This window comes from Streptomyces sp. NPDC059142, assembly GCF_042755665.1.
Lineage (GTDB): Bacteria > Actinomycetota > Actinomycetes > Streptomycetales > Streptomycetaceae > Streptomyces.
This window is the reverse complement of the sequence record NZ_JBHZDA010000001.1, coordinates 114739-225265: the sequence shown is the minus strand read 5'-3', so window position 1 is coordinate 225265 and position 110527 is coordinate 114739. Positions and strand designations below refer to the sequence as shown.

The 110527-nt window shown below is 71.1% G+C and carries 106 protein-coding genes and 4 pseudogenes (1 of these 110 cut by a window edge); 61 read left to right on the top strand and 49 right to left on the bottom strand.

Translation table 11 applies throughout. From position 1 onward, the window contains the following. Positions 1-310, bottom strand: partial view of a response regulator transcription factor gene (locus ACFXPK_RS01065; protein ID WP_384998096.1) — the 5' end (the start) only. Its footprint begins 350 nt before the window's first position; 310 of the gene's 660 nt are visible here — the first part of the coding sequence; the start codon lies at positions 308-310; its stop codon lies beyond the left edge, outside the window. 89 nt (positions 311-399) lie between these two features. On the opposite strand from ACFXPK_RS01065, the gene ACFXPK_RS01060 reads away from it, so the two are divergent. The 4 genes from ACFXPK_RS01060 to ACFXPK_RS01045 are packed head-to-tail and all read left to right on the top strand — an operon-like array spanning position 400 to position 4058. Continuing rightward, positions 400-909: a hypothetical protein gene (locus tag ACFXPK_RS01060; RefSeq protein ID WP_385070200.1), complete on the top strand. Its 510-nt coding sequence runs from the start codon at positions 400-402 to the stop codon at positions 907-909. Further along, the gene (locus ACFXPK_RS01055) at positions 906-1964 is read left to right on the top strand and encodes a peptidoglycan-binding protein (RefSeq protein WP_384998090.1); all 1059 of its coding nucleotides are present in this window, start codon (positions 906-908) and stop codon (positions 1962-1964) included. The genes ACFXPK_RS01060 and ACFXPK_RS01055 overlap by 4 nt, the downstream gene beginning before the upstream one ends. Further along, positions 1961-2863: an ABC transporter ATP-binding protein gene (locus ACFXPK_RS01050; protein ID WP_385070197.1), complete on the top strand. Its 903-nt coding sequence runs from the start codon at positions 1961-1963 to the stop codon at positions 2861-2863. The genes ACFXPK_RS01055 and ACFXPK_RS01050 overlap by 4 nt, the downstream gene beginning before the upstream one ends. Continuing rightward, positions 2853-4058, top strand: coding sequence for an ABC transporter permease (locus ACFXPK_RS01045; RefSeq protein WP_385070194.1), 1206 nt, complete (start codon positions 2853-2855; stop codon positions 4056-4058). Before ACFXPK_RS01050 ends, ACFXPK_RS01045 begins: the two co-directional genes overlap by 11 nt. A gap of 118 nt (positions 4059-4176) precedes the next feature. Here ACFXPK_RS01045 and ACFXPK_RS01040 read toward each other — a convergent pair. Together ACFXPK_RS01040 and ACFXPK_RS01035 are read right to left on the bottom strand one after the other, a co-directional pair. Beyond that, positions 4177-5847, bottom strand: a pseudogene (locus ACFXPK_RS01040) (ABC-F family ATP-binding cassette domain-containing protein); the annotation flags it as partial. A gap of 178 nt (positions 5848-6025) precedes the next feature. Further along, the gene (locus ACFXPK_RS01035; RefSeq protein ID WP_385070191.1) at positions 6026-7270 is read right to left on the bottom strand and encodes a ParB/Srx family N-terminal domain-containing protein; all 1245 of its coding nucleotides are present in this window, start codon (positions 7268-7270) and stop codon (positions 6026-6028) included. 268 nt (positions 7271-7538) lie between these two features. On the opposite strand from ACFXPK_RS01035, the gene ACFXPK_RS01030 reads away from it, so the two are divergent. After that, complete coding sequence (locus tag ACFXPK_RS01030; protein ID WP_385006302.1) at positions 7539-7988, top strand: helix-turn-helix domain-containing protein; 450 nt, start codon at positions 7539-7541, stop codon at positions 7986-7988. 6 nt (positions 7989-7994) lie between these two features. Here ACFXPK_RS01030 and ACFXPK_RS01025 read toward each other — a convergent pair whose 3' ends face one another. From ACFXPK_RS01025 to ACFXPK_RS01010, 4 genes are all read right to left on the bottom strand, one after another. Then, on the bottom strand, positions 7995-8603 hold the full coding sequence (locus tag ACFXPK_RS01025) for a ClpP family protease (protein WP_385070188.1): 609 nt from the start codon (positions 8601-8603) through the stop codon (positions 7995-7997). Between the two features lies 1 nt (position 8604). After that, positions 8605-9264 (bottom strand): ATP-dependent Clp protease proteolytic subunit, encoded by a 660-nt coding sequence (locus ACFXPK_RS01020; RefSeq protein ID WP_385070185.1) that lies wholly within the window; start codon positions 9262-9264, stop codon positions 8605-8607. Positions 9265-9396: 132 nt separating this feature from the next. Continuing rightward, positions 9397-10308, bottom strand: a complete 912-nt coding sequence (locus ACFXPK_RS01015; RefSeq protein ID WP_385070182.1) for a phosphorothioated DNA-binding restriction endonuclease — start codon at positions 10306-10308, stop codon at positions 9397-9399. 56 nt (positions 10309-10364) lie between these two features. Then, positions 10365-10697: a hypothetical protein gene (locus ACFXPK_RS01010; protein WP_385070179.1), complete on the bottom strand. Its 333-nt coding sequence runs from the start codon at positions 10695-10697 to the stop codon at positions 10365-10367. A 163-nt stretch (positions 10698-10860) separates the two neighbouring features. Between ACFXPK_RS01010 and ACFXPK_RS01005 the strand changes: the two genes are divergently transcribed. Together ACFXPK_RS01005 and ACFXPK_RS01000 are read left to right on the top strand one after the other, a co-directional pair. Further along, positions 10861-11733: a helix-turn-helix domain-containing protein gene (locus ACFXPK_RS01005; RefSeq protein WP_385070176.1), complete on the top strand. Its 873-nt coding sequence runs from the start codon at positions 10861-10863 to the stop codon at positions 11731-11733. Between the two features lie 21 nt (positions 11734-11754). Further along, positions 11755-11985, top strand: coding sequence for a DUF397 domain-containing protein (locus ACFXPK_RS01000; protein ID WP_385070173.1), 231 nt, complete (start codon positions 11755-11757; stop codon positions 11983-11985). On the opposite strand, the gene ACFXPK_RS00995 is transcribed toward ACFXPK_RS01000, so the two are convergent. From ACFXPK_RS00995 to ACFXPK_RS00965, 7 genes are all read right to left on the bottom strand, one after another. Then, the gene (locus ACFXPK_RS00995) at positions 11951-12487 is read right to left on the bottom strand and encodes a hypothetical protein (protein ID WP_385070170.1); all 537 of its coding nucleotides are present in this window, start codon (positions 12485-12487) and stop codon (positions 11951-11953) included. The genes ACFXPK_RS01000 and ACFXPK_RS00995 overlap by 35 nt on opposite strands. 90 nt (positions 12488-12577) lie before the next feature. Next, a complete protein-coding gene (locus ACFXPK_RS00990; protein ID WP_385070167.1) occupies positions 12578-12802 on the bottom strand; it encodes a DUF397 domain-containing protein in 225 nt (74 codons plus the stop codon). 143 nt (positions 12803-12945) lie between these two features. Then, positions 12946-13779 (bottom strand): helix-turn-helix domain-containing protein, encoded by an 834-nt coding sequence (locus tag ACFXPK_RS00985; RefSeq protein ID WP_385070164.1) that lies wholly within the window; start codon positions 13777-13779, stop codon positions 12946-12948. Next, entirely contained in the window at positions 13769-14290 is a 522-nt protein-coding gene (locus ACFXPK_RS00980; protein WP_385070161.1) for a DUF6879 family protein, read from the bottom strand. The genes ACFXPK_RS00985 and ACFXPK_RS00980 overlap by 11 nt, the downstream gene beginning before the upstream one ends. After that, positions 14274-14480 (bottom strand): hypothetical protein, encoded by a 207-nt coding sequence (locus tag ACFXPK_RS00975; protein ID WP_385070158.1) that lies wholly within the window; start codon positions 14478-14480, stop codon positions 14274-14276. The genes ACFXPK_RS00980 and ACFXPK_RS00975 overlap by 17 nt, the downstream gene beginning before the upstream one ends. A 412-nt stretch (positions 14481-14892) precedes the next feature. After that, positions 14893-15558: a peptide-methionine (S)-S-oxide reductase MsrA gene (msrA, locus tag ACFXPK_RS00970; RefSeq protein ID WP_385007656.1), complete on the bottom strand. Its 666-nt coding sequence runs from the start codon at positions 15556-15558 to the stop codon at positions 14893-14895. Positions 15559-15799: 241 nt separating this feature from the next. After that, positions 15800-16903, bottom strand: coding sequence for a hypothetical protein (locus tag ACFXPK_RS00965; protein WP_385007654.1), 1104 nt, complete (start codon positions 16901-16903; stop codon positions 15800-15802). 90 nt (positions 16904-16993) lie between these two features. On the opposite strand from ACFXPK_RS00965, the gene ACFXPK_RS00960 reads away from it, so the two are divergent. Further along, entirely contained in the window at positions 16994-18154 is a 1161-nt protein-coding gene (locus ACFXPK_RS00960; RefSeq protein ID WP_385007652.1) for a cystathionine gamma-synthase, read from the top strand. A 27-nt stretch (positions 18155-18181) separates the two neighbouring features. On the opposite strand, the gene ACFXPK_RS00955 is transcribed toward ACFXPK_RS00960, so the two are convergent. The 3 genes and pseudogenes from ACFXPK_RS00955 to ACFXPK_RS00945 form a co-directional block, all read right to left on the bottom strand. Next, positions 18182-18433 carry a hypothetical protein gene (locus tag ACFXPK_RS00955; RefSeq protein WP_385070154.1) on the bottom strand — a complete coding sequence of 84 codons (252 nt, stop codon included), beginning with the start codon at positions 18431-18433 and terminating at the stop codon, positions 18182-18184. After that, the gene (locus tag ACFXPK_RS00950) at positions 18430-18948 is read right to left on the bottom strand and encodes a sigma factor-like helix-turn-helix DNA-binding protein (RefSeq protein ID WP_385070151.1); all 519 of its coding nucleotides are present in this window, start codon (positions 18946-18948) and stop codon (positions 18430-18432) included. Before ACFXPK_RS00950 ends, ACFXPK_RS00955 begins: the two co-directional genes overlap by 4 nt. 199 nt (positions 18949-19147) lie before the next feature. Next, positions 19148-19672 (bottom strand): annotated as a pseudogene (locus ACFXPK_RS00945) (MarR family winged helix-turn-helix transcriptional regulator); the annotation flags it as partial. A gap of 256 nt (positions 19673-19928) precedes the next feature. Between ACFXPK_RS00945 and ilvA the strand changes: the two are divergent. Beyond that, positions 19929-21161: a threonine ammonia-lyase gene (gene ilvA / locus ACFXPK_RS00940; RefSeq protein WP_385004286.1), complete on the top strand. Its 1233-nt coding sequence runs from the start codon at positions 19929-19931 to the stop codon at positions 21159-21161. Positions 21162-21302: 141 nt separating this feature from the next. Here the strand turns inward: ilvA and greA are convergent, their stop codons facing one another. Together greA and ACFXPK_RS00930 are read right to left on the bottom strand one after the other, a co-directional pair. Next, positions 21303-21800 (bottom strand): transcription elongation factor GreA, encoded by a 498-nt coding sequence (greA, locus tag ACFXPK_RS00935; protein ID WP_385004284.1) that lies wholly within the window; start codon positions 21798-21800, stop codon positions 21303-21305. 246 nt (positions 21801-22046) lie between these two features. Then, positions 22047-22454 (bottom strand): DUF4307 domain-containing protein, encoded by a 408-nt coding sequence (locus ACFXPK_RS00930; protein ID WP_385004282.1) that lies wholly within the window; start codon positions 22452-22454, stop codon positions 22047-22049. Between the two features lie 97 nt (positions 22455-22551). Between ACFXPK_RS00930 and mca the strand changes: the two genes are divergently transcribed. Both mca and ACFXPK_RS00920 read left to right on the top strand, forming a co-directional pair. Further along, entirely contained in the window at positions 22552-23433 is an 882-nt protein-coding gene (mca, locus tag ACFXPK_RS00925; RefSeq protein ID WP_385004280.1) for a mycothiol conjugate amidase Mca, read from the top strand. Further along, positions 23426-23668, top strand: a complete 243-nt coding sequence (locus ACFXPK_RS00920) for a hypothetical protein (RefSeq protein ID WP_385004279.1) — start codon at positions 23426-23428, stop codon at positions 23666-23668. The genes mca and ACFXPK_RS00920 overlap by 8 nt, the downstream gene beginning before the upstream one ends. Positions 23669-23875: 207 nt before the next feature. Here the strand turns inward: ACFXPK_RS00920 and ACFXPK_RS00915 are convergent, their stop codons facing one another. Beyond that, complete coding sequence (locus ACFXPK_RS00915) at positions 23876-27124, bottom strand: tetratricopeptide repeat protein (RefSeq protein WP_385004277.1); 3249 nt, start codon at positions 27122-27124, stop codon at positions 23876-23878. A 179-nt stretch (positions 27125-27303) separates the two neighbouring features. Between ACFXPK_RS00915 and ACFXPK_RS00910 the strand changes: the two genes are divergently transcribed. Further along, positions 27304-27783: a nitroreductase family deazaflavin-dependent oxidoreductase gene (locus ACFXPK_RS00910; protein WP_385004275.1), complete on the top strand. Its 480-nt coding sequence runs from the start codon at positions 27304-27306 to the stop codon at positions 27781-27783. A 125-nt stretch (positions 27784-27908) separates the two neighbouring features. Here ACFXPK_RS00910 and ACFXPK_RS00905 read toward each other — a convergent pair whose 3' ends face one another. The 6 genes from ACFXPK_RS00905 to ACFXPK_RS00880 all read right to left on the bottom strand — a co-directional run bounded on the left by ACFXPK_RS00905 (position 27909) and on the right by ACFXPK_RS00880 (position 33061). Then, a complete protein-coding gene (locus ACFXPK_RS00905) occupies positions 27909-28556 on the bottom strand; it encodes a hypothetical protein (protein ID WP_385070145.1) in 648 nt (215 codons plus the stop codon). Positions 28557-28687: 131 nt separating this feature from the next. Further along, complete coding sequence (locus tag ACFXPK_RS00900) at positions 28688-29263, bottom strand: hypothetical protein (protein WP_385070142.1); 576 nt, start codon at positions 29261-29263, stop codon at positions 28688-28690. Positions 29264-29266: 3 nt separating this feature from the next. Further along, the gene (locus tag ACFXPK_RS00895; protein WP_385004290.1) at positions 29267-29566 is read right to left on the bottom strand and encodes a Dabb family protein; all 300 of its coding nucleotides are present in this window, start codon (positions 29564-29566) and stop codon (positions 29267-29269) included. 88 nt (positions 29567-29654) lie between these two features. Then, positions 29655-30962 carry an aminotransferase class I/II-fold pyridoxal phosphate-dependent enzyme gene (locus ACFXPK_RS00890; protein ID WP_385070139.1) on the bottom strand — a complete coding sequence of 436 codons (1308 nt, stop codon included), beginning with the start codon at positions 30960-30962 and terminating at the stop codon, positions 29655-29657. A 159-nt stretch (positions 30963-31121) separates the two neighbouring features. Next, entirely contained in the window at positions 31122-31781 is a 660-nt protein-coding gene (locus tag ACFXPK_RS00885; protein WP_385070136.1) for a hydrolase, read from the bottom strand. A gap of 290 nt (positions 31782-32071) precedes the next feature. Further along, entirely contained in the window at positions 32072-33061 is a 990-nt protein-coding gene (locus tag ACFXPK_RS00880) for a pirin family protein (RefSeq protein ID WP_385070133.1), read from the bottom strand. Between the two features lie 122 nt (positions 33062-33183). Between ACFXPK_RS00880 and ACFXPK_RS00875 the strand changes: the two genes are divergently transcribed. Next, positions 33184-33672, top strand: coding sequence for a carboxymuconolactone decarboxylase family protein (locus tag ACFXPK_RS00875; protein ID WP_385007089.1), 489 nt, complete (start codon positions 33184-33186; stop codon positions 33670-33672). A 117-nt stretch (positions 33673-33789) separates the two neighbouring features. Here the strand turns inward: ACFXPK_RS00875 and ACFXPK_RS00870 are convergent, their stop codons facing one another. From ACFXPK_RS00870 to ACFXPK_RS00860, 3 genes are all read right to left on the bottom strand, one after another. Beyond that, complete coding sequence (locus ACFXPK_RS00870) at positions 33790-34257, bottom strand: MarR family winged helix-turn-helix transcriptional regulator (protein WP_385007087.1); 468 nt, start codon at positions 34255-34257, stop codon at positions 33790-33792. Between the two features lie 137 nt (positions 34258-34394). Next, on the bottom strand, positions 34395-34850 hold the full coding sequence (locus ACFXPK_RS00865) for a peptidoglycan-binding protein (protein ID WP_385070128.1): 456 nt from the start codon (positions 34848-34850) through the stop codon (positions 34395-34397). 151 nt (positions 34851-35001) lie between these two features. Continuing rightward, positions 35002-35478: a peptidoglycan-binding protein gene (locus ACFXPK_RS00860; RefSeq protein WP_385070126.1), complete on the bottom strand. Its 477-nt coding sequence runs from the start codon at positions 35476-35478 to the stop codon at positions 35002-35004. A 285-nt stretch (positions 35479-35763) separates the two neighbouring features. Here ACFXPK_RS00860 and ACFXPK_RS00855 point away from each other — a divergent pair, with 285 nt between their 5' ends. Further along, positions 35764-36795, top strand: a complete 1032-nt coding sequence (locus ACFXPK_RS00855) for a helix-turn-helix domain-containing protein (protein WP_385070123.1) — start codon at positions 35764-35766, stop codon at positions 36793-36795. 80 nt (positions 36796-36875) lie between these two features. On the opposite strand, the gene ACFXPK_RS00850 is transcribed toward ACFXPK_RS00855, so the two are convergent. Next, a complete protein-coding gene (locus ACFXPK_RS00850; protein WP_385070121.1) occupies positions 36876-37844 on the bottom strand; it encodes an EamA family transporter in 969 nt (322 codons plus the stop codon). A gap of 31 nt (positions 37845-37875) precedes the next feature. Further along, positions 37876-38184 carry a GNAT family N-acetyltransferase gene (locus ACFXPK_RS00845; RefSeq protein ID WP_385070118.1) on the bottom strand — a complete coding sequence of 103 codons (309 nt, stop codon included), beginning with the start codon at positions 38182-38184 and terminating at the stop codon, positions 37876-37878. 209 nt (positions 38185-38393) lie between these two features. On the opposite strand from ACFXPK_RS00845, the pseudogene ACFXPK_RS00840 reads away from it, so the two are divergent. Next, a pseudogene (locus tag ACFXPK_RS00840) lies at positions 38394-38549 on the top strand (DUF255 domain-containing protein); the annotation flags it as partial. Between the two features lie 493 nt (positions 38550-39042). Here ACFXPK_RS00840 and ACFXPK_RS00835 read toward each other — a convergent pair. After that, a pseudogene (locus ACFXPK_RS00835) lies at positions 39043-39831 on the bottom strand (IS5 family transposase). Between the two features lie 204 nt (positions 39832-40035). On the opposite strand from ACFXPK_RS00835, the gene ACFXPK_RS00830 reads away from it, so the two are divergent. Further along, positions 40036-40896, top strand: a complete 861-nt coding sequence (locus ACFXPK_RS00830; protein WP_384992723.1) for a hypothetical protein — start codon at positions 40036-40038, stop codon at positions 40894-40896. A 16-nt stretch (positions 40897-40912) separates the two neighbouring features. On the opposite strand, the gene ACFXPK_RS00825 is transcribed toward ACFXPK_RS00830, so the two are convergent. The 3 genes from ACFXPK_RS00825 to ACFXPK_RS00815 form a co-directional block, all read right to left on the bottom strand. Continuing rightward, positions 40913-41779, bottom strand: coding sequence for a TIR domain-containing protein (locus ACFXPK_RS00825; protein ID WP_385070115.1), 867 nt, complete (start codon positions 41777-41779; stop codon positions 40913-40915). A gap of 46 nt (positions 41780-41825) precedes the next feature. Beyond that, complete coding sequence (locus ACFXPK_RS00820) at positions 41826-42380, bottom strand: hypothetical protein (protein WP_384992718.1); 555 nt, start codon at positions 42378-42380, stop codon at positions 41826-41828. A 771-nt stretch (positions 42381-43151) separates the two neighbouring features. Further along, entirely contained in the window at positions 43152-43718 is a 567-nt protein-coding gene (locus ACFXPK_RS00815; protein WP_385070111.1) for a Uma2 family endonuclease, read from the bottom strand. A gap of 196 nt (positions 43719-43914) precedes the next feature. Here ACFXPK_RS00815 and ACFXPK_RS00810 point away from each other — a divergent pair, with 196 nt between their 5' ends. The 12 genes from ACFXPK_RS00810 (at position 43915) to ACFXPK_RS00755 (ending at position 60626) form a co-directional block, all read left to right on the top strand. Beyond that, positions 43915-45984 carry a thioredoxin domain-containing protein gene (locus tag ACFXPK_RS00810; RefSeq protein WP_385070108.1) on the top strand — a complete coding sequence of 690 codons (2070 nt, stop codon included), beginning with the start codon at positions 43915-43917 and terminating at the stop codon, positions 45982-45984. Between the two features lie 262 nt (positions 45985-46246). Next, the gene (locus tag ACFXPK_RS00805) at positions 46247-47455 is read left to right on the top strand and encodes a glycosyltransferase (RefSeq protein WP_384992736.1); all 1209 of its coding nucleotides are present in this window, start codon (positions 46247-46249) and stop codon (positions 47453-47455) included. Then, positions 47452-49230, top strand: coding sequence for an ArnT family glycosyltransferase (locus ACFXPK_RS00800; protein ID WP_385070105.1), 1779 nt, complete (start codon positions 47452-47454; stop codon positions 49228-49230). Before ACFXPK_RS00805 ends, ACFXPK_RS00800 begins: the two co-directional genes overlap by 4 nt. Beyond that, positions 49227-50522, top strand: a complete 1296-nt coding sequence (locus ACFXPK_RS00795; protein ID WP_384992709.1) for a glycosyltransferase — start codon at positions 49227-49229, stop codon at positions 50520-50522. The genes ACFXPK_RS00800 and ACFXPK_RS00795 overlap by 4 nt, the downstream gene beginning before the upstream one ends. Further along, entirely contained in the window at positions 50519-53035 is a 2517-nt protein-coding gene (locus ACFXPK_RS00790; RefSeq protein ID WP_385070100.1) for a galactose oxidase-like domain-containing protein, read from the top strand. The genes ACFXPK_RS00795 and ACFXPK_RS00790 overlap by 4 nt, the downstream gene beginning before the upstream one ends. Before the next feature lie 139 nt (positions 53036-53174). Beyond that, positions 53175-53669 (top strand): GNAT family N-acetyltransferase, encoded by a 495-nt coding sequence (locus ACFXPK_RS00785; RefSeq protein ID WP_385070097.1) that lies wholly within the window; start codon positions 53175-53177, stop codon positions 53667-53669. 137 nt (positions 53670-53806) lie between these two features. Further along, entirely contained in the window at positions 53807-54631 is an 825-nt protein-coding gene (locus tag ACFXPK_RS00780) for a cupin domain-containing protein (protein ID WP_385070094.1), read from the top strand. After that, positions 54628-55653 carry a hypothetical protein gene (locus ACFXPK_RS00775; protein WP_385070092.1) on the top strand — a complete coding sequence of 342 codons (1026 nt, stop codon included), beginning with the start codon at positions 54628-54630 and terminating at the stop codon, positions 55651-55653. Before ACFXPK_RS00780 ends, ACFXPK_RS00775 begins: the two co-directional genes overlap by 4 nt. Beyond that, entirely contained in the window at positions 55650-56663 is a 1014-nt protein-coding gene (locus ACFXPK_RS00770; RefSeq protein ID WP_385070089.1) for a hypothetical protein, read from the top strand. The genes ACFXPK_RS00775 and ACFXPK_RS00770 overlap by 4 nt, the downstream gene beginning before the upstream one ends. Continuing rightward, positions 56660-57214, top strand: coding sequence for a hypothetical protein (locus ACFXPK_RS00765; RefSeq protein ID WP_385070087.1), 555 nt, complete (start codon positions 56660-56662; stop codon positions 57212-57214). Before ACFXPK_RS00770 ends, ACFXPK_RS00765 begins: the two co-directional genes overlap by 4 nt. Positions 57215-57313: 99 nt before the next feature. Beyond that, the gene (locus ACFXPK_RS00760; RefSeq protein WP_385070084.1) at positions 57314-59128 is read left to right on the top strand and encodes an asparagine synthetase B family protein; all 1815 of its coding nucleotides are present in this window, start codon (positions 57314-57316) and stop codon (positions 59126-59128) included. A 106-nt stretch (positions 59129-59234) separates the two neighbouring features. Continuing rightward, positions 59235-60626 carry an aldehyde dehydrogenase family protein gene (locus tag ACFXPK_RS00755; RefSeq protein WP_384992689.1) on the top strand — a complete coding sequence of 464 codons (1392 nt, stop codon included), beginning with the start codon at positions 59235-59237 and terminating at the stop codon, positions 60624-60626. Here ACFXPK_RS00755 and ACFXPK_RS00750 read toward each other — a convergent pair. From ACFXPK_RS00750 to ACFXPK_RS00735, 4 genes are all read right to left on the bottom strand, one after another. Continuing rightward, on the bottom strand, positions 60613-62016 hold the full coding sequence (locus ACFXPK_RS00750; RefSeq protein ID WP_385070081.1) for a hypothetical protein: 1404 nt from the start codon (positions 62014-62016) through the stop codon (positions 60613-60615). The two genes, ACFXPK_RS00755 and ACFXPK_RS00750, sit on opposite strands and share 14 nt — an antisense overlap. Beyond that, positions 62010-63710 (bottom strand): hypothetical protein, encoded by a 1701-nt coding sequence (locus ACFXPK_RS00745; protein ID WP_385070078.1) that lies wholly within the window; start codon positions 63708-63710, stop codon positions 62010-62012. The genes ACFXPK_RS00750 and ACFXPK_RS00745 overlap by 7 nt, the downstream gene beginning before the upstream one ends. Continuing rightward, complete coding sequence (locus ACFXPK_RS00740) at positions 63710-64279, bottom strand: hypothetical protein (RefSeq protein ID WP_385070075.1); 570 nt, start codon at positions 64277-64279, stop codon at positions 63710-63712. Before ACFXPK_RS00740 ends, ACFXPK_RS00745 begins: the two co-directional genes overlap by 1 nt. A gap of 711 nt (positions 64280-64990) precedes the next feature. Beyond that, positions 64991-66355 carry a hypothetical protein gene (locus tag ACFXPK_RS00735; protein WP_385070073.1) on the bottom strand — a complete coding sequence of 455 codons (1365 nt, stop codon included), beginning with the start codon at positions 66353-66355 and terminating at the stop codon, positions 64991-64993. A gap of 119 nt (positions 66356-66474) precedes the next feature. Between ACFXPK_RS00735 and ACFXPK_RS00730 the strand changes: the two genes are divergently transcribed. Continuing rightward, complete coding sequence (locus ACFXPK_RS00730; protein ID WP_384992677.1) at positions 66475-67272, top strand: hypothetical protein; 798 nt, start codon at positions 66475-66477, stop codon at positions 67270-67272. 19 nt (positions 67273-67291) lie between these two features. Here the strand turns inward: ACFXPK_RS00730 and ACFXPK_RS00725 are convergent, their stop codons facing one another. Both ACFXPK_RS00725 and ACFXPK_RS00720 read right to left on the bottom strand, forming a co-directional pair. Continuing rightward, positions 67292-67915 (bottom strand): TetR/AcrR family transcriptional regulator, encoded by a 624-nt coding sequence (locus ACFXPK_RS00725; RefSeq protein WP_385070070.1) that lies wholly within the window; start codon positions 67913-67915, stop codon positions 67292-67294. A 439-nt stretch (positions 67916-68354) separates the two neighbouring features. Continuing rightward, entirely contained in the window at positions 68355-69071 is a 717-nt protein-coding gene (locus ACFXPK_RS00720) for a hemolysin III family protein (protein WP_384992673.1), read from the bottom strand. Between the two features lie 335 nt (positions 69072-69406). Between ACFXPK_RS00720 and ACFXPK_RS00715 the strand changes: the two genes are divergently transcribed. Beyond that, positions 69407-71284 carry a phosphoenolpyruvate carboxykinase (GTP) gene (locus ACFXPK_RS00715; protein ID WP_385070066.1) on the top strand — a complete coding sequence of 626 codons (1878 nt, stop codon included), beginning with the start codon at positions 69407-69409 and terminating at the stop codon, positions 71282-71284. Positions 71285-71373: 89 nt separating this feature from the next. Here ACFXPK_RS00715 and ACFXPK_RS00710 read toward each other — a convergent pair whose 3' ends face one another. The 5 genes from ACFXPK_RS00710 to ACFXPK_RS00690 form a co-directional block, all read right to left on the bottom strand. Next, positions 71374-71802 (bottom strand): hypothetical protein, encoded by a 429-nt coding sequence (locus ACFXPK_RS00710; RefSeq protein ID WP_385070063.1) that lies wholly within the window; start codon positions 71800-71802, stop codon positions 71374-71376. Between the two features lie 78 nt (positions 71803-71880). Beyond that, on the bottom strand, positions 71881-73092 hold the full coding sequence (locus tag ACFXPK_RS00705) for a pyridoxal phosphate-dependent aminotransferase (RefSeq protein ID WP_384992664.1): 1212 nt from the start codon (positions 73090-73092) through the stop codon (positions 71881-71883). 90 nt (positions 73093-73182) lie between these two features. After that, on the bottom strand, positions 73183-74016 hold the full coding sequence (locus tag ACFXPK_RS00700) for a polysaccharide deacetylase family protein (RefSeq protein ID WP_385070245.1): 834 nt from the start codon (positions 74014-74016) through the stop codon (positions 73183-73185). A 292-nt stretch (positions 74017-74308) separates the two neighbouring features. Then, entirely contained in the window at positions 74309-75958 is a 1650-nt protein-coding gene (locus tag ACFXPK_RS00695) for an amidohydrolase family protein (protein ID WP_385070060.1), read from the bottom strand. A 16-nt stretch (positions 75959-75974) separates the two neighbouring features. Continuing rightward, on the bottom strand, positions 75975-77240 hold the full coding sequence (locus ACFXPK_RS00690) for an alanine racemase (RefSeq protein WP_385070057.1): 1266 nt from the start codon (positions 77238-77240) through the stop codon (positions 75975-75977). A 264-nt stretch (positions 77241-77504) separates the two neighbouring features. Here ACFXPK_RS00690 and ACFXPK_RS00685 point away from each other — a divergent pair, with 264 nt between their 5' ends. The 19 genes from ACFXPK_RS00685 to ACFXPK_RS00595 all read left to right on the top strand — a co-directional run bounded on the left by ACFXPK_RS00685 (position 77505) and on the right by ACFXPK_RS00595 (position 95875). Then, a complete protein-coding gene (locus ACFXPK_RS00685) occupies positions 77505-78641 on the top strand; it encodes a sugar kinase (RefSeq protein WP_385070054.1) in 1137 nt (378 codons plus the stop codon). Continuing rightward, entirely contained in the window at positions 78638-79405 is a 768-nt protein-coding gene (locus ACFXPK_RS00680; RefSeq protein WP_385070052.1) for an IclR family transcriptional regulator, read from the top strand. Before ACFXPK_RS00685 ends, ACFXPK_RS00680 begins: the two co-directional genes overlap by 4 nt. After that, the gene (locus tag ACFXPK_RS00675; RefSeq protein WP_384992650.1) at positions 79402-79830 is read left to right on the top strand and encodes a RidA family protein; all 429 of its coding nucleotides are present in this window, start codon (positions 79402-79404) and stop codon (positions 79828-79830) included. Before ACFXPK_RS00680 ends, ACFXPK_RS00675 begins: the two co-directional genes overlap by 4 nt. 188 nt (positions 79831-80018) lie before the next feature. Beyond that, positions 80019-81488, top strand: a complete 1470-nt coding sequence (locus ACFXPK_RS00670; RefSeq protein WP_384992648.1) for a GntP family permease — start codon at positions 80019-80021, stop codon at positions 81486-81488. Positions 81489-81675: 187 nt separating this feature from the next. Further along, entirely contained in the window at positions 81676-83076 is a 1401-nt protein-coding gene (locus ACFXPK_RS00665; RefSeq protein WP_385070049.1) for an Nramp family divalent metal transporter, read from the top strand. 493 nt (positions 83077-83569) lie between these two features. Further along, the gene (locus ACFXPK_RS00660; RefSeq protein WP_385070046.1) at positions 83570-84448 is read left to right on the top strand and encodes a hypothetical protein; all 879 of its coding nucleotides are present in this window, start codon (positions 83570-83572) and stop codon (positions 84446-84448) included. Between the two features lie 241 nt (positions 84449-84689). Continuing rightward, the gene (gene cpaB, locus ACFXPK_RS00655; RefSeq protein ID WP_384992640.1) at positions 84690-85394 is read left to right on the top strand and encodes a Flp pilus assembly protein CpaB; all 705 of its coding nucleotides are present in this window, start codon (positions 84690-84692) and stop codon (positions 85392-85394) included. Between the two features lie 7 nt (positions 85395-85401). Further along, entirely contained in the window at positions 85402-86688 is a 1287-nt protein-coding gene (locus ACFXPK_RS00650) for a CpaE family protein (RefSeq protein WP_384992637.1), read from the top strand. A gap of 257 nt (positions 86689-86945) precedes the next feature. Further along, positions 86946-87275, top strand: a complete 330-nt coding sequence (locus ACFXPK_RS00645) for a septum formation initiator (RefSeq protein ID WP_385070042.1) — start codon at positions 86946-86948, stop codon at positions 87273-87275. Positions 87276-87279: 4 nt separating this feature from the next. Continuing rightward, the gene (locus ACFXPK_RS00640) at positions 87280-87669 is read left to right on the top strand and encodes a TadE/TadG family type IV pilus assembly protein (RefSeq protein ID WP_384995756.1); all 390 of its coding nucleotides are present in this window, start codon (positions 87280-87282) and stop codon (positions 87667-87669) included. A gap of 56 nt (positions 87670-87725) precedes the next feature. Next, positions 87726-89063, top strand: coding sequence for a CpaF family protein (locus tag ACFXPK_RS00635; protein ID WP_384995758.1), 1338 nt, complete (start codon positions 87726-87728; stop codon positions 89061-89063). 10 nt (positions 89064-89073) lie between these two features. Continuing rightward, positions 89074-90012, top strand: coding sequence for a type II secretion system F family protein (locus ACFXPK_RS00630; protein ID WP_384995761.1), 939 nt, complete (start codon positions 89074-89076; stop codon positions 90010-90012). Between the two features lie 13 nt (positions 90013-90025). Further along, complete coding sequence (locus ACFXPK_RS00625) at positions 90026-90910, top strand: DUF5936 domain-containing protein (protein WP_384995764.1); 885 nt, start codon at positions 90026-90028, stop codon at positions 90908-90910. A 45-nt stretch (positions 90911-90955) separates the two neighbouring features. Beyond that, positions 90956-92272: a sensor histidine kinase gene (locus ACFXPK_RS00620; protein ID WP_385070035.1), complete on the top strand. Its 1317-nt coding sequence runs from the start codon at positions 90956-90958 to the stop codon at positions 92270-92272. A gap of 42 nt (positions 92273-92314) precedes the next feature. After that, the gene (locus tag ACFXPK_RS00615) at positions 92315-93427 is read left to right on the top strand and encodes a response regulator (protein ID WP_385070032.1); all 1113 of its coding nucleotides are present in this window, start codon (positions 92315-92317) and stop codon (positions 93425-93427) included. A gap of 218 nt (positions 93428-93645) precedes the next feature. After that, the gene (locus ACFXPK_RS00610) at positions 93646-93891 is read left to right on the top strand and encodes a hypothetical protein (protein ID WP_385070029.1); all 246 of its coding nucleotides are present in this window, start codon (positions 93646-93648) and stop codon (positions 93889-93891) included. After that, on the top strand, positions 93888-94583 hold the full coding sequence (locus ACFXPK_RS00605) for a pilus assembly protein TadG-related protein (RefSeq protein WP_385070027.1): 696 nt from the start codon (positions 93888-93890) through the stop codon (positions 94581-94583). The genes ACFXPK_RS00610 and ACFXPK_RS00605 overlap by 4 nt, the downstream gene beginning before the upstream one ends. A gap of 30 nt (positions 94584-94613) precedes the next feature. After that, positions 94614-95213 carry a hypothetical protein gene (locus tag ACFXPK_RS00600; protein WP_384995776.1) on the top strand — a complete coding sequence of 200 codons (600 nt, stop codon included), beginning with the start codon at positions 94614-94616 and terminating at the stop codon, positions 95211-95213. 59 nt (positions 95214-95272) lie between these two features. Continuing rightward, positions 95273-95875 carry an OmpA family protein gene (locus tag ACFXPK_RS00595; RefSeq protein ID WP_384995838.1) on the top strand — a complete coding sequence of 201 codons (603 nt, stop codon included), beginning with the start codon at positions 95273-95275 and terminating at the stop codon, positions 95873-95875. 170 nt (positions 95876-96045) lie between these two features. On the opposite strand, the gene ACFXPK_RS00590 is transcribed toward ACFXPK_RS00595, so the two are convergent. Then, complete coding sequence (locus ACFXPK_RS00590) at positions 96046-96651, bottom strand: dihydrofolate reductase family protein (RefSeq protein ID WP_384995778.1); 606 nt, start codon at positions 96649-96651, stop codon at positions 96046-96048. Between ACFXPK_RS00590 and ACFXPK_RS00585 the strand changes: the two genes are divergently transcribed. From ACFXPK_RS00585 to ACFXPK_RS00565, 5 genes are all read left to right on the top strand, one after another. Beyond that, on the top strand, positions 96650-96901 hold the full coding sequence (locus tag ACFXPK_RS00585) for a hypothetical protein (protein ID WP_384995781.1): 252 nt from the start codon (positions 96650-96652) through the stop codon (positions 96899-96901). The genes ACFXPK_RS00590 and ACFXPK_RS00585 overlap by 2 nt on opposite strands. Positions 96902-97121: 220 nt before the next feature. Then, positions 97122-97502: a hypothetical protein gene (locus ACFXPK_RS00580; RefSeq protein WP_385070022.1), complete on the top strand. Its 381-nt coding sequence runs from the start codon at positions 97122-97124 to the stop codon at positions 97500-97502. Next, the gene (locus ACFXPK_RS00575) at positions 97499-99046 is read left to right on the top strand and encodes a hypothetical protein (RefSeq protein ID WP_385070019.1); all 1548 of its coding nucleotides are present in this window, start codon (positions 97499-97501) and stop codon (positions 99044-99046) included. Before ACFXPK_RS00580 ends, ACFXPK_RS00575 begins: the two co-directional genes overlap by 4 nt. A gap of 34 nt (positions 99047-99080) precedes the next feature. Next, positions 99081-99692 carry a hypothetical protein gene (locus ACFXPK_RS00570; protein WP_385070016.1) on the top strand — a complete coding sequence of 204 codons (612 nt, stop codon included), beginning with the start codon at positions 99081-99083 and terminating at the stop codon, positions 99690-99692. Between the two features lie 94 nt (positions 99693-99786). Continuing rightward, the gene (locus ACFXPK_RS00565) at positions 99787-100224 is read left to right on the top strand and encodes a DUF3592 domain-containing protein (protein WP_385070013.1); all 438 of its coding nucleotides are present in this window, start codon (positions 99787-99789) and stop codon (positions 100222-100224) included. Positions 100225-100249: 25 nt separating this feature from the next. Here the strand turns inward: ACFXPK_RS00565 and ACFXPK_RS00560 are convergent, their stop codons facing one another. Then, positions 100250-100621, bottom strand: a complete 372-nt coding sequence (locus ACFXPK_RS00560) for a DUF192 domain-containing protein (protein ID WP_385070010.1) — start codon at positions 100619-100621, stop codon at positions 100250-100252. A 127-nt stretch (positions 100622-100748) separates the two neighbouring features. Between ACFXPK_RS00560 and ACFXPK_RS00555 the strand changes: the two genes are divergently transcribed. Then, entirely contained in the window at positions 100749-101729 is a 981-nt protein-coding gene (locus tag ACFXPK_RS00555) for a prepilin peptidase (protein ID WP_385070007.1), read from the top strand. A gap of 78 nt (positions 101730-101807) precedes the next feature. After that, positions 101808-102590 carry a class I SAM-dependent methyltransferase gene (locus tag ACFXPK_RS00550; protein WP_385070004.1) on the top strand — a complete coding sequence of 261 codons (783 nt, stop codon included), beginning with the start codon at positions 101808-101810 and terminating at the stop codon, positions 102588-102590. 595 nt (positions 102591-103185) lie between these two features. Here ACFXPK_RS00550 and mgrA read toward each other — a convergent pair. Beyond that, positions 103186-104223 carry an L-glyceraldehyde 3-phosphate reductase gene (gene mgrA / locus ACFXPK_RS00545; RefSeq protein WP_384995802.1) on the bottom strand — a complete coding sequence of 346 codons (1038 nt, stop codon included), beginning with the start codon at positions 104221-104223 and terminating at the stop codon, positions 103186-103188. A gap of 149 nt (positions 104224-104372) precedes the next feature. Between mgrA and ACFXPK_RS00540 the strand changes: the two genes are divergently transcribed. The 5 genes from ACFXPK_RS00540 (at position 104373) to ACFXPK_RS00520 (ending at position 110411) form a co-directional block, all read left to right on the top strand. Continuing rightward, entirely contained in the window at positions 104373-105134 is a 762-nt protein-coding gene (locus ACFXPK_RS00540; protein WP_384995840.1) for an isoprenyl transferase, read from the top strand. Positions 105135-105550: 416 nt separating this feature from the next. Further along, positions 105551-106876, top strand: a complete 1326-nt coding sequence (locus ACFXPK_RS00535; protein ID WP_384995804.1) for a PhoH family protein — start codon at positions 105551-105553, stop codon at positions 106874-106876. A 369-nt stretch (positions 106877-107245) separates the two neighbouring features. Continuing rightward, positions 107246-107989 carry a transglycosylase SLT domain-containing protein gene (locus ACFXPK_RS00530; RefSeq protein ID WP_384995807.1) on the top strand — a complete coding sequence of 248 codons (744 nt, stop codon included), beginning with the start codon at positions 107246-107248 and terminating at the stop codon, positions 107987-107989. Positions 107990-108141: 152 nt separating this feature from the next. Then, on the top strand, positions 108142-109608 hold the full coding sequence (locus tag ACFXPK_RS00525) for an AI-2E family transporter (RefSeq protein ID WP_385070001.1): 1467 nt from the start codon (positions 108142-108144) through the stop codon (positions 109606-109608). Next, the gene (locus ACFXPK_RS00520; protein ID WP_385069998.1) at positions 109605-110411 is read left to right on the top strand and encodes a hypothetical protein; all 807 of its coding nucleotides are present in this window, start codon (positions 109605-109607) and stop codon (positions 110409-110411) included. Before ACFXPK_RS00525 ends, ACFXPK_RS00520 begins: the two co-directional genes overlap by 4 nt. Positions 110412-110527 lie beyond the last annotated feature (116 nt).

Sequence of the window (110527 nt, the reverse complement as noted above, 5' to 3'; positions counted from 1 at the left end):
CGAACGGCTTGGCCAGATAGTCGTCGGCGCCCAGGCCCAGACCGTCGACCCGGTCCCGTACGGTTCCGGCGGCCGTCAGCATCAGGATCCGCGTCATCAGCCGCTGCTCGACCACCCGGCGGCACACCTCGTCCCCGTGCACCTCCGGCAGATCGCGGTCGAGGACGAGCACGTCGTACTCCCCGAACCGCAGCTTGCGCAGCGCCTCCCGTCCGTCGGCCGCGACATCCACGGCGAGCGCGTCACGGCGCAGCCCCTCGGCGATCATCTCGGCGAGGAACGCCTCGTCCTCCACCAGCAGTACGCGCATGACCCCTGTCTATCCGAAGGGGGGATTTCGTCGGCGTAAACACCTGTGCGAAGAGAAGCGAAACGCGCCCGCGCCGCACGCTCGTGGCCATGACGAACCGACAGCGACACCTCAGGATCATGGCGGCCACCGCGGCGGCCGCCTTCTCCCTCCTCCTCACCGCCGGCTGCTCCGGCGAGCAGGCGGACGGCGGCGGGAACGGCAAGGAGAAGTCGACGGTGAGCGAGGAGGGCAACAAGGCGGACCAGGCCCTGGAACACCGCAAGTGCCTGCGCGAGCAGGGTCTGGACGTGCCCGAGCCCAAGTCGGGCGAGAACGCCGAGGGGCTCGCCATCGGCGGGGACGGCATGTCCCAGGAGAAGATGGAGAAGGCCCTCAAGGCGTGCGCGGGCAAGGGCGGCGCGGGCGGCTTGCAGGAGATGACGCAGGCCGAGAAGGACAAGCTGCTCGCGTTCGCGCGGTGCATGCGCGAGAACGGGTACGACATGCCCGACCCGGAGTTCGACGGCGGCGTGACCGGGGCCCGGCCGGTCCCCCAGGGGGCGGAGAAGGAGAAGTTCGACAAGGCCAACAAGGCCTGCGAGAGCGTGTCGTCGTGACGCGGCGCGGGCTCGCCCTCGCCGTCGCGGCGATCGTCGTGGTCGCGGGCGGTGTCACCGGGGTCACCACCCTGACCGGCTCGGAGGAACAGCGGGCCGCGGCGGATCCCCGGCTGCCCCGGGCGACGGAGACCGTCACCCGGGGCGACCTCAGCGATTCCACCCAGCAGGAGGGCACCCTCGGCCACCTCGGCGAGCGGAAGATCAACGCGGGCCCGGCGGGCACGCTCACCTGGAGCGCGGCCGGCGGCTCGGTCGTCGAGCGGGACGGGCGGCTGTACGAGGTCGACGGCGCGGCCGTCCGGCTCATGTACGGCGCCGAGCCCATGTACCGGACCCTCAAGCCCGGCGACAAGGGCAGGGACGTCCGCCAGATCGAGGAGAACCTCGCGGCCCTCGGCTACACCGGCTTCACCGTCGACGACGAGTACAGCACGTACACGGCCGCCGCCGTCTCCCGCTGGCAGAAGGCCCACGGCCTTGAGCGGACCGGCACGATTGGCCCCGACCAGGTCGCCTTCGCGGGCAGCGCCGTACGCGTCAAGGAGGCGGGCGCGGCGCCGGGCGACCGGGTGGCGCCCGGCGGGCCGGTCCTCACGGTCACCGGCTCGGAACGGGTCGTACGCTTCCGGATCCCCGTCGCCGACGAGGCGCTCGCCAGGGCCGGAACGCGGGTCACGGTGCGGTTCCCCGACGGGAAGGAGGCGGCCGGGAAGGTGTCCTCGGTGGGGACGACCGCCTCGGCCGGGGACGACCCGCAGGACAAGACCCCCAAGATCGACATCACGGTCGCCTTCGACGACCCGAAGAAGGTGAGCGGCCTCGACGAGTCGCCCGTCACCGTCAGCCTCACGGGGGAGACCCGGAAGAACGTCCTCTCCGTCCCCGTCAACGCCCTGCTCGCGCTGGCGGGAGGCGGCTTCGGCGTCCAGGTGGTCGAGAACGGCGCGGCGCGCGAGGTGAAGGTCGAACTGGGCATGTTCGGCCAGGGACGCGTCGAGGTCAGCGGCTCCGGGCTGCGCGAGGGCACGAAGGTCGGGGTGCCGTCCGCATGAGCATCGCGTACGAGACGAACGACAAGCACGGTGAGCACAGTTCGCACGGTGTGCGTGAGGCGGGCGGTGCGCATGAGGCGAGCAGCGCGCATGAGGCGAGCGGTGCGCGGACGGCGGGGACCGGGCGCACGGCCGGTACGGTCGTCAGGCTCCGAGGCGTCACCAAGGAGTACGCGGGCGGCGTCCGCGCGCTCGACGGGGTCGATCTCACCGTCGCCGAGGGCGAGTTGCTGGGGATCGTCGGGCCGTCCGGTTCCGGGAAGTCCACCCTGCTGCACATCGTGGGCACCCTCGACCGGCCGAGCGCGGGGACGGTCGAGATCGCGGGCCACGACGTGGCCTCGCTGACCGACCGACGGCTCTCCGCGCTGCGCTCGCGGCACATCGGGTTCGTCTTCCAGTCGTTCCATCTGGTGCCGGGCGTCACCGCGTTGGAGAACGTGGCGGAGGGGCTGCTGTACTCCGGCCTGCCCCGGGCGCGGCGGCGGGCGATGGCCGCGGAGGCGCTGGCGCGGGTCGGGCTCGCCGACCGGATGAAGCACCGCCCGCACGAACTGTCCGGCGGGCAGAAGCAGCGCGTCGCCATCGCCCGCGCCGTCGTCGGCACCCCGGACCTGCTGCTGGCCGACGAACCGACCGGGGCGCTCGACTCGGCGTCCGGCGAGGCGGTGATGGGGCTGCTGCACGACCTTCACACGGAGGGCGCCACCATCGCGGTGATCACGCACGACACGGAGATCGCGGAGAGCCTGCCCCGCCGGGTCAGGATCCGGGACGGACGGGTGGTGTCGGACGTTCAGCCCGTCCCGGCAGTCCAGCCCGTCCCGGAAGTCCAGCCGGTCCCGGACGTTGAGCCTGTCTCGGACGTCAGGCGGGAGGCGCGGTCCGATGGCGGGTAGGCGTACGCGGCTGAGGGCGGCGCGGCTCGGGCCGCGGGACGTCCTCCACGTCGGCTCCGCGGGACTGCGCAGCCGGCCGGTGCGGGTCGTGCTCTCCGCGCTCGGCATCGCCATCGGGATCGCCACCATGATCGCGGTGGTCGGCATCTCCGCGTCCAGCCAGGCCCAACTGCTGCGCCAGCTCGACGCGCTCGGCACGAACATGCTGGTGGCCAAGGCGAGCGAAGGCATCTTCAGCGGAGAGGAGGTCAAACTCCCCAAGGACGCTCCCCGCATGGTCGGCCGGATCGACGGGGTCGAGGAGGTCGGGGCGACCGGCGATCTGCCGGCCACGGTACGGCGCTCGGAGAAGATCCCCGAGGCGGAGACCGGCGGGATCGGTGTCAGAGCGGCGACCGAGGACCTGCTGAAGGTCCTGCGGGGCCGGATGGCGGCGGGAACCTGGCTGAACGACGCCAACGGCCGCTATCCGGCCGTGGTCCTCGGCGGCGTGGCCGCGGAACGGCTCGGCATCAACCGGCCGGGCCAGCAGGTGTGGATCGACGACCGGTACTTCACCGTCCTCGGCATCCTCGACCCGCTGCCGCTCGCCCCCGACATCGAGCGCTCCGCGCTGGTCGGTTGGGAGGGGGCCGGGCGGACGCTGGGCTTCGACGGTCATCCCACGGCGGTGTACGAGCGGTCCACGGACGCGTCCGTGGGGACCGTCCAGAAGCTGCTGGCGCGGACGATCGATCCGCGGAACCCCCAGAACGTGGCGGTCGGTGACCCGTCGTCGGTGCTCAAGGCGAAGGCCGCGACGGAGGGGGCGTTCTCCACGCTCCTGCTGGGGCTGGGCGGCATCGCCCTTCTGGTGGGCGGGGTCGGCGTAGCCAACACCATGATCATCTCGGTGCTGGAGCGGCGGCACGAGATCGGCCTGCGGCGCTCGCTGGGCGCCACCCGGGGGCAGATCAGGATCCAGTTCGTCACGGAGTCGCTGATGCTCTCGGGCCTCGGCGGGCTGGCGGGTGTGGCGCTGGGCGGCGTGGCGACCGCGGTGTACGCGTACACGGGCGGGCTGCCGTGGGTGGTCCCGCTGTGGGCGGTGGGCGGCGGCTTCGCCGCGACGCTGCTGATCGGCACGGTGGCGGGCCTGTACCCGGCGGTCCGCGCCTCCCTCCTGTCGCCGACGCTGGCCCTTCAGACGGCGTGAGGCAGGAATGGTGACCGGTACGGGCCCGATGACACCGGACCCGTGACACCGGTTCGGTGGCGCCGGGCCCGTGACACCGGCTCGGTGGCGCCGGCCGTTGTGCACCCGTGCCGGCGACCACCCGTCCCGCGCGCAGCTCCAGCCGCGCCCCCTCGAACCCGTCGCGGAAGCGCCGGTCGTGCGAGACCACCACGACCGCGCCCGGATAGGCCCGCAGCGCCTCCTCCAACTCCTCGACCAGGCTGAGCGCAATGTGGTTCGTCGGCTCGTCCAGGACGATCAGATCGGCGGGGCGTGCGGTCAGCGTGGCCAGTTCCAGCCTGCGGCGCTGCCCGACCGAGAGCGCGGCCACCGGCACCGCCAGGTCCTCCCGCCGGAACAGCCCCAGGGCGAGCAGTTCGTCCGCGTACTCCTCGGGCGGCCCCGGCCGCCCCGCCGCGTACGCGTGCAGAAGAGGCCGCCGGGACGGTACGGCGGGCAGCTCCTGCGGGAGGTGGCCGATCCGCGCGGCGCCGCCGGGCGGGCCCGTGACCGTACCGCTGTCCGGGCGCAGATCGCCCGCCAGCAGCCGGAGCAGCGTGGTCTTCCCCGCGCCGTTCGGGCCGGTGACGAGGAGCCGGTCGCCCGCCCGTACCCGCAGCTCCGCCACCCGGAGCCGGTCACCGACGGCCACCCCGGCCAGCCGGGCCACCGTCTCCCGCTCCGGCGTCCGGGAGGCAGCCGTACCCCCGGGCGCCGGGCCGTCCCCCGCGCCGTCCCCGGCCGATACGGTGCGCAGCGTCGCCGTGAACCGCAGCGGCTCCGGCGGCGCCGGGACCGGGGCGCGGCGCAGCCGCCCGAGCCGTTCGCGCGCCGCCCTGACCTGCCCGGACAGCTTCGTCTCGTGCGAGCGGCGGTGCTTGCCGAACCCCTCGCCCGGGTCCCGGCCCGTGGACGCGAGGCGCCGGCCGGCCGCCTCGACCAGTTCCTCGGTGCGGGCGACGTCGGCCAGCCACTCCAGATGGTCCTGTTCCCCGCGGCGCCGGGCCGCGGCCTTCGCCGTCCGGTAGCCGGCCCAGCCGTCGCCGTACCGGCTCACCGTCCGGGTGTCCCGGTCGACCTCCAGGATCGTCGTCGCGATCCGCTCCAGGAACGCCCGGTCGTGGGTGACGGCGAGCACCGTCCCCCGGTGCGCCCGGAGTTGGTCCTCCAGCCAGGTGGTGGCCTGGAGGTCGAGATGGTTGGTCGGCTCGTCGAGCAGCAGCAGTTCGGGCGCCGAGGCCAGGACGCAGGCCAGCGCCAGCCGCGACCGCTCCCCGCCGGAGAGCGAGCCGAGCCGCCGGTGCCTGGGCAGGTTCCGGGGCCCGAGGGCGCCGAGCGCGGCGTCGACACGGGCGTCGGCCCGGTAGCCGTCGCGTTCCTCGTACGCCGTCAACAGGTCGCCGTAGGCGGCCAGTTCGGCCTCGCCGGCCGAGCCGAGGGACGCCTCGGCCGCCGCGATCCGGCGCTCCAGTTCGCGGAGGTCGGCGAGGGCCGCGTCGACCGCGTCCTGGACGGTGCGCGCGGGGTCCAGATCGAGTGTCTGGGCGAGATGGCCGACACCGCCGGGGAACACGACGGTGATCTCACCGCTGTCGGGCTGCTCGGCCCCGGCGAGCAGCCGCAGGAGCGTCGACTTGCCGGAGCCGTTCTCGCCGATGACACCGGCCTTCTCGCCGGGGCGTACGGTCAGCGAGACCTGGTCGAGAACCGACCGGTCGCCGTACGCCTTGGACATGTCCTTGATCGCCAATTGGGCGCGTTCGCGCATGCTTCTTCCTGGAATGTCATGCCCGTCCCCCCGGGGCGCTGCTCGGCAGCGGCACGGCTCGGCGAGGGGGGCCGGACGGGACTGATGTCGGACCTGCGGTGCGGCAGGTACGGATCACAGGAAGAAGTAGTGCGTGAACATGGCGTCCAGGTTAGCCGTGACGCGGGGCGCGCCCCAGTTATTTCTTGTGGTCGTGCTTACCCGGCTTTCCCGACTTCCCCGGCTTACCGGGCTTTCCCGGCTTGGCGGGCTTGACCGGCAGATGCGCGCGGTAGTCCAGCGCGTACGCCAGCTTGCCGGGCTTCTTGTCGGTGATCGGCGTGCTCAGCTTCCCGAACTCACCGCCGGTCGGCTTCTTGCCGTCGTTCCACTCGGCCATCCGCCCCAGCTCGTCGGCGGTACGGCCGTCGGCGATCACCGTGTCGCCGGGCGTGTCCGACATGGCCCCGGAAGCGGTACGGACCGCGGAGAGGTACGAGGCGGGCGAGGTCAGGTCGTACGAGCCGAGGTCGACCCGCTCGCGCAGCCAGGTGCCCCACAGGAACTCCAGGTACTCGGTGGCGTCGTCGGGCGCCTGGTAGCCGATGTCCCGCGTGAAGTAGACGAGGCTGCGGTAGCGGTCGTCGTGGAAGCGGGACAGGCCGAGCCGCTGCGGAAGCTGGTCCGTGGTGATGGGGCGGTCGTTCTCGTCGCGCAGCCAGACCCACTTCCTGTCCTGCATCGTCCGCCAGAACGCGGCGGTCCCCAGATCGCTCAGATTGGCGGTGACGCGCAGCCGGATGGGCGTCTTCGGGCCGCCGTCGGCGGTCTCCAGGAACGAGGTCAGGGTGTGGTGCCCGTCGGTCAGGTACAGCTCACCGCCGGGTCCGACGACGACCGTCTTCATCGCGGCGCGCGTCTCGTCCGTCTCCTGGCCGACCGGGACGGTGCAGGTGAAGCTCGACGGCCTGGCGAGGGTGGCACCGGCCGGGACCGTGGCCGCCTCCTCCTGCCCGTTGGTCTCGCACCAGTCGTCGAAGCGCTTGTTGACGTCGCCGTTCTGCTCGTCCTTGGTGCTGCTGTAGCGGCCGAGCTTGTAGTAGATCTGGTCGAAGCCGACCGACGGCTGGGTGGGGCGGAGCTGGTCCAGCGTCACGCCGAGAAGGTCACCGGCCCGCGCGCACACGGCCTTCGCCGCCGCGCCCTTCGCGGCGTGCTTCTTGACGCACTGGGCGGCGCCGGGCGCCTTCCCGGCGGGGGAGCCGGCGGGCGCGGCGACCGCGGGCGCCCCGCCCGCGACCGCGCCGCCCAGCGCCAGCGCGGCGGCCACCCCGGCCGCCAGGGAACGGGCCCGCCTCCGCCGCACCGGTCGCGGCGGTCGGGCGGAGGTGCGCCACGCGGGCGTACGGTCCGGGGCGGGTCCGGGGCCGGGTGTGCCGGTCATACGGGTCTCCACAGGTCGAGGGCGGGGCGGGTCGGCGGGGGGCGCGGACATCCACTCACCTCTCCCCGCCCCGGCCGGTGGCATCCGTACGACGGTGGGGTGTCCGCCGGGTGAACGTCAACGGCGAGGACCGGCCGGTGCGTACGCGACGAGGCGGACGGGGAGTGCCGAGCGGGCCGTGGCCGCCCCTCCCCGCCCGTTTCGCGTTTCGCCGGGGGCGCAACCCCGACCCCCTGACGGCCGGGCCCGACGCCCCTACGCTGGGACGGTGACCAGCCACACGCCGGACCGTGCCCGCGTCGTACCCCTGCGCCCGCGTACGACGGAATCCGCCCCAGCGGAATCCGCCCCCGCGCGCGGGAAGCAGCCCAGGGAACCCCTCTGGCGACACCTCGTCGGGGACGTCCTGCGCCGCGAGCGCCAGGCGCAGGAGCGCACGCTCAAGGACGTGGCCGAGGCCGCCAGGATCTCCATGCCGTACCTCTCCGAGCTGGAGCGCGGCCGCAAGGAGGCGTCCTCCGAGGTGCTGGCCGCTGCCGCCGGGGCCCTCGGGCTCGGGCTGGCCGATCTGCTCGCGCGCTCCCACGGCGAACTCGTCCGTCTGGACCGGGCCCGCCGGGAGCGCCCTTCCGGCGGTCCGGGCGACGGTACGGTCACGGCGCTGGCGGGGCGGAGTGTACGGGGAACCCGCCCCGGCGACGTACGCCTCGCGGCCTGACCGGGGTCAGCGAGCCGGGACCTCCCGCCGGCTCAGCACCTCGTCGGCCAGTCCGTACGCCACCGCCTCGTGCGGTGTGAAGACCCGGTCGCGGTCCATGTCCGCGCGCAGGGTCTTCACGTCGTGCCCGGTGTGCCGGGACAGGATCTCCTCGACCTCCGAGCGGACCCGTACCATCTCCTTGGCCTGGAGGCTGAGGTCGGAGACCGTCCCCTGGTGGCCGCCGCTCGCGGGCTGCCCGAGCAGCACCCGGGCGTGTTCGAGGACATGGCGCCGCCCCGGGTCCCCGCCCGCCAGCAGTACGGCGGCGGTCGAGGCCGCCTGGCCGACGCAGAACGTCGAGATCGGCGAGGCGATGAAGGTCATCGTGTCGTAGATGGCCATCAGCGAAGTGAACGATCCTCCCGGCGAGTTGAGATAGACCGAGATCTCGGTCCCCGGGTGCGCGGACTCCAGATGGAGCAGTTGGGCGATGACGACGTTGGCGACACCGTCGTCGATCTCCGTGCCGAGGAAGACGATCCGCTCCGACAGGAGACGGCTGTAGATGTCGTACGCGCGCTCGCCGCCCTGCGGTGTGCGCTCGATGACCGTCGGAATCGTGTACTGGCCCATGTCAGAGTCCGATCCGTCGCTGCGCGGCGGCCGGCCGTACGTCGTCCAGCGACGAGACGACCCGGTCGACCATGCCGTACTCCTTGGCCTGTTCGGCCGTGAACCACCGGTCGCGGTCGCCGTCCCGGGAGATCGTCTCCGTCGACCGACCGGTGTGCTCGGCGGTGATCCGCTCGATGGTCCGCTTCATGAACTCCAGGTTCTCGGCCTGGATCGCGATGTCGGCGGTGGTGCCGCCGATACCCGCAGAGGGCTGGTGCATCATGATCCGCGCGTTCGGCAGGGCGGCGCGCTTGCCCTTCGCGCCGACCGCGAGCAGGAACTGCCCCATGCTGGCGGCGAATCCGATGGCGAGGGTGGCGACATCGTTCGGGATGAGCTGCATCGTGTCGTAGATCGCCATACCGGCGGTGACCGAGCCGCCGGGGCTGTTGATGTACAGCCCGATGTCGCCGCGCGGATCCTCCGCCGACAGGAGCAGCAACTGCGCGCAGACCCGGTTCGCGGAGACATCGGTGACCTCGGTGCCGAGCACGACGATCCGCTGGGTCAGCAGCCGCGCGGCGAGATGGTCGTCGAACGGCGTGGCCGCCGTGCCCGAGCCCGGCTCGGAGGCGTACGGGCTCGGTGGGAAATCCAGGGCGGTGACCAACGGGGACATGGGCCCTCCTCGGGGAGGCGCGGCGCCGGTCGCCGCGCGTTCCTCCCCACCCTTGCCCGGCCACCGCCCCGGCGACGGGTCGCTCGGCCGGCAGCAGATCAGCCAACAGCAGAGCGCCGGCCCATCCGCCGCTCAGACGGGCTCGGGCGTCCGCGCTTCCCCGCGGAAGACCTGCGCCGTATGCCAGCCGACGTGTTCGGCGGCCACGCCGGCGCTGCCGCTCTGCGGGCCGAGGAGGGCCCGTCCGCTCAGATCGAGTACGTGACTGCGCGCGGCGGCCCCGCGTCCCACGAACTCCCGCGACACGGTGATGCGTTGCCGGGCGTCCAGCCCCAACACCCCCCGGTCGAACAGCTTGTGGTGCAGCGAACACAGGCACAGCGCGTTGGACAGCTCGTCCGGCCCCCGGAACGCCCACCACCGCACATGCGCCGCCTCCAGCCCGACCGGCACCCCGCCGAGCGAACCGTCGAACCCGCAGAAGGCGCACCGGTACTCGTAGGCGACGAGCACCTGTCTGCGCAGCTCGACACCGCGCCGCCGCTCCTCCCGTACGGCCTCGGGCGCGGGCACCGGCCGTACGGCGGCGTCCAGCTCCAGATCGAGCCCGACATCGGCGGCGAGGTCGGCGTGGAGCGAGGGCGGGAAGTGCGTGTCCAGCAGCAGATGGACGAGCCGTCCGAGCAGCCCCGGGTCCGCGGCGAGCTCGGCCCGCAACTCCGGTACGAGCCGCCCCTCCGCCCCGCTCGCCCGCAGCGCCCGCACCCCGGTACCCGGACTCGCGCCCCCGGCGTCGGTCCGCACCGCCCACACACCGTCGCTGGTGAGATGGTGGAACGGGTACGCGGGCGAGGTCGGGTTGGTGGGCCCGTAGTTCCGCAGCAGCTCACGCAGGTCCCGCTCGATGTCGGAGTAGCGCAACCCCCGCTCGGGCCCCTGCCGGAACCGCCCCAGCGCGTACAGCATCAACAGCGGCTTGTGCGGCGCGCGCACCCCGTTGCCGGTCCACTGCCGCAGGCTCCCCACCCGCTCCATCCAGTCCATGACACGCGACTGTAGGCACCGCCGGCCCGGCGCGACGCACCCGGCCCCCACCGGCCTCAGGCAGCCCCGGGCACCCAGACCACCCGCGCACTGATGTCCACCCCGTGCTCGAACCTCCCCACGGCCCGATCCAGCGAGGCCACGCTCATCCGGGTACCGCCGCAGACACTCACGATCTCGGCATGCCCGTCGAACGCCATCCCCCAGGCGGCAACCCGCGCGTCCGCCTCTTCCGGGCCGCCGTCCCCGGGCTCGTACGACTGGACGACGGCGAAGAGCCGGGGCGCGGTGTCGGCGACCAACTCCTCGGTGAGGGCGATGAATTCGGCGCGGGTGAGGGGCGGGGTGCTGGTGGTGGGAGAGGCGGGTCCTGCTGCTTCGGCTGACATCATGTCCTCCTACTGAGCGTGATTGCTACGACGCTATGCGTGGCGATATCCTCGACTCCGGTCGCGACCGCATTCAAGTGGACAGTCCATTTTTCACGCGGACGGGTAACGGCGATGCGCCTGGAGCGGCGGACGAGTACCGGAGGGACCCATGGGACGGAACATGGAGATCGGAACGTCGGTGGCACGACGCTGGCAGCTCGCGGCGTCGCTGAAGGCGCTACGCGAGGGCGCCGACCTGACCCAGGAGGGAGCGATCGAACGGCTTCAGGCGCTGCCAGGGCGCTGGTCGCGGTCGAAGCTGTCCCGGATCGAGAACCGGGAGCACAACATCAAGCCGCGCGAGGTGGAGCAGTTGCTCGATGTGTACGAGGTCACCGACACACAACTCCGCGAGGCACTGGTGGCGCTGGCCGTAGGCTCGTCGGAGCGTGGCTGGTGGATCGGCTTCACCGACGCGCTGCCCCGGGACATCCAGCCGCTGTTGAGCATCGAGGACAGCCTCGTCGAGCTGCGGAGCTTCCAGCCCCAACTGGTGAACGGGATCCTGCAGACCGCCGAGTACGCCCGCGCCGTCATGCTTGCGGCTGCCCCCGGAGAATGCTCCCCGGAGGAGTTGGAACGCAAGGTCGCCGCCCGCATGATCCGTCAGCACGTACTCCAGAGGCAACCGGCCCCGAAGGCGCACTTCATCTACGACGAGGCCGTGCTGGACCATGTGATCGGAGACGAGGAAGTGATGCGGGGCCAGTTGCGCAAGCTGCTGAGTCTCGCCGAGAGCCCGAACTTCTCGATCCAGGTCCTGCGGCGTGACGTGGGTGGGAGCCCTGGACTGGAGGGGCCGTTCTCGATCCTGACGCTGCCGGCGCCCATGCCCGACATCGGCTACACGGAGGGCCCGGCGGGCATGTTCTACATCGAAGACCGCGAACATGTACGAGCGTGGACGCTGCGGTTCGGCATCCTCACCGAACTGGCCCTCTCACGGGCGGAGTCCAGAGACATGATCGCCGAAGCAGCGAAGCTGTACGCGTAACCCGACGAAGAGAGCTGTCACATGACACGGATGGACCCGGTGCGGCAGGCGCACTGGCGCAAGAGCAGTTACTCGGGCGGCGGCGGCGACACCGGCGGCGACTGCGTCGAAACCACCCTCCTCCCCGGCGGCCGCATCGCGTTCCGCGACAGCAAGCGCCCGGACGCGGCCGTACTGGCCTTCGGGCACGAGGAGGCGGCGTCCTGGCTCCGCCACGTCAAGGCGGCGGAGCCTCGCGGTCTCGCGGACTGAACCGGACGGGGCGGAGGTCCTCCCGAGTGGGGCAGGGAAGGCCGGGGCTGCTGCGGTTGGGGGAGCACGTCACCAGGGCGAGCGACAGGTAGGCGGGGCGGTCGAGATAGAACCCGAGGGCCACGTCGCCACCCCACGCCATCCTTTCCGTGGCTGAGTAGGTGAGTCCGTCCAGGTACGTGGAGTCGCGTCGCGTGCTCGAATCGAAGCGGGGGGCGTACGAGGCGAGCTGCTCCCTGAGCCAGGCCGCCCCCTCCTTCGGCTCGTGCCACGTTCCCCGGATCAACGTCGCCGGCTTCATGAGCCACAACGCGGTCTCCAGGGGCGCCAGGTCGGACGTGGGGAACTCTGCGGCAGCCTCCCGGTATCGGTCGGCGAGCCGCTGTGCAGCTGTGTCGCCCGCCGTTGCTGCTGGAGGGGGATCGGGGTGCGGTGGCCGTCGTAGTCCTTCCCGGTCGAAGTCGTGCTTCGGGCCGGTCCAGAGGTAACCGTGATGGTGCAACTGTCGCCCCGTTCAGCGCGGTAGCGGGCGAGAGGCGGCCGGCCTGCTCATACGGAGAGAAGTCGTGGCCGACCGCCGGCCAGGTGTTCTTCAGGCCTGGAGCCCGAACCGTGAGACGTCGATACCGGCCGCACGCAGCTCGGCCGTGGTGAACCTCAGTGGTTCCGCGTCGGGGTTCTTGCTGTCTGCCAGGGCCCACGCGTCCACGTCGATCCTGGCGAGTGTCACGCACCCCTCGGAGCACGGGCCGCCACACGCCTTGGTGAACATGGCCGCGCCGATGTCGATCGCGTACAGGTCGGTGACATTCGACATAATGGATTCCTTTCATGCGGAGTTCGGGAGAATCCGGTAACCACCGTCAGTGCCCGGTCGGACGGAGCTGATCGATGGGCATGAAAGAATCGTCGGACTCGGGTGTGGAATCCTTCAAGGTTATTTCTGCTGTCGGGTAAACATCAGGAGCGGAACCGGTCGGCCCATTCGTGCAACTGTTCCCTCGCCTGTTCCCCGTGCAGGGCGTAGCCGTCGTAAACCGAGAACTCATGCAGGTAGGCCGAGACGTTTCGATGATCCCTGAAGATCATTGCTCCGGTCGATGTCTCCACTGTTGCTATCCGGGCATCGTAGACCGTGAAGGTGTTCAATGGGCAGGTTGGCATTTGCCTGCCCAGTGGGATGACCCCGATCCGTACATGGGCCAGGAGGCTGAGAGAGACGAGTCTCTCGATCTGCGTGGCCATCGCGGGATCCGGCAGGTAGGGCCATCTGACGGCCTGCTCGGTCAGAATGAAGGTGAAGCGTTTGGATGATTCGTGAAGAACTGCCTGTCGCTCCAGCTTTTTCGCGATGGCCTTCTCTTGATCTCCGGGGATGCCGGAAAGGCTGGCACGCACGTACTCCGGTGTCGCGAGCAGGCCTGTCACCATGGACAGCAGGAAATACCGAAACTCCGTGGAGGACTGTTCGAACCGGGCCAGCTCGTTCTGTTTTTTCTCCAGGCCCGTGCGGCGCTGCGACCAGACGTCCTGCCACTCGGTGTTGGCGACGCGAGTGAGGGCCAACACGCGGGTGGCGAGGTCGGGTGGAGCATCCAGAGCCCTGAGTATCAGCTCGACGTCGACCAGCGTCGGCGTCAGCTTTGCCCCCTCGATGTTGCTGATCTTCGTCTGTGACGCGTTGCAACGCTTGGCGAGCCAGACCTGTGTACGTCCGGCTCGCTTGCGCAGGGTCTTCAGTGTCTCGGCCAGATCGGTTCGCGACCGGCCCAGCTCCTCGGGGTCAAACGTCAAGGCCCTTCACATACTCCTCGAAGGGTACTGATTCGGTCAGCGCTATGCGCTGGTAGTCCACGTAGGGTGTTGCGTCACCCTCGTGGACTTTCCGGCTGATCTGTGTGCCGTCCGGTTCATAGTTCATGAGGACGACCTCCGTGCGGTCGAACATCCAGAAATCCTGGCAGTCGGCCAGCGGGTTGACCCGGTCCGTCACGTCCATGATGCGGATGTCCTCGCCTGCCCGTGCGTGAGGACGGTAATACATGAACTCGTAACGCAGGTAGGTGGAGAGGGGGCGCGTGACAATGTGTACCCGCCCTTTGGTCTTGCCTTCCCGGCGTACCCGCTTCAGGTCCTCGGTGTACTCGTTCGAGTAGGTGTGAGGATCGATACGTTCGCCGGCCAGGAACGACCGGATCTCTTCCGCCTCTTGTGGGACGTTGTACGCCGGCAGGGTTTCCAGGCGCCACGCTTCCGTTCGGAAATTGCGAAACCTGGCCTGCCATGCCTCACCATCCAAGAGCACGGACTGCCTCCCTGAGAATCTCCTCGGGGATCTCCACGAGAGCCTCACCGTTCGGCGGGGTGAAGGCGTTCGATAAATTCCCTTGAACAATGAAGGATCCGCGAGGGCTCCGGTAGATGTTCGGACAATCGTTCTGGCTGCATTCGCCGTTGCCGTTGCCGGTGAGTCGGATCAATGCCTCGCGTGCCATGGGAAACCCCCTGTGCGCGGCCCCTGTTGGGCTCGTTCCTCAGAACGGTACGAGGGGTTCCGGGAGGGCGTCCATCCAGCGAGGCGAATATTTGCGTTGTCGCATAAACCGGGCGCACGTCGTGAACGCCAGTCAGGACCTTGCGGGGTTGTGTCCCCTAGCGCGCGCTGGGCGCTTCCGACGCCTGCGCTCGCGAGTCCGGGACACCGCACGACGCGGTGCCCCGGACTCGGGAGATGATTTTGATCAGTGAGCTTCTTCAGCGTCCTCACTCTGGAGCGCCAACGCTGAAGAAGCTCAGTCTTGGGAAAAGCAGTCGGCCGTATCCCCGGTCGCACACCTGATGAGCGAGGCATGTACACGGGTCGGGCACGTGGCCCGGGACCGCGGCGCCGAAGGGCCCGTGCCGCGGTCACTCGCCCGCCGGCGCCACCCCGATCGGGCAGGAGACGCCCGTCCCGCCCAGGCCGCAGTAGCCCGCCGGGTTCTTGTCCAGGTACTGCTGGTGCTCGGCCTCCGCCGGGTAGAAGGGGCGGCCTTCGGACGGGAGGATCTCCGTGGTGATCGTGGAGTAGCCGTTGCCCGTCAGGACCTGCTGGTACGAGGCGCGGGACGCGTCCGCCTCCGCCGCCTGGGCGGGGGAGTGGGGGTAGATCGCCGAGCGGTACTGCGTGCCCACGTCGTTGCCCTGGCGGAAGCCCTGGGTCGGGTTGTGGGACTCCCAGAAGACCTTCAGCAGCTCCGCGTACGAGACGGTCTTCGGGTCGAAGACGACGCGGACCGCTTCCGTGTGGCCCGTCAGGCCCGAGCAGACCTCGTCGTACGTCGGGTTCGGGGTGAAGCCGCCCTGGTAGCCGACCAGGGTGGTCCAGACGCCGTCCGTCTGCCAGAACTTGCGCTCGGCGCCCCAGAAGCAGCCCAGGCCGAAGTCCGCGACCTCCAGGCCCTCCGGGTACGGGCCCTCCAGGGGGTTGCCGAGGACCGTGTGGCGTGCGGGCACCGCGAACGTGGGCTCCGGGCGGCCGCGCAGGGCCTGCTCGGCGGTGGGCAGCTCGGGGGTGCGGCGGGACAGGAACATGGTCGGCTCTCCTCGGCTGTGGGGACTGTCCGTAACAACGCGTGGATCACCTGGCGCATTCCGGCCCGCGCTGAGCGCCGGACCGGCTCACCCGGCCTCGCGGACCGCCTTCTCGCGCGCCGCCGTGTACGCCACCCTCGCGTCCCCGTAGCAGCGCCACGGAGCCGCCTCCACATAGGCGTCCACCAGCCGGAACTGCTCCAGCGCGGCAGGGCAGTCAGGCCGTCAGCCCGCCAGGACGTCAGCGCGGCAGTGTCGCCGGGCTGCCGCCGTTCGCCTCGTAGCCCGCCACCGCCAGCGCCCGGTACACCGTGTACTGCGCCGCCGGGTCCCCGTCGTGCGTCCACGGGAGGGCGCCCACGTGGCCGTCCACCTGGACGAGCTGGTTCATCGCCTCCGCCCAGCGCTCGCACCGTACGAGGAAGAGGATCAGCAGATGCCGTACGTGCGAGAGCATCGGGTCGTCCTGGCGCGCCGCGTGGACCGCGAAGAGCGCGCCCTCGACCGCCTTCCTCACCACCGCGCTCTCGTAGAAGCCGCGCACCAGGTTGACCTCGGGAAGGTGCTCGTACACCGCGAAGAGCGGCAGCGCCGCCAGCAGCGAGCCCTGCGGGGCGCGGGCCGCCGCCGCCGTCGCGAACTCGTCGGCCTCGTCGCGCGAGCCGTGCCACTTCTCGCACGCGTAGTGCAGCGCCGCCAGATGCGCCCCCATGTGCGCGGGAGCGCGGTCGATCACCTTCGCCCAGAGCAGGTCGAACTCCTCACGCGGGTAGCCCAGCCCGCGCGCCACCGCCAGCTCCACGATGTACGGGACCGGGTCGCCCGGGGCCAGCAGCGCCGCCTGGCCGCAGACCGTGCGCGCCTCCTCCAGGATGATCCGGAAGTCGTCCGTCCCCGCGGCCGACGACCGCCACGCCTGCTGCACCAGGAACTCCGCGTGCACCGCCGCCCCGCCCGCGTCCTTCGGCGACTCCGACCGCCACGCGCGCAGCCACGCGCCGCCGACGCCGGGCCGCTGCTGAAGCTCCAGCGAGGCCGCGCCCGCGAACGCCTGCACCCGCTGCCAGCGCACCTCGCCGCCCTTGTCCGTCCCGGCGAGGAGCTGCGCGGCGGCGCGCCAGTCCTGGGTGGCCTGGACGACGTCGAGGACGTCGAGGAGGTCCTGGTCGGGGCCCGGCATCCGGATGTCCAGCTCCTCCTGGCGTACGAAGCCGTACGCGGCCGGGTCGGCGGCGTCCGGTGAACCGGGCGCGACCTGGCGGATACCGCCGCCGCGGCGCCGTACGTACGGGGCGATGACCGCGGCCAGCAGGCCCATCGCGAGCAGGACCCAGAGAATCTCCATGCGTCCATTGTCCCGGACGCCGTCCGGTACGGAATCACCCGTGGCCGTATACGGAACGGGCGCGCGCCGCGCGGCGCTACCCTCGGGCCCATGAGCCACGAGCACTCCAACGACCAGCATCGTTTCGAGACCCTCGCCATCCACGCGGGGAACACCGCCGACCCCCTCACCGGGGCGGTCGTACCGCCGATCTACCAGGTGTCCACGTACAAGCAGGACGGGGTGGGCGGCCTGCGCGGCGGTTACGAGTACAGCCGCAGCGCCAACCCCACCCGTACCGCCCTGGAGGAGAACCTCACGGCCCTGGAGGGCGGCCTGCGCGGGCTCGCCTTCGCCTCCGGGCTCGCCGCCGAGGACTGCCTGCTCCGTACGCTGCTGGCCCCCGGCGACCATGTCGTCATCCCCGACGACGCCTACGGCGGCACCTTCCGGCTCTTCGCGAAGGTCGTCTCCCGCTGGGGCGTGGACTTCTCGGTCGCGGACACCTCCGACCCGGCGGCCGTGCAGGCCGCGCTCACCCCCCGCACCAAGGTGATCTGGGTCGAGACCCCCTCCAACCCGCTCCTCAACATCACCGACATCGCGGCCCTCGCGGCCGTCGCGCGCACGTCACGGGCGCGGCTCGTCGTCGACAACACCTTCGCCAGCCCGTACCTCCAGCAGCCGCTCGCGCTCGGCGCGGACGTCGTCGTCCACTCGACGACCAAGTACATGGGCGGCCACTCGGACGTCGTCGGCGGCGCGCTGATCGTCGAGGACGAGGCGCTGGGCGACGCGTTGGCGTACCACCAGAACGCGATGGGCGCCGTCGCCGGGCCGTTCGACGCCTGGCTGGTGCTGCGCGGCATCAAGACGCTCGCCGTCCGCATGGACCGGCACTGCGAGAACGCCGAGCGCATCGCGGAGATGCTCGCCGGCCACCCGCGCGTCTCCCAGGTCCTCTACCCGGGGCTGCCCGACCACCCCGGCCACGAGACCGCCGCCAAGCAGATGAAGGCGTTCGGCGGGATGATCTCGTTCCGGGTCGCGGACGGCGAGGAGGCGGCGGTCGGCGTCTGCGACCGCGCGAGGCTCTTCACGCTCGGGGAGTCCCTGGGCGGCGTCGAGTCCCTGATCGAGCACCCGGGCCGGATGACGCACGCCTCGGCCGCGGGCTCGCCGCTGGAGGTCCCCGCCGACCTCGTCCGCCTCTCCGTGGGCATCGAGTCGGGCGACGACCTGCTCGCGGATCTCCGGCAGGCCCTCGGATAGAGCCCCTGACGGCCCCGGCCGGCGCGCTCACCACCCCTCCAGCGGAGGTGTGGTGGTCGTGGGCGGCGGCACCCACGGGTGGACGTCCCACGCCCACACGGTGAAGACGACCACCGCCGCCACCAGCACCGCCCAGACCACCCGGCGCGCGACCCGGCGCCTGCGCAGCATCCGTTCGCCGCGCCGGGCCGCACGCGGGACGAGATCGGCGGGCACGGCCGGACGCGGCAGGCCCAGCAGCCGCCGTATCTCCGCCTCCTTGCGGTTCGTCCCGCTCATGGGCGGGCCTCCCGGGGCGGGAGACCGGCGGCGGACCCGTCGCGCGCGGCCGTCCGCCGCAGGGTCGTCATCGCCCGCGCGCACAGGGCGCGGGCCCGGTCCTCCGGGAGGCCGAGAAGGGACGCGGTCTGCTCCTCGGTGAGGCCCTCGTACAGCCGCAGTACGAGGACCAGCCGCTCCCGCGCGCCGAGCCCGCGCAGCAGCCCGCCCTCCTCCGGGGCGCTCCCGGAGGCGGCGCGCGGGACCGTCCTGCGGACGCGCCACGCCTCGTCGGCGAAGCGCAGGGCCAGCTCCCGGCGGGTGTGGTCGTACGGGTCCGCGTCGTGCAGACGGTCCCACTCCGCGTACGTACGGGCCAGCGCGGCGACCAGCAGACGCTGCGCGCGCGGCGTCGCGGTGGGCGGCTCGGCCGTCAGCAGCGCGGCGGTGTGCAGCAGCCGGCCGGCCGCGCCCGCGGCGTAGACCTCGAACTCCCGGGCGCGGCGGCGATCCGTGGCCGCCCGCAGCTCTCGCACGACCTCATATCAGACCGGCGGGACCGCCCGGGTCAAGAGGGCATCAGGAGCCGGTGTCCCCGCCCGCCCCGGGCTCCGCCTCGTCCGTGGCCCGCTCCGTGGCGGGCGCCTGGTCAGGGGCCGGGTTCGTGGCCCGCTCCGCGGTCCGCTCCGCGGCGGGTGCCTGGTCCGGGGCGGGCTCCGCGTCCGTGCCCGGCTGCTCGCCGGCCGGCAGCCGGGCCGCCCGGGACGCGAAGGCGCCGTTGAGGCGGGTGAGGAGCGTGGTGAAGGAGTCCCGCTCGTCCTCGGTCCAGTCCGCCGTGACCTGGGCCATCAGCGCGCGCCGCGAGGAGCGCACCTCGTCGAGCTTGGCCAGCCCGCGCGCCGAGAGCTGGAGGACGACCGCACGGCCGTCCTCCGGGTGCGAGGTGCGCTTGACCAGACCGGTGTCGACCAGGGGCGCGACCTGCCGGGTGACGGTCGAGGAGTCGATGCCCATCCCGGCGGCCAGCGCCTTGACGCCCATCGGACCTTCCTGGTCCAGCCGGTTGAGCAGCAGATACGCGGCGCGGTCCATCGAGTTGCGGACCTGGCCGACACCGCCGAGCCGGGTCTGTTCGGCCCGCCGGGCGAAGACGGCCACCTGGTGCTGGAGAGCATCGAGGAGGGCGGCGTCGTCCGATGGATCGACGGTCCGCTCCCGGGAAGCCGACGCAGCGGAAGTCATGTCCTGAATGGGGGGCATGGCTGGAGGCTCTTTCGTACGGGGGTCGTGTGGTGGTGGACAGAGTACGCGGCCGGGCTCCGCACCGTACCGGCCCTGTGGAAACCGGGTGGAGAAGAAGTGCGCGGGGCGTGCGCGGGTGTACCGCTCACCCCTGCCGTCGCCTCATGTCCCCCCTCCCACGCCCCGCCTCCCCCGTCCACACGCCCGGCAGGGCCGGTCCCGGGGCCCGCGGCCGTACGCGGCACCGCCCCGTGTGAGCTGCGAGACTTGCCGCATGAGCTTCGGTACGTCCCGCCCCTCCCACCACTCCCTGATGCTCGACGACATCCGTGGGGCCCAGAAGATGCTCTCCGGAGTCGCGCGGACGACCGCCATGGAAGGCAGCAGACACCTCACCGCGCTGGTCGGCGCCCCGGTCCTGCTCAAATGCGAGAACCTCCAGCGCACCGGCTCCTTCAAACTGCGCGGCGCCTACGTACGGATCGCCGGACTCTCCCCGGAGGAGCGCGCGGCCGGCGTCGTCGCGGCCAGCGCCGGGAACCACGCCCAGGGTGTCGCCCTCGCCTCGACCCTGCTCGGTGTCCGCTCCACGGTCTTCATGCCGGTCGGCGCGCCCCTGCCCAAGGTGGCGGCGACCCGCGACTACGGCGCCGAGGTCCGGCTGCACGGTCAGGTCGTCGACGAGACCCTGGCCGCCGCCGAGGAGTACGCGCGCGACACCGGCGCGGTCTTCATCCACCCCTTCGACCACCCGGACATCATCGCCGGACAGGGCACGGTCGGGCTGGAGATCCTGGAGCAGTGCCCCGAGGTGCGGACCATCGTCGTCGGGATCGGCGGCGGCGGGCTCGCGGCGGGCATCGCCGTCGCCGTGAAGGCGCTGCGCCCCGACGTCCGGCTGGTCGGCGTACAGGCGGCCGGGGCCGCTGCGTACCCGCCCTCGCTGCGCGCGGGCCGGCCGGTGACCGTGGAGTCGCCCCACACGATGGCCGACGGGATCAAGGTGGGGCGGCCGGGCGACATCCCCTTCCGTATCGTCGAGGAACTGGTCGACGAGGTGCGTACGGTCTCCGAGGACGAGCTGTCCAGCGCCCTGCTGCTCTGTCTGGAACGCGCCAAGCTCGTGGTCGAACCGGCGGGCGCGAGCCCCGTGGCCGCGCTGCTCGGCGACCCGGAGGCGTTCCGCGGCCCGGTCGTCGCGGTGCTGTCGGGCGGCAATGTGGACCCGGTGCTGATGCAGCGCATCCTGCGCCACGGCATGGCGGCGGCGGGCCGCTATCTGAGCCTGCGGCTGCGGGTCACGGACCGCCCCGGCGCGCTCGCCACCATGCTCGGCGTGCTGTCGGTGGCCGACGCCAACGTCCTGGACGTGAGCCATGTACGGACCGATCCCCGGCTCGGGCTGACGGAGGCGGACGTCGAGGTGCACCTGGAGACGAAGGGGCCCGCGCACTGCACGGAGGTCGCGGCGGCGCTGCGCGAGGCCGGGTACACGATCCTCGGCTGAGCACGCGTCGTACCGCTGCGGAGACGAGGTGCGGGGAGGAAAGCGGAAAGGGCCGGTCCGCCCGACGGGATGCCGGGGGACCAGCCCTTTCGGACAGGCGTTCAGGCCCGTGCGGGCACGGGCGGAGGAGCGGGCGCCGGCTCAGGCCTGGTACGGCTTGGCCTCAAGGATCTTCACCTTGGCCTTGTTGCCGTTCGGGAGCTCGTACTCCGCGCTCTCGCCGATCTTCTTGCCGTTCACGCCGCTGCCCAGCGGGGACTGCGGCGAGTACGTCTCGATCTCGGAGCTGGCGTACTCGCGCGAGGCGAGCAGGAAGTCCAGGGTGTCGTCCGGGTCGCCGTCGAAGGCGATCGTCACGACCATGCCGGGGGCCACCACACCACTGGCCGCGGGCGCCTCGCCGACCTTCGCGTTCTCCAGGAGCTGGGTGAGCTGGCGGACGCGCAGCTCCTGCTTGCCCTGCTCCTCCTTGGCCGCGTGGTACCCGCCGTTCTCCCGCAGGTCGCCCTCCTCGCGGGCAGCAGCGATCTTCGTGGAGATCTCCGTGCGCGCGGGACCAGACAGGTACTCCAGCTCGGCCTTGAGCTGGTTGTACGCCTCCTGGGTGAGCCAGGTGACGTTTTCGCTGGTCTGGGTCACTGGTGCTCCTCGTAGGTGCTGGGGATACAAAGCAACGCCCTACCCAGAAGCATGTGCCGTCTCGGGTGGGCGAAACCACGAGCCTAACAATTTCGTGGCGCGAGGGGGAGGACAATTGCCGTCAGAAAAGGATTCGCGCAGGTCAGCGCGGAGATCCACGACGAGACCCGGCGGGTCTCCGCCATCGCGCCGGCCCGGCCGACCCGCCCCGCGGACCGCTCGACAGCGGCTCGACCGCTCGTCCGGTCAGTCGGACGTGCAGCCCACCAGTTCGGTACTGGTCGCACTCTCCGTCGTACGGATCGTGACCACTTCGTCGATCCGGGTCTCGCCCGGCCCGAAGCGCACGTCCTTGCGGCCGACCTCCCCGAAGCTCTCGGCCAGCGAGCGCAGGGTGCAGCTCCCGCTCGCGTCCCGGTCCTTGCGGACCTCCAGATGCGCCTCGACCTCGGTCGCGGAAATCCGCTTGAACTTGATCAGCTCACCGGAGACACTCCGGTCGATCACGTAGTGGTAGCCGTACCAGCCGAGCAGGGCCACCAGCACCCCGCCGAGCACCACGCCCAGGCGGCGCAGCCGCCGGTCCGCGCGCGCGTCCTCGTCCCCGGAGCGGCCGTACCGCCCTGCGGGAAGCTCCTCGCGCACCGCAGCCATGATCGTTCCTCTCGGGCGGGGACAGCCGGAATTTCCGTCCCCCGATATCCGTCACTATAGAAGCCGACCCAAGCGCCACATCACTGAGGATCGAGTCTTGACTGAGCAGCTACGGCTGATGGCCGTTCACGCCCACCCCGACGACGAGTCGAGCAAGGGCGCGGCCACCATGGCCAAGTACGTGTCCGAGGGGGTGGACGTGCTGGTCGTGACCTGCACGGGAGGCGAGCGCGGCTCCATCCTCAACCCCAAGCTCCAGGGTGACGCCTACATCGAGGCGAACATCCACGAGGTGCGCAAGAAGGAGATGGACGAGGCCCGGGAGATCCTCGGCGTCCAGCAGGAATGGCTCGGGTTCGTCGACTCCGGACTGCCCGAGGGCGATCCGCTGCCGCCGCTGCCCGAGGGCTGCTTCGCCCTGGTGGACCCGCAGGAGGCGGCGGGCCGGCTCGTCCGGTCGATCCGCGCCTTCCGGCCGCAGGTCGTCACCACGTACGACGAGAACGGGGGCTACCCGCACCCCGACCACATCATGACCCACACCATTTCCATGATCGCGTTCGATGGCGCGGCGGACAAGGAGAAGTTCCCCGAGGAGGACTTCGGCCCGGTCTGGCAGCCCGCGAAGCTCTACTACAACCAGGGCTTCAACCGGCCGCGTACGGTCGCGCTCCACGAGGCGCTGCTCACCCGTGGCATGGAGTCCCCGTACGGCGAGTGGCTGGAGCGGTGGAAGGAGATCGGGCGGGAGGAGCGGACGCTGACGACGTTCATCCCCTGCGCGGACTTCTTCGAGATCCGCGACAAGGCGCTGATCGCGCACGCCACGCAGATCGACCCGGACGGCGGCTGGTTCCGCATCCCGATGGAGCTTCAGCGCGAGGTCTGGCCCACCGAGGAGTACGAGCTGGCGAAGTCCCTCGTCGATACATCCCTCCCCGAGAGCGACCTCTTCGCGGGCATCCGCGACAATGCCTGATATGTATGCGACCCAGGCAATGACCCAGCTCGTTCCTCTCGCCAAGGAGCTGGACGAGAACAAGGTGACGCCCGGCGTGCTCGGGTTCATCGTGTTCGCGGTGATGGCGGGCGGCGTGTGGCTGCTGATGAAGTCGATGACCCGGCACATGGGGAAGGTCGACTTCGAGGAGGCCCCGGAACCGCGGCCGAAGACGGCCCCCGGCCGGCAGTCACCGGCGCCGCACGGCGAGTAACGCACGGCACACGGCTTCGGGCACGGAGCACGGGCGTACGGGGACCAGGCCGACCACCCGGTCCGCGGGAGCCCGCCGTGCCTGGAGGACGGCCGCTCGCCCCCTCGGAGGGGAGGGAGCGGCCGGTCCCCGGTGTCTCCCGCCGGTGACCGGCGGATCCGGCCGGTCCCCGGTGTCTTCGACGTGTACGGAGCCGTCCCGGCGCCGTCAGGCGGGGGTGACCTCCACCGGCACGCCCATGACCTCGCGCGCGTGCCGGTTCGGCACCATGCCGAGGTCCCACGCCTGCCAGCCGTCGTCCAGCCGTACGCCCCGGCCCAGCATCACACCGAACGCGGCCAGCGAGTCCGCCAGCTTCCCGTCCCGGGCGGGGTGGTCCGCCGCGGCCAGCTCCGCCAGCTCCTGTTCGGCCACCGCCGAGCCCACCTCCGTACCGCCCGCCGAGCCGTACGGCAGCAGCGTGCAGCGCAGGAAGCGCGACCAGTCCGCGCCGCGGTGGTCGCCGTACGAGGTGAAGAGCGCCGTCGCCTCGTCGCACAGCGCCAGCGCCTGGGCCGCCCGGCTGTTGCCCGCGTCGACCACGGCCAGCTCCAGACACGTCCACGCCTCGCCGTGGGCCACCCCGATCCGCCGGAAGTCCGCGCGGGCGTCGACCAGGAGCTGCCGGGCGAACCCCGAGTTGCGGAGGTTGCCGGTCTGCGCGGCGCGCTGGTCGCGGGTGACCCGGCCCGAGTGGTGCCGGGCGCAGGCCAGCCCGTACACGTCACGCATCCGCGAGAACATCGAGCGGGCCCGCTCCAGCTCCCGTACCGCCTGGTCGCGGTCGCCGCCCTCCTCCAGCGCCTGGCCCAGGTAGTACAGCGTCCACGCCTCGCCGCGCGCGTCCTCGTTGTCCCGGTGCCGGGCCAGCGCCTCCCGCAACTGCTCGGTGGCCTGGTCCTGTTCGCCCTCCACCAGCCGTGCCCGCGCCAACTGGGTCGTCGCCCACGCCTCGCCGCGGCCGTCCCGCGTCCGCCCGTACAGCTCCAGCGCCGCCCGCAACTCGCCCTCGGCGCGCGCCACATCACCCGTACGCAGGAACAACTGGCCGAGCTGGAAGTGCGCCCACGCCTCGCCGTGCACCGACTCGCTCTCGCGGTGCAGCTCCAGCGACGCCGTGAGCATCCCGGACGCCTCCTCCAGCCGCCCGCGGTCCCGCTCCACCGCCGCCAGCGCGTGCAGCGTCCAGCCGCGGTCACCCGCCAGCGCCGCCGTCTCCTGGAGCGCCAGCGCCTCGCGCAGCTTCGCCGCCGCCTCCGTCAGATTGCCCTGGTGGTGCAGGGTGATGCCCAGCGAACAGAGCGCGCGGGCCGCGCCCGCCTCGTGCTGCGCCTCCTGGTAGAGACCCACCACGGAGGTCAGCGTCGTCCGTGCCTTGTCCAGCTCGCCGAGCTGCCGGGCGGCGATGCCCGTACGCCACTGGACCGAGCGCACCAGCAGCCCCTGGTCCACCGCCTGCGTCAACTCGTTGATCTCGCCCAGCCGGTAGAGGTCGCCGCGCAGCAGGCAGTAGTCGCAGAGGGCGCCCAGCAGATTGAGCACCGCCTGCTGGTCCACGCCCTCCGCGTGCCGCAGCGTGGCCGTGATGAAGCTCGACTCGTCGTCCAGCCAGCGCAGCGCCGCGTCCAGCGACGAGAAACCGTGCGCGCCCGCCGCGCTCCTGAAGAGGTCCGCGCGCGTGGACGTCTTGCCGTCGACCAGCCGGATCACGGAGTCGGCCAGCTCGCCGTAGTTGCGGATCAGCCGCTCCTGCGCGGCCGTACGCTCCTCCGCGGGCTCCTCGTCGCGCAGCCGCGCGTGCACGAAGGTCCGTACGACGTCGTGCAACCGGTAGCGGCTGCCCCGTACATGCTCGACCAGACCGGCCCGCGCCAGCGCCGCCAGCAGCCGTCCCGCCTCCTGCTCGTCCGTCGCCAGCAGCGCCGCCGCGGCGCCCACGCCCAGCGAGGCGCGCCCCGCCAGCGCCAGCCGGCGCAGCAGCCGGCGGGCCTGGTCGTTCTGGTCGGTGTAGCGCAGCCACAGGGCGCGCTCGACGGGCTCCACCGGGCCGTACGCGTCGAGATCGGCGGCCAGCCGGTGCGCGGTGCGGTCGCCGCCGAGCGAGGACCCGGCGATGCGCAGCGCGAGCGGCAGCCCGCCGCACAGCTCCCGCACCCGGTCGGCCGACTGGACGTCGTAGGGCGCCCCCGCCGTCGCCGCCTCCTGCTCCGGACCGGCGGCGGCGCGCAGCAGCTCCTCGGCGCCCGCCCCGTCCAGCGCCTCGACGGGCAACTGGTGCACCCAGGCGGGGACGTCGTCCGGCAGCTCGACGGGGCGGCGCGCCGTCACCAGCACCAGACTGTCGGAGCGCTCCGGGACCAGCGTGCGCACCTGCTCGGGGTCGGAGGCGTCGTCCAGGACCACCGTGACCGGCAGCCCCGTCAGATGCTGGTGGTACAACTCGCCGAGCCGCCGCACCTGTTGCTCGGGCGAGGCGCCCTCGCGGAACAGAAGCTGCTCGCGCGGCGCGCCCAGCCGGTTCAGCAGATGCAGCAGCGCGTCCCGGGTCGACAGCGGCGCCTCCAGGGTGCCGCCGCCGCGCAGATCGACCAGGCAGGCGCCCCGGAACTGGTCCCTGAGCTGGTGCGCGGCGCGTACGGCCAGTTCCGTACGGCCGGATCCGGGGGCGCCGTACAGCACGACGACCGTCGGCTTCGTCTCCGTCGACGCCCGCGCCGCGTGCACCCACTGCGCGATCCTGGCCAGTTCGGCCCGGCGCCCCGCGAACGGGCCGGCGGGCTCCGGGAGATGGCCGAACGACTGCTCCAGTACGGTACGGCGCCGGGCCGCCGCGCTGCGGTCCCCGCCCCGCAACTGGGGGACGACGGTGGACTTCTTGGCGCTGCGCCGGGTCGCGGACACCAGCACCCGCTGCTGGTCGAGGAAGGGCCGGATGCCCCGTACCTCCAGGGCCGTCAGCCACTGGAGCCGCAACTGCTCGGCGCCGCCCGGCTGTCCGGCCGCGCCGGCTCTGCGGTGCGCGGCCGGCCAGTGCGAGACGGTCACCTTGGCGACGGTGGTCGCCGCCCCGGCCACGGCGACGACGGCGCCCGCGCCCAGCGCGATCCCGGTGGCCGCGCCCAGCGCGACATCGGCGCCGACGGCGGCCACGGCGGCGACGGACGTGACCAGGGCGGGCGTGCCGATGTTCTGCCGGCTGAACCGCTGGGACAGCGGAACGTCCTGCGCCTGCGTCGCGTCCAGGGCCTGCGTGTAGGCGGCGTACTCCTCCGCCGCCCCGGCGGCCATCGCGTCCAGGGCCCCGCGCCCGCGCGCGAGCAGCGCGTTCCCGTCGGTCCGTCCGCCGGAGCGCCGTACCTCCTCCTCCACGGCGCGTACCAACAGCCTCTCGGCCTCGGCCCGGTGGCTTTCCCGCATGTGCGTCCCCCTCCGAGAGCATGGTGAGCACACATTGTCCTGCGGACGGGGCGCGATGGCGAGTAGTGCCTGTCGTTCGGCTGTTCGCCGGCCCCGTACAGGAATGATTGACTCCGCCCCGCGCGTTCCCCCGGGCGAGGTCTCTTCCGACAGCACTCGACAGCATGGAGATGGACAGCATGCCCCTCAAAGGCGAGTACGAGCCGAGCGTTCAGCAGTTGGTCCGCGACCAGGTGGAGCTGTACGAGGGCTCCGGCGGCACCCGCGGCACCACGCTGGAAGCCCTGGTCGGCCCGGACGACGAGAAGCGCCGCGACCTGCCGGTCATCATCCTGACCACGCTGGGCGCGAAGAGCGGCAAGATCCGCAAGTCCCCCCTGATGCGTGTGGAGCACGACGGCGCCTACGCCGTGGTCGCCTCCCTGGGCGGCGCCCCCAAGCACCCGGTCTGGTACTTCAACGTCCTGGCCGACCCCCGGGTGGAGCTCCAGGACGGCCCGGTGCGCCAGGACATGGTGGCCCGCGAGGTGACGGGCGAGGAGAAGGCCCAGTGGTGGGACCGCGCGGTCGAGGCGTTCCCGGACTACGCCGAATACCAGAAGAAGACGGACCGTGTGATCCCGCTCTTCGTCCTGGAACCGGCGCCCGAACCCCACTGACCGGCGCCTGAGACAGGGGACCGCGCCCTCCGCCGCCACGGAGGGCGCGCCCGGCGCCGCGCACGGGCACGGCGGGCACGGGCCGTACGCGCGCACGGGCACGGCGGGCACGGGCCGTGCGCGGGTCAGCCGTTGATCGTACGGAGGAAGTGGTCGGCGTCCTCGGGTCCGGCCAGGCCGCCCACCTCCAGCCAGGAGCCGTCCGTGAAGCGGAGCCGGAAGGTGGCGTAGCCGCGTGGCTGGTCCGCCTCGCCTTCGACGCGGACCTGGTCGAGGGGGAGTTCGGCGACGCTCCGGAAGTCGGTGGCCCCGGTCGCCGACAGCCGGCGGCGCGGGGACGCCGCGACGCAGACACGGTCCGGGGCGAGCATGACCAGGCGCTTCGGGTTCGACGAGTGCCCGTACCAGCGGAGCAGGAGCTGGCCCGCCGTCAGGTCCCAGTCGCCGTCGAAGATGCCGTTGGTCGGGTTCCGGGGGGCGTCGGACGGGGTCGGTCCGGCCTGCCGGTTCCGGTTACGTCTCCACTTCGACGGGGTGAGGAGACGGTCCCCGACCTTGTCGACCAGCATCGCCGGGACGAAGACGAAGAAGAACACCACGGCGCCGACATACATCAGCCAGTGGTGTCCCGGCTTCAGCCGCCCCTTCCCGGCCGCGCGGTGCACGTCCTTGGGCGGGGTGGGGATGGGCTTGCGTATCTCGCACCACACCAGGGCCACGGGGTCTTCGCCCAGGACCTTCCGCGCCTGTCGCCGCACCGCTCGTTTCGCCATGCCGGAGAGGGTAATGCGCCCTCCGGGGACCCGGGACGGGCGCCGCGTCCGCGGGCTGCCGTGCACCGGCTCCCGGGCAGCGGCTCGGACCGGGCCCGCGGTCGTTCCCTCCGCGCGCCCGGCCCACGCCGTCAGGAGCGGACGAAGACCGACCAGACCATGCGGATCGGGCGCAGCCGGGAGATGAAGCGCAGTCCGTGCCGTGCGGCGGCCGGTTCGGTGGTGAGCGCGAGGTCGTATCGGCGCTCGGCCACGGCCAGGGCCGCCTGGCTGGTGGAGTCCGCGGTGGCCACGTCCCGCAACCGGTAGCCGGTGGGCAGCAGTTGATCGACCAGCGGTCGCGGCGAGGGGTGCGTGACCACGCTCGGGCGGTCGGACAGCACACCGCCGTCGGCGCGCCGGGCGATGCCGTACAGCGGGGTGTCCATGACGAAGACGCCGGCCAGCGCGATGTCGTCGGCCATGTAGAAGTGGTGGATGTCCCGATAGGCGTTGGCGACGACCACATGGCTGACGGTGCCGGACCTCAGGTCCTGTACGGACTGCTCGTAGGTCGCCCTGAGCACGATCGACGGCCCGTCGGGCAGACGGGTCCGCAGCAGCCGGGCGGCCTGCTCGCTGCTCGTGCCCTCGGGGCCGAGCGTTCCGATGGCCGGGGACCCGGCCGGTGCGGGCCGGACGTCGATCCAGCCGAGTTCGACGGTCATGCGTCACTCCTCGATGTCGGCGACGACCCAGGTGCTGATGGCGCGCCACAGCGCGGCGGACTCCTGGTGGAACGGGTGGTCCTGGTAGCCGCGCAGGGTCTCCTGATCGGGCAGCAGGCCGATCGCGGCGAAGTCGTAGGCGGTCGGGCGGTCGGCGGTGTTGCGGCCCACCTGCCAGTGGAGGAGGCCGGGCACCCGCTCGCCGACGAGCCGCGAGGACCGCTCGGCCGCGAGGGCCGCGGGATCCTGCCAGCCGATGTCCGGCTCGAACTTGAACAGCACGATGTGTCTGATCACGGGCATCCTCATGGGGGCGAAGGGCCGCCCGGCCCGGCGCGCGGCGGCACGCGGCGGCCTTCCGGCCGGACCGGGGCGGTGGAAAGGACGGCGGTCAGGCGGAGAGGCCGGCTGCCCGGGTCTCGGCCGTCACGAAGGCGGTCAGCCGGTCGAGTCCCTCGTCGATCGACGCCTCGTCGAGCAGGCTGAAGGACAGCCGGATCTGGTGCGAGGAGACCGCGCCGGTGTGGAAGTGGTGCATGGGGGTCCAGATGACTCCGTGGTCGCGCGCCGATCTGCGCAGCGAACGGTCGTCCACGGTGAACGGCACCGTCAGGACGACGAAGAACCCGCCGGCCGGGGTGTTCCACGTCACCGGTCCGTCGGTGGCGAAGCGCGCGGCGAGCCCGGCCAGTACGTGGCGCAGGTTGGCGCGGTACACCTCGATCTCACGCTTGTTCGCGGCGACCATGCTGCACCCGTGGCGCAGAAGTTTGCCGCCGATGACGGCCTGGGCGACGGGGGAGGTGTTGAGCGTGACGTTGCTCTTGATCAGCGACAACTGGTCCGCGAGCGTACCCGCCGGGCGGCCGTCCCTGAGGACGGGCTGGTCGGCGACGACGAAGCCGACACGGGCGCCGGGCAGGCCGGTCTTGGCGAAGGAGCCGACGTGCACGACCTGGTGCCGTGTGTCGAGCGCCTTGAGGGTGGGCGGCCGTTCGGCGGTGCCGGCCTGGAAGAGGCCGTAGGGGTTGTCCTCGATGATCAGCAGATCGAGACCGGCCGCGAGATCGAGCAGGGCGACCCGGGTGGCCAGGTCCAGGCTCACCCCGGTGGGGTTGGAGAAGTCGGGCACGAGATAGAGGGCGCGCGGCCGTTGTCCCCGGGCGCGGGCTGCTGCCACCTGACGTTCGAGGTCGGCCAGGTCGAGGCCGCCGTCCCCGTCCCCGACGTCCAGCACGGGCATGTCCAGCAGGCGGGCGGCGCCGGTCAGCCCGAAGTAGGTGGGCGCGACGGCGAGGACGACGTCCTGCGGGGAGGCGCACAGGGACCGCAGCGTGAGGAACATCGCCTCCTGGCTGCCGACGGTCACCACCACCGCGTCGGGGTCGACGGTGATGCCCTCGTCCACATCGAGGTAGCGGGCGACCAGGTCGTGGATGACGCCCTTCGTCCGTCCGTACTGGAACAGGGTTCTGCGGGCCTCCTCGTCCGTCAGCCCCACCACCTCGGTGAGGTGGGTGACGAAGGTGCTCAGGTAGGTGTGGAGCTGCTCGACCCGGAAGAAGTCCTCGTAGGGCCGGCCGGCGGCGAAGGACACCGCCCGAGGGTGGTCGGAGGCGATGTCGTTCAGCAGATTCATCGAGAGCAGGACGGGGTCGTCCAGCGAGGGGTGCAGTTGCGCGAGGGATAACTCGACCACTTGGTTGTTCTCCGTCGATCAGCCGTCCGTGGATCGCGGGGACCAGGGAGGCGCCTCCCTGGTCATCGTCGTGGACGAACTCGGCCGGGTTGCCGAGCGGTCCACCGCGAGTGTCGATGTGCGGTACCCGGTACGGACCGGGGCCCGCGTGTCGTCATGTCAGGCGCTGGTTCCAGGGCGTGCCGTGGCGAGCAGCTGCGTCTCCCAGCTGAAGGCGACGCCGGTCGCGCCCCCGTGCTCCAGCAGGACGTCGGTGACGCCCGAGATGGTCTCCTCGCGGGCCCAGTCGCGCTGCCACTCGCTCGCTACGGCCGTCCAGGTGATCGGGACCACGCCCGCCTGGACCATCCGCCGCACGGCCATGTCGTGGCCTTCCTTCGAGCCACTGCCCGAGGCGTCGGTGACGACGAAGACGTCGAAGCCCTCACCCGCCGCCTGTATCGCCGGCATCGCGACACAGATCTCCGTCCAGAGACCGGCGATGATCAGCTTCTTGCGGCCGGTCGCCTTGACGGCGTCGACGACGACCTGGTCCTCCCAGGTGTTGATGAGCGTGCGGTTGATGGGCTTCTGGTCCGGGAACACGTCCTGGATTCCCTTGATGAGGTAGCCGCCGCGCTCCTCCAGGACGGTCGTCAGGATGGTCGGCACGTCGAACGCCTTGGCGACCTTGGCGAGGGCGACAGAGTTGTTCACGATCATCGTGGGCTCGTGGCTGTTCAGGTTGGCGAACTGGAACGGCTGGTGGTCGATCAGGACGACCACGCTCTCCTCGGGCGTCAGCAGTGCCTGGAGTCCGGACTTCGCTTCCTTGCTCATGGGATCTCTTTCCTGGTGTCCATGTCTGGGTGCTCCGACGGGTCATCGTCGATACGGGCCTACAGCCGCTCCGCCCGCCGGGTCGGCAGGCCGTCACGCCGAACGCTCCGCGTACCGGTTCGGCCCGTGTGCGGAGCGGCGGGCCCCGGTGTCAGGGGCACCGGCCCGGCCAACTAGATGACGTGTCACCTATATTAGCGATGGAGGTTGATGCGTCAAGTAAGGCCATGGGGAGGGGGGTTGGTGACGGGCCCGCGGTGTGCCTTCCCGCAGGAGGGGGCCGCGCGGGGTCAGCGCGTCGGCGGGTTCCGGCGCGGGGTGATGACGGCGTTCGGCAGGGCCGGTGCGGGGAGTCGGCCGCCCGGGAAGTCCTCGATGGCGCCGAAGCGGTCGGAGGACGCCTCCCAGTCCTCGCGGGCTCTCACGATGTCCTCGTGGCTGCGGCCGACGAAGTTCCACCACATGACGATCTCCTCCCCGAAGGGGGGCCCTCCGAGGAGGATGGTCCGCGCCGGGGCGTCGGTCTCGTTCACCATCGTCAGGGTGTCCGTGCCGCGAGGGACGTAGCCGAGTTCGGCGGGCCGCAGCACCGTGTCGATCAGGCGGATGTTCCCGCTGTCCACGAGGAGGCCGTGCTCGAAGGCCGTGTCCACGGCGAGGGTGAGCGTCGTGCGCGCTTCGAGGACGATCTCGGCGCCGAGCAGCGGTGTGAAGGTCCGGACCGGGGAGGTCCGGCCGGCGAGCGAGCCCAGGAAGACCCTGATGCCGGCCCCGTCGACCCGGGCGGGCTCGGGCACGTGGTGCTGGAAGTCCCTTTCGGCGTCGCGGTGTTCCTCGGGCAGCGCGACCCACAACTGGACGCCGTGGATGACGGTGGTGTCCGGGGTGGAGACCTCCGAGTGGGCGATGCCGCGTCCGCCGGTCATGACGTTGATCTCGCCGGGTCTGATCGGGGCGTGCGTGCCGAGGGTGTCGCGATGCTCGATCTCGCCGCTGAAGAGCCAGCTCACCGTCTGGAGCCCGGTGTGCGGATGCGGGGCCATGTTCATGCCGCCCGACGCGGTGACCTGGTGCGGCCCGTAGTGATCGGCGAAGCACCAGGCGCCGATGAGTGTGCGCCCCCGCTGGGGCAGTGTCCGCCGTACGCGCATCGCGCGCGGACCGCCCAGGGGGACCTCGCGCGCCGACAGGACGTCGACCCGCGGCGCTCCGCCCGGCCGGTCGCCTTCGACGGGTGCGCCGCGCCGCGGCGCCGTGGCGCCGGTTTCCACGTTGCTCACCGAGAGCACCTCCCGTACAATCTGGTTGTCATGTCAACTATGATGTCACGGAGGCGGGTTGATGACCACAACACCCGCGCGAACAGGGGCCGCTGCGAGCACGGCCCGAAGGAGGCCCCGACGTGAGCAGCCGCCCCCACGGCTCACCGCCCCGCAGGATCTTCGTCGACAAGCAGAGCCCCAAGGCGTTCCACGCCCTCGTACAGACCTCGGAGGCGGTCCGGACGGTGGCCGCCGAGGCGGGGCTCGACCGCACCACCGTGGAGCTGATCAATCTCCGTGTGTCCCAGCTCAACGGCTGCGCCTACTGCCTCGACGTGCACACCGGGGCGGCCCTGCGCGCCGGCGAATCACCGCGAAGGCTCGGAACCCTGAACGCGTGGCGGGACACCGACCTGTTCACCTCCCCGGAGCGCGCGGCCCTGGCGCTGGCCGAGGCCACGACCGATCCGGTGGACGCCGCGGCCCGGGAATCCGCGTACGAGGCGGCCCGGCGGGTGCTCTCCGAGGATCAGATCTCCGCCGCGATCTGGGTGGCGGTCACCATCAACGCGTTCAATCGCGTGTCGATCATGAGCAAGCACCCGGTGCGGCCGCTGCACGACGAGTAGCGCCGCTCGGCCCGCCACCGCCGGGACTTCGACCGTGCGTCCCGTCCGGTGGCCGCCGCGGCGACAATCACGCGGGCCACGCGGGCCACGCGGGGCACTCCGGGCCGCACGTCACGGTCAGGACGGTTTCTCGTCCAGCTTCTCCACCACGCGCTCGGAGATCCGGGCCAGCAGCCGCAGTTCCGCCGGTGTGATGTTGTCGAGGAAGAGCTCGCGCACCGCCTCCACATGGCGCGGGGCGGCGGCTTCGACCATCGCCCGCCCCTCGTCCGTGATCACCACGAACGCGCCACGGCCGTCCTCGGGGCACTCCTCCCGCACCACCAGCCCGCGCTTCATCATCCGGGCGATGTGATGGGACATCCGGCTCTTCTCCCACTCCAGCGCCCTGGCGATGTCCAGGAACCGCCGCCGCCCGTCGTCCACGTCCGTCAGCTCGACCAGTACGGCGTAGTCGGCGCGTGACACGTTGGACTCGGTCTGCAGCAAGTGCGACAAGCGGCCTATGAGCTTCTCCTGCATGCGGACGAAGCCCCGCCACGCACGCTGCTCCTCGGCGGTCAGCCAACGCACTGTTTGTTCCATGAAACGAGTTTAGACGTAGTTGACACGTCGCTGAATAGATGCGCTGAACCGCCGTTCCACCCCGACCACCGGGAATACACCCGAACAGGAATCCCGTTCGGGTGACCGGGCCTGCCGGGCGGCAGGCGGCAGGCTTCTCAGGAGCAGTAGACGGCCTGATCGTTGGCGAACCGCTTGAAGGCGGCCTTGGTCTGATCCCCGGCGATTCCGTCGATCTTGCCCCGGTAGCCCCAGGCGGACGTCAGCAGACGCTGCAACGCCTGGATCGTCTTCGGGCCGACCACGCCGTCCCTGTCGCCGTCGTAACCCCTGGCGACCTCAAGGTAGTACTGGAACGCCTTCCAGCTGCCGGTCCCCAGGAGTCCGTCGTTCGCGCCCCGGTAGTCCCAGCGTTCGAGCCAGCACTGGACGTTCTTGGCCTGCCGCGTGCTGAGCCCCAGGTTGACCACGGCGAGCGTGCCGATCTCGCCGGTCGCCGTGGGGCGCTCAGTGGGTGCCGGGGCCGCCATGGCCGTGCCGGCGGTCGCGAGGCCGCCGGCGGCGATGCCGATCGCGACGGTGGCACCGACGAGTGCTTTGGTGAGTGCTCGCATGCTGTTCTCCTCCGTTGACGTGCGATGGACGGAACCGGCGAGCCGGCCGGCTCCGCACTGTGACCGTGGGTCCGGTACGACGTCCCGCGACGCGGAACCGGATGGCGCTACGACCGGCGATCACACCAGTACGCGGCCGCTCCGACCTGACTTACACACACCGGCGGTCCTCGACGGGGACGCCGTTGAACTGCCAGAAGGCGGCCGTGGTCCTTTTCCCGACGACTCCGTCGACGGCGAGGCCGAAGCCGTAGGAGTTGAGGAAGCGCTGCAACGCCTTGATCGTGAGGGGGCCGACGATTCCGTCGACCTCCAGGCGGCTGCCTCCGTAAAAGCCCTGCGCGTTGAACAGCCGCTGCGCGGCCTTCCAGCTGTTGGTGCCCAGGTGCCCGTTGTGCTCCCAGGGCTCGAAGCCGGAACGCGTCAGAAAGCACTGCCAGTTCTTCGCCCGGCCGACGGAGAGGCCGAGGTTGTTCACCGCGAGGACGGAGACGTTCTGGGTGCTCGTGGCGGGCTCGGCGGCCGGCGCGGACGCCGCGGAGCTGACGGTCGCGCCCGCCAGGGTACCGGCGGCGATCGCGGCGATCGTGGCAGCGCTGACGAACATCCTCGTCACAGCAGGTCGCATTTTCTCTCCTCTTGACTCTCTCGCCGCTCCGGGCGAGGCAGGGAACTCACTTCTTCGAGGAGCGTCACCCCCCGCGTTCTTCGTACGGGTGGAGCGGGCGAACCGCACCCGGCCGCGTTCCTTCTCCGCAGAAGATTAGGGAGTGGAGAGCTGCTCAACTTTGCTGCGTGTGAACGGAAGTTGGCCAGTTGTGCACTGGACTCGCCGGGCAACCGGTGCCTTGTGCGAGGGGCATCGCGCGTCGCATCCTGAGCGTGTATCCGCACAGGACCCGGGGGTTGTCTCATGGGAGGAGCGCACCACCGCGCCCTCGGCGCTTCACGTTCGGCACAGGCGACGCTCGACGCCTCGGTCATGGCACCGCGCGAGCGCAGGGACACGATCCGGCACGCCCTGTGGTCCTCCTTCTCCCGGGTCGACATCGACCACCACACCGCTCAGGAGGACATCGGGGCCCGCATGGGCCTCGGCGCCGTGGGCCCCATGAAGGTGTGCTCGGCGCAGGGGACGCCGGTGACCCTGCGCCGCACGGCGCGGCTGGCCCGCGAGGACCACGAACCGGCGGTCTTCCTCGGGCTCCAGGTGACGGGGACCAACCTCGTGGAACAGGGCGGACGCCAGTGCGTCGTCGAGGCGGGAAGCCTCGTCGTCTTCGAATCGACGGCGCCGTACACCCTGCGCTTCGAGCAGAGCTTCGGCTACCTCTCCCTGCGCATCCCGCGCGAGGCGCTCGCCATCCCGGAGCGGACGCTGCGCAGGGCCACCGCCGTCACCCTCGGCCCGGACAACCCCACCACGGGTCTGGCCTTCGCCTACTTCTCCCACCTGGCCGCCAGCGAGGAGTTGCACACCGGGCCGTACGCGGAGTCCCTCATAGGGCCCAGCGTCGAGCTTCTCCGGGCCGTCGTGACCTCTCAGGTGGACACCTCCGATCTCGGCCCCGCGGAGCCCCAAGTGCCGCTCGACCTGCGGATCACCCACTACATCCGCGCCCACCTGGCCGACCCGGGTCTCTCGGCGCCCCGTATCGCCGCCGCGCACGGCATCTCGGTCCGCCACCTCTACAACGTCCTGTCGCGGTCCGGCATCAGCCTCGGGGACTGGATGCGCAGCCGCCGACTGGCGGAGTGCCGGAAGGACCTGGCCGGGCCGCGCGGCCGGCTCCAGACCATCGCGAGCATCGGCCGCCGCTGGGGTTTCGTGGACGCCACCCACTTCAGCAGGTCCTTCAAGCAGGCCTATGGTCTCTCCCCGCGGGCCTGGCGCGAACTCCACCACCCGGCGCCGTCGCGCCGTTCGCGCGCGCTCTCCCCGTAGGCCCTGGCCGCGCGGACCGTCGGCCACACCGCGGTGGACCGGAGACCGCCATGACCTCGGCGTCCACCGGGTTCAGGCCGTCATCCACCATGCCGTGGACCCGTTCCACGCCCGCCTCGCGCAGGATGTCCCGGCGCGGTCGTCAGGGGCTGCGCGACGGGCCGGGACCGGGTGAGGAGGGTGGTGGAGAGGGCGACGGCGATGAGGGCGGTTCCGGCCAGGACATGGGCGGTGAGGGGTTCGTCCAGGAAGAGGGCGCCGGACAGGACGGCGATCACCGGGGCGACGAAGGCGTAGCTCGTGGCCAGGGCCGGGCCGGTGTGCGCGGTGAGGTGGCGGTACGCGGCCATCGCCAGCAGGGATCCGAAGACCACGAGGTAGGCGAGGGCGAGTACGGCGCCCCAGGTCGGCCGGGGCGGTGACGCGAACTCGCCCCGGACGGCCGCCGCCACGGCCAGCGCCGCACCGCCCGCGAGCATCTGCGCGGCGGGCCCGCGCACGCCGGCCGCGTGGTCGTCCAGATGGGAGCCGAGGACCCAGCACATGGCGGCGGGCAGGAGGATCAGCGCGCCGGTCAGCCCGTCGCGTCCGAGCCCGGCCGACAGCACGGCGACACCTGCCAGGCCGAGCCAGACCCCCGCCCATTCCGCGCCCCGCGCCGGCCGTCCCCGCACGGTGTTCAGCAGCACGCTCCACAGCGGAACCGTGGCGATGAACAGCGCCGTCGTGCCCGAGTCGACGTACTCCTCGGCCAGCGCCACCCCGCCCATGCCCACGGAGAAGAGCAGCACCCCGACGAGCGTGGCCCTACGCCGCCGCACGGGCGTCAGCGGTGGCTCGCGGCGGCGTTCGGCCAGGCACCACAGCAGCAGACCCGCCGTCAGGAACCGGACCGAGCTGAGCGTGAGGGGTTCCGTCCCGCGCAGCCCGAACGCGATCGCCAGATAGGTGGTTCCCCAGACGAGCCAGGTCACGGTGAGCGGAACTGCGGTTCCTCCGAACGCCGGCGACACGGACCTCCCGGCGAGAAGCACACGTCGGCCGCCCATACCGGCCTCCCCCCCCGCCGTGTCCGGCTGTTCAGTCGCTGACCCTGCTGCGGGACTGGTAGAGGAGGTCCTGGTACTCGGGGTGCCGGGCGATCCAGGTCGCGAAGAACGGGCAGGTGGCGAGGACGCGCAGGTTCGCGGCCCGTGCCTCGTCGAGGGCGGTGCGAGCCAGCGCGGACCCGACCCCTCTGCCTTCGAACTCCGGCGAGACCTCGGTGTGCACGAAGGCGACGAGCTCCGTCGTACGGATGTACTGGGCGACGCCCGCGACCGTGGACTCTCCGTCGACACGGGCCTCGTAGCGCTTCGCGTCGGGCACGTCGCGCACTTCCACCGACATGTGGCCTTCTCTCGGGTGCGTTCCCGCTCAGGTCGGCGGGGATTCCGTCAGTCAGGGCATCACCCTAACCCCGTTCGGTTGACGTATCAACTTTATCCCCGACGGCCGCCGATGCCGTGGACGAGTCGACCCGGCCCCCCCTTCCGGCCGCCACGGGCCGGGCCGCGCGATGCTGGGCCTCTGTGTCCGGATCATGCGACGATGCCGGTATGAATCGCCTGGCCGGCTCGCAGTCCCCGTACCTCCTCCAGCACGCCGACAACCCCGTCGACTGGTGGCCCTGGTCGCCGGAGGCGTTCGCGGAGGCCCGGCGGCGGGGGGTGCCGGTGCTGCTCAGCGTGGGGTATTCGAGCTGCCACTGGTGCCAGTGAACTTACACAACCCGGTAGTCCTGCCCTGGGGTGTTGCCAGAAGGTAGTCGCATGGACACATACGATGAGCAGCTGGACGCAAGCATCAACGCTTGGGTAGAGGCCGAGTTGGACGCCTCGCCCGAGTGGGGGCCAGAGAAGTACACCACCATCCGCCAGCTCCTGGAGGACAGCTCACCCGCTGTCGCTGCCGAGTAGTAGCGGCACGGAGCCGTAGAATGCGGCCCGCGCGCACGGCATCACTGGGGCTGGGGCAGTTTTCGTGGTCGCGACTGTGTGAGTCCGGGGTGGTTCAGCCGGGGTCGGGCTTCCCGCAGAGCTAGTCAGCCCGACCGGCAGCGCTCCACCACCCGCAGGCCGTCGCACCGCCTGGCTGAGAGTAACCGCCTCTTTGCGCTGCAACAGACGACACTGCGCTGCGTCTGGCCGGTAGTTTTCCCAAGCTAACTGCCCCTGCGGAGGGGATGGTTGCCATCAAAGAGCCATCTCATTTGGCGAGCCTGCGGCGGGAGATGAGGGGCAGGCGATACTGGTAAAGGCGAGGAAGTGATCAGCCTTACGTTCGTAGCGTCGATGGAGGCGGCGGCAGTCGGCGAGTCAGGCCATGGTGCGTTCCATGGTCCAGCGGTGGCGCGCCAGCCGTTGCGAGGGCTCGGCTCCCTTGCGGGCGATGCCCCGTTCACGTCACCATCGCCGCAGGTGGGTGTAGTCGTAGCCCTTGTCGGCGTGAAGTTTGCCGGGATTACGCCATCGTCGGCTGCGGCGCGAGCGGATGGGCGGGATGCCCTTCACGAGCGGGATCAGGGCCTGGCTGTCGTGCAGGTTGGCCCCGGAGATGCCGACGGATAGGGCACCTGATCGTTCCGCGATCAGGTCGATCTTCGAGCTGTACTTGCCCCGGTCGACAGGGTTCGGGCCTGTCAGGTCCCCCCTTTCAGGGCCTGAATGTTCACCGAGTTGATTGCGCAGCGCGACCAGTCCATCTCGCCTCGGGCGCCGAGTTCGTCAAGAACCAGGCAGTGGAGCTTGGCCTAGACCCTGGCCTTCGACCACTCCGAGATGCCGCCGGCGGACGGTCGCCCAGGACGGGCCGAACGATGCTGAAGGTAACTGCTGCCAGGTACAACCCGACGTAGTTGCGAGGACGATCACGGCCAGCACCTCCCGGTCGCCGTGTCGACGCCCGCTCCCCGGCCCGCGACGGCGCCTCCGGCACCACCCGCTGGAACAGTTCCCACAACTCGTCCGGCACCAGCCGCTCAACGCTCCCCGCCATGACTCACAGACCACCGAGTCCCCCAAATGCGATGACTTCTTAGCATTATAGAAAATTGCCGCATCGGATAGGAAGCGTTTCCTTCAGTGGCTTTCCGCTGAAGCGAACTTGGCTGCAGTGATCGATTTCTGAATGTAACCGTTCATCATCGATCAATCTACCTGTTCAATGACGTTTCGTAGTCAAGTCCAGTAGGCTTTTGGAATGGTCATCGATAGCGGGCTTCCTCTGGATGCGCCCACGCCCCGTCTCGTCCAAGTCACTCCAGGGATGGCGGAGATCCTGCTGTCCCGAACAGTAGTAAATCGTCGCTTGGACTGGGGGCAAGTGGATTTCTTGGCTGATTCAATTATCCGCGGAGAGTGGCAGTTGACACATCAGGGAATTGCCCTCGACGGGCCTCTTGATACTGGATTTCTACTTGACGGACAGCACCGATTAAATGCCGTCATCAAGGCCGGCGTCGCAGTGTGGATTTACGTTTTTGAAGGACTTCCGAGAACGGCCTTTCCTGTCCTGGATACCGGGAAGCGTCGAAGCGGCGTGGACACTCTTTCATCCACCGGTGAGAAGTATCTCCCCGTGCTTTACTCCACCATTCGCCACGTTATTCTGTTTAAAAACATGCCAGATTCCTCATGGAGTGGCAATGGGGCTCGAATCGCGAACGGTCGGATTCTTGCAGCCTATAACGAGGATAGCGGAATGTATCGAGATGCAGTGGTGATGGGTCGTGAGATTTCCAAGCATGTATTTGCTAGTCAAACTGGAATGGCGGTGGGATATTTTGTCACGACTGAGGCGGCCCCTGCAGTGAAGGCGGAAAGTTGGATTGACGGACTAACCTCAGGTGCAAATCTTGAAGTTGGAGATCCGCGGCTTGCTCTGACCAAGGTCCCTCATATGAAGAAGAGGGGTGCCAAGCGTCGATATACCATGCGTGAGCAAGTGGCAATTTACATTAAAGCGTGGAATGCGTGGGTTCAGGAAGAGAAGGTCGAGAAACTGAATTTCAAGAAGACAGAGAACATGCCGATGCCCGTAGAAGAGAAGTTCGACCGATGAATCGATGGCGCGCACACTAAGGTAGGCCAGCGCTGCTGCGGAATAGTGCGTCCCCTGACTCGTTCATTACGACTACAGGTCTACTTAGAGACTTGGCCAGACGTTCAATGAAAGCGCGTGACAAAAATGCGCTACCGTCTGTCGGGTGTCGTGCAGTAATACTCACCTCAGCATTTCCCCATGAGGACTTAGTTACCCGCCATCCGATTTTCGTAAATGATGCCAGGATGAACTCGTCTTCGCTGATGCGCCGGCTGCGCGACAGCTTTTCCTCTGCTTGATTCACTTCCCCTTCTAGGCTCACTCCACGATATTCTAGTTTTCGAACCAGCAGTAGAATTTCCTCAAGCATCTCCGCTTCGGACCGTTCAGCTGGATTTCGCACACCTTCTGGGAGGGGCACTTTTTGGGCTTCCTGGAGGGCACTTTCCAATTCGGGCCAACTTCGCGTGAATGATCGATCAAGGCGATCCTCCGAAACCGTTCGCCCGGATGATGCCTTGTTCAGGTCGCCAATGAGCTTCCGGACGTCTTGCCGATTTCCCCCTACGGTTGCCTGGAACTTGGATAGCGGTCCGGTTAGATCTGTAATCTTCATACCGATGAGGAACGGGGTGACATGTGCAATCTCAAATTGTTTTGCAAGTGCCCCTGCTTCGAAGTTGATCCACGTCGATGCCTTGTTCTCGGGAGTCACGCAAATAATCCCGAAATCCGTTGTGGCAAGTTCGTGGGCGAGCTCATCCATCCCCCTACCGCCCTTGGCGATGTCTTGACTTGAGACCCATGGATCAATCTCTTGGATAACATCCGGAATCCAGTGCTTGAGAGTTTCGGCAACTTTTCTGGAGCGCTCTCCGGACCAACTCAAGAACACTTTCATGAGGGAGCTCTTCTCTTCAGCAACTCACTGTCAAAGGGTCAAGTTGTCATGGGCGTCGGTTTGATTTCAGCAGTTCCTCTTGCTCGACTTTGAGCGTGATGTAAGATTCGCGCACGTACGATAGAAAACCGCTTCCCGGGTGACGGATCAACGTAGAATCGTTAACGGCAACGGTTTCCCAGTCGGCCAATAGGGCATCGTAGGTAGCTGCATGAGCGCAGAAGTCAAGTACCACTGACGGCATCTCTCTTTCAATAATGAGATCTCCGCGAGTGGTGACGATTTCTCTTATCTGTTGGGCCCTTGGGGCGAATACCGTCTTAACCCACACGTGCCAACGCGTCGACACCGACTCGGTCAGCGAGCGCTCTGGCGGTTCTTCCGGATCGAGTGGAAAGTATGTGCTGCGATATTCTCTCCATGCTCTTTCGTTAGTTTCCGCCAAAACGAGAAGCGGGCCGTATAGGTCTTTTAGCTGGCTGCTAACCCAATTGATCCGTTCTTTTCTGAGAGATCTGCGAACTTCACCTCGGTGATTCATCCAGAAGACCATGATCGCGATTGCGACACCGGCTCCAGCTGTCACGATTGATGCGTACATCCCTGTCCTCCATGGTGTGGTCCGCAAGGTATCCAGGTGAAGTCGACACTAAACCTTGCCATCAATAGAAGTATTGTAATTTTATCTGCATTTCTGGGTTTGGTGGGATTGATTACCATGGCCGATGGTCAATTTATTCCAAGCGGCTGTCAGGATATGAAATGCCCAGATTTCTGTTGCCCATAGACCTCTCACCGGCCGCGTTGCTGGTGGCCCTCATGTGCCGTGCGGTGCTCCCTGGTGCAGCGCCTGTGCTGTCCGGCCGCAGTAGACCGTCGGAGGGTACGTTCGTGTGCTGGTGGAGCTCGTCCAGATCATGGCTGCCGCGCATGCGACGTCCTTGCCGAGCGCCCACGATTGTCTTGCTGCTTCCTGCAGTGATGCCTTCGGCCGTCATCTGGGATGCGCAAGTACGTGATCAGGGAGGCTGCGTAGGAATGAAGGTGGGTAATCTCGTCCGGTGGTGCGAGGCCGATGATCTCACTCTGAAAGTCAAGGTCGCTCGCACATGTCTTTACCCTCAAAGAGGCACGCTCCATGACTATGGGCGCTTCGACGTGTACAGCCCGGGAACTCCCATGAGCAGGGTGGAGTCTGCAAGAAGCCTGTCGAGGGCGGCCTGAGCCTCAGGGGCTGGCGGACGCAGGGGAGGGGCGTCGTCCGGGATTGCATAGGTGATCAGTACCGTGATCACCACGGTCCGGTCCGCCGTCAGTCACGGCACCACCCTGAGGCGAGAAGCACCGATGCAGACGTGAGCTCTTTCCCCCTTCAGGTGGTTCCGAGGCCGACAGTGACGGGGAACGGAGCGGCAGTCTTGATGGCGCCGGTGAACATCTCGCCGTCCCTGTATGCCTTGGTGGCGGGATCGAGAACGTAGGTGTAGACGATCGGAACGCCAGTGGCGGACTGCTCGACCCGCCAGTAGAAGGGGATGCCCGCCTTGGCGTACTGGTCCACCTTCACGATCCGGTCTGTGGTCTCCGAGCCGGGCGACACCACCTCGACGACCAGGAGCACGTGCTCGGGTCGGGTGGGCGTGAGGTCGATGGTTTCTGCCCGGTAGACGACGACGTCAGGGCGGCGGTTGGTGAGGGGAACGTCCTGTAGACGGACGTCGAAGTCCGTGTCCGCGTTCCAGTCCGGGCCCGCGGCGGTGTCCAGGGCGTTGGCCAGGATGCGGGCCAGCCGGTTGTGGCGCTTGGAGGCGCTCGGGCTCACGACGACCATCCCGTCCACGATCTCGATGCCGGCGCACTGCTCCTCGGACCAGGAGTCGTACTGCTCCGCGCTGATCTGCGTGTGCATCCACGCGGGCGCCACCATCTCGGCGGTCATGGTGTACCTCCTTCGAGAGGCCTCGGCAGGTCCGGCGCTGCTGCGCCAAGCCTACTGTTCCGAGGTGCCGGGCTGCCCGACTCGGAAAGGAAGGAGCCGCCCACCACGTCATGGCGCATAAGGGCAATTCGGCTAAGTGAGGCGGGCTCGTCAGTGTTTCACCGGTCGCGGGAGGCGCTGTGAGAGGCTGGGCCGTATGAACCGGCTAGCTGGTGTGACCTCGCCTTATCTGCTTCAGCACGCTGACAATCCGGTCGACTGGTGGCCGTGGGGACCTGAGGCGTTCGAGGAAGCAAAGCGGCGCGATGTACCCGTTCTGCTGTCGGTCGGCTACTCCGCGTGCCACTGGTGCCATGTGATGGCGGCCGAGAGCTTCGAGGACCTCACCACCGCCAAGTACATGAACGCCCACTTCGTCAACATCAAGGTCGACCGCGAGGAGCGGCCCGATGTCGACGCCGTCTACATGGAGGCCGTGCAGGCCGCCACCGGGCAGGGTGGGTGGCCCATGACCGTGTTTCTCGACGGGGACGGCGCGCCCTTCTACTTCGGTACGTACTTCCCGCCCGAGCCCCGGCACGGCATGGCGTCCTTCCCGCAGGTGCTCGAAGGGGTCAGCTCCGCTTGGACCGGCCGGCGTGAGGAGGTGGCCGAGGTGGCCGCGCGGATCGTCGGGGAGCTGGCCGGGCGGTCGCTCGCGCAGAGCGGGGACGGGGCGCCCGGGGAGGGGGAGCTGGCGCAGGCGCTGCTGGGGCTGACCCGGGAGTACGACGCGCAGCGGGGCGGGTTCGGCGGGGCGCCGAAGTTCCCGCCGGCGATGGTGGTGGAGTTCCTGCTGCGGCACCACGCCCGTACCGGTTCCGAGGGCGCGCTCCAGATGGCGACGGACACCTGCGAGGCGATGGCGCGCGGCGGGATCTACGACCAGCTCGGCGGGGGGTTCGCGCGCTACTCCGTGGACCGGGAGTGGGTCGTGCCCCACTTCGAGAAGATGCTGTACGACAACGCCCTGCTGTGCCGGGTGTACGCACACGTCTGGCGGGCCACCGGCTCCGAGCTGGCCCGGCGGGTCGCCGTCGAGACGGCCGACTTCATGGTCCGTGAACTGCGCACCGCCGAGGGCGGGTTCGCCTCCGCGCTGGACGCGGACAGCGCGGACGGCAGCGGGAAGCATGTGGAGGGCGCGTTCTACGTCTGGACGCCCGGCCAACTGCGGGAGGTGCTGGGGGAGTCCGACGCCGAGTTCGCCGCCCAGTACTACGGGGTGACGGAGGAGGGCACCTTCGAGGAGGGTGCCTCCGTGCTGCAACTGCCCTTCGGTGAGGGCGTGGTGGACGCCGCGCGCGTGGAGTCCGTACGGGAACGGCTCCTCGCCGCCCGTGCGGAGCGCCGGGAGCGCCCGGGGCGCGACGACAAGGTCGTGGCCGCCTGGAACGGGCTGGCCGTCGCCGCGCTGGCCGAGACCGGCGCGTACTTCGACCGGCCCGATCTGGTGGAGCGGGCGACCGAGGCCGCCGATCTGCTGGTGCGTGTCCACCTGGACGACGCGGCGCGGCTGGCCCGTACCTCGAAGGACGGCCGGGTCGGTGCCAACGCCGGGGTGCTGGAGGACTACGCGGATGTGGCGGAGGGGTTCCTCGCGCTCGCCGGGGTCACCGGGGAAGGCGTCTGGCTGGAATTCGCCGGATTCCTCCTGGACATTGTCCTCGACCGGTTCGTGGCGGAGGGCGGCGCGCTGTACGACACCGCCGACGACGCGGAACCGTTGATCCGCCGGCCCCAGGACCCGACGGACAACGCCACCCCGTCCGGCTGGACCGCCGCCGCCGGGGCGCTGCTCTCGTACGCCGCACACACCGGATCCGAGCGTCATCGGAGCGCGGCGGAGGCGGCGTTGGGGGTCGTGAAGGCGCTCGGGCCGCGGGTGCCGCGCTTCATCGGCTGGGGGCTCGCGGTCGCCGAGGCGGCCCTCGACGGGCCCCGGGAGATCGCGATCCTCGGGGAGGGCGGGGAGGGGGAGGGCGGAGAAGGGACCGCCGCCCTGCACCGGGCGGGGACCGCCGCCCTGCACCGGGCGGCCCTGCTGGCCACCGCGCCCGGCGCCGTCGTCGCGGTCGGTGCGCCGGGGAGCGACGAGTTCCCGCTGCTGGCGGACCGCCCGCTGGTCGGCGGGCGCGCCACCGCGTACGTGTGCCGGCGCTTCGTGTGCGCCGCCCCGACGACCGAACTCGAACACCTGAAGGGTGAATTGGGCGTGTTCGAGTAGACGGTGGCTGATTTCTGACCCGTGGTGAATGGGCCCGAAACGCAGCATTCACCCAATCGGCCCTCCTGTCGTCACAGGTCCCCCTTATTGTCTTCACAGCAGACGCAACAAGTGCGCGTGGGGGACATGCGTACTGGGGGACGACGGGTGCGCCGGCGGCCAGGGGGGCCTTGCCGCGGCCACCCAGGCCGAGGGGGGCCGTGTGGTCACGTCCGTGTTCATAGCCGCGTTCATCGCCGCCGTTTCACTGGCGCTGTTCTGGATGGCCGCGTTCACCCTGTGGTGGCAGATGCACGCCTGGCGTACGCCGGAGACGCTGGCCGCCACCCGGTTCGACCCGCCCGACGGCGGCAGGGCGGGCTCGTTCTCGCTGCTCCTGCCCGCCCGCCACGAGCAGGCCGTGCTGGAGCACACCATCGAACGGCTGCTGGAATCCAGCCACGCCGACTTCGAGATCATCGTCATCGTCGGACACGACGACCCGGAGACCGCCGCGGTCGCCGAGCGGGCCGCCGCCCGGGACCCCGGCCGGGTCCGGGTCGTCGTCGACACCCACGAGGCCAAGAACAAACCCAAGGCGCTCAACACCGCGCTGCCGTACTGCTCCGGTGAGGTCGTCGGGGTCTTCGACGCCGAGGACCAGGTCCACCCCGAGCTGCTGACCCATGTCGACCACGCCTTCCGCTCCACCGGCGCCGATGTCGTCCAGGGCGGGGTGCAGCTCATCAACTTCCATTCGAGCTGGTACAGCCTGCGCAACTGCCTGGAGTACTTCTTCTGGTTCCGCAGCAGGCTCCATCTGCACGCCCAGAAGGGGTTCATCCCGCTCGGCGGCAACACCGTCTTCGTACGGACCGACGTACTGCGCGAGGCGGGCGGCTGGGACCAGAACTGCCTGGCCGAGGACTGCGACCTCGGGGTGCGGCTCTCCAGCGTCGGCAAGAAGGTCGTCGTCGCGTACGACTCCGACATGGTCACCCGCGAGGAGACCCCCGGTTCGCTGATGTCGCTGCTCAAGCAGCGCACCCGCTGGAACCAGGGCTTCCTCCAGGTCTACCGCAAGGGCGACTGGCGCCAACTGCCCACGTCCGGGCAGCGGTTACTCGCCCGCTACACCCTCATGACCCCGTTCTTCCAGGCGTTCACCGGACTCGTCATCCCGCTCAACGTCTGTGTGGCGCTCTTCCTCGACGTGCCGGTCACGGTCGCGTTCGTGACCTTCCTGCCGCTCGTCACCGCCCTGGTGACCTTCGTCTTCGAGATCGTCGGACTCCATGACTTCGGTGAGCAGTACGGACTGCGGATCCGTCTCACGCACTATCTGAAGCTCATCGCGGGCGGCCCCTTCTACCAGGTCATGCTGGCCGGCGCGGCGATCCGCGCGGTCTGGCGCGACCGGCGGGGACGCGACGACTGGGAGCTGACCAGCCATGTCGGCGCGCATCTGACCCGAGAGGACGTCCACGCGTGACCTCCACCCTTCCCTCGGTGACGACGGAGAAGACCACGGCGACGACGACGGCCGTCGCGGACACGGTGACGGCCGTCGCGGTGACGGGGACGGAACCGAGACCGGTCGTCCCCACGGAGGGCGGGCCCGCCCCGAGAACCCCCGCCGTACCCGGCGCGGGACCGCGGCCCGTCGTACGCTTCCGGCGCTCCCGCTCCGATCTGGTCCTCTGCGGCGTCCTCCTCGTCGCGATCCTGCTCGTCCAGGGCTGGAACATCCAGCACTACCCCACCCTCAGCGACGACGAGGGCACCTATCTCGCCCAGGCCTGGGCCGTCCAGGAGGGCAAGGGCCTCGCCCACTACACGTACTGGTACGACCATCCGCCGCTCGGCTGGATACAGATCGCCTTCCTGACCTGGCTGCCCTCCCTCTTCTCGCCCGAGGCCATGACGGTCGCGCCCATGCGCTGCGCGATGCTGCTGGTCAGCGCGGTGAGCGCGGTCCTCCTGTATGTGCTGGCGCGGCGGCTGTGGCTGCCGCGCTGGGCGGCCGGGCTCGCGATGGTCCTCTTCGGGCTCTCCCCGCTCGCCGTGGTGCTCCAGCGGGAGATCTTCCTCGACAACATCGCCGTGATGTGGATCCTGCTGGCGTTCTGCCTCGCCGCCTCGCCGAGCCGCCATCTCTGGCACCACTTCGCCGCCGGTCTGGCCGCCGCGATCGGCGTGCTCACCAAGGAGACCATGCTCGTGGTGCTGCCCGCGCTGCTGGTCACGATGTGGCGCCACAGCCACCGCGACACCCGTAAGTTCGCGGTCACCGGAGCCGTCACCGCCTGCGTGCTGACCGGCCTCTCGTACCCCCTCTTCGCCCTGCTCAAAGGCGAGTTGCTGCCCGGCGGCGGCCATGTCTCGCTCTGGGACGGCATCACGTACCAGATGAGCCGGCCGGGCTCCGGTTTCGTCCTCGACCCGGGCAGCGGCTCCTACGGTGTGCTCCAGTCCTGGCTGTACTACGACCGGATCCTGCCCCTGGGCGGTATCGCGGGCGCGCTGCTGCTCGTCCTCACCCTGCGCTGGTCGGTCACCGCGCGGGCGCTGGCCGGGCCCGCCCTCGCCGTCGTGATCCTGACCGCCGTCGCCCTGCGCCCGTCCGGCTATCTGCCCGCGATGTACGTCATCCAGGGGCTGCCGTTCCTGGCGCTGGTGCTGGCGGGCGGCGCGGCGAGCGTCACCCACGCCGTACTGCGCAAGGGGCGCCGCCCCGAACAGAGCCGTACCGTGACGGGCCTGCGGTGGACCGCGCTGGCCGCGCTGGCGGCGACCGCCGCCGTACTCGTCGTACCGCGCTGGTACGACGGCAACCGCACCGCCCTGACCGCCGACGCCAACGCCCCCTACCGGGCCGCCGCCTCCTGGATGGCCCGGGAGGTGCCCGACCCGTCCCGCGCCCGGGTACTGGTGGACGACGCGCTCTGGCTCGACCTGGTGCACGCGGGGTACGAACCGGGCCTCGGCGCCATCTGGTTCTACAAGGCCGACCTCGACCCGGCCGTGACGAGGACGATGCCCGGCGGCTGGCGCGACCTGGACTACGTCGTCGCCTCCCCGACCGTACGGCGCGACGCGCGCGACCTGCCCAACGTGCGCGACGCGCTGGCCCGTTCGACGTCCGTGGCCTCCTTCGGCGAGGGCGAGGACCGTATCGAGATCCGGCGGATCGACGGGACCTCCACACCGGACGACCGGTCCTCCGCCGCACCGCGGGGCACCCGCACGGAAGGCGACGAGCGATGACCATTCCTCCGCCCACCGGGGCCGGGGAGCCGGGCCCCCTCGGACGCCGTGAACTCGGCGACCCCGCGCTCGAAGCGAGGGCCGTCGCCGAACCCGGCGCCGTCACCGTCGTCATCCCGACCTTCAACGAAGCAGAGAACGTACGGGAGTTGCTGCGCCAGCTCACCGACGCCGTCCCCGCCAGGCTGCCCTGCGAAGTGCTCTTCGTCGACGACTCGACCGACGACACCCCCGCCGTCATCGCCTCCGCCGCGCAGGACTGCCCCTTCCCCGTCGGTGTCCTCCACCGCGACACCCCCGAGGGCGGGCTCGGCGGCGCCGTCGTCGAAGGGCTCAGGGCCGCCGGGTCCGACTGGATCGTCGTCATGGACGCCGACCTCCAGCACCCGCCCGCGCTCGTCCCCGACCTCGTCGCCGCCGGCGAGCGCGGATCCGCCGACCTCGTCGTCGCCAGCCGCTACATCGACGGCGGCAGCCGTGCCGGGCTCGCGGGCGGCTACCGCGTCGCCGTCTCGCGCGCGGCGACCTGGCTCACCAAGGGCCTCTTCCCCGGCCGGCTGCGCGGCATCAGCGACCCGATGAGCGGCTTCTTCGCGATCCGGCGCTCCGCCGTCACCCCGGAGACGCTGCGCCCGCTCGGCTACAAGATCCTGCTGGAACTGGCGGTACGGTGCCGCCCCGAGCAGCCCACCGAGGTGCCGTTCGTCTTCCGCGACCGGTTCGCGGGCGAGTCCAAGTCGACGGCCAGGGAGGGCCTGCGCTTCCTTCGCCACCTCGTGGAACTGCGTACGGCCTCCCCGTTCGCCCGGATGGCCGCCTTCGGACTGATCGGGCTGACCGGCTTCGTACCGAACCTGCTGGCGCTGTACGGGCTGACGGCGGCCGGGGTGCACTATCTGCCGGCCGAGGTGGTGGCCAACCAGTTCGGGGTGGCCTGGAACTTCGTCCTCATCGAGACGCTGCTCTTCCGCAGCCGGCGCGGACACCGCCACTGGGCGGACCGGGTGGGCCGGTTCGCGCTGCTCGCCAACGCCGATCTGCTGCTGCGGATCCCGCTGATCGCGCTGTTCGTGTCGCGGTTCGGGATGGGGGCGCTGACGGCGACGGCGTGCGCGCTGCTCGCCACGTTCGTGGTGCGGTTCGTGGGGACGGAGGCGCTGGTGTACCTGCCGAAGCGCGCCGCCGGGCGGCAGCGCGTCCGCCGGGGCGGCGGTGCGGTACGGCCGGGGGCGGACGGTCCCGTGGCGGCGTCGGGCAGGATCAGGGACCTGGAGACGGAGGCGGGACGATGAGCGTGTTCCGCGGGCGGGGTGCCCTTCGCGCGTCGCGCCGTACCGCGCTCCTCGCGGTCACCGCGCTCACCGCCGGGCTGCTGCTGAGCACCCAGCAGCCCGCGGCGGCCGGGGCCAACCTCGTCAGGAACCCCGGCTTCGAGACACCGGGCACCGGCGGCGCCGGGGACCTGCCGTACTGCTGGGAGCGGTCCGGCTGGGGCGACAACGACTTCTCCTTCACCACCGTCGACGACGCCCGCTCCGGTACGAAGGCGCTCAAGGTCGAGCTGACCCGCCGCGCCGACGGCGACCGCAAGGCGCTCATCACGGAGTCCGCCGCCTGTGCGCCCGACGTCCTGCCGGACCGGCAGTACGACCTGTCCGTCTGGTACAAGTCGACGACGCCGGACGTCGCGCTCACCCTCTTCCGGCACGACACCACCGCCGGCTGGCAGTACTGGACCGACCTCAAGACCCTGGAGCTGAGCCCCGGTTACCGGCGCGCCGAGGTCCGCACGCCCGTCGTCCCGCCCGGCACCGACCGGATCACCTGGGGCGTCTCCGTGTACGGCACGGGCAGTGTGACCACCGACGACTACGGCATGGAGGAGGTCGCCCCGCCGCCCGTCGCACCCGGGTGCACCGGGACGCCGCAGGAGTGCGCCGACGGCAGGTGGGAGGTCCTGCCGACCGAGAACCCCGTACGGTCCATGCACTCGGTCGTCCTGCACAACGGCAAGGTGCTGCTGATCGCGGGCTCGGGCAACGACGTCGACAGCTTCGAGGCGGGGACCTTCACCTCCGCGGTGTACGACCCCGCGGACGGCTCGTACCGTACGATCCCCACGCCCGACGACATGTTCTGCTCCGGCCATGTCCAGCTCTCCGACGGGCGCGTGCTCGTCATGAGCGGCAACAAGGGCTATCCGTCGGCGGACGGCACGGTCGGCTACCAGGGGTACAAGGACAGCTACGTCTTCGACCCGGCGACCGAGACGTACAGCAGGACCAACGACATGAACGACGGGCACTGGTACCCGTCGGCCACCCTCATGGGCAACGGCGACGTGCTCTCCTTCGGCGGGCTCCGCGAGGACTCCAGCGGCTCCGTGACCGCCGAGCGGTGGTCGGCCGCGGCGCAGCGGTGGCTGCCCACCTGGCAGGTCAACCAGACCTGGTCGTACTGGGGCCTCTACCCGTCGATGATCCTGATGCAGGACGGCCGCCTCTTCTACTCGGGCAGCCATGTCTTCGGCAACGGCACCCCGGGCACCGGCTCCTCCGTCTACGACTACGACGCCAACACCGTGACCGACGTACCCGGGCTCCGGAACAAGGACGAGCGCGACCAGTCGGCGAGCGTGCTGCTGCCGCCCGCCCAGGACCAGCGGGTGCTGACGATCGGCGGCGGCAACATCGACTCCAACCCGGAGGCGGGCCGGCTCACGGACCTCATCGACCTCAAGGACCCGAACCCCCGCTACACGGCGGGTCCGCCGCTCCCGCAGGGCACGGTGGACCTCGGGGCGGGCCCGCAGCCGCAGACCGGGGCGCAGGGCAAGATGTACGGCTCGGCGGTGCTGCTGCCGGACGGCAAGGTGCTGGAGACGGGCGGCGCGCTGCACAACCGGGCCAACCCGGTGTACGAGTCGTCGCTCTTCGACCCGGCGACGGACACCTTCGACCCGGTGGCGCCCGACCCGCAGGCGCGCGGCTACCACTCCTCGGCGTTCCTGCTGCCGGACGGCCGCGTGATGACGACGGGCGACAACCCGGGCAACGGCACCTGGAACCATCAGGTGTCGCTCTACACCCCGCCGTACCTCCTGCGGGGCGCACGGCCCCGGATCACCTCGCTGATCGACAACCGGTGGCTGTACGGCGACACGCAGCGCATCACGGTCGACCGGCCGATCGCCAAGGCGGAACTGATCCGCCCGGCGGCGGTGACCCACTCGTCCGACCCGAACCAGCGCTTCGTGGACCTGCCGCTCTCCGTGGACGGGAAGAACGTCGACCTGAACGTCACGAGCAACCCCAACCTGGCGCCTCCGGGCTGGTACATGCTCTTCGCGGTCGACGCCGCGGGCATCCCCTCGGTGGCCGAATGGGTCCACCTCGGCGGCCCGCCCGCACTGGCGGCGCAGGCCGAGCGGTCGGCCCATGTCCACGACTTCGCGGACGAGTTGGAGAAGCCCGCGCGGCAACCCCGCAGCCCCAGGACCTCGGCGCCGGTGAGCCCGCAGGTGGCGGGGTGCGACCGGCACTACGGATCGGCGAACGTCTGCGTACCGACGGTCTTCCCGGAGACGGTCACGGGTGCCGGTGCCGGTGCCGGTGCCGGTGCGGGTACGGGTGCGCGTGCGGGTGCGGGTGCGCGTGCGGGCCGTGAGGTGACGGAGGCGCGGTGCGCCTGGCTCGCGGCCAACGACTACGGCCGGCTGAAGGTCAACGGCAAGGACGACCCGCTCCGGCTGGACCCGGACAGGGACGGCGTCGCCTGCGGAAAGGGCGACCTGAAGGCGCGGTGATCCGGCGGCGGGGAGACGGATATTCGCTTGGGCGGGCGCGCGACGCCGTGTTACTCCTGGCGGGTTCCGCAGATCGACCGTACGAAAACCCGAAGGGCGGGCCGGCGTGGTGCTCGGAAACCTGGTGAAACTGAGGGCCATGGAGCCGTCGGACGCCGAGGCGCTGTGGCGGTGGAACCACGACCCCGAGGTCATGCGCTGGATGAGCGACGGTTACGCGCAATCGCAGGCCCAGGTCAGGAAGAGCATGGAGGAGCGCCCGCGCAACGCGTACGGCGACGTGCTGTACGGCGTCGAGACACTGGACGGCGCCACGCTCGTCGGCCTGGTCCGGCTGCGCGACACCGAGCCGGAGACCGGCTGTGCCGAACTGGACATCTACCTCGGGGAGAAGGAGTACTGGGGGCGCGGTTACGCCACCGACGCGATGCGGACGATCTGCCGGTACGGCTTCGAGAAGATGCGGCTGCACAAGATCACGCTGACGGTCGTCACCGAGAACCACGCGGCCCACCACGTCTACCGGAAGGTCGGCTTCGTGGAGGAGGGCAGGCTCCGCCAGGTCTTCCGGCGCGACGGACGGTGGTACGACATGTTCACGATGGGCCTGCTGGAAGGCGAGTTGCGCGACTGACCGTCAGGGAGCCCGTGGGGCCGGGCGGGCGCCGGGACTTCATCGGGATGTCAGAGGTCCGTCCTATCATCGGTTCCGAGTGTTCCCGGTCACAGCTCTAGGCTGCGACCGTGGTCGGCGGCGCGAGGGGGGCGTTGATGTTCGACGTGGAATCGGGGGCCCGGTCCGAAGGGCCGGGCGTACGGGGGATGGCGCGGCTGGCGCGGGGGCTGCCGTCCGGTGTGGAGGTGTTCCATCTCCGGCCCGACGGCCGGGTGCTCCTCGCGGATCAGCAGGGGGCCCGGGAGCTGGGGCCGAGCGAGGAGTTTCTGCGGTTCATCGACGAGGGGCAGTTCGCCCACTATCTCGTCGGGGACGCGAGGACGTCCCCCGAGCGGCCGTCGAACGCGACGTTCAAGCTCGGGGTCGTCGGGCCGCGCAGCGCGTTCACCCCGCACGCGCACGGCGGGGAGCACATCGTGCTGAGCCTCGGGCACGCGTCCTGCGGTCTGTACGACCCGGCGCGGCGCCGGGTCGCCGACGTACGGCTGTTCCCCGGGGCGATGATCCGGATACCCGAGATGATGCCGCACTCCTTCGCCAACCGGGGGTCGGAGCCGCTCAACATCCTCGCCGCCAACACCGGTTTCGGCATCGACCACGAGGACTACGCGATCACCGCGGACGAGGCCGAGCGGCGCGACGCGCAGGCGGATCCGGCTGCCGGTTCCGGTGCCGGGGCGGAAGCCGACGCGGCGCCGGCGCAGGTCGGTCCTGGCCCGTCCGCGGGGGGCGGTCAGGTCTCCACCGTGGACCGGGCCCCGACCGTCGCCCAGGTGGCCACCGACTACGGGAGCCTCGCCGCCGCCCTGCGCGAGATCGAGCGCCTTCAGCGCGCCGGAGGGATCGGCGCCGTCGGCGCGCGCGAGCGGATCGCCGCCGTGCTGCGGCGGGCCGCGGCCGTACTGGAGGGGCCCCGATGATCTGTCCGCACTGTGACCAGAGCCTGCTCCAGCGCGAGCGCACCGGCCGTACGTGTTCCAAGTGCAACCGCCAGTTCGCGCTGGACCCCAGGACCAACACCCTGCGGCTGAGCGATGTCCGGATCCGGCGGATCGTCGCGAAGCTCACCGACGACGGCCGGACCCGGATCACGGTCAACCAGCTCTGGTACGCCCTGACCCGCAAGCAGACCAAGCGGGGCAACGGCCGGGCCGGCGCGGTCGGATGCCTGGCCGCCGGGCTGCCCGTCGCGCTCGTGCTGCTGATCGGCGGGTTGTCCGCCGGCGCCGGGGTGGTCGCGCTCCTCGGCGCCCTGCTCGGCGTCGTCACGACCCTCGTGTACGTCTCGTCCTTCAGACGCGGCCACCGCGCCGTCGAGGCGCACCCCCTCAGCCACTTCCGCTCCACCTCGATGAGCCTGTGGACCTCGGTCTACGGCTCGCTCCCGTCCGGCGTCGTGGACGAGCGGACCTTCCGGCACCCGGAGCCGCCCGCGAGGCCCCGGGCCGTGCTGCTCTGCGCCGACGCGAGCATCGCCGCCTTCCTCGCGGCCAACGGGATACCGAAGAGATACGCGTTGGCCCTCGTCACCCGCGCCGATCAGGTGGCGCCCGGTTCCGTGCCGGTGATCGTGCTGCACGACGCCGATGTGACGGGCTGCCGGTTGGCCGCGGCCACCCGCGCCGCCCTGCCGGGACGGCGCGTCGTGGACGCCGGGCTGCCGCCCCGGGCCGTCATGAACGCGCCGGGCGCCGTGCCCGTACGCGGGCCCAGACCGCCGGCCGGGGCGCTGGCCCCGCTGCGTGCGGGCCGGACGCTCACCGACGCCGAACTGGAGTGGCTGGCCAAGGGGTGGTCGAGCCCGCTCGGCGCGGTGCCGCCCGCCAAGCTGCTCTCCGCCGTCACCCGCGTCGTCGAACGGGTCACGGGGGCGAAGGACGCCGAGGCGGCGAAGGCCGAGGCGGTCGGATTCCTCACCTGGCCCGGCGAGGCCGCCTCATGACGGGCACACCGCGGCCGTTCCCCGCCGACCGGGTTCCCGGTCCGGCCGGGGACCGGCGGGCCGACCGGTTCCTCGACCGGGCCGTGGACGCCGTGCTCGACCGGGCCCTGCTCGCCGCAGTGAGCCGGGCCGGGGAGCCCGCCCGGATCCGGTTCACCGAGCGCCAGCTCTACTACGAGACCTGCCGCGTGCTGCGACCCGTGCGCGCCGTCCCGCGCGTGGTGCCGCTCACCCCGGCCCCGCCCGTACGGTACGAGCGGTTCGAGGAGGCGCTGCGCCGCTCAACGGCGCGGGGAACGCTCCCGGGACTGCTGCCGCCCGTGCCCCCACGGCCCGGGCCGGAGGGGGAACGTACGGGCGCACCGCCACGGCCGCCCGCCGAGCCGGATCTCCACGACTACGGGCTGCCCCGTCTGCTGATCTGCCAGAGCCGGTCCGTGGCACGCATGCTTCTCGCCAACGATGTGCACCTGGAGGCCGCCTGCCCGGTGCTCGCCGCCGCCGATCTGCCCCTCGACCCCCGGCCGGCCGCCGGGCTGGGCCGGGTCGAGGACGCCACCGTGCATGTCCTGCACGACGCGAGCGTGGAGGGCATCGCGCTCACCGCGCGGATACGCGCCGAGCTCCGGGACACGGCCCCCGGGGTGCGGGTCGCCTCGATGGGGCTCGTCCCCCGGCACGCGGTGGCGCTGCGTCTTCTCTCCCGGCGCGGGGACGGCGCGGAAGCGGGGGAGCCGGGGGAGCCGGGGGCGGGGGACGGACCCACGTCGCTCGACGCCCCTCTGCCGTCCGCGCTCCAGGCCCGCGAGCGGGAGTGGCTCGCGCGCGGGCGCTCCGCCGAGGTGGAGTCGGTCCCTCCGGCCCGGCTGCTGCGCACCGTCCTGAGACTGGTGCGCGGACCGAGGACCCCCGACCACTCCGTGTGGACCGGCCTGCGCGAGCTGCGTACGACGGGCTTCATGACCTGGCCGGTGGAGCCGGCCCGGCGACACGAGGACAAGAGACGATGAACCGGCCACGTGAAACCCCGTACCGGGACGAACTCCTCGCCGACGGGAGCGTCCACCGCACCTACGAGTCCGGCCGTGAGGAGTGGCGGCGGCGCGAGGGCGCCACCCGTGTGCGCTGGCACGACAACCAGGGCGCCTCCGGCCTCGACGAACTCCTCGGCGACCGGATCATCAAGCGCCGCTACGAGGACGGCACGGTCACCTACGGCCGGGACATCGGCTACGGCCGGACGGTCTGGGGCCAGGGCGAGTCCGTGATGGTCAACAGGACCTCCTTCGGCGGCCGGATGGGCGTCGTCCTGGGCGGCGTCGGGCTGGCGGCCCTCACGGTCACGGCCGCGCAGTTCCCGCCGGTCAGCCTCACTGCCGAGGAGGAGGAGGCGCTGCGGCAACAGCAGCAGGCGGCGGGCCAGGGCTCCTCCGGCGGCGGTGACGCGGGCGGCGGCGACGGCGGTGGCGACACCGGCGGCGGCGACGGCGGTGACTGGGACTCCGGGGACGGCTGGGGCTCCGACGACGGCGGCGGCTGGAGCGACGACGACTTCGGATGACCGGCCCCGGGGCGAGGGCCGGCCTTCCAGGAGACGGCCGTCCCTGCCCGGGGACCACCGTCCGACGTGGAGAGAAGCGAGACGAGAGGAGGGGTGACCATGGCGCGTTTCTGTGCCTGTCTGGCGGCGACCCCCGAACGGGCGCGGTCACACCTCGCCGCCATGGGCGCGGCCGTACGGGACGGGTCCGGCGCGACCGGACCCGGAGCCGCGCTGATCCACGGTGAACCGGGCCACGCCACCGGGCCGTTCACCGCCTGCGGCCGTACCGCCGTGGGCGAGGTCACGCTGCACAACAGGCCGGAGCTGGTCGCCGCGCTCGCCCGTTCCGGCGCGCCCTCCCCGCCCGACTGCCCCGACGGTGAGCTGCTGCTGCGCTGCTGGGCGCGGTTCGGGGCCGCCGGGATCGGGCTGGCGGAAGGCATGTTCGCGCTCGCCGTGCACGACGACGGCGACCTCGTCCTCATCCGCGACCACGTCGGCGCCCGTACGCTCTTCTACGCCCGCGCCGACGGGACCTGGGCCGCCTCCTCCTCCCTGCGCGCCCTGCGCCGCTGGCCCGCGCTCGGCACCGGGCTCGAACTGGCCGCCGTCCGCTCCTTCCTGACCTTCGCCTATCTCCCCGGCGAGGAGACCCTGCTGCGGGGCGTACGCGAAGTCCTCCCCGGCCGCTGTCTGCGCCTGGCCGGCGACGGGACGGTGACGGAGGAGCACTACTGGGAGCCCGAGGAGCGGATCGGCCACGGCTCGGGCGAGGGGTACGAGGGCGGCGACGCGCCCGCCGAGGAGTACGCGCTGCGGCTGCGCGGACTGCTGGAGGAGGCGACGGCCCGCCGGCTGCCGGACGCGGAGGCCGTGGCCGTGCTGCTCTCCGGAGGCGTCGACAGCTCGCTCGTCACCGCCCTCGCCGCCAAGCTGCACGCACACCCGGTCCACACCTACTCGATCAGCTTCGGCGACGAACTCCCCAACGAACTGGGCTACTCGGGTCTGGTCGCCACCCACTGCCGCACCCGCCACCGGGTGCTCAGCGTCTCGGGCGCCGCCGTCGCCGCCCGCCTCGCCGAGGCCGCCGCGCTGCTGGACAGCCCCGTCGGCGACCCGCTCACCGTGCCCAACCTGATGCTCGCCGAGGCCGTGGCGGCGGACGGCCCGCGCGTCGTGCTCAACGGGGAGGGCGGCGACCCCGTCTTCGGCGGCCCCAAGAACCTGCCCATGCTGGTGTACGAGATGCAGCGCGGCGACGGCGCGGGCGGCTCCACCGAGGACGCGGTGGGCGCGGCGGACACCCGCGAGAACGCCTACCTCCGCTCGTACCGCAAGTGCTTCACCGACCTTCCCGACCTGCTCACCGCCGACGCGCTGGATGCCCTCGCCGGGCTGCCGCACCCGGAGCGGTTCATCACCCCGTATCTGCGGCCCGAGCCCAGGGACGGCCGGATGGACCATCTCCTCAACCAGCTCCTGCACTGCAATCTGCGCACCAAAGGCGCCCACCACATCCTCACCAAGGTCGAACGGCTCACCGCCTCCCAGGGCGTCCAGGGCCGCTCCCCGCTCTTCGACCGCCGGGTCGTGGACCACGCGTTCGCCACGCCGCCCCGCTGGAAGCTCAACGGCGACGTCGAGAAGTGGGTGCTCAAGGAGGCCGTACGGGACCTGCTGCCCGCCACGGTCGTGGACCGGCCCAAGAGCGGTATGCGCGTACCGGTGCAGCAGTGGCTCGGCGGCCCGCTGCGCGAACTGGCCGGCGATCTGCTGCTCGGCCGGGAGGCACGCGCCCGGGGGCTGTTCCGGCAGGACACGGTCCGCGCGTGGATGAAGGGGCGGGGCGCGCTGCTGCCCCGGCAGGGCGGCAAGCTCTGGCTCGTGCTCACGCTGGAGCTGTGGCTGCGCGCGTACGACGTGACCTGAACCCCGACGGGCCCGCCCGTCCGGCGGCTTCTCCCGTACGCCGTACGCTCCCGTACGCCGCCTGCTCCCGCACGCCCACCGTTCCGATTCGCACGATGGAGGCACCTTGAAGACCGACGCCGACCTCCCCACGGTGACCTTGACGGACCCCCGGACCGGCCGCGCCCGGGGCAGCTCCCCGGTCGGCCGCGCGCCGCAGGTCGCCGAGGCCGTCGCGGCGGCCCGCCGGGCCTTCGAGAGCTGGCGGGCGCTGACCCCGAGGGAACGCTCCCGGCGCCTCGACCGCCTCGCCGGGCTGATCGAGGAGCACGCGGACGCGTACATCGCCGCCGAACGCGCGGGCACCGGCAAGCCCGCGCACGAGGCGGCGGGAGAGGTGGAGAACGCGGCGGACCTCTTCCGCTTCTACGCCTGGGCGGCGCGCACCCGGTCGGCACCGGCGGCCGGCGGCCATGTCGCGGGCCACGAGAGCTGGGTCCGCTGGGAACCGCTCGGTGTCGTCGGCGTCGTCGTCCCCTGGAACTACCCGCTGATGATGGCCACCTGGCGGTGCGCGCCCGCCCTCGCCGCCGGGAACACGGTGGTCGTGAAGCCGGCCGAGACCACCCCCGACTCCTTGTTGCTGCTCGCCGCACACGCGCGGGAGGCGCTGGGCGAGGCGGTGGCGCAGACCCTCCCCGGCGACCGTGGGACGGGACGGCTGCTGGTGGCGGCGGACGGTGTCGACGCGCTCGCCTTCACCGGGAGCGCGGCGGCGGGCGCCGATGTCACCGCCCGCGCCGGGACGAAGCGCGTCAGCCTGGAGCTGGGCGGCAACAGCCCGGTCCTGGTCCTGCCCGACGCCCCCGACGACACCTGGGCGGAGCTGGCACGGGCGACGACGTACAACGCGGGGCAGAGCTGCGCCGTACCCGCGCGGGTGATCACGCTGCGCGACCACCACGCGTCGGTGGTCGCCCTGCTGACGGCGGCCATGCGCGAACGCGCGGCGGGCCGGGACTTCGGGCCGCTCAACAACGCGGACCAGGCGGCCCGTTACGACCGGATCGTCGGCGCCTCGGCTGCCAAAGCGAGCGCCGAGGGCGAGCTGGTGCTCGGGGCGGGCGAGGAAGGCGGCCACTGGCGTCCGGCGCGCGTCCTCTCGGAGCTGCCCGACGACGATCCGGCGGTGCTGGACGAGGTGTTCGGCCCGCTGCTGACGGTGCAGGCGGCCGACGGCATCGAGGAGGCCGTGGCCCTGGCGAACGGGGTGCCGCAGGCGCTGGCGGCGAGCGTCTGGACCAGCGACCTGGAGACCGGGCTCGCCCTCGCCGGGCGGCTGGACGCGGGCGAGACCTGGCTCAACTGCCACCTCGTCCAGACGGCGGAGCTGCCGCACGGCGGCCGGGGCGCCTCCGGCCACGGTACGGATCTCAGCACGCTGGCCCTCCACGAGTACCAGCGGCCGAAGACGGTCACGGCCCGCATCCGGCGGCCGGGGGCCCTCAGGCCGAGCTGACCTCCCCCAGGCCGGCGGTGCTGATCGTGGCGAACGCGCCCCACAGCACCGGTGAGTGCTCGACCGTACGCAGCGCGCGCCACGCCGCCAGCCGCTCCCGCTGCCAGTCGTTGTGGGCCAGGACCGCGTCGTCCCGCTCGTGCGCGGCGTCGATCGCGAGGATCGCGTCCTGGAGCGGGTGCGCCGCCGGCGCCACCCCGGCGAACCGGTGGAAGGCCAGATCGGTGGGGAGCGTCCACCGCCCTGCGGTGACGGTCTCCGCACCGCCGTGCACCATCGCCGTGGCCAGCCCGAGCGCCTCGCCGAACCGCAGGTCCCCGCCGCTCTCACAGGCGATCAGCGCCACCCGGCTGGGGATCGGCCACCGGGCCCGGCCGGAGGCGTACGGCGGGTGCGCGGTGGCCGCCGGGTCTCCCGGGGCCGCCGGGTCCGCAGGGTCTCCCCGGTCGTCCGGGTCCGGGTCCGGGGCCGGTTCCGGCGTTCGAGCGGTGTGCGTCCCCGGCAGCCCGTACGTGCCCAGCAGCAGGTCCTTCGCGGACAGCGGCCGGTGCGCGCGGACCGGCGGGGCGAAGCCCACACTCCGCGCACCGCAGGCCAGATGGAGCTGCGCGTCCTCGCTCTGCCCGGTGGCCGGGGCCGCCGCCGTCACATGGCCGACGTACAGCAGCCGCGAGGCGCCCGCCCGCAGCGTCGCGCCGAGCCACTCCCGGTCCACATCGGTACGGCGGAACGCCTCGACCGGGTCCGCCACTTCGGGCCGCCAGCGCCCCTGGGCCGCATACCCGGCGACCATCCCGGCCACCGGAGCCCGCGCCGTCATCCGGCCCAGCACCGAACCGAGCGCCGAGTCCGCGCGGAACCCGGGCACCCGTGGATCCAGGACGCCGACGACCGGCAGATGACGCGAGCCCGCCCAGGTCCTGGCCGGCCGCCCGGCGGCGTGCACGACGCTCGCCGGGGCCAGCAGACTGAGATCGGCGATCTCCACCAGACGGACGTCCGGGGCGGGCGCGAGCAGTTCCCAGGGCACCTGCGCCACCCGTGGCGACGGCTGGATCCGCAGATGGGGGCGGACACCGCGCCGGTACAGCTCGTGGAGCTGCCGGGCCAGACCGTACGGGAGGAAGGTCCGCGACAGCAGCTCGGCCAGGGCGAGTTCGCTCCGGTACGAGGCGAACGCGCCGCCGGTCAGCGCGTGCGCGGGCCGGGCGGCCCCCGCCTCGGGCAGGGCGTCGTCCAGCGCCGTGATCGCGGCCGTGAGCTGGGCCCGGGGAACGATCCCGATGCCGGTCGCGGAGAGATCGTGCGTCCAGCGCCAGGAGATGTGGAGATCCCCGGCGTCCGCCATGCGCACCAGGGCGGTCGGCCGGTCCACGGAGGCGCTCACCATGTCGGCACCACCCTGGCGGTACGGATCCGGGCGCCGTAACGCGCCTCGGCCTGTGCGAGGTACGCGGCGAGGGCGACCGCTCCGTCAGGGGTGAGGGCGAGCCGGGGCGGTGGCGCGACCGCCAGGCCGGCGCCCGCCGCGACCCCGGCGAGGGCGGCGCCGAGCTGGAAGGCGTCGCCGGGGCCCGCCGGATGGGGAGTGACGGCTTCCATCCGGCCGGGGAACGCCAACGGGTGCAGGAAGTCGGGCGGCCGAAGCGCCGGGGCCCCCGCGTCCCCGGGTTCCTCCGGGGGGCCGTCCGCCGACCCGGCGCCGCCGGGGGGACCGTCCCGCAGCGGGGTCCCCGCGCACCGCGACTCGATCAGCTCCGCCACCAGGTCCGCCGCGCCCGCGCGCACCGCCAGCCGGAACGCCAGCCGCATCGCCGGCTCCGCGAGCGCACGGTGCCACCGCTCCCGCTGAGCGCCGCCGGCCAGCGTGAACCGCACCGCGTCGAGGGCGAGCGCGGCCGGTACGGCCAGCCCCACCGCCCGGCCGAGCAGAGCGGCGCCCGCCGGGCCGGCGGCGCCGGGCGCCGTCGCGGATACCCGGTCCTCCAGCAGCGTGGCGTGGAAGAAGTCCGTCTGGGCGCGCCGCAGCCCGAGCCCGCTCACCGTGAACGCCTCCTGTGCGAGCGCCAGTTGGGTCTCGCTCTCGGCGTACCGACGCCCGGCGTGCAGACCGGCCGCCAGCCGGACGCGTACCTCGGCGGCGGCGATCGGCGCCCCGCACCCCTCGAACCGCGCCAGGCTCCGCCCGTACAGCTCCACCGCGTGGGCCTGGTCCCCGCGCAGCGCGGCCGACAGCCCCAGCAGGTCGAGGCCGAAGGCCGACTGGCGTGCCATTCCGGCCTGTTCGAAGAACTCCTGGCTCGCGGCGAGCAGCGGCTCCGCCTCCGCGATCCGGCCCGAGCGCAGACAGAGCTGCGCCAGGCTCTGCCGTGTCTCGGCGACCCCGGACGGGGTGTCCGACGCCTCGAACGCGGCGATGGCCTGGTGCGCGAAGTCCTCGCCGAGGTCGGACCGTCCGGTGGCGAGATGGACCGCCGAGAGGTTCATCAGCGGGCGCCCGGTCAGCGCGGGACGGTGCCGCAGCACCACGTCGAGGGATTCGACGGCCAGCTCGTGCGCCCTGGACCACTCCTCGCGCTGGATGGTGAGGGCGGTGAGCGCGACCAAGGTGCCGATGAAGAGATCGGCGGTGTCCTCGGGAAGGATCTCGTCCTGCGGGTCGAGCAGTTCCCTGGCCTGCTCCAGGGCGCCCAGCGCCGCGCTCAACTCACCTGTGTTCAGCAGGGCTTGGGAGAGATTGACCAGGGCCGACGCCCGCAGCACCGTGACGGCCGCCGCGACGACGGGGTCCTCGGCCGCGGCGGTCGCCGCCAGACGTTCGCAGAGGCCGAGCGCCTCGTGGAACGAGGCGACGGCGGCCGGGTGGTCGCCCATCCGGTCCGCCGTGCTCGCCCGGTTGACCAGGGCCTGGGTGCGCAGGTCGAGGGTGTCCGGACGGCGGGCGGCGGCCTCGGCCGCCCGGTCGAACCGCGCGAGGGCGAGGGGGAACTCGCCCCGGAGAAAGGCGTCGTTCCCCTCGTCGATGAGCGCGGATATCCCGGATTCCCCCGGTGAGGTGGACGGGGAGGAGCCGTCGGCCGCCATCAGAAGTCCATGTCGTCGGAGGACGCGGCGATCTCCGCCCGCAACGGCGCGCCATGACCGGCCGGGGAACCGTCCCGCGCTCCCGCCAGCCGCGCGCGGGCGAGGTCCCGTATCCGCTCCCGCTCCAGACGCTCCCGCTCCGGGCTCTCCCGCTCCGGGCTCTCCTGCTCCGGGCGCTCCCGGTCCGGATGCTCCCCGCTCCGGCCGTCCCCGGGCCCCGGCCGTACGGGCGGCGGACCGAACCCCGGGAGATAGACGTCGACCGCCATCCCGCTTCCGGGCACGCCCTCCACACCACGCACCCGCGCGTCGCCCAGCCAGGCGTCGGCCACCCGGCGCAGCCCGATGTCCAGCGGACCGGCGACCCCGCTGACGGCGGCGCGGGGTGTCAGCCGCCGGTCCGACGGGGGCGGTCCGGGCGCGGCGACGACCTGCACCAGGACCGTGGTGCGCGCGGCGGCCCGTACGAGCTGCCAGCTCACTGCGCGCTCCGAGGCGTCGACCAGCCCCGGCGGGCACCGCCGCCAGTCGCAGCCGCCCGTCCCGCGCGCGAGCGTCAGCCCGTCCACCGGAGCCCCGAGAGCCCCAGGAGCCCCCGGAGCCCCAGGAGCCCCTGGTGCCCCCGGACCGGCGGTGAGGGCGTAGTCGCCGGGGCGGGGGAGCGGCCGAGCGGCGGCGGGGGGCGGGCCGCCCCGCGCGCGCGCGGGCGGGATCGAACAGGCCGCCCCCGAGCGCCCCCCCCCGCGGGGGGGGGGGGCGCGGGGGGGGGGGGGGGCCGCCCCCCCCCCCGCCCGCCCCCCCCCCCCCCACCGCCCTGTCCGCCGGATCCTCCCGGCCCGCGAAGAGCGGATCGCACTCCTCGGTCAGCTCCGCGATCTCCACGTCGAGCAGCCGCTCGTCCAGCGCCGGGATGGAGTCGATCACCGAGGCGGGCCACCAGCGCGCCGCCCAGTGCGCGTAGGCGAGCCGCCGGGCGCTCTCCGCCAGCGCGGGCCGCGCCGGTTCCGTACCCCCGGCCACGCCGCCGCCGTCGGCCAGGAGCAGCGCGACCCGCTCGCCGTACACCGCCCACACCCACTCCTGGGCGAGGTCGGCGTCGTCCAGCACGGCCACCGGCGGCGCTTCCAACGCCCGTACGCTCCACGTCAGATGTCCGCCCGCCACCTCCAGCACGGCGACGTCCAGGCCCGGACGGCCGTCCAGCACGCTCGGGCCGGTCGCCGGCTCCGTGGTGATGAGGTGCAGGTCCCCGGCGCGGGTGATCCGTACGGTGGCGGCCATCAGACGGTTCCTTCCGGTACGGGACGGGTGCTGAGGGCCTGTCTGACCCGGCCCCGGTGGTCGAGGATCACCGAGCGCGCGACCCCGTCGAGGACGTCCCACAGCTCCGCGAGGCCGTCCAGGGGCGCCTCCCGCACATCGCGCCCGTGCAGCCGTGCCCACAGCCGTCGCAGATACGCCCGCCACGGGGTACGGAGGTCTTCCGCGATCCGCGCGAGAGGTTCCGCCACGGAGTCGCCCTCGGCGCCGGAGAGCGCGAGCCGCCGTGCCTGGAGGACGTACGCCTCGCGCCGCCAGCGGCTGTTGACGGTCCGGTGCGCCCGCGTCGGGGCTTTCGTGGCGGCCTCCTCCTCGCCCAACGGGCGCAGTCCCAGGGCGAGTTCGGTCCCCACCGTGGCGGCGACGCGCAGTGACTCGTCGGTCAGCGCCCAGGGTGCGCAGCTCCGGGCGATCTCGCGGCGCACCAATTCGGGTACGGGGGCGAGCCCGGCCCGGTCGTGCGAGGCGTGCAGCACGCTGAAGACCCGCTCGTGGACCGTACGGTCGAACGGCGGCCCCATCGCCGAGGTCGAGGCGGACCCGCCCAGACCGGGGGCGGCCGGCACCGGACGCGCGGTCAGCCCCAGTTCGCGCGCCGACCCTCCGGGGGCCGCCGGTACGTCCCACAGGGCGCGGCCCGCCGCCGATCCCGCCCTCCCGGCGACCAGGCGCGGCAGCGCCCTACCGGCGTCGCCGCGGTCCGGCTCCGGGCCCGGACAGGCGTCGAGTACGTCCCGTACCGCGTGCGGCTCCGCTTCCGGTGTGGCCGGAACGCGCGGGTGGGTACGGAGCCGGTCCGCCCACGCGCGTTCCAGCGCGGCCGTCAGTTCGCCGTGGTGGTCCGGGTCCGTGACGTACTCCCGCAGCGCCCGTGTCGTACGGCCGCGCGCGGAGCCGTGGACCTCGCGCAGTGTCTCCTCGGCGGTCCGGCGGCCGGTGGCGGCGTCGGGCGGTCCCAGGGTGGCGGCCAGTTCGAAACACCGCTGGAAGTAGAGGTCCTGGGGGTGCCCCTCGGTGAGGCGCAGCTCCCGGCGTACTCGCTTGAGGAGGGCGAACCACGCGGCCGTCGCGCGCAGCGTGTCGCCCGCCGCGTGGACGAGCGTGGCGAGCAGCGCCGCCCCGTCGGCCGTCACCAGTGGCCCCGCGCAACGTGGATGGAGGACCGGGCGGATCACCAGCGGGTCGAGGACGAGCTTCACCGTACGGCTGAGCGGACCGCCCTGCGGGCCGCTGAGCGCGCCGACACCGTCGAGTTCGCGCCACACCTCGTCGAGGACCATCGCCCGTGGCCGGACATCCCGCGCCACTCCCACCCCTGTCGGCATGAGGCCAGGCTAAGCACGGCGCGCGGCCCCGCCAAACCTGGGATCGGTAGGCGGGCGGCTGTTCCTACGGTCCTCGTCACAGCCCTCAGCGGCCCTCGGGGAAAGAAGGACGGACCATCATGAAGAAGCTCATCCGGGCCCTGGCCCTGCTGTTCCTGCTCGGCTCGGTCGGCTACTACCTGTGGAACGGGCTCACCCAGGAGACCGAGGAGGGCTTCGGCTTCCTCGCCTGGGTCGGGCCGCAGATGATCGCGCCGATCATCGCGTGCACGCTGGTGCCCTTCGCGTTCGCCTTCACCGGCGACAGTGTGATGGCGGCGTTCTCCGGCCGTAACAGCGCCGCCTTCCGTGACGGTCTGATCGGCGTCGGGACGGTCACCGGGACCCGGCCCACCGGGATGTCCCTCAACGACCAGCCGGAGCTGCGGATCGACCTGTCGGTGCAGGGCGCGGACGGTGCCACGTTCGCCTCGTACGCCCGGCTCGTCGTCCCGATGACGGACGTCGCCCTGTTCCAGCCGGGCGCCATGCTGCCGGTCCGCTATCTGCCGGGCCGTACGGACAAGGTGGAGATCGACCGCTCCGGCGACACGGCCCAGGCGCAGCACGCGCTGAACGAGGTGCTGGTCCGCCAGGGGCTCACCACCCGCGAGAACCTCCAGATCGCCGAACGCGGGGTGGCCGCCCAGGCGGTGGTGCGCTCCCTGGAGGTGCCGGGGGAGCTGCGCGGCGGCAACCCGCGGCTGGTGATCGGTCTGGGCGTCACCCGCCCCGACGGCACCGGTTTCACCACCGAGGTCGTGAAGTACCTGCCGCCGCGCGCCGTCCAGCACGTCCAGGTGGGCCGGGTGGTGACCGTGCACTATCTGCCGGACAACGAATCCGCCCTGGTCATCGCGTTCCCCGCGAACGCCTGAGCGGCCGGAGGGGCGGTGCTCACAGGCGCAGACCGCCTTCGAGTCCGTCGAGGGCCCGGTGGAGCAGGGCCACCGGGTCGCCCTGGCAGCCGTGTTCGCCCCAGTGGAGGGTGACCTCGCGCAGCGCGCTGAGCACGGCCGAGACGAAGACCCGCAGGTCCAGGTCGTCGGGGTCCCGGCCGGTGCGCTCCGCGAGAACGTCGGCGAGGAGCTTCGCGGTCACCGACATGGTCTCGGTCATCCGTGCCCGGACGGCGGGGACCCCGACCAGCAGCCGTGTCCGCTCGGTCAGCTCCTCCGGCTCGTGGGCCATCGACCTCTCCAGCGCCTCCGCCATCACGGCGCGCAGCGACGCCAGCGGGGACTCACCGGCCGGCCGGTTCCGCAGGGACGACGCGATCGCCGGGTCGTACGCCTCCGTGAGGACGATGTCCTCCTTGGTGGGGAAGTACCGGAAGACCGTGGAGGGGGAGACCTCGGAGGCCTCCGCGATCTGCTCGACGGTCGTCGCCTCGTACCCCTGCTCGGTGATCAGCCGGTAGGTCGCGCGGCGGATCGTCACGCGGGTCCGCAGCTTCTTCCGCTCGCGCAGGGTGAGCTGGGAGAGCTGCTTGTCGAAGGGGGTGTGGGAGATCGCGGCCATGCTCCACATTGTCGTGCATCTGCCACCCCCCGGACCATGTCATGACGCCCACCCGCCAGGTGCCGGGGGTCGTTGCCGTCTTGATTTGTCCGCCTGACGTGTGACGATACGTGGAGGGATGGTGAGCAATCGGTGATCATCAGGCTGGGGTGCCCGGCGGAAACGTCCGGGGACCGCCCGGCGGTGCGCCGAGGGGAGGCCGGACATGGGCGATGCCGTACGGGTGCTGGCCGCGGCCGTGGCGGGGCTGTGCATCGCGGGGTACGTCCTGGCCGGCGAGGCGGCCGTGGTGGGCGTGGTGCTCTGCGCCGTGAGTGTCGGGACATGGCGGGTGGCGGTGGCGTCGCGGCCCGGTGCGCGGCCGCGGCTGCGGTCGCCCGCCTGGCGCGGGGACCGCGACCGCGGCGCGCGGGCCGGTGTGGACCCGGCCGCCCCCTGCTCAGGAGTGCTGCGCGGCGACCAGCGAGATACCGACGAAGTGCACGACGAACGCGGCGAGGGTGAAGGAGTGGAAGACCTCGTGGAAGCCGAACCACCGCGGTGACGGATTCGGCCGCTTGAGCCCGTAGATCACGCCGCCCGCGCTGTACAGCAGACCGCCGACGATCACGAGGACCAGGACGGCGATCCCGCCCGTACGCAGGAAGTCGGGCAGGAAGAAGACCGCGGCCCACCCCATCGCGATGTAGCACGGCGTGTAGAGCCAGCGCGGCGCCCCGACCCAGAAGACCCGGAAGGCGATGCCCGCGGCGGCGGCCGCCCAGACCGCCCACAGCAGGGTCCGGCCCGTCGAGTCCGGCAGCAGCAGCATCGTCAGCGGGGTGTACGTGCCCGCGATGATCAGGAAGATGTTGGCGTGATCGAGCCGGCGCAGCACCGCCTCGCCGCGTGGGCCCCATTCGCCGCGGTGGTAGATCGCGCTGACGCCGAAGAGCAGACAGGCCGTCAGGACGTAGATCGCGCACGCGATCCGGGCGCGGGTCGAACCGGTCAGGGCGATCAGGGCCATGCCGGCGACCACCACGGCCGGGAACATGCCCGCGTGCAGCCAGCCGCGGAGTTTCGGCTTGACCGGGATCGGCAGCGACAGGAGCGTGGCCGGCCCCCCTTCGCTCAACGGGGGGTTCGCGGGCGCGTCGGGCGCGGCAGGAGTCATGGGTTCATGCTACCTACGGTTCCGTAAGTTACGTCCGAGTACGGAGGGTCGGCTCCGTTAATTCCGCCACGGTCCGGGGGCGCCGGCGTCCGGTCGCCTCCCGGCGCCGCGCACGTGGCGCGAGGGTGCCTTTCCGGTGCCGTGCGCACGCCCTCCATGTGTCCCCCGGGTGCTCCCGGAGTGGCGATGCTCACGTGGGCGGCCCTCTGGACAGATGGGCGCATGGACCGGATGATCATATGAGTGCGGTCGGCACCGGATGAGCGGCTACGAAGCATCCGGGTCGCAGCCCCCAAGGGGCAGACAACCTCAAAACCCCTCACCAAGGAGCGATCGTGGCGCGCGACAACGCGGCTCCCAGCACCTCCGGCTTTTCCGGCACCACCCCCGGCACCGCTTCCAGCGCGGTGCCCACCGCTCACCAGGGACTGATCTCCTGGGTGAACGAGATCGCCGCCCTCACCCAGCCGGACAGCGTGGTCTGGTGCGACGGGTCCGAGAGCGAGTACGAGCGCCTGTGCGGGGAGCTCGTCGCCAAGGGCACGTTCAGGAAACTCGACGCGGGGAAGCGGCCCAACTCGTACTACGCCGCCTCGGACCCCTCCGACGTGGCACGGGTCGAGGACCGGACCTTCATCTGCTCCGAGAAGGAGGAGGACGCGGGCCCGACCAACCACTGGAAGGCCCCCGCCGAGATGCGGGAGATCTTCACGGGGGAGGACGGTGTCTTCCGCGGCTCGATGCGCGGCCGGACGATGTACGTCGTCCCGTTCTGCATGGGCCCCCTCGGCTCGCCGCTCTCCGCGATCGGCGTCGAGATCACCGACTCCGCGTACGTGGCGGCGTCCATGCGCACCATGACCCGCATGGGACAGCCCGTCCTCGACGAACTGGGCGCCGACGGCTTCTTCGTCAAGGCCGTCCACACCCTCGGCGCCCCGCTCGCCGAGGGCGAGGCCGATGTGCCCTGGCCCTGCAACTCCACCAAGTACATCTCGCACTTCCCGGAGTCCCGCGAGATCTGGTCGTACGGTTCCGGCTACGGCGGCAACGCCCTGCTCGGCAAGAAGTGCTACGCCCTGCGCATCGCGTCCGTCATGGCGCGCGACGAGGGCTGGCTCGCCGAGCACATGCTGATCCTCAAGCTGACGCCCCCTCAGGGGCAGCCGAAGTACGTCGCGGCGGCGTTCCCCTCCGCCTGTGGCAAGACCAACCTCGCCATGCTGGAGCCCACCATCTCCGGCTGGACCGTGGAGACCATCGGCGACGACATCGCCTGGATGCGGTTCGGCGAGGACGGCCGGCTGTACGCGATCAACCCGGAGGCGGGCTTCTTCGGCGTCGCGCCCGGCACCGGCGAGCACACCAACGCCAACGCCATGAAGACCATGTGGGGCAACTCGGTCTTCACCAACGTCGCGCTCACCGACGACGGCGACGTCTGGTGGGAGGGCATGACCGAGGAGCCGCCCGCGCACCTCACCGACTGGAAGGGCAACGACTGGACCCCGGAGTCCGGCACGCCCGCCGCCCACCCCAACGCCCGCTTCACCGTCCCCGCGGGACAGTGCCCGATCATCGCGCCCGAGTGGGAGGACCCCAGGGGTGTCCCGATCTCGGCCATCCTCTTCGGCGGCCGTCGCGCCTCCGCCGTGCCGCTGGTCACCGAGTCCTTCGACTGGCAGCACGGTGTCTTCCTCGGAGCCAACGTCGCCTCCGAGAAGACGGCGGCCGCCGAGGGCAAGGTCGGTGAGCTGCGCCGTGACCCGTTCGCCATGCTGCCGTTCTGCGGCTACAACATGGGCGACTACATGGGCCACTGGGTCAAGGTCGGCCAGGACGCCGTGGAGAAGGACGGCGGCGCGAAGCTGCCGAAGATCTACTACGTCAACTGGTTCCGCAAGGACGACAAGGGCTCGTTCGTCTGGCCCGGCTTCGGCGAGAACAGCCGCGTCCTGAAGTGGATCGTGGAGCGCCTGGACGGCAGGGCCGAGGGCGTCGAGACCCCGATCGGCATCCTGCCGACCAAGGAGTCCCTGGACACCGAGGGCCTGGCGCTCTCGGGGGCCGAGCTGGACTTCCTGCTCTCCGTCGACAAGGACGTCTGGCGCGAGGAGGCGGCTCTCGTCCCCGAGCACCTCAACACCTTCGGCGACCACGCGCCCAAGGAGCTGTGGGACGAGTACCACGCCCTGGTCGCGCGCCTGGGCTAGCTCCAGGGCTGAAAAAGCCCGTCAGACCGGCTGGTGCCGGAGTCGTGGCACCCGGTCCGCGCGCCTCCGCGGCCCGCGGACCGGGGCCGTCAGTGAGCGCCGACGAGGCGCTGATCAGGGAGGCTCCGGTCGGGGAGGCTCCCCTCCGGCACCAGCTCCGCCAGCGCGGCCGTGTGCGCGTCCATCCGCTCGGCGGAGAGGATCGCCGCGGCCGTGTCGGCGCGCGCGGCGGCGACGACGAGCGCGCGTCCCGCGAGAGCGAGGGCGCGGCGGTGCAGCGCCGCCGGATCGGCCCCGCTGAGCCCGGCGTGCCGGGCCGGCGGGGTGCCGCGCAGCCTGCCGATCTGGCCGGCGACGGCCTCCGCGGCCTCGTCCAGGCCCAGCTCGTCGGTGACCGCGAGGAGCGCGGCGAGATGACCGGAGAGCTGTATCTTCAGCTCGTCCTCGCGGCTCCGGTGCGGAAAGTCGGCGTCGTCGGCCAGGGCGTGGACCGACTTCGTACGGATGGGCTCGTACATGGGACGGCCTCCTTGCGTGGTCAGGAGACCATCCTACCTTGGAATCAGTCTAAAGTTGAGTGCGTTCCGGTATTCGCCCTACGGCTGGGAGTAACCGTCCAGGAACGTCCCGATCCGCGTCACCGCGTCCGTCAGGTCCTGGGCCGCCGGCAGGGTGACGATCCGGAAGTGGTCCGGCTCCGGCCAGTTGAACCCCGTACCGTGCACGACCATGATCTTCTCGGCCCGCAGCAGATCGAGCACCATCTGCCGGTCGTCCTTGATCTTGAAGACCTTCGGGTCCAGCCGCGGGAAGAGGTACAGCGCGCCCTTGGGCTTCACGCAGGTCACGCCCGGGATCGCGGTGAGCAGCTCGTACGCCGTGTCCCGCTGCTCCAGGATCCGGCCGCCGGGCAGCACCAGGTCCTCGATCGACTGCCGGCCGTTGAGCGCGGTGGCCACCGCGTGCTGCGAGGGCATGTTCGCGCACAGCCGCATGTTGGCGAGGATCGTCAGCCCCTCGATGTACGAGGAGGCGTGCGCCTTGGGACCGCAGACCGCCAGCCAGCCGGAGCGGAACCCGGCCACCCGGTAGTTCTTGGAGAGCCCGTTGAAGGTGAGGGTCAGCAGATCGGGCGCGACGGCCGCCGTCGGGGTGTGGGTGGTGCCGTCGTACAGGATCCGGTCGTAGATCTCGTCCGAGCAGACCACCAGGTTGTGGCGGCGGGCGATCTCCGTGAGCGAGCCGAGCATCTCCTCGCCGTACACGGCCCCCGTCGGGTTGTTCGGATTGATGATCACGATCGCCTTCGTGCGATCGGTGATCTTCCGCTCGATGTCCGCCAGGTCCGGCATCCAGTCGGCCTGCTCGTCACAGCGGTAGTGCACCGCCGTACCGCCCGCGAGGGAGACCGACGCGGTCCACAGCGGATAGTCCGGGGCCGGTACGAGCACCTCGTCGCCGTCGTCGAGCAGCGCCTGCATCGACATCTGGATCAGCTCGGAGACCCCGTTGCCGAGGTAGATGTCCTCGACGCCCAGCTCGATGCCCTTGGTCTGGTAGTGCTGCATGACCGCGCGACGGGCGGAGAGCAGCCCCTTCGCGTCGCCGTAGCCGTGCGCGCCGCTCAGGTTCCTGAGCATGTCCTCCAGGATCTCGGGCGGGCACTCGAAGCCGAAGGCGGCCGGGTTGCCGGTGTTGAGCTTGAGGATGCGATGGCCCGCCGCCTCCAGCCGCATCGCCTCGTCGAGGACCGGCCCCCGGATCTCGTAACAGACGTTGGCGAGCTTCGTCGACTGGATGACCTGCATGTCCGCCACCTTACGGCCGTGTAACGGAGCCCGCGTGGTGTTTTTCCCCACGTTGCTCCGCACGGCGTACGGGGTGTGGCACGCGCGGGCTCAGCGCTCCGGGAAGCCGAAGGCGTACCCCTGTCCGCGCAGCCACGGCAGCAGCCGCTCCAGCGCGTGCGCCGTCTGGGAGCGGTCGCCGCCGCCGTCGTGGAAGAGGAGGGTGGGCCCGTTGGCCAGCTCGTCCTTCACCGTGCGCAGGATGGCGTCGGTGCCGGGCGTCTCGAAGTCCTTCGAGTCCACGTTCCAGCCCAGCGGCCGCATCCCCGCCGCCGCCGCGATCTGCCGGCTGTACGGGGTGAAGGCGCCCCCGGGCGCCCGGTAGTACAGCGGCTTCACCCCGCCCGACGCCTCCTTGATCTGGCGGGCCGCCGTACGGATCTGCTCCCGCTGGTACGCGCGGGACTTCTGGTCCATTCCGGTGTCGTGGGTCACCGAGTGGTCGCACAGCCGGTGCCCCTCGGCCACCACCCGCCGCACCAGCGCGGGGTGCGCGGCGGCCTGCGGGCCGATCATGCAGAAGGTCGCCCGCGCCCCGTTCTCCCGGAGGATGGCGAGGACGCGCGGTGTCCAGACGGGGTCGGGACCGTCGTCGACGGTCAGGTTGACCGCCTTGCCGCCGCCCTCCACCGCATGGGCGATGTCCATGCTGACCAGGGGCGGGGCCAGGGCCGGATCCGGCGACGAGGTCTGCCGGGGCGGCGCGGGGGGCGGCTCGTCGCGCGGGTGGCGCGCACCGTCGCGTGCGCCGTCCCGCGCGGCCCCCTCCCCGCCGTTCCGTCCGTCGTCGTGAGCGCCGTTCCGTCCGTCGTCGTGTGTTCCCGCCCCGGCTCCGTCCCCGTCGTGCGGGGACGGTACGGGCGAGGTCGCCCGGGGGCCCGGCACCGGCGCCCGCGGGTCGCTCCCCGCCACCGTCCGCTCGCCGCACCCCGCCAGCAGCGCCGCCCCGGCCAGCGCGAGCGCCGCCGACAGCAGCCGTACCCCGGCCGTCCGCCCGCCTCCGCGCGCCGTCCCCCAGCGTCCCGTCGTCCCCACCGCTTCCGCCTCCGATCACCGTGTCCGGGGAGAGAGACGAGCGAACGAGGGGTGAGGATCCGTTTCCGGCGGCCCGGTCACAAGTTTGTGTGACACGGCTCGCCCACCCGTTCCCACCAGGCACGTCCGTGCCCACGCGGGCTCAGCCGCCGCGCCGGACCGACCTCCCCGCCAGCACGTCCGTACGGCGCCCGTCCTCGATCACGAAGCGGCCGTCGATCAGTACGTACGGGATCCCCACCGGCAGCGTCCGCGGCGCCTCGAAGGTCGAGCCCGCCGCCACCGTGTCCGGGTCGAAGAGCACCAGATCGGCGCGGTGGCCCACCCGGACCAGCCCCCGGTCCCGCAGGCCCAGCCGGGCCGCCGGGCGCCCGGTCAGATGGGCCACGCACTCCTCCAGCGGGAGGACGCCCAGATCCCGCGCGTACCGGCCCAGATAGTGCGGGAAGGTGCCGTACGCCCGCGGATGCGGCTTCGCGCCCTGGAGGATGCCGTCGCTGCCACCCGTGTGGATCCGGTGGCGCATGATCGCGCGGACGTTCTCCTCGTGCCCGACGTGCTGGAGGATCGTCGGGCCGAGCCGGTCCTCGATCAGCAGCCGGCGCGCCGTGGTCCACGGCGCCTCGCCCGCCGACGCCGCCGACTCGGCGACCGTCCTGCCGACATGGCCGGCGAGCGCCGGGTCCGTGACCCCGGAGATCTCGATCGTGTCCCACTCGATGGGCACGCCGTGACAGCCGTCCGCGCCGACCTCCTCCAGCACGTACCGGATCCGCTCGGCGCTCGCGTCGTCCCGCAGCCGCTCCAGGATCGCCCCGGGCCCGCCCTCGCTCGCCCAACTGGGCAGCATCGCAACGAGCGTGGTGCAGCCCGGGGTGTACGGATACGTGTCCAGGGTGATGTCCGCGCCCGCGTCCAGCGCCCGGTCGAGCAGCGCCAGCAGCTCGGGCGCCTTCCCCTTGTTCACCCCGAAGTTCATGGTGGCGTGGGCGAGATGGAGCGCGCAGCCCGCCCGCCCGGTGAGCGCCACCATCTCCTCGTACGCGCGCAGCGCCCCCGCCCCGTACGAACGGTGGTGCGGGCAGTAGTAGCCGCCGTACCGCGCCACCACCCGGCACAGCGCGGTCAGTTCGGCGTCGTCCGCGTACATCCCGGGCGTGTACGTCAGCCCGGAGGACATCCCGACCGCGCCCTGCTCCAGCGACTCGGCCACCAGCCGCTCCATCGCGGCGCGTTCGGCCTCCGTCGCGGGGCGGTCGTCCCAGCCGACCACCCCCGCGCGGACCGTGCCCTGCGGGACCAGGTAGGCGGCGTTGACCGCGATGCCGCCGCCGTCGAAGCCGCGCCCCTCGAAGGCGTGGTCGAGCCGGTCGAGGTACTCGCCGACGGTGCGCCAGTCGAAGTCGACGCCGTCGTCCGCGTCGGGGCCGCCGCCGTTCCAGCCCGCGATGGCCTGCCGGACCTGGGCGAGGGTGGCGTCGTCCACCGGCGCGTACGACAGGCCGTCCTGGCCGATGACTTCGAGGGTCACCCCCTGCGCCGCCTTCGCGGAGTGGTCGGGGTCGCGCAGCAGCGCGAGATCGCTGTGCGCGTGCATGTCGATGAATCCGGGCGCCAGCGCGAGCCCGGCGGCGTCCACCACCCGGGCCCCGGTGGGGCGCGGCGTGCGCGGGCCGCCGTCGGACTCCCGCCGGATGCCGGAGATACGGCCGGCCTCGACGGTGACGTCGGCGCGGTACGAGGCGCCGCCCGTGCCGTCGATGACGCGGGCGTCGCGGAGGACGAGATCCATGCCACCCTCCCTGTCGCTAGAAGTAGGTCCGGACGAAGTCCGTGACCGTGCCGTCCGCCTCCACCAGCGGGATGAGCTGCCACTTGTCGAACGACGTGCACGGATGCGACAGCCCCATCCCGACCCAGTCGCCGACCTCCAGCTCCGCCTCGGGCGAGGTGGCGAGCCAGCCGTGCTGGTCGGACAGGCCCGTGACGGTGATCCCGGTGGCCGGGCGGATCGCGCCGGTGCGGCCGTCCCGTACGACCTGCGCCTCCGGCAGGTCCAGGTCGTACGCGGCGTCCCGCTTGCCCGCGTTGACGAACGCCTGCGCGGCGGAGGGGCGGGAGACGACCTGGGCCCAGAGCCGGAACGCGGGCTGGAGGGCGCCCTCACCGGCGACGCGGTTGAAGGGGGTGAGCCGGCGGTAGTGGCCGTCGTCGTGCGAGATGTACGCGCCGGAGCGCAGCAGCCTGCACACCGGACGGGAGAGCGCGGGAACGTCCGCGAAGACCTCGGCCACCGCGTCGAACCAGGCGCTGCCGCCCGCGCTGACCACGATCTCCTCCGCGCCGGCGAAACGGCCCGCCCGGTCGAACTCCTCCGCCAGCGCCACGAGCCGCCGCAGCCACGCGCGTACGGTCCCGTTGTCGGCGCCGGGCACCTCGCCCTCGTAACCGGCGACCCCCGTCAGCCGCAGCGTCGGTACGGCGGCCACCGCGTCCGCGACCGCCGCGCACTGAGCCTCCGTACGGGCTCCGGTACGGGCGCCCTCGCCCGCGCCCAGCTCCACCACGACCTCCACGGGGCGGCCCGCTCCGGCGGCGCGCAGCGCCTCGTCCATCAGCTCGACACCGCGTACGGAGTCCACGTAACAGACGAAGCGGAAGCCGGGGTCCCGGTCCAGTTCCGCGGCGAGCCAGCGCAGCGCCGCGGCGTCGACCAGCTCGTTGGCGAGGAAGATCCGCGGGATGCCGAACGCCCGGTAGACCCGGACCTGATGGGGGACCGCGGCCGTGATGCCCCAGGCACCCCGTTCGAGCTGGCGCGCGAAGAGCTGGGGGGCCATCGACGTCTTGCCGTGCGGGGCGAACGCGAGACCGTGGCGCTCCGCGTACGTCTCCAGGAGCGCGAGATTGTGCTCGACCGACTCGGCGGACAGGGCGAGTACGGGGGTGGTGAAGCCGCCGGTGAACAGGGAGCGCCGCTCGGCGGCGAGCGCCCCGACGGTCAGGCCCTCGGCGTCCGGGGGCAGGCCCTTGAAGCGGTGGTCGACGTACTCGGCGTGCTCGTCGGCGGCCATGGGTGCCTTCCCGTCGTCGGTGCCGTGGTCGTGCCCGGCGGGCTGTGTCGTTCGCTGTTCGTCTGTCGTTGCGTTCTCTGCAACGCGCATTGCGTATGTCGCTCCACGGTGTCTAACATCCGGGCAGACACCGGGTCAATGGTTCCCCGCTGGACACCACCGACCCCTCCGGACCCCGAACACCTCTCCTGACCCTCTCGACTCTTCCGACCCTCTCGACTCTTTCGACCCCCTCGACTCTTCCGACCCATGAGGAGCCCCAGCGTGACCGGAACCGTAGCCGCGGACCGCGCCGTCGCCCCGAGCGTGGACGCCGTCTGCCTCGGTGAGTCCATGGTCACCTTCCTGCCCACACGCCCCGGCAGGCTCGCGGACGTCCCCTCGTACGACCGGACGATCGGCGGCGCCGAGTCCAACGTCGCCTGCGCGCTCGCGGGCGCGGGGCACACCGTGAAATGGGTCAGCCGGGTCGGCGCCGACGGCTTCGGCGACCACCTCGTCGAGGCGATCGGCGCGTACGGCGTGGACACGTCGGGCGTCCGCAGGGACCCGGACCGGCCGACCGGGATCTACTTCCGCACGGCGACGGACCGCGCCACCGACGTCCACGAGGTCGCCTACTACCGGGCCGGCTCCGCCGCCTCCGCGATGGCGCCGGGCACCCTGGCGCCCGAGGACCTGTGGGCGGGGCGCGTCCTGCACCTCTCCGGCATCACCCCCGCGCTCTCGGACGGCTGCCTCGCCCTCACCCGGGAACTCACCCGCCGGGTCCCCGGCCGCCCCCTCGTCTCCTTCGACATCAACCACCGCCCCGGCCTGTGGCGCGACGCGGACGGCGCCCGGGTCCTCCTCGACCTGGCGCGCGGCGCCGACCTCGTGTTCGTCGGGGAGGACGAGGCGGCCGAGGCGTGGGGCCTGCACGGCGCGGACGCGATCCGGGCGGCGCTCCCGGAACCGGAGACGCTCGTGGTCAAACGCGGCAGCGAGGGCGCGACGGCGTACACCCGTACGCGCACCGCCGGCGCCACCGCCACCGCCACCGGCTCGGACTCCGGCTCCGGCTCGGACTCCGGCTCCGACTCGGGCTCCGGCTCCGGAGCCGGGGACACCGTCACCGACGTGCCCGCGCTGCGCGTCGACGTCGTCGCACCCGTCGGTGCCGGTGACGCCTTCGCCGCCGGGTTCCTCTCCGCGACCCTGCGCGGCCTGCCCGTCGCCGCCCGGCTGCGCCACGGCCACCTCATGGCCGCCGCCGCCCTCACCGTCGCGGGCGACCTCGCCACGCCGCCCTCCCGGGACCACGCCGACCGGCTGGCCGCACTGGACGCGGGCGCCTGGGGCACACTGCGTCTCGGACCGGGCTGGACGGGCCCGGACGAGCCGGAGGTACGTACCGCATGAGCCAGACCGTCGACCGCGCGCTGAGCATCCTCCCGCTGCTCGCCCAGGGCCCCGCCGACCTCGGGCAGGTCGCGGAGCGGCTCGGCGTCCACAAGTCCACCGCGCTCCGGCTGCTCCGTACGCTCCACGAGCACGGACTCGTCCACCGCCAGCAGGACCAGCGCTACCGCCTCGGCGCGCGTCTCTTCGCGCTCGCCCAGGAGGCCGTCGAGAACCTGGACGTCCGCGAGATCGCCCACCCCCACCTCACCGCGCTCAACGACCAGTGCGGCCACACCGTCCATCTCGCCGTGCGCGAGGAGGACGACGTCCTCTACATCGACAAGGTCGAGAGCCGCTACCCGGTCCGGATGTACTCGCGGATCGGCAGACCCGTCGCGATCACCGTCGCCGCCGTCGCCAAGCTGCTCCTCGCCGACCTGCCCGAGGCCGAGCGCCGTACCGTCGCGGAACGCCTCGACTACCCCGCCTACACGCCCCGTTCGACGACCGACGCCGCCGCGTTCCTCAAGGAGCTGGCGACCGTACGCGAACAGGGGTGGGCCACCGACCTCGGTGGCCACGAGGAGTCCATCAACTGCGTCGCCGCCCCGATCCGGGGCACGGACGGCCGGGTCGTCGCCGCGATGTCGGTCTCCGCGCCCAACGTCGTCGTCGGCGCCGACGAACTCCTCGCCCTGCTCCCGGTGGTGCGCCGTACCGCCGACGCCATCAGCCGGGAGTACTCCGGCACCGCACCCCACCCAGACAAGGAAGCCCGATGACCGAGCAGACCGCCCCCACCGTCAAGACCGCGCTGACGCCCGCCACGCACACCACCCCGCCGGCCCGGTTCTCGCACGGCGTCCGCAAGGGCAACATCCTCCAGGTCGCGGGCCAGGTCGGCTTCCTCCCGGCCGTCGAGGGGCAGCCGCCGACGCCCGCGGGCCCGACCCTGCGCGAGCAGACGCTCCAGACGCTCGACAACGTCAGGTCGATCCTGGAGGAGGGCGGCGCGAGCTGGGACGACGCGATGATGGTGCGCGTCTACCTCACGGACGTCGACCACTTCGCCGAGATGAACGAGATCTACAACACCTACTTCGCCGCGCAGGGGCTGACGCAGCCGCCCGCCGCGCGCACCACGGTCTACGTCGGGCTGCCCGCCGGACTCCTCGTCGAGATCGACGTCCTCGCCGTCCTGGGCTGACACCCCGCCCCGCTCCGACCGGCGCCGCCCGCCCCGTCCGGCGCCGCTCCCGTAACCGCTCTCGTACAGCACCCGTAACCGCTCCCGCACAGCACCCGCAACCGCACTCGTCACAGCACCCGTACAGCACACACGCCGCTCCGCGATCCTCCATGTCCTGTTCCGACCAGAGGCCCAGAGGTCCCCCCATGCTGCTCGCCGCTGACGCGCCCGTCGCTCCGCCCCACACGGGCGGTCTGCTCCTGCTGATCGGCGGAACCGCCGGTCTGCTGACCGTCGCCGCCCTCGGTATCGCCCTGCTGCTCGTCCTGATCATCAAGGTGAGACTCCAGCCCTTCGTGGCGCTCCTCGGTGTCTCCATAGCCGTCGGCCTCGCCGCCGGGCTCTCCGTCACCGAACTCTTCGGCACGGTGCAGAAGTCCGCCGCCGTCTCGATGATCGAATCGGGGATGGGCGGCATCCTCGGCCATGTCGCGATCATCATCGGGCTCGGCACGATGCTCGGCGCCATCCTCGAAGTGTCGGGCGGCGCGGAGGTGTTGAGCACCCGGCTGCTCCGGCTCTTCGGCGAGAAACGCGCTCCGCTCGCCATGGGCGTCACCGGCGTCGTCTTCGGCATCCCCGTCTTCTTCGACGTCGGCATCTTCGTCCTGGCGCCGATCGTGTACGCCGCCGCCAAACGCTCCGGCAAGTCGATCCTGCTGTACGCGATGCCGCTGCTCGCCGGGCTCTCCATGACGCACGCGTTCCTGCCGCCGCACCCCGGCCCCGTCGCCGCCGCCGGGCTCTTCGAGGTCGATCTGGGCTGGGTCATCCTGATGGGCACGATCGTCGGGATCCCGGCCGTCCTCGCCGCGTGGGCCTACGCCGCGTGGATCGGCAACCGCCTCTTCGTCGACGTACCGCAGGACATGGTCGAGGCGGCGGAGGAGGCCAAGGCGGCCGTCGCCGCCGAGCAGCGCGCCTCGGGCGTGACCCCGCGCGAGACCCCCGTCGCGCTCGGCACGGTCCTCGCCATCATCGGCACCCCGCTGATCCTGATCCTGCTCGCGACCTTCTCGTCCATCGCGTTCGACCCCTCGACCCTCCGCTCCGTCATCGAGTTCTTCGGCCACCCCTTCGTGGCGCTGACGATCGCGCTGCTGCTCGCGTACTACCTGCTGGGCATCCGGCGCGGCTGGTCGCGGGGCTCGCTGGAGACGGTCTCCACCGCCTCCCTCAAGCCCGTGGGCAACATCCTGCTGGTGGTCGGCGCGGGCGGGGTCTTCGGCGCGGTCCTCAAGGGCAGCGGGATCGCGGACGCGCTCGCCGACACCTTCAACGATGTGGGGCTGCCGGTCATCCTGCTGGCCTGGCTGATCTCCGTCGTGCTGCGGGTCGCACAGGGCTCGGCGACGGTCGCGATCGTCACCACGGCGGGCATCGTCGTCCCGCTGGTCGAGGGCCAGGGGCTCTCGCAGGCGCATCTCGCCCTGATCATCATGGCGATCTCGGCGGGCTCGATCTTCGCCTCGCACGTCAACGACGGCGGCTTCTGGATGGTCGCGAAGTACTTCGGGATATCGGAGCGCGACACCCTCAAGTCCTGGACGGTGCTGGAGACGGTGCTGTCGGTGGCCGGGTTCGTGGTGGCGGCGCTGCTGAGCCTGGTGATCTGAACCGGGTACGGGGGCGCGACCGTCCCCGTACCTTCTCCTCCCTCCCGTACCTTCTGTACCTCCCGTACTTCTCGCGTTCCCGCGCGCGCCCACCGAACCCTCACCGCAGGCCCTCTTGCGCGATGATCGCCACCCGGCTTTGGTGACTCAGGTCACGTGACGAGACGAGCGGGAGGCGACAACACCTATGGCAGGAACCACGGAGACCGGGACGGGCGGCGCCGGCACGGACGACACCGGCACCGCCGTTTCCCGGCCCCGCAAGTCGAGTTGGACGTACATCGGCCCCGGCATCGTGGTCGCCGCGACCGGCGTCGGCGCGGGCGACCTGGTCGCCACCCTCATCGCGGGCAGCAAGTTCGGCTACACCCTGCTCTGGGCGGCGGTCATCGGCTGCGTCGTCAAGATCTCCCTCGCCGAGGCCGCGGGCCGCTGGCATCTCGCCACCGGACGCACCCTCTTCGACGGCTGGCGCAGCCTCGGCCGGTGGACCACCGGGTACTTCGCCGTGTACGTCGTGGTCTGGGGCTTCGTCTACGGGGCCACCGCCATGTCCTCCAGCGCGCTCCCGATCGTCGCGCTCTTCCCGGACGGCCCGGGGCTCAAGACGTGGGCCGTCATCACCGGCCTGATCGGCCTGGTCTTCGTCTGGTTCAACCAGTACGCCGTCTTCGAGAAGGTCATGACGGTCCTGATCGGGATCATGTTCGTGGTGGTCATGTACGTCGCGATCCGAGTCGCGCCCGACCTCGGCGCCGCCTTCGCCGGACTGGCCCCGGTCCTGCCGGACGGCTCGCTGCTCTACACGCTCGGACTGATCGGCGGGGTGGGCGGCACCATCACCATGGCGGCGTACGGGTACTGGGTGAACGCCAAGGGGTGGACCAACTCCGCCTGGATGAAGGTGATGCGGCTCGACAACCGGGTCGCGTACATCACCACGGGGCTCTTCGTCGTCGCGATGCTGGTCGTCGGCGCCGAGCTGCTGCACTCCTCCCACATCGCGCTGACCTCGGGCGACCGGGGGCTGATCGATCTCGGCGCGATCCTGGAGGACCGGTTCGGCCCGGCCACCGCCAAGCTCTTCCTGATCGGCTTCTTCGCCACGTCGTTCTCGTCGCTCATCGGGGTGTGGCACGGCGTCAGCCTGATGTTCGCCGACTTCGTGGAGCGCGTACGCGAGGACCGCGCGGCGTCCGGCGGGTCGGGCGGGGCGGGGGCCTCCGTTGGGTCCGGCGGGTCCGGCGGGTCCGGCGAGACCGGCGGGTCCGGTGACGCGGCGACGGTCGAGGAGGTCGCGTCCGGCGAGCGGGAGCGGTCGGTGCCGTTCCGCGCCTATCTGCTCTGGCTGACCTTCCCGCCGATCTCGCTGCTCTTCCTGGACGAGCCCTTCGGGCTGGTCGTGGTCTACGGCGTGCTGGGCGCCTTCTTCATGCCGTTCCTCGCGCTCACCCTGATCTGGCTGCTCAACTCCTCCCGTACGCCTACGGAATGGCGCAACGGGGCGCTGAGCAATGTGATGCTGGCGGCGGGCGGGCTGCTGTTCGTCGTGCTGTGCGTGCAGCAGGTGCGGGACATCCCCTGGTAGGCCGGGAAACCGCCGCCGGCGCGTCCGGGTGCCCGCCTCGGCGCCCGCCCGCGCCCGTATGAGGCCCGTACGGGGCCCGCGGTGAAGATCGCTGCGACTTCTCTTGCCGAGTCCCTGTTCGCCGGGCGTAAAGTTGGTTCAGGCCAATGGAGTTGTGACGGCGAGCAGGGGCGGCGGTCCGCCGCCCGCGCGGCGAAACGTTTATGACTCTGAAATTTCGGCAAAGTGAACCTGTTTCGTTTTCACATTCGAGTGGAGGCGGTGGCGGATGCGATGCGTGCGAAATGCCCACAGTTCGCATCCGTGGTCGAAATCGCCGCATCGTTTTGTCCAATTCGGCTGGCTATCCACCCTTATGGCGTTCCGTCTGACGAAAAGCTTGGTAGTCGCGGATTGGGCTGGATAAAGTTCCGACGCGGGTGTATTCAGCAGTAGGCGTCCCGCGGTTCCCGGCGGGCTCCGCCGGTAACGGATGGAAACGGGGAATGAGCACGTGTCGACCGCGATCGCCGTCACCAGCGCCGACCTGGTGCTGCCTGCCCAGGACCAGCAGACGCCCACCGCCACGGCGTTCAAACCTCCCGAATCGCAGTCGTTCGAGGATGCCCTCACCGACATGCAGATACTGGTCGAGCAGTACGGCTATGTCGTCGCCGTCTATCCGTCCTCGATCCCGGTCGCGTACGAACGCCGGATGCACGCCGTGCGGTCCGTCCTGGAGACGGACCGCGTCGCGCTGCTCAGATCGGATCTGCCGCCGCTCGGGCTCGCCGTACTCGTACGCCAGTTGCGTCAGTTGTCCATCTGCGACTTCAGCCCCGGTGTGGTCGCCTCGGCCGCCCGGCTGCTGTCCCACTACATCCACGCGGGCGCGGTGCTCGGCTCCGTGGCCAAGCTCGACCGTGTCCCCGTCAGCCTCAAGGCGCACGCCAGGTCCTGGGTGCCGGGATCGCAGTTCGGCGTGGTCGCCACCCCGCAGCCACAGCTCGTCAGGATCGGCTCCGGCGAACTGACCGGCCCCGACTTCACCACCCGGCTCCTGGTCGCCCGCGGGCAGTCGCAGTCCGACTGGGTCACCGGGACGCTCGCGCCGGCCTGGCAGGTCGCCGATGTGTCCGAGGCCGAACTGCCCGGGGAATCGGTGCGCTGGTGGGGCACCGGCAAGCTGGTGGAATTCGTGGCACACCTTCCGGACATCTCGGTGATGTATCAGTTGGTGGCATCCGTCCGGCGTGAGCGATGCCATTGGTGCGGAATGGAGTTGATAGGCGACCGGTGCGGCTTCTGTTCCTCGCCGCTGCACACTCCCGAGAACCAATCTCAGCCAACCGGTGTCCTGAAAGACGGGGCTCCCGTGGGTCAGGAGCCGTAGTCGTGGACCCGTGGGGCGCCACGGAACCGCGACGCGACCGGCACGAGCCCCCGCGGACACCTGACCCACCGCGGGCGGAGACCGCCGCGAGTGCGCGGCGGCACCGCCGTGACAGAGCCCTCCGGCTCACCGCCCCCACCCGACCCGTCCGTCCCGCACCACTCCGCTCGGCACCGCTCAGCACGGCCCACCCGCTTCTGTCCGTTCGCCACCAACGTCCCCGATCGAGGTTGTACGGCTCATGAACTCCCGCCAGCGCCGTGGCGTCATACTTCTGCTTCTTTCCGTCCTTTGCGCCTTCGCCGCGTTCGTCGGTGTGCTTTCCGTGATCAGCGACGTGAATTCGAAGGTCGGCCCCGAAGTGGCCGCCTATCGGCTGAAGTCGGACGTGGCCCCTTACGAGGCCCTGCGGAATGATCAGTTCGAGAAGATCACCATGCCGAAGCGCTGGCTCTCCGACAATGCCGTCACCAACCTCTCCGAGGTCGGCGGCAAGGTGGCCGTCACCCAACTGCGCAAAGGCTCGCTTCTCCAGAACGACATGATTGTCAAGCGTCCCGCGCTCCAGCCCGGTGAGCAGGAGATCGCCATCATGATCGACGCCGCCACCGGTGTGGCGGGCAAGATCACCCCGGGCGCCTCGGTGAACGTCTTCGCCACGTTCGCGGCCGAGAGCCAGGGCGCGGCGGCCCAGTCGAAGATCATCGTCTCCAACGCCAAGGTGCTCGACGTCGGCAAGCTGACCGCCCTGGAGCCCAACAGGGACTCGAAGAACCAGACCACCGAGGCCGTCCCGATCACCTTCGCCCTCAAGACCCTCGACGCCCAGCGCATCGCGTACGCGGAGTCCTTCGCGCAGCATGTCCGCCTCGCGCTCGTCGCTCCCGGCAGCGACACCACGCTCCGCCCCGGCGAACGCACGTACGAGCTCGGCAAGGACAAGTGAGGTACTGATGTCGACGAGGATCATCCCGGCCGTCGGGGACGCCGACGCGGCCAGATCCATCACCACCCTGCTCAGCCAGCTCCCCGACGTGGAGCCGGCGCCGCCCGTCTCGGACTCGACGCAACTCGTCGACCTACTCGCCCGGCTCGCGGGCGAATCCCTCGACGAACTGCCCGAAGTGGTGCTGGTGCACGAGCGGATCGGCCCGGTCCCGGCACTGGAGCTGATCCGCGAGGTGGCGCTCCGCTTCCCGGCGGTCGGGGTCGTCCTCGTCACGGCCGACGCCAGCCCCGGCCTCTTCGCGGCGGCCATGGACTCGGGCGCCCGCGGCCTGGTCGCGATGCCGCTCAGCTACGAGGAACTGGCCAACCGGCTCCAGGCCGCCGCCCAGTGGTCGGTGGGGGTACGCCGTCACCTCGGCCACGGCGGCGACGTCTTCACGGGCCCGGGCGGCACCGTCGCCACGGTCACCGGAGCCAAGGGCGGCGTGGGGGCGACCCTGGTCTCCATCCAGCTCGCCCTGGCCGCCCAGGCGAGCGGCCGGACGGTCGCCCTGGTGGACATGGACCTCCAGGCCGGCGACGTCGCCTCGTATCTCGACGTGCAGTTCCGCCGCTCGATAGTCGACCTGGCCGCCATCACGGACATCTCGCCACGCGTCCTGTCCGACGCGGTCTTCAGCCACGCCAGCGGCCTGGCCCTGCTCCTCGCCCCCGGCGAGGGCGAACGCGGCGAAGAGGTCACCGACCGCGCGGTCCGCCAGATCGTCGGCGCGCTGCGCTCCCGGTACGACGTGGTCGTCATCGACTGCGGTACGCAGATGACGGGCGCGAACGCCGCCGCCGTGGAAATGTCCGACACCGCGCTCCTGGTCACCACACCGGACGTGATCGCGGTACGGGCGGCGAAGCGCATCGTACGGCTGTGGGACCGGCTCCAGATCCGCAAGGCGGAGGAGACCACGACGGTCGTCAACCGCTACAGCCGCGCCACGGAGATCCAGCCGGCCCTGATCCAGAAGATCACCGGCACCCGCCTGGCGAACTCCGCGGTCCCCGCGAACTTCAAGGAACTCCAGGGCGTGGTCGACGCGGGCCGGCTGCACGAACTGGAGAGCAAGAGCGTCGTCAAACAGGCGCTGTGGGGACTGGCCGGGGAACTCGGCCTGGTGAAGATCCCCGAAGGCACCCAGAAGAACGCCAAGTTCCGCAACGACCGGGGCGCGATCGGCCCCCGCCGCCGCAGGGGCGGCGGGAGCAGACCGGGTTCCGGCTCCAAAGAGGGGAATGGCTGACCATGCGCGCTCCCGGGGAACGAACCGGCCGGCGGAGGCAGACCCGGACGCGGTCGCACATTCCGGACGCGCCACCCCGCCCCCTCCGCACCGGGCCCCGGCCCCGACCGGGGACCGGGGCCCGGCCGGGGACCGGACTGAGGCTCCGACCCCGGCCGTGGTCCGGGCCGGGGACCGGACTGAGGCTCCGGCTCCGGCCGTGGTCCGGGCTGCGGTCACGCGGCAGCTCCGACCGGGGGCAGACCGCGATCGAGTTCGTGGGCGTCACCCCGCTGATCATCCTGCTCCTGGTGGCGCTCTGGCAGTGCGCGCTGATCGGGTACACGTTCGTACTGGCGGGGAACGCGGCGGACGTCGGGGCGCGTACCGGCACCGGAGCCGCCCTGGGCACGCAGTCGGGGGAGTGCGTGCGCGCGGCCAAGGAAGACCTCCCGAGCGCTTGGGGCGGCGCCGCGGGCGTTGTGTGCTCCGGGGAGCCCGGCCTCTTCCGTGCCACGGTCACGCTCCACGTACCGGTTCTCATGCCCGGCGCACTGAACTTCCCGTTCAAGGTCGACGGCGTGGCCGCCTCGGTGAAGGAGAGCTGAAGCCATGACGGAGCGCAAGGCCACCACACACCGCCGTCGCCGCGATGCGGGCCAGGTCGCCCTGGAGTACCTGGGCTTCATCCCGCTGCTGCTGATCGTGGCACTGCTGGCCATTCAGCTCGGGATCGCCGCGTACACCGCCAACCAGGCGGGCACCGCGGCCCGTGTGGCGGCGCGGACGGCGAGCCAGGACGAGCTGGACAGGGAGCTGGACCCCGAGCCGGCCGGGAGGGCCGCGATCAGCGGCTGGCTGTCGGACGACCTGTCCTTCGTCCACAGTTCGGGCGCCCGTGACACCACGTACACGGCCGAGATCGAGATCCCCTCCGTGGTTCCGGGCATGGAAGGCCGCTGGGGAGCGGCGAAGCGCAGCTCCACCATGCCTCTTGACTGAGCACCACAGGCCCGCCGGCATCCCGGCGGGCCGGCACCACCGAGGAGTTACGCACCATGAGTCTGCGGGCACGGATCACCTCCCCCGAGGAGAACGGCGCGACGGGGGAGGACAGCCACCTCGTCGTCACCTACCGCGCCAAGCTGCTGGAAGAGATCGACCTCGCCGAGATGTCCGCCCTGGCGGCCGCCGACCGGCGGACCCGGCTGGAGCGGGTCCTCGGGCACATCATCAGCCGCGAGGGACCGGTCCTCTCCACCGTCGAGCGCGCCCAGCTCATCCGCCGGGTCGTCGACGAGGCTCTGGGCCTCGGCATCCTGGAGCCTCTGCTGGAGGACGCCTCGATCACGGAAATCATGGTGAACGGGCCCGACCAGATCTTCGTCGAGCGCGGCGGCCGGGTGGAACAGCTCCCGATGCGCTTCGGCTCGCACGATCAGCTCATGCAGACCATCGAGCGCATCGTCTCCACCGTCAACCGGCGCGTCGACGAGTCCAACCCGATGGTCGACGCCCGGCTGCCGTCCGGTGAGCGTGTCAACGTCATCATCCCGCCGCTCTCCCTGACGGGCGCCACCCTCACCATCCGCCGGTTCCCCCGCGCCTTCACCCTGACCGAGATGCTCAACTTCGGCTCGCTGGACCAGCAGATGGTCCTTCTGCTGTCCGGTCTCGTCCAGGCGAAGTTCAACATCATCGTCTCGGGCGCCACCGGCACCGGCAAGACGACCCTGCTCAACGCGCTCTCCGGGCTGATCCCCGAGGGCGAGCGCATCATCACCATTGAGGACTCCGCCGAACTCCAGCTCCAGCAGTCCCATGTCATCCGGCTGGAGTCCCGCCCGGCCAACGTCGAGGGCAAGGGGCACATCAGCATCCGCGACCTTGTCCGCAACTCCCTGCGTATGCGCCCCGACCGTATCGTCGTCGGTGAGGTCCGAGGCGGCGAGTCCCTCGACATGCTCCAGGCGATGTCCACCGGTCACGACGGGTCCCTCGCCACGGTCCACGCCAACAACGCGGAGGACGCGCTGATGCGTCTCCAGACCCTGGCGTCGATGTCCGACATCAAGATCCCCTTCGAGGCGCTGCACGACCAGATCAACAGCGCTGTCGATGTGATCGTCCAGCTCACCCGGCACGCCGACGGCTCCCGCCGGGTCACCGAGATCGCGATGCTCGACTCGCACGGCAGGGACGCGTACCGCATCGTCAGCGCCGTCCGGTTCAACGCCCGGCCCGTGGACGCCGACGGGCGGATCCACGGCGCCTTCCAGTACTTCCCGCTCCCGCGCAGTGTGGCCGAGCGTCTCTACATGGCCAACCAGCCCATTCCGCAGGCCTTCGGAGTCGCCGCGTCCGAAGAACAGCTCCTCACCCGAGAGGCCAAGTAGGTAGCCCGCCATGGACAATCTCGTTCTGCCCACGATCGGCGTCACCTTGCTGTGCTGCCTGTTCGGAGTCATGGGCGTGCACGCCTACGCGGCGGGCAAATCCCAGCGCCAGGCGCTCGTCGACCGGCTCTCCACCACCGGCCAGATACCGGTCGTCGGCCGTCACCGCAGGTTCGGCGGGCTGGACCGCAGGCTCCGCAGGACGAGGTTCGGCAAGAAGCTCGAACTCAAACTGGCGTCGACCGGTCTCGACGTCACCCCGGGCGAGTACTTCGTCTACATGCTCGCCGCGGTGGTCGCGCTCTGGCTGATCGCGTCGTCCATCCTCGCCTCGTTCTTCGGCCCGCTCGCCGGACTCGCGGCGCTGTGGGGCGCCAACACCTTTCTCAACTGGCAGCGCACCAAGCGGACCGAGCGCTTCATCAACCAGCTCCCCGAGCTGTCCCGCATCCTCGCCAACGCCACCCAGGCCGGACTCGCCCTGCGTACGTCCATCGCCATGGCGGCCGACGAACTGGAGGCGCCGGCGGGCGAGGAGCTGAGCCGGGTCGCCCGGCGGCTGGCGGTGGGGGAGTCGCTCGACAACGCCCTCGGCGAGCTGTCCGAGCGGCTGCCCTCCCGCGAGCTGGTCGTGCTGGTGACCACCCTGGTGCTCTCCAACCGGGCCGGCGGTACGGTCGTCAGCTCGCTGCGCAACCTCACGGAGACGCTGGAGGAGCGCAAGGAGACCCGTCGTGAGGTCAAGACCCAGCTCTCCCAGGTCACCGTGACCGCGTACGCCGTCCCGGGCTTCGGTTTCGCCGCGCTGCTCCTGCTGAACGCGGTGATGCCGGGCGCCCTCGACCGTATGACCAGCGCGCTCATCGGACAGGTCTCCGTGATCGTCGCGCTGATTCTCTACGCCATCGGATTCGTCGTGATCCGCCGCCTGTCCCGTATCGACATCTGAGAGGAGGGCAGACATGGAACTGCTGCTCGCGCTCGTGATCGGACTCGGTGTCTACGGTGCCCTCCACGGCATCCGGATGTACCGGGCCGACGCCAAACTGCCCGGTGACCTCGCCATCGCCCTGGAGGTCGGGTCCACCCGTACGAGCGCCGTCGGCTCCGGCATCGACCGGCTCGGTATGCGCTGGGCTCCCGCCGTGCTGCGGATGATGGGCCCCAAGCAGGTCAACAAGAAGCGCCGCCAGATCGACCTGGCGGGCAACCCGGGCGGTCTCACCATCGACCGCTACGCGGCCCGGCGCGCCGTCTACGGCGCCCTGGGGCTCGCCGGTGCCTTCTCGATGATCATCCGAGGCCAGGTCCTCCTCTCCGTCGTGATGATCCTCTTCGGTCTCTTCTGGATCGAGGTGGGCATCTGGTCCGCCGTCCGTGTCCGCCGGGACCACATCGAACGGACCCTGCCCGACTTCCTCGACGTCCTCGCCGTCGTCGTCAGCGCCGGCCTCGGATTCCGGCAGGCGCTCGACCGGGTGTCCGAGAAGTACGAGGGGCCCTGGTCCGACGAGCTGCGCATCACCCTGCGCCAGATGGACATGGGCGTCAGCCGTCGTCAGGCGTTCGAGGAGCTGCGCAAGCGCAACGACTCCGAGCAGGTCGCGATGTTCGTCACCGCACTCCAGCAGGGCGAGGAACTGGGCGCGCCGATCGTCGACACGCTGATCGCCATCGCCAACGACATGCGCCGCACCGACGCCCAGAACGCGCGGCGCAAGGCGGCCAAGGCCGTCCCGAAGGCGACCTTCGCGGTCACCTCGTTCCTGCTGCCCGGCACGCTGCTGCTGCTGACGGTCGGCTTCGTGTACGGGGCGGACGTGGACTTCAGTTTCCTGGGCGGCTGACATGACCCACACCACGGGGGAAGCAGGAAAGGAGGTGTCAGGCACATGGCAGGACAACTGGCCAGGCTGAGAGGCGGGTTGACCGCGGAACTACGGATCGCCCCGGCCGAGCCCGAGAGCGAACCGGCCCTCTCCCTACAGCTCAACGCGCTCCAGGCGATGTGCCGCCAGGTCTTCGGATTCCGGCTGGCGATGATCGCCATGGCCACTCCGTTCGCCCTGGCGGGCACCGCGCCCGGCGCACCGACGGTGCTGGTCGGCGGCGCCGTCCTGGTCACGTTCATGGGCTCGTACGTCCTGTTCCGCGACTGGGAGCGGTTCGGCCCCCTGCTGCTGCGGCACCCCCTGCTGCTGGGGGTGGACACCGTCTTCGGCGCCCTCCTGCTGGTCACCGCGACACCCGACTCGACCCTGGGGTACGTCACCGTCTGCACCCCGCTGCTGGCGGGCCTCGTCTACGGCTGGCGGGGCGGGGCGCTCTTCACGTCGCTGCAGATCCTCATCCTCGCGCTGGTCTACCTGACCAGCGAGAAACTGACCGCCACCGTCGCCACGGCGCTGCTCCTCCCGGGCTTCTGCGTCATCGCGGGCGCCGTCGGTGTCACCCTGCGCGGCCTGCTGCTCCGCTTCGGCAGCGCCAGCCAGGCGCTGACCGAGACCCGGGCGCGGCTCGCCGTGAGCGAGGCGATCGAGGAGGAACGGGCGCGGCTCGCCCGGGAGATGCACGACTCGGTCGCCAAGACGCTGCACGGTCTGGCGATGGCGGCCGAAGGACTCGCGGGCTCCGCGGGGCGGATGGACCCGCAGACCGTACGGCAGCAGGCCGAGCTGGTCGCGCGCGCGGCCCGCCGGGCCGCGGGCGAGTCACGGGAACTGCTCTCGGACCTGCGCCGCGAGTCGGGGCTCGACGGAGGAGTGGCCGTCGTCGACGAACTCCACGCCCGCACGGATGACTTCGGCCTTCGCAGCGGGCTCACGGTGTCGTTCCGGCGGTTCGGTGACGAGAACGTGCCCGCGATGCCCCACGCGGTGGCGCGGCAGTTGCTCACGATCGCCTCCGAGGCGATGGAGAACGCGCACCGCCACGCCCGGCCGGAGAACGTGGACGTGTCCGCGGGCACGGTCGGCGACCAGTTCCGTATCAGCGTCTACGACAACGGCCGGGGGCTCCCGCCCGGCGTCACCCTCGACGGTCTCCGGCGGGCCGGGCACTTCGGCCTCGTCGGGATGGTCGAACGGGCCGCGGCGATCGGGGCCCGTATCCGCATCGGCAGGGGCAAGGCGGCGGCCGGTACGGAAGTACGTGTCGACCTGCCCCTCGTGGCGCTCCGCCCGGCGCCACCGCCCGACGAACAGGGCTGACCCCCGCTCCCGCTCCCGTTTCCCCAGAGAGGAGACCGCACGATGCCGGACGACCCTTCCCGCACCTCGGACCAGCAGCACCCACCACGTCATGCGTCCCAGTACACGTCGGCGCACGACGGGGCTCCTCACTCCCCCCTGCCGTCCATCCCCCTGCCGGCGCCCCCGCCCGCCGTTGAATCCACCGGGCTGCCGGACTTCCCGGGCCCCCTGGCCGCCGTACCGCTGCGGGTGGTCGTCGCCGACGACAACCCCGTCGTACGCGCCGGGCTCACGGCGCTGCTCTCCGGCCGGGACGACATCCAGGTCGTGGGCGAGGCGGCGGACGGCCGCCAGGCGTACGAGGTGGCCCGGCGGACCGGTCCCGACGTCGTCCTGCTCGACGTGCGGATGCCGGGCGTCGACGGCATCTCGGCCCTGCCCCACCTCGTACGGATATCCCCGGTCATGATGCTGACGTACAGCCGGGAGAGCGAGATCGTCCACGAGGCGCTGCGACTGGGGGCCGGCGGCTATCTGGTCCATGGCGAGTTCACCGCGGACCAGCTCGTCGCGGCCGTACGGGACATCAAGCAGGGCCGGGCCCACTTCACCCCCACGGCGGCCAACGCCCTGCTGGACCACATGCGCAGCGGCCCGGCCCCCGCACGGAGCCTGCCGCTCCCGGAAGGCCTGGGCACGGTGTACACGACGGGCCTCCTCCACGGCGGTGACCCGCGGCCCCCAACCCACTCCACACACCCTGATGCGAATGCACATGCAAACGTTTCGAGTGTGCCCTCGCCCCGGGGCGCCAGAACCGGCCAAAGAGCTGATGGGTTGGTGTCGAACGGGCCTCGAAATCCTCAAGGGGTTTCGCAAATGCAATCTACTGTGTCACAGTCCAGGGGTGGGCCGCGCAGTGCCCCCGCACGCCGCAACCGGGAAGAGTTCGGGCTGAGTTCGAGGGAGGTGGAGATCATGGAGCTGATCGCGTCCGGCATGAGCAATCAGCAGATCGCCGCCACCTGTTTCATCAGTGAGAAGACGGTCAAGAACCACATCAACCGGATCTTCGCCAAGCTGCACTGCGCCAGTCGCAGCGAGGCGATAGCGAAGTGGCTCGGCACGACGCCGGGCGGGGGAGCGGGGACAGGGGCGGTCGGCCATGGCTGAGCAGGGGAGCGCGCGGACCCGGCCGAGGGGCACGAGGGCCCAATCCCGGCTTTGGGCCCGGGATTGGGCCCTGGGGCCCTCTGGCACATCCGGTGGTACGGCGTACGTTTCTCATGTCGCCAACGGAACCGGCCAGGAGGAAGTCGGTAACGGGGACGGCACGGAAGAGACGCACTCGTCGGCCGGCAGGCGGTCGGCCGAACCCGGAGGGGAACCCCATGTCGAACAACATGATGCTGAAGGCCGCCGTCGACACCAAGGTCCGCGTGAACGGCTGGACGAACACCGCCGTCATGAAGATCCAGAAGCGCTCGCAGGCCGGGGACCGCGGCCAGACGGCCTTCGAGTACCTGGGCATCATCCTGGTGGTCGTCGCGATCATCGGTGGCATGGTGGCCTCGGGGATCGGCTCGGCGATCACGACGCGCATCACCGAGCTGGTGGGCACCATCACCGCCGGATGATCCAGCGCCGACACGGCGATCGAGGGCAGGCTTTCCCCATCTACATCGTGATGGTGGCGAGCCTGCTCTTTCTCGCGTTCGCTTTCTTCACCGTCGGCAAGGCGTCCGCCGTCCGCAACGGTGCGCAGGGCGCGGCGGACGCCGCGGCGCTCGCGGCGGCCCAGGAAGCCCGGGACGAGATGGGAACCGGGTTCCTCGCCGCGCTGCTGCTGCCGGGGGGACTGGACGACTTCTTCGAGGGCAACGGCAGATTCTCCAACGGCGGCCCCTGTGCCCAGGCACGGGTGCTCGCCGAGAAGAACCGTGCTGAGGTGAGGTCCATCGGCGGTGGCCCCGGCTGTTTCCCGCGACTCGGCTTCCTGCGGGACGAGTTCACCGTAGAGGTCAGGACCCGCTACACCGTGGGCAAGTCCGTGCTCCCCGGCACGGAGGAGCAGCACGCCACCGCCCGAGCGAAGGCCGTGGTCGAATTCCGGTGTCTGCTGCCCGAGCCCGAGCCCGGAGACAGCGACGCGCCGGGCGGCGGGGCGGACGGCGGTACGGGCGATGGTAAAGACGAGGACGACACGCCCCGTCCGATCGACTTCACCTGTCACGGTGGACGTCAGGTCACCATCGACCCCACCGAGCCTGGCGCCTGGCTGGATTTGAGCAAGATCCTCTTTACCGTGCACCTGGTCGATGCGGACTGACAGCGAATGACGAGCAAAGGAACAGCAGACATGGGCATTCGGCACATCACGAAGGGCCGCAGGGGAGTGGCGGTGGCCGCGATGGCGGTCACGCTGGCCCTGACTGTGGCTGGCTGCGGCGGCGGTGACAACGACGACAGCAAGAAGACGGGGTCCACCTCGTCCTCGCAGCCGTCGGCCGAGAAGAGCAAGGACCAGGACACCTCTTCCGCCGATCAGCCGGATCCGAATGTGAAGCTGGCCGAGGTCACCGGGCGCAGTGGTCTGGTTCTGGTCGTCAACCAGGTCGCACGTGACTCCGGTGGCTTCGTCACGATCAGCGGGGTGATCAACAACCCGACCGATCAGGTGGTCAACATGTCTGGATTCGCGGGGGCCGAGACGCAGGTGGTGTCGAAGAGCCCCAACTCCGTCGCAGGCGCCACGTTGGTCGACAAAGCAGGCAAGAAGCGCTACTACATTCTCCGTGACACGGAGATGCGCTGCCTCTGCACCATAGGGCTGTTGCCGCTCCAGCCGGGCAAGTCGGCACCGGTCTTCATGCAGTTCCCCGCACCGCCTGAGGGCACCACGGACGTCGACCTCAGTCTGCCGACCTTCGCTGTCGCCTCGTTGAAGATCTCCGGGTGATGGACGACATGACCTACACCCGTACCCGTACGAGGTACCCACGCAGCGCCGGCGCGACGATGGTGGTGTTGGCGTTCCTGGCGACCGCACATGTGGTCGGCGCCGGACCCGCCGTCGCGGACGACGCCCCGAGCGTGCCGCCCGGCACCGAGACGTCCGCCTCGCCGCCGGTCGAGGTGGACGCCAACTCCCCCCACCTCAAGCTGCCCCAGGGTGGCACGCTGGCGCCGGCCAAGGTGCTCGACATCGTGCAGGTCGTCGAGGACCAGGGCGGCGAGGAACGTCGCGAGGACACCAACGAGACCGTCAAGTTCGCCCTCCAGGCCGAGGTCCTCTTCGGCAAGGACAGCGCGGCGCTGAGCGGCCAGGCGAACGGCCGAATCGCCGCCATAGCCAACGAGATCAAGAAGCAGAACGCGACGAAGATCCGCGTCTTCGGCTTCACGGACAATCTGGGCTCCTACGAGCACGGCAAGGTCCTCTCCAAGCAGCGTGCCGACGCGGTCCAGAAGGTGCTCGGCACGGACCTGGCCAACGCGGGGATCACCTACGAGGTCCGCGGATACAGCGAGGACTTCCCGATCGCGGACAACAGCACGGAAGAAGGACGCAAGAAAAACCGCCGCGTGGAGGTCTCCTTCCCGCGCGGCGAGCAGCAGTAAGCGAGCTCGCGTTTCTCAGCGCCGTAGGGCATCAAGAGCCTTGGTGGAATCGCACGGCAGTTGGCACTTGGCAGATGGAAGACAGAAACGCCACTGCCAAGAGTCATGCAGTGCACGGAGCTTCACTTTTCTGGGTGACCCGGGCGGTAGTCCGGGTCACCCAGGAGGCGTCACCCGCGGTGCCCATGGCCCGTGGCTCCCGGACGGGCGCTCTGGCGCTTGACCTCGTACCGGGTCAGGATCACGCCGCAGGGGAACGACCGCGTCTCCACCAGGTTCAGGTTCACCCAGTTGTCCAGCGCGGTGAAGAACGGCGTGCCGCCGCCCGCCAGGACCGGTGCGGTGGCCAGCACGTACTCGTCGATGAGGCCGGCCCGCATGGCCGCCCCGGCGAGCGTCGCGCCGCCGATGTCCATCGGGCCGCCGTCCTCGGCCTTGAGCCGGGTGATCTCGGCGACCGCGTCGCCGGTGACCAAGCGGGTGTTCCAGTCGACCTGGTCGATCGTCGTCGAGAACACCACCTTCGACATGTCCCGCCAGCGGCGCGCGAATTCGATCTCCGCCGGGGTGGCGCCCGGCTGCTGGTCGCCGGTCGGCCAGTAGGAGCTCATCGTCTGCCACAGCTTGCGCCCGTACAGCGACAGTTCGGTCGCCCGCAACTGGTCGGACCAGAACTGGAACAGCTCGTCGCTCGGCACGCTCCAGCCGATGTCGTCGCCGGGCGCTGCGATGTAGCCGTCCAGGGTCAGGTTCATGCCGTAGATCAGTTTCCGCATGGCGCCAGCCTTCCGTGAGTCGGTCTCACGCGTACAGACCGGCGCGCCGCGGGAAACTCATCGCTCCGCCGAGGAAACGGAAGACGCGGGCCGGAAGACGCGGGCCGGGAAGGATGACGAGGCCGCCGCCAAGGAGCAGATGGGCGGCGTGGAGGTGCCGCCGGGCTTCCAGGTGGTACGTACGGGGACGGTCGTCGCCGCCAACCGCACCCCGGACAGGCCCGCGCCGGGCGCCACGTCCTCGCCCTGAAACCCCGTGACGGGCACGAGTTCTCGCCATACATACGGGTGTTTGGGTCTGCCTCTGGGCCCACGGGCCCACGACCTCCCCTTCCCCTCCCCCCTACGGTGGACCGGTCGAATCCGGCCAACACAAACAGGGGGAAGCGCGTATGCGTGGGACTGGAGGGCCGCCGTACCGGGGGGCCGGGCACGGGTATGCGGAGCCGGAGAGCGGTGGGCTGCCTGCGATGGCCGTGGCCTGGGCGGCGGGATTCGTCGTGCTGGCCTTCACCTCGTACCTCCAGGTCACCTACGTCTACGAGACGTTGGGATCGACCGAGCGGCTGGAATCGTTCGGCGGCCGGCTGCTGCTGATCCATCTGCCGAACGCCGTCTGCGTGGCGCTCGGCGCCTGGGCGTCCTCGCGCGCGCATCGCGAGCCCTTCAGGGATCTGCCCGTACGGCATGCCGTCGCCGTGTTCACGGTGCCCGTGCTCGCCCAGGCTCTGAACCTCGCCATCAGGTGGGACCGGGTGTCCGTCGAAGGCGCGCTGATGTCCAGCGCCGTCGTCGTGGCCGGAGCGGTCACCGGATACGCCGTGGACCGGATACGCGAGGGGGAGCGATGAGCGGGGGACGTACGGGGGAGGCGCGGCGCCGGTTCGGATCGGACGGCGGGGCCACCGCCCTGGAGTACCTGGGCGCGATCATCGTCGTCGTCGCCCTCGTCCTCGGGATCAGCGCGGCCGGTATCGGCGGCTCCATCGGTGACCGTATCCGCTGCGCCATCCCCGCCCTCGGTGGCGGTGGCGGCGCCTGTGCCTCCGGCGGGGACGGCAAGGACGACGACGAGCCCCTCGCCGACAAGGACTTCGAGCCCCCGCTCTGCACGATCTCCACCCTCTCGGACACCGCGGGCGGCAAGGCCAAGATCGGCTGGTTCGAGTGGGGCCAGGACTACGGCTTCCAGGACAGGACCATGCGGGCCAACTACGACGTCAACGGGGACGGCAAGGTCGACGACAAGGACCAGCTCATCTACACGACGTTCACCGACTCCGCGAGCGCCGGAGTCACCGCGGGCTTCGGCGGCAAGATGGGCAAGCTCGGTACGGGCTCGGTCGACCTCGGCGCCGGCGTGAAGGTCAGCAACGGCGACACCTGGGTCTTCAAGAGCCGGGACGAGGCCGAGTCCTTCCGCGAGGACCTGGAGAAGCTGAAGATGTACGAGATACGCCGCACCTCCCCGGGCGGCGCCGAGGCCAGCGTCGGCGACAGCATCCTCTACCTCTTCGGCAAGGGCGCCCTCAAGGACGAGGAGAACATCCGCAACCGCGTCGAGGACAAGCTCAAGGACCGCCACATCAGCCAGGCATCGGTCGGCGTGTACGGCAAGGCGGGCGGCGAACTCTCGGTCAACGCCGACGCGGAGGGAACCCTCAGCGGCAAGCTGGGCGCGGACGTGAAGATCAGCGGCGACGCGCTCGTCACCAAGGACGACTTCCGCGGCACCAAGTCGTACACCTACTCCGTCAAGGCGGACGGCACGATCGGCGCGGGCGTGGACGCGGGCGGCGTCAAGAAGGGCAAGCACCTCACCGGCGAGCGCTCGGCCACCGTCACCGTCACCCGGGACCAGAAGACCGGCGAACTGCTGCGCATCGACTTCACCCAGACCACCGAGACCTTCAGCGGCCGGTCCGGCGGGGTCAGCGGCAGCAACGGCAAGGACGGCAAGGACAAGCGCGGCGGCAGCGGCAAGAACACCGACAACTCCGGCGGCAGCGACATCGGCGTCGTCACCAACACCATCGCCTTCGACAAGGGCCCGCAGGGCGACGCCGACCGGGCCGTCGGCCAGGCGTGGCTGGACGGCGGCGGCGACCACACCGCGGCCTTCGAGTACCTGCTGGACACCAACGCCCCCACCAGCCGCCCCGGCGCGGACGACCCCTTCGGGCGGCTCCTGTTCGACAAGGGCAAGTCGAGCAGGACATCGTACGATGGCATGTCCGACGCGCAGGAGTACGGCTTCGAGCTGAACCTGGGGATCTCGATCGGGGCCTCCATCTCGATGGAGAACAAGTCCGAGACCCTCAAGGACGCCGAGTTCCTCGGCGCGCCGAGGGACGGGAAGCGGGACTACGTGCCGTACAGCTACTGCGCCAAGTGACCCCCGCCGCTCCGGTACCAGTGAGGAAACAGGGATGATCTTCAAGTCCACGCCGAAGCCGACACCTTCGAAGCCGCGGCGGCACGGTGTCCGTACGGCCGTCACCGCCGGCCTCGCCGCCGCGCTCCTGACCGCCTGCGGAACCGGCGGCAAGGAAGCGGCGACGACCCCGCAGGGCTGGTCCACCCTGACGACCGACCGGCTCACCGTCGCGTATCCGGCGGAGTTCAAGGAGGTCGCCGCCGCGGACCTCGCCGAGGGGAACGCGGCGGGAGCCGTCCGTACGAAGGACGGCTCCCCGGTCGGCGCGATCTACGTCGAGTTCGACTACGGGCAGGGCATCAACGACGCCGACATGGCCGGTACGGCAGCCGAGGCGCGCGTCCAACTCGGCGCGACCCCCTCCGAGACCACCGAGATCGAGGTCGCGGGGCCCGACGGCCGGGCGGAGGCGCGCCGTGTCGACTGGACCTCGACCTCGACCGGTGCGAAGGGGCAGCCCCCCAAGGGCACGAAGCTCGCGGGTGTGATGATCGCCGGTCTGGACACCAAGGACCGTCCGTACCTCATCACGGTCAACGCCGAGAAGGGGCTGCTGTCCGACAAGGACATCAAGGACATCGTCTCCGGCGTCTCCCTCAAGTAACGAAGCAGAGAAACAAAGAAACACAGAAACACAGAAGCAAAGAAGCAGAGAAGCAGAGAAGCAGAGAAACAGCGGCAGCGGATCGGAGTACGGCGTGTGGATCGAAGCGCTCTTCCTGCTCGTGGGGGTCGCGGCCCTCGCCGTCTCCGTCCACTTCGCCCGACGGCTCCTCATGGTGCTCGTCCTCCTCCGGAGCGGACGGCGTGCCGAGGGCCGGTGCGTGGACCGGCAGGTCTCCACCCACTCGGGTGTGGCGGGCGGCTCGCCCCGCTCCCACCCCGAGTTCGTCTTCGCCTTCCGTACGGAGGACGGCACCGCCGTCGAGTTCAAGGACCGGCCCGGCATGTTCGGCCACGAGGTGGGGGCGCCGGTCAGGGTCAGCTACGACCCGAGGTCCCCGCACAGACGTGCCACCATCGCGGGCCCCGGCGCCTGGGGCCCGGTCTACGTTCCCGCGCTGATCTGCCTGGGCACCGCCCTGTTCGCCCTGGCCCCGCTGCTGGCCGTCGCCGCCAAGGAAGGGCTGCTGTAGTAACGGCTGCTGCAGTACGGGTGGGTCAACCGGCCTGCTGTACGGCCACGCTCACCCGGGTCCCCGGCCGCAGCCCCCACCGTTCCATCGCCCCGGCCTCCGCCTCCAGTACATGGCGGGCCCGCAGTCGCGGCAGATGGAGCCGGCCCGGCTTCACCGTCCGGACCTGGACGACCTTCAACGAGCGGTCCAGATAGGCCACATCGATCGTGAAGCCCATCCGGAAGGTGTGCACGCTGTTGCACGGCGTGATCAGCAGCGCCCCGTCGATCCCCGTCCGGCCGAGCAGCCCGCGCCGCCGTGTCCCGTACGAGGCGGCGACCTCCAGCGCCACCTCCACCGGGCCGTCCTGCCCCGCGACCGTCAGCCGTCCCCTGCCGTTCCGCCATGTACCCATGGCCGTAGACCGTAGCGCCCGGTGGCGGCGTCGGGACGTCCTGCGGCCGTCATCTGGGTCCTGGTGCTCAGGAAGTGGGCCCCAGGACCCATGACCGGACCCGGCGGGTGGACCTAGGGTCGGTGGGGTGTACGCCACGCTGATCGTCCTCGCCGTTCTCTGGGGCGCCGCCACCGGGGTGCTGCTGCCGCGCGCCGCGTACCGGTTCTCCGTCGAGCCCGACGACCCGTGGCGCGACCGCTGCCCGGCCGGACACCTGATCGGCGGGGCGGCCGGCGGCTGGATCGGCACGGCGAGGTGCCCGGGGTGCGAGGCCGCCGGCATCGACGTGACCGCTCCAAGCGGTACACGCACAGATACGAGTACAGATACGCGTACAGACGCAGGTACGGATGCGGGTACAAGTACGCATACGGATACGAGTACGCGTACAGATGCGGGTACAAGTGCGGATACGAGTACGAGTACGGATGCCCGCACCGCCCCCGCCCCCACGCCCGACGTCCCCGCCCACTCCGGCCCGCCCGACGCCTCCCTCGTCCGCTACGCGCCCTCCCGCCTCGTCCCCCTCCTCGGCGCCCTCGGCTGCGGCGCCCTCGCCGCCGCCACCGGGCCCCGCCCCGAGCTGGCCGTCTGGCTGCTGCTCGCGCCCGTCGCCCTGCTCCTCGCCCTCGTCGACCGCAACGTCCACCGCCTCCCCGACCAGCTCACCCTGCCCCTGGCGCTCGCCGCCGCCGTACTCCTCGGGCTGGCCGCACTGGTCCCCGGCGGCGCGGACGACGGCGGCGACGGGCGCTCCTGGCCGACGGCGCTGCTCGGCGGGGTGGTCCTCGGGGCCTGCTACTTCGTGCTGTTCCTGATCAACCCGAACGGCATGGGCTTCGGCGACGTCAAGCTGGCCCTCTCCCTCGGTGTCGTCCTCGGCTGGTACGGCTGGGCGGTGCTCTTCGTGGGCGCCTGCGCCGGGTTCCTGCTCGGGGCGCTGTACGGGGTGGGGCTGATGGTGCTGCGCAGGGCGGGGCGCAAATCGGTGATCCCGTTCGGCCCCTTCATGATCGTCGGCGCGCTGCTCGGGCTGCTCCTCGGCGCCCTCTCCGTCGCCCCCTGACCCTCCCCGGGGGCCCGCGCGCGGACCCGTACGAAATGCGTTCGCGACGCCGTTCCCCGCCCTGCCACCATCACCCCCATGCCCACCTTCGAAGAGCTGATCGCCCAAGCCGCGGCCGTGTCCGTCGACGGCTGGGACTTCTCCTGGCTCGACGGCCGGGCCACCGAGGAACGCCCCGCCTGGGGGTACGCCCGCTCCCTGGCCGCCCGGATGGCCCACGCCGGGGCCGCGCTCGACATCGAGACCGGCGGCGGGGAAGTCCTCGCCTCCGTTCCCGAGCTGCCGCCGCTCACCGTCGCCACCGAGTCCTGGCCGCCGAACCTCGCCCGCGCCGGCGCGCTGCTGCGCCCGCGCGGCGTCACCGTCGTGGCGGCCCGGGAGGAGTCGCCGCTGCCCTTCGCCGACGGCGTCTTCGATCTGGTGGCCGCCCGCCACCCGGTCCGTGTGTGGTGGGACGAGATCGCGCGGGTCCTGCGCCCCGGCGGCCGGTACTTCTCCCAGGAGGTCGGTCCGGCCAGCGTCTTCGAGCTGGTGGAGTACTTCCTCGGGCCCCAGCCGCCCGAGGCCCGGTCCGCGCGCGACCCCGGGCGGGCCGTGGCCGCCGCGGAGGCGGCCGGTCTCCATGTGGTGGATCTGCGGACGGCGTCCCTGCGCACCGAGTTCCACGACATCGGCGCCGTCGTCTACTTCCTGCGCAAGGTCGTCTGGATGGTGCCCGGCTTCACCGTCGAGGCGTACGCGGACCGGCTGGCGGAGCTGCACCGTCTGATCGAGGCCGAGGGGCCCTTCGTGGCGACGACGACCCGTTTCCTGATCGAGGCGGTCCGCCCGGAGCGTTCTCCCGCGTCCACGGCCCCCTGACGAGAGGGTGCGCGGCGCCCCTGAACGCTCTCCGCGTCAAGGCGGGACTGCCCGGGATCGCCCCTGCGAGGGACGACACAGTATGGCGACTACTCGCCATTTTCCTTGGCCGTCGCCGGAAAAGCCTGGTGGCGGGGGTCCCTCATCATGGACCGCCGCTTTCGGAGCGTCATCCTGCTGCACGAGGGGCCCCACGATCCCTCACGAAGGGTTATGGTGGAAACCCCCCCTCGGGCCGGTCCGTATCCCCCCCCACGGACCGGCCCGTTTTCTGTCCCGGTCCGGTCACCGGGCCGGGGCAGGAGACGACAGGTGGCCCCGGTTCCGCTTCCATCCCCGGGCGGCCTCCGCGCCGTCGCCCTTCGCCCTTCGCCCCTGGTCCAGTCCAGGTCCGGCCCGGATCCGGTGCCGATCCGGATACGGAGCCCGGTGCGGCCCGCGCCGGATCCCGGCCGGGCACGGGGCCCCGGCCCGGTCGCGCACCGGCCGCCCCGGCTTCCGTACGGGCACGCCGTCGCCCCGGTCCCCGCCCCGGCGCACGGTCCGCGCGCGGTCCGGGCGCTCACAGCGTGTCAGCCCCGGGCGTCACGGAATGTCAGCTTCGACCCGCCCAGATGTTGGTCCCCGCCGTGTCCACGGCGAAGCCGTCGATCTCCTTCAGCTCCTCCGCCGACAGCTTCGGCGCGGAGAGCGCCGCGATGTTCTCCTCCAGCTGCCGCACACCGGACGCGCCGATCAGCGCCGAGGTCATCCGCGGATCCCGCAGCACCCACGTCAGCGCGAGCTGGGCCAGCGACTGGCCCCTGCGCCGCGCGATCTCGTCCAGCCCGCGCAGCCGCCGTACCACGTCGTCCGAGAGCAGATCCGGGTCCAGGGACTTGCCCTGACTGGCCCGGGACCCCTCAGGGATGCCCTTCAGATACTTGCCCGTCAGCAGCCCCTGGGCGAGTGGCGCGAACGAGATGCACCCCATGCCCGCCGTCTCCAGCGTGTCCAGCAGCCCGTCGCTCTCCGTCCAGCGGTTGATCATCGAGTACGAGGGCTGGTGGATGAGGGCGGGGACCCCCATCTCCCGCAGCAGCCGCGCCGCCTCCGCCGTCTGCTCCGCCGTGTACGACGAGACCCCGGCGTACAGCGCCTTCCCCTGCCGTACGGCGGAGGCCAGCGCCCCCATCGTCTCCTCCAGGGGCGTGTTCGCGTCGAAGCGGTGCGAGTAGAAGATGTCGACGTGGTCCAGGCCCATCCGCCGCAGCGAGGCGTCCAGCGACGACAGCAGGTACTTACGGGAACCCCATTCCCCGTAAGGGCCGGGATGCATCAGATATCCGGCCTTGGTCGAAATGACGAGTTCATCCCGGTAGGCCGAGAAATCCTGCGCGAAGATCTTGCCGAAATTCAGCTCGGCGGATCCCGGCGGCGGCCCGTAGTTGTTCGCCAGGTCGAAGTGCGTGACACCGAGATCGAAGGCGCGGCGCAGAATCGCGCGCTGTGTGTCGAGCCTGCGGTCGTCACCGAAGTTGTGCCACAGACCGAGCGAGATCGCGGGCAGTTTGAGGCCACTGCGCCCGGTACGGCGGTACTCCATGGAGTCGTACCGGTCGTCGGCCGCGAGATAAGAGGGAGAATTGGTCATGCTTCCCTCCTTATCACGGACTTGTGACGGACCGGGTTGGGTCAGCGCCCGGGGTCCGCAGTAATGTGACGGCTTCGGGGTCCCCGGGCCGGCCCCAGGATCCCGCCAGCGGACGCGCCGGTCCCCACGGAATCGAGAGGGTGGACTCAGTGAACGTGCGCGACCTGGTGTATCGGCTCTACGCGCGCCGGGTGGAAGGCCGCCTCGACCACGCCCAGGTGCCGAAGCACATCGGCGTCATCCTGGACGGCAACCGTCGCTGGGCGAAGGCCTCCGGCGGCACGGCCGAGCAGGGCCACAAGGCCGGCGCCAGCAAGATCCAGGAACTGCTCGGCTGGTGCTCCGAGACCAAGGTCGAGGTCGTCACCCTGTGGATGCTCTCCACCGACAACCTGGACCGCCCCCAGGACCAGTTGGCCCCGCTCGTCGCGATCATCGAGAACGCGGTCCGCGACCTCGCCGCCGACGGCCGCTGGCGGGTGCACCACGTCGGCACGCTCGACCTGCTGCCCGCCCAGACGCAGACCGTGCTCAAGGAGGCCGAACAGGCCACCCAGGGCAACAAGGGGATACTCGTCAATGTCGCCGTGGGCTACGGCGGCCGGCAGGAGATCGCCGACGCGGTCAGCTCCCTGCTGATGGACCACGCGAGCAAGGGCACCTCCTTCGAGGAGCTGGCCGAGATCGTCGACGTCGACCTGATCTCCTCCCACCTCTACACGCGCGGCCAGCCCGATCCCGATCTGGTCATCCGCACCAGCGGGGAACAGCGTCTCTCCGGCTTCATGCTCTGGCAGAGCGCCCATTCGGAGTACTACTTCTGCGAGGTCTTCTGGCCCGCCTTCCGCAAGGTCGACTTCCTCCGCGCCCTGCGTGACTACGCGGCCCGTCACCGCCGCTACGGAACCTGACCTTCCCCGTACCCCGCAAGGCATCCGTACCGCCGCGGCACCCGTTTCGGCCAGGTGTCCGCCGCCGCCCGCGCGCGCCCCGTCCGGTCCACCACCGGGCCCCGCCGGCCGCGAGCCCAGGGCACTTCACCCACGGTTCACCCACCGTCCGCCGTATGCCGTGGCATGGCGGCGCGTGTTCGAGGGAATACCTCCCCCAGGTCGATGTCCGAAAAGACAGGTCCGTGGACATCGCATCTCAGCGGACGGCATGGGGCCGTCCGCCCGGGAGGCCCTTTGCACCAGGACGACCGTGCGCCACGTCGTACGGGCGACATGGAGGGCCGGCGCTCGGCCCGCGCATGGGGCCCGAGCCCGGCCCACCCGCCCGCGACGCCGTCGCAACCCCGACCTCATCCGAGGGGGTACGTCCTTCCGTGGTGACCAGCACAAAGCGCCGCATGCCCGACAGGCGCACCTACGTTCTCGACACCAGCGTCCTGCTGGCCGACCCGAATGCCATGTCCCGCTTCGAGGAGCACGAAGTCGTGCTCCCCATCGTGGTGATCACGGAATTGGAGGCCAAGAGGCACCATCCGGAGCTCGGCTACTTCGCCCGCCAGGCGCTGCGCCTGCTGGACGACTTCCGTATCCGTTTCGGCCGTCTCGACGCCCCCATCCCGCTGGGCGACCTGGGCGGCACGCTGCGCGTCGAGCTCAACCACTCAGATCCCGGCATCCTGCCCGCCGGCTTCCGATTGGGGGACAACGACTCACGGATCCTCGCGGTGGCGCGCAACCTCCAGGCCGAGGGGTACGACGTCACGGTCGTCTCCAAGGACCTGCCGCTGCGCATCAAGGCGTCGTCGGTCGGTCTCCTCGCCGAGGAGTACCGCGCCGAGCTCGCCATCACCGACGCCTCCGGCTGGACGGGGATGAGCGAAGTCGCGCTCGCCGCCGACCAGGTGGACCTGCTCTTCACGGAGGAGAAGCTCTATGTGCCCGAGGTGAGCGATCTGCCGGTCCACACCGGCCTGGTGCTCCAGTCCGAGCGCGGCAAGGCGCTCGGCCGTATCACCTCCGAGGGCAATGTCCGGCTCGTACGCGGCGACCGTGAGGCCTTCGGGCTGCACGGCCGCAGCGCCGAGCAGCGCATCGCCCTCGACCTCCTCCTCGACCCGGAGGTCGGCATCGTCTCCATGGGCGGGAGGGCGGGTACCGGAAAGTCGGCGCTGGCCCTCTGCGCGGGACTGGAGGCGGTCCTGGAGCGCAGACAGCATCAGAAGGTGATGGTCTTCCGGCCGTTGTACGCGGTCGGCGGCCAGGAGCTGGGCTATCTGCCCGGCTCCGAGGCCGAGAAGATGAGCCCCTGGGCGCAGGCGGTCTTCGACACGCTCTCCGCGGTCGCGGGCCGGGACGTGATCGAGGAGGTGCTGGGGCGCGGCATGCTGGAGGTGCTGCCGCTCACGCACATCCGCGGCCGTTCCCTGCACGACGCGTTCGTCATCGTCGACGAGGCCCAGTCGCTGGAACGGAACGTCCTGCTGACCGTTCTGTCCAGGATCGGGGCCAATTCCCGTGTCGTGCTCACCCATGACGTCGCGCAGCGCGACAATCTCCGGGTGGGCCGTTACGACGGAATTGTCGCCGTCGTCGAGAAACTGAAGGGCCATCCGCTCTTCGCGCATGTCACGCTCACCCGCTCCGAGCGTTCGCAGATCGCCGCGCTCGTGACCGAAATGCTGGAGGACGGCCAGATCTGACCTCGTATCACCACACTTGGCGCCGCCCGGCGAAGCCGAAGAGCTTAGCCGGGCGGCGCTGTGCCGCGCCCCTATTTCCTTGAAACTGCTGGGGCAAACGGCGTGTGAGCTTTCCCACGCAACGAAGAATTGCCTCCCGGCGTTACCTTCCGGCAGAGTCTTGCTTCCGTCAGGCCCCGCATGCGGCACACACGCACCACCAGGGTGCGGCACCACACAACTCCACAACTGCCGCCGCATGCCGCCCGCGCACCACGCGGCACCCTCCGCAAGGGGGTTGTCCACCGGGCCCGTGTCTCCCGTGACCCACGTTGTACGGAGACCAGTGCCAGGGGCACGATCGCGCCCGCGAGGTCACGTATGCGGGCGATGCTGGAAGGACACCGTGTGAGCCGGATCTCGGTCCGGGGATTTGCCGTGGCATCTGCCACCGCGGTCACCACCGTCGGCGCTGTGGTGGGTGTTGCCTCGGGCGACCCCCAGACCTCGGGCGACAATTTCGAGGCGACCGCGGCGGACATGACGCTCCTCGCAGAAATCCCCGCGGGCCAGCAGGCCCAGGTGCAGACCGCTTCGCTGACGCAGCAGGCGGACGCCCAGGCCGCCGCCGCCGACACCACGGCGCGGAAGTCCGCCGAGGAGTCGGCCCGTATCCAGGCCGCGAAGGACGCCAAGGCGAAGAAGCAGGCGGCCGACGACAAGGTCGAGGCGGAGAAGAAGGCCGCCGAGGAAAAGAAGAAGAAGGAGGCCGAGGAGCGCGCGAGCCGCAGCGAGACGCGTTCCACGTCCACCACCGGGTCCTTCCCGCAGCAGAGCTCCTACACCGTGGCCCAGGTCCAGGCGATCGCCCGGTCCATCGTCCCGGCGGACCAGTTCCAGTGCTTCAGCAACATCGTGAACCACGAGTCGACCTGGAACTACAAGGCGCAGAACCCGTCCTCGGGTGCGTACGGACTGGTCCAGGCCCTCCCCGGGTCCAAGATGTCCTCGGCCGGCGCCGACTGGCAGACCAACCCCGCCACCCAGATCAAGTGGGGCCTCGGGTACATGAACGACCGGTACGACAGCCCCTGTGGCGCGTGGTCGTTCTGGCAGGCCAACAACTGGTACTAGATCCACCCCGAGCCCTTCGCGGTGCTCGTGGCGCTCAACCCCGGGAAGCCCCCCGCCGTCCTACGGTGGGGGGCTTCTCCCCTGTACGGTTCTTATCGATCAGGCTCCGGGGAGTGGGCGTGGAGAGCAAGACGGGGGGAAGTGGAAGCTTCATGTCAAGACTGCCAGCGTGGCTCGGTCAGGTGGGTGCGGAGCTCACCCGTTTGGGGGAGCGCCTCGACCAGCGCCAGGCCGAAGCCGAAGCCGACGAGGGGGCCGTGACCGGAGGCGTACGGGACAGCGTCCCGCCGCCTGCGCCCGCCGCCCCCGCCGAAGCCCCCGCCCCTGTCGAAGTTCCCGCTCCCGCCACCGTTCAGGCCAAGGCCGCCCGGGAGCCCGACCCCGCCACCGCCATCCCCTGGGGCATGCGTGTCGCGGGCGAGGCGGCCTGGCGGCTGCTCGTCCTCGGCGGGCTGCTCTGGGTGCTGATGCGGGTCATCAGCGCCCTGCAACTGGTCGTGATGGCCTTTGTCGTCGGCCTGCTGATCACCGCGCTGCTCCAGCCGACCGTCGCCTGGCTCAGGAACCGCGGCGTGCCCCGGGGGCTGGCCACCGCCCTCACCGCGATCTCCGGATTCGTGCTGATGGGGCTGGTCGGCTGGTTCGTGGTGTGGCAGGTCATGGAGAACATCGACGATCTCTCCAACCGGGTCACGGACGGCATCGACGAGCTGAAACGCTGGCTCCTCGACAGCCCGTTCCATGTGACCGAGGACCAGATCAACGGCATCGCCAAGACGCTCAGTGACGCCGTCGGCGCCAACACGGAGGCGATCACGTCCGCCGGGCTCCAGGGCGTGACCGTCATCGTCGAGCTGCTGACCGGCGTGTTCCTCGCCATCTTCTCCACGCTCTTCCTGCTGTACGACGGCCGCACGATCTGGAACTGGTTCCTCAAGCTGGTCCCCGCCCAGGCCCGCGAGGGCGTCTCCGGCGCCGGACCCCGCGCCTGGCACACGCTCACCGCGTATGTGCGCGGCACGGTGCTGGTGGCGCTCATCGACGCGATCTTCATCGGTCTGGGGCTCTACTTCCTCGATGTCCCGCTCGCCGTGCCGCTCGCCGTCATCATCTTCCTGGGCGCGTTCATCCCGCTGGTCGGCGCGGTCATCTCCGGCGCGCTCGCCGTGGTCGTGGCGCTGGTCACGCAGGACGTCTTCACCGCGCTGATGGTGCTGCTCGTCGTCCTCGGCGTGCAGCAGATCGAGGGCCATGTGCTCCAGCCCTTCATCCTGGGCCGGGCCGTACGGGTGCACGCCCTGGCCGTCGTCCTCGCGGTCGCCGTCGGCGGTCTGGTCGCGGGCATCGGCGGGGCGGTGGTGGCGGTGCCGCTGGTCGCGGTCACCAACACGGTCGTCGGCTACCTCCGCGCGTACAGCCAGGAGCAGGAGCTGAGGAACACACCTCCGCCGCACGGCGCGACGGCCCACACCCTCGCCCCGACCCCGGCGCCCGCCCCCGCCGCCCCCGTGCAGGACGCCGCTCCCGCGCAGGGCGCGGGGTCCGAGCCCTCCGACGCGCCGGCCCCGCGCCCCTCGGCCTCGCCCGCCGTGGCGGAGGCGGGCGACAACCCCGGATGATCTCCGAGCCGGAGCTGGCGGGGGACGACGGCGACGGCGCCCACGGTACGGGGGCCGCGCGGGACCGCGCGGCCCCCGAGTCCGTCCCGGAGGCCGAGACACTGGCCGGTGAGGGGCGGCCCGGCCGGGACGTCCTCCGGGGCCGGCCGCCGTGGGCCTGGGCGCTCGGCGGCGCGCTGGCCGCCTCCCTGCTCTGGGCCGGCGGGCTCTACGCGTACGACCTGACGGGCCCGGATCTACGGGGGTACGGGGCCACGCGCGATCTCTGCGCCGCCGCCGAACTGCCCGCGCTGACCGTGCTCCTCGGCCCGAAGAGGGAGCCCCGTCCGGGCGGCGACCGGGACGAGGCGGTCGACCGGGCCATCTGCCATGTGCGGCTGGAGCGGCCGGGCCGGTCCGGCGACCGCGGGGGCGGCGGGGGTGGCGAGGGCTTCCTGGGCGGCACCCCGTCGTACGCCGCCGTCGTCATCGAGTACACCCTGCACAAGAAGGCCGACCCCGCGCCGGAGTTCGAGGCGCTGGCGGCGCCGGTCTCCCTCCACGGGCAGCGGCGCGAGGACATGGGCGCCGTCCCCGGGCTGGGGGACCGGGCGTTCCTGGTGACCTCTCCGGAGCGCACCCTGCCGGGGCTGCGGGTCCTGGACGGGGCGGCCGAACTCTCCCTCTCCGTCTACGAGGTGACCGGCTCCGTGGTCGACCCCACGACCGGTGAGTTCGAGGAGGACGAGCCGCTCCGCCTTGCCGAGATCGAACCCGATCTGATCGAGGACATGCGGGCCCTGATGGCCGCGCTCAAGAAGTGACGTGCGTGCCCGGACGGGCCCGGTAAACGGTTTCGCCCCGCCGGACCCGGGTGGTCCGGCGGGGGGTGGACGCGTGTCGGCCGTAAGCGGTGGGGCGGGTAAGCGGTGTCGGTCTC

What these genes read in the sequence shown, in the direction of transcription:
- ACFXPK_RS01060 (WP_385070200.1), top strand. Translation starts at nt 400, where the DNA reads ATGACGAACCGACAGCGACACCTCAGGATCATGGCGGCCACCGCGGCG.
- ACFXPK_RS01050 (WP_385070197.1), top strand. Translation starts at nt 1,961, where the DNA reads ATGAGCATCGCGTACGAGACGAACGACAAGCACGGTGAGCACAGTTCG.
- ACFXPK_RS01045 (WP_385070194.1), top strand. Translation starts at nt 2,853, where the DNA reads ATGGCGGGTAGGCGTACGCGGCTGAGGGCGGCGCGGCTCGGGCCGCGG.
- ACFXPK_RS01035 (WP_385070191.1), bottom strand. Translation starts at nt 7,270, where the DNA reads ATGACCGGCACACCCGGCCCCGGACCCGCCCCGGACCGTACGCCCGCG.
- ACFXPK_RS01025 (WP_385070188.1), bottom strand. Translation starts at nt 8,603, where the DNA reads ATGGGCCAGTACACGATTCCGACGGTCATCGAGCGCACACCGCAGGGC.
- ACFXPK_RS01020 (WP_385070185.1), bottom strand. Translation starts at nt 9,264, where the DNA reads ATGTCCCCGTTGGTCACCGCCCTGGATTTCCCACCGAGCCCGTACGCC.
- ACFXPK_RS01015 (WP_385070182.1), bottom strand. Translation starts at nt 10,308, where the DNA reads ATGGACTGGATGGAGCGGGTGGGGAGCCTGCGGCAGTGGACCGGCAAC.
- ACFXPK_RS01010 (WP_385070179.1), bottom strand. Translation starts at nt 10,697, where the DNA reads ATGTCAGCCGAAGCAGCAGGACCCGCCTCTCCCACCACCAGCACCCCG.
- ACFXPK_RS01005 (WP_385070176.1), top strand. Translation starts at nt 10,861, where the DNA reads ATGGAGATCGGAACGTCGGTGGCACGACGCTGGCAGCTCGCGGCGTCG.
- ACFXPK_RS01000 (WP_385070173.1), top strand. Translation starts at nt 11,755, where the DNA reads ATGACACGGATGGACCCGGTGCGGCAGGCGCACTGGCGCAAGAGCAGT.
- ACFXPK_RS00990 (WP_385070167.1), bottom strand. Translation starts at nt 12,802, where the DNA reads ATGTCGAATGTCACCGACCTGTACGCGATCGACATCGGCGCGGCCATG.
- ACFXPK_RS00975 (WP_385070158.1), bottom strand. Translation starts at nt 14,480, where the DNA reads ATGGCACGCGAGGCATTGATCCGACTCACCGGCAACGGCAACGGCGAA.
- msrA (WP_385007656.1), bottom strand. Translation starts at nt 15,558, where the DNA reads ATGTTCCTGTCCCGCCGCACCCCCGAGCTGCCCACCGCCGAGCAGGCC.
- ACFXPK_RS00965 (WP_385007654.1), bottom strand. Translation starts at nt 16,903, where the DNA reads ATGGAGATTCTCTGGGTCCTGCTCGCGATGGGCCTGCTGGCCGCGGTC.
- ACFXPK_RS00960 (WP_385007652.1), top strand. Translation starts at nt 16,994, where the DNA reads ATGAGCCACGAGCACTCCAACGACCAGCATCGTTTCGAGACCCTCGCC.
- ACFXPK_RS00955 (WP_385070154.1), bottom strand. Translation starts at nt 18,433, where the DNA reads ATGAGCGGGACGAACCGCAAGGAGGCGGAGATACGGCGGCTGCTGGGC.
- ilvA (WP_385004286.1), top strand. Translation starts at nt 19,929, where the DNA reads ATGAGCTTCGGTACGTCCCGCCCCTCCCACCACTCCCTGATGCTCGAC.
- ACFXPK_RS00930 (WP_385004282.1), bottom strand. Translation starts at nt 22,454, where the DNA reads ATGGCTGCGGTGCGCGAGGAGCTTCCCGCAGGGCGGTACGGCCGCTCC.
- ACFXPK_RS00920 (WP_385004279.1), top strand. Translation starts at nt 23,426, where the DNA reads ATGCCTGATATGTATGCGACCCAGGCAATGACCCAGCTCGTTCCTCTC.
- ACFXPK_RS00915 (WP_385004277.1), bottom strand. Translation starts at nt 27,124, where the DNA reads ATGCGGGAAAGCCACCGGGCCGAGGCCGAGAGGCTGTTGGTACGCGCC.
- ACFXPK_RS00910 (WP_385004275.1), top strand. Translation starts at nt 27,304, where the DNA reads ATGCCCCTCAAAGGCGAGTACGAGCCGAGCGTTCAGCAGTTGGTCCGC.
- ACFXPK_RS00905 (WP_385070145.1), bottom strand. Translation starts at nt 28,556, where the DNA reads ATGGCGAAACGAGCGGTGCGGCGACAGGCGCGGAAGGTCCTGGGCGAA.
- ACFXPK_RS00900 (WP_385070142.1), bottom strand. Translation starts at nt 29,263, where the DNA reads ATGACCGTCGAACTCGGCTGGATCGACGTCCGGCCCGCACCGGCCGGG.
- ACFXPK_RS00895 (WP_385004290.1), bottom strand. Translation starts at nt 29,566, where the DNA reads ATGCCCGTGATCAGACACATCGTGCTGTTCAAGTTCGAGCCGGACATC.
- ACFXPK_RS00885 (WP_385070136.1), bottom strand. Translation starts at nt 31,781, where the DNA reads ATGAGCAAGGAAGCGAAGTCCGGACTCCAGGCACTGCTGACGCCCGAG.
- ACFXPK_RS00870 (WP_385007087.1), bottom strand. Translation starts at nt 34,257, where the DNA reads ATGGAACAAACAGTGCGTTGGCTGACCGCCGAGGAGCAGCGTGCGTGG.
- ACFXPK_RS00865 (WP_385070128.1), bottom strand. Translation starts at nt 34,850, where the DNA reads ATGCGAGCACTCACCAAAGCACTCGTCGGTGCCACCGTCGCGATCGGC.
- ACFXPK_RS00860 (WP_385070126.1), bottom strand. Translation starts at nt 35,478, where the DNA reads ATGCGACCTGCTGTGACGAGGATGTTCGTCAGCGCTGCCACGATCGCC.
- ACFXPK_RS00855 (WP_385070123.1), top strand. Translation starts at nt 35,764, where the DNA reads ATGGGAGGAGCGCACCACCGCGCCCTCGGCGCTTCACGTTCGGCACAG.
- ACFXPK_RS00850 (WP_385070121.1), bottom strand. Translation starts at nt 37,844, where the DNA reads ATGGGCGGCCGACGTGTGCTTCTCGCCGGGAGGTCCGTGTCGCCGGCG.
- ACFXPK_RS00845 (WP_385070118.1), bottom strand. Translation starts at nt 38,184, where the DNA reads ATGTCGGTGGAAGTGCGCGACGTGCCCGACGCGAAGCGCTACGAGGCC.
- ACFXPK_RS00830 (WP_384992723.1), top strand. Translation starts at nt 40,036, where the DNA reads ATGGTCATCGATAGCGGGCTTCCTCTGGATGCGCCCACGCCCCGTCTC.
- ACFXPK_RS00825 (WP_385070115.1), bottom strand. Translation starts at nt 41,779, where the DNA reads ATGAAAGTGTTCTTGAGTTGGTCCGGAGAGCGCTCCAGAAAAGTTGCC.
- ACFXPK_RS00820 (WP_384992718.1), bottom strand. Translation starts at nt 42,380, where the DNA reads ATGTACGCATCAATCGTGACAGCTGGAGCCGGTGTCGCAATCGCGATC.
- ACFXPK_RS00815 (WP_385070111.1), bottom strand. Translation starts at nt 43,718, where the DNA reads ATGACCGCCGAGATGGTGGCGCCCGCGTGGATGCACACGCAGATCAGC.
- ACFXPK_RS00810 (WP_385070108.1), top strand. Translation starts at nt 43,915, where the DNA reads ATGAACCGGCTAGCTGGTGTGACCTCGCCTTATCTGCTTCAGCACGCT.
- ACFXPK_RS00805 (WP_384992736.1), top strand. Translation starts at nt 46,247, where the DNA reads ATGGCCGCGTTCACCCTGTGGTGGCAGATGCACGCCTGGCGTACGCCG.
- ACFXPK_RS00795 (WP_384992709.1), top strand. Translation starts at nt 49,227, where the DNA reads ATGACCATTCCTCCGCCCACCGGGGCCGGGGAGCCGGGCCCCCTCGGA.
- ACFXPK_RS00790 (WP_385070100.1), top strand. Translation starts at nt 50,519, where the DNA reads ATGAGCGTGTTCCGCGGGCGGGGTGCCCTTCGCGCGTCGCGCCGTACC.
- ACFXPK_RS00785 (WP_385070097.1), top strand. Translation starts at nt 53,175, where the DNA reads ATGGAGCCGTCGGACGCCGAGGCGCTGTGGCGGTGGAACCACGACCCC.
- ACFXPK_RS00780 (WP_385070094.1), top strand. Translation starts at nt 53,807, where the DNA reads ATGTTCGACGTGGAATCGGGGGCCCGGTCCGAAGGGCCGGGCGTACGG.
- ACFXPK_RS00775 (WP_385070092.1), top strand. Translation starts at nt 54,628, where the DNA reads ATGATCTGTCCGCACTGTGACCAGAGCCTGCTCCAGCGCGAGCGCACC.
- ACFXPK_RS00770 (WP_385070089.1), top strand. Translation starts at nt 55,650, where the DNA reads ATGACGGGCACACCGCGGCCGTTCCCCGCCGACCGGGTTCCCGGTCCG.
- ACFXPK_RS00765 (WP_385070087.1), top strand. Translation starts at nt 56,660, where the DNA reads ATGAACCGGCCACGTGAAACCCCGTACCGGGACGAACTCCTCGCCGAC.
- ACFXPK_RS00760 (WP_385070084.1), top strand. Translation starts at nt 57,314, where the DNA reads ATGGCGCGTTTCTGTGCCTGTCTGGCGGCGACCCCCGAACGGGCGCGG.
- ACFXPK_RS00750 (WP_385070081.1), bottom strand. Translation starts at nt 62,016, where the DNA reads ATGGTGAGCGCCTCCGTGGACCGGCCGACCGCCCTGGTGCGCATGGCG.
- ACFXPK_RS00745 (WP_385070078.1), bottom strand. Translation starts at nt 63,710, where the DNA reads ATGGCGGCCGACGGCTCCTCCCCGTCCACCTCACCGGGGGAATCCGGG.
- ACFXPK_RS00735 (WP_385070073.1), bottom strand. Translation starts at nt 66,355, where the DNA reads ATGCCGACAGGGGTGGGAGTGGCGCGGGATGTCCGGCCACGGGCGATG.
- ACFXPK_RS00730 (WP_384992677.1), top strand. Translation starts at nt 66,475, where the DNA reads ATGAAGAAGCTCATCCGGGCCCTGGCCCTGCTGTTCCTGCTCGGCTCG.
- ACFXPK_RS00725 (WP_385070070.1), bottom strand. Translation starts at nt 67,915, where the DNA reads ATGGCCGCGATCTCCCACACCCCCTTCGACAAGCAGCTCTCCCAGCTC.
- ACFXPK_RS00720 (WP_384992673.1), bottom strand. Translation starts at nt 69,071, where the DNA reads ATGACTCCTGCCGCGCCCGACGCGCCCGCGAACCCCCCGTTGAGCGAA.
- ACFXPK_RS00710 (WP_385070063.1), bottom strand. Translation starts at nt 71,802, where the DNA reads ATGTACGAGCCCATCCGTACGAAGTCGGTCCACGCCCTGGCCGACGAC.
- ACFXPK_RS00705 (WP_384992664.1), bottom strand. Translation starts at nt 73,092, where the DNA reads ATGCAGGTCATCCAGTCGACGAAGCTCGCCAACGTCTGTTACGAGATC.
- ACFXPK_RS00695 (WP_385070060.1), bottom strand. Translation starts at nt 75,958, where the DNA reads ATGGATCTCGTCCTCCGCGACGCCCGCGTCATCGACGGCACGGGCGGC.
- ACFXPK_RS00690 (WP_385070057.1), bottom strand. Translation starts at nt 77,240, where the DNA reads ATGGCCGCCGACGAGCACGCCGAGTACGTCGACCACCGCTTCAAGGGC.
- ACFXPK_RS00680 (WP_385070052.1), top strand. Translation starts at nt 78,638, where the DNA reads ATGAGCCAGACCGTCGACCGCGCGCTGAGCATCCTCCCGCTGCTCGCC.
- ACFXPK_RS00675 (WP_384992650.1), top strand. Translation starts at nt 79,402, where the DNA reads ATGACCGAGCAGACCGCCCCCACCGTCAAGACCGCGCTGACGCCCGCC.
- ACFXPK_RS00670 (WP_384992648.1), top strand. Translation starts at nt 80,019, where the DNA reads ATGCTGCTCGCCGCTGACGCGCCCGTCGCTCCGCCCCACACGGGCGGT.
- ACFXPK_RS00665 (WP_385070049.1), top strand. Translation starts at nt 81,676, where the DNA reads ATGGCAGGAACCACGGAGACCGGGACGGGCGGCGCCGGCACGGACGAC.
- cpaB (WP_384992640.1), top strand. Translation starts at nt 84,690, where the DNA reads ATGAACTCCCGCCAGCGCCGTGGCGTCATACTTCTGCTTCTTTCCGTC.
- ACFXPK_RS00650 (WP_384992637.1), top strand. Translation starts at nt 85,402, where the DNA reads ATGTCGACGAGGATCATCCCGGCCGTCGGGGACGCCGACGCGGCCAGA.
- ACFXPK_RS00640 (WP_384995756.1), top strand. Translation starts at nt 87,280, where the DNA reads ATGACGGAGCGCAAGGCCACCACACACCGCCGTCGCCGCGATGCGGGC.
- ACFXPK_RS00635 (WP_384995758.1), top strand. Translation starts at nt 87,726, where the DNA reads ATGAGTCTGCGGGCACGGATCACCTCCCCCGAGGAGAACGGCGCGACG.
- ACFXPK_RS00630 (WP_384995761.1), top strand. Translation starts at nt 89,074, where the DNA reads ATGGACAATCTCGTTCTGCCCACGATCGGCGTCACCTTGCTGTGCTGC.
- ACFXPK_RS00625 (WP_384995764.1), top strand. Translation starts at nt 90,026, where the DNA reads ATGGAACTGCTGCTCGCGCTCGTGATCGGACTCGGTGTCTACGGTGCC.
- ACFXPK_RS00620 (WP_385070035.1), top strand. Translation starts at nt 90,956, where the DNA reads ATGGCAGGACAACTGGCCAGGCTGAGAGGCGGGTTGACCGCGGAACTA.
- ACFXPK_RS00615 (WP_385070032.1), top strand. Translation starts at nt 92,315, where the DNA reads ATGCCGGACGACCCTTCCCGCACCTCGGACCAGCAGCACCCACCACGT.
- ACFXPK_RS00610 (WP_385070029.1), top strand. Translation starts at nt 93,646, where the DNA reads ATGTCGAACAACATGATGCTGAAGGCCGCCGTCGACACCAAGGTCCGC.
- ACFXPK_RS00605 (WP_385070027.1), top strand. Translation starts at nt 93,888, where the DNA reads ATGATCCAGCGCCGACACGGCGATCGAGGGCAGGCTTTCCCCATCTAC.
- ACFXPK_RS00600 (WP_384995776.1), top strand. Translation starts at nt 94,614, where the DNA reads ATGGGCATTCGGCACATCACGAAGGGCCGCAGGGGAGTGGCGGTGGCC.
- ACFXPK_RS00595 (WP_384995838.1), top strand. Translation starts at nt 95,273, where the DNA reads ATGGTGGTGTTGGCGTTCCTGGCGACCGCACATGTGGTCGGCGCCGGA.
- ACFXPK_RS00585 (WP_384995781.1), top strand. Translation starts at nt 96,650, where the DNA reads ATGGCGCCAGCCTTCCGTGAGTCGGTCTCACGCGTACAGACCGGCGCG.
- ACFXPK_RS00590 (WP_384995778.1), bottom strand. Translation starts at nt 96,651, where the DNA reads ATGCGGAAACTGATCTACGGCATGAACCTGACCCTGGACGGCTACATC.
- ACFXPK_RS00580 (WP_385070022.1), top strand. Translation starts at nt 97,122, where the DNA reads ATGGCCGTGGCCTGGGCGGCGGGATTCGTCGTGCTGGCCTTCACCTCG.
- ACFXPK_RS00575 (WP_385070019.1), top strand. Translation starts at nt 97,499, where the DNA reads ATGAGCGGGGGACGTACGGGGGAGGCGCGGCGCCGGTTCGGATCGGAC.
- ACFXPK_RS00570 (WP_385070016.1), top strand. Translation starts at nt 99,081, where the DNA reads ATGATCTTCAAGTCCACGCCGAAGCCGACACCTTCGAAGCCGCGGCGG.
- ACFXPK_RS00560 (WP_385070010.1), bottom strand. Translation starts at nt 100,621, where the DNA reads ATGGGTACATGGCGGAACGGCAGGGGACGGCTGACGGTCGCGGGGCAG.
- ACFXPK_RS00550 (WP_385070004.1), top strand. Translation starts at nt 101,808, where the DNA reads ATGCCCACCTTCGAAGAGCTGATCGCCCAAGCCGCGGCCGTGTCCGTC.
- mgrA (WP_384995802.1), bottom strand. Translation starts at nt 104,223, where the DNA reads ATGACCAATTCTCCCTCTTATCTCGCGGCCGACGACCGGTACGACTCC.
- ACFXPK_RS00530 (WP_384995807.1), top strand. Translation starts at nt 107,246, where the DNA reads ATGCTGGAAGGACACCGTGTGAGCCGGATCTCGGTCCGGGGATTTGCC.
- ACFXPK_RS00525 (WP_385070001.1), top strand. Translation starts at nt 108,142, where the DNA reads ATGTCAAGACTGCCAGCGTGGCTCGGTCAGGTGGGTGCGGAGCTCACC.
- ACFXPK_RS00520 (WP_385069998.1), top strand. Translation starts at nt 109,605, where the DNA reads ATGATCTCCGAGCCGGAGCTGGCGGGGGACGACGGCGACGGCGCCCAC.